We start from the raw sequence: 115,343 nt of genomic DNA on the forward strand, positions 1-115,343 counted from the left end.
ATGCTGGATGAAACGCGTCGCATCGACGTCATGCAGGTAGAAAAATAAGGGTGCCGCCAAGGCTGGCATCCCGTGTATCATGAGCCCGCCCGGCGCGACCGCTTTTGTCGCCGCCCTGAGGGTTCATTTTTTGTATTAATAAAGAGAATAAACGTGGCAAAAAATATTCAAGCCATTCGCGGCATGAACGATTATCTGCCTGGCGAGACCGCCATCTGGCAGCGCATTGAAAGCAGCCTGAAGAACGTGCTCGGCAGCTACGGTTACAGTGAAATCCGTTTGCCGATTGTAGAGCAGACCCCGTTATTCAAACGCGCGATCGGCGAAGTGACCGACGTGGTTGAAAAAGAGATGTATACCTTCGACGACCGCAACGGCGACAGCCTGACGCTGCGTCCGGAAGGTACCGCGGGCTGCGTACGCGCCGGCATCGAACATGGTCTTCTGTACAATCAGGAACAGCGCTTGTGGTATGTCGGGCCGATGTTCCGCTACGAGCGTCCGCAGAAAGGGCGCTACCGTCAGTTCCATCAGTTGGGTGTGGAAGTTTTTGGCCTGCAGGGGCCGGATATCGACGCCGAGCTGATTATGCTCACCGCGCGCTGGTGGCGCGAGCTGGGTATCGCTTCCCACGTTGCGCTTGAACTTAACTCCATCGGTTCGCTGGAGGCCCGCGCGACCTATCGCGACGCGCTGGTGGCGTTCCTGGAGCAGCATAAAGACAAGCTTGACGAAGATTGCCTGCGCCGCATGTACAGCAACCCGCTGCGCGTGCTGGACACCAAAAACCCGGATATTCAGGCGCTGCTGAACGATGCGCCGAAGCTGGGCGATTATCTTGACGATGAGTCACGCGAGCACTTTGCCGGTCTCTGCGCTTTCCTCAACGCGGCGGGCATCGCCTATACCGTTAACCAGCGCCTGGTGCGCGGTCTCGATTACTACAACCGCACCGTGTTTGAGTGGGTGACCAGCAGCCTCGGCGCGCAGGGCACCGTCTGCGCCGGCGGCCGTTACGATGGCCTGGTTGAGCAACTGGGCGGTCGCGCAACGCCAGCGGTTGGCTTCGCGATGGGTCTTGAGCGACTTGTTTTACTGGTTCAGGCAGTTAATCCGGAATTTAAAGCCGAATCCGTTGTCGATATTTACCTGGTGGCGTCTGGCGCTAACACGCAATCCGCAGCGATGCTGTTGGGTGAGCAGGTGCGCGATGCGCTGCCTGGCGTGCGGCTGATGATGAACCACGGCGGCGGCAACTTTAAGAAGCAGTTTGCCCGTGCAGATAAGTGGGGCGCTCGCGTCGCGCTGGTGCTCGGCGAGTCTGAAATTGCCGACGGAAATGTTGTGGTGAAGGATTTACGCTCTGGTGAGCAGAGTACGGTAACGCAGGATAGCGTTGCGGCGCATTTGCGCACACTACTGGGCTAATCTCCCCGGTGATTTATCGTTAAGGAGAAGGACTGCGTGGAAATTTACGAAAACGAAAACGACCAGGTAGACGCGATTAAGCGCTTCTTTGCCGACAATGGCAAAGCGCTGGCCGTTGGGGTAGTACTGGGTATCGGCGCGCTGGTGGGCTGGCGTTTCTGGAACAGCCATCAGGCGGACAATGCGCGCGAGACCTCGCAGGCGTATGAGAGCGCGGTAAGCGCGCTGCAGGCCGGCAAACAGGACTCCTATGCCGCGGCGGAAAAGTTCGCTGCTGATAACAAAAACAGCTACGGTGCGCTGGCTTCGCTTGAGCTGGCTCAGCGTTACGTTGAGAAGAACGATCTGCAAAAAGCCGCTGCACAGCTGCAACAGGGTCTGGCTGCGACCGACGATGAGAATCTGAAGTCGATGATCAATGTCCGTCTGGCGCGCATTCAGGTACAACTGAAGCAGCAGGGCGCGGCGCTGAAAACGCTGGATGCCGTGAAAGGTGAAAGCTGGTCGGCCATCGTTGCGGATCTGCGCGGCGAAGCGTTGCTGAGCAAAGGCGACAAAAAAGGTGCGCGCACCGCATGGGAAAACGGCATTAAAAACAATGCTTCTCCTGCGCTGAGTGAAATGATGCAGATGAAAATTAATAATTTGTCCATCTAAGAGGGACCCGATGCAATTGCGTAAATTACTACTGCCAGGGCTGCTTTCCGTCACGTTATTGAGCGGCTGTTCCCTCTTCAACGGCGAAGAAGATGTTGTCAAAATGTCGCCGCTGCCGGTGGTCGAAAACCAGTTCACGCCGTCTACGTCGTGGAGCACCTCCGTTGGTAACGGTATCGGCAAGTATTACTCCACTCTGCACCCGGCCTTTGCCGATGGCGTGGTCTACGCCGCCGATCGTCATGGCGTGGTGAAAGCGCTCAGCATTGATGATGGCCGTGAAATCTGGTCGGTAAATCTGGCTGAGAAAGATGGCTGGTTCTCCACCCGCGCCGCGCTGCTCTCCGGCGGCGTGACCGTTTCCGGCGGTAAAGTCTACATCGGTACCGAGCAGGCGCAGGTCTATGCGCTGAACGCCAGCGATGGTTCCGTGGCCTGGAAAACTGGCGTAGTGGGTGAAGCCCTCTCTCGTCCGGTGGTCAGCGACGGTCTGGTGCTGATTCACACCAGCAACGGTCAGTTGCAGGCGCTGAACGAAGCGGATGGCGCGGTGAAATGGACCGTTAACCTCGATATGCCGTCGCTCTCTCTGCGCGGTGAATCTGCGCCGACCACCGCGTTTGGCGCTGCCATTGTTGGCGGTGATAACGGACGCGTCAGCGCCGTGCTGATGCAGCAGGGCCAGTTGATCTGGCAGCAGCGCATCTCCCAGGCAAATGGCCCGACCGAAATCGACCGTCTGAGCGACGTCGATACCACGCCGGTAGTGGTAAATGGTGTGGTTTACGCGCTGGCGTATAACGGTAATATGACGGCGCTGGATCTGCGCAGCGGCCAGATCATGTGGAAACGCGATCTTGGCTCGGTAAGCGATTTTGTGATTGATGGCAACCGTATCTACATCATCGATCAGAACGATCGCGTGCTTGCCCTGAGCACCGACGGCGGCGTGACGCTGTGGACGCAGAGCGATCTGCTGCACCGCAACCTGACCTCTCCGGCGCTCTATAATGGTTATATTGTGACCGGCGATAGCGAAGGCTATCTCCACTGGATTAACGTCGAAGATGGTCGTTTTGTTGCCCAGCAGAAAGTCGATAGTTCCGGCTTCCTGACCGAGCCGGTTGTGGCTGGCGGCAAACTGCTTATCCAGGCGAAAGACGGCACGCTGTACGCCCTCACGCGCTAAGCGCGCTGAGAGTGTCGTATCTGAAAGACGGCTCCTGTTGCAGGAGCCGTTTTCCTGTTTTTAAAACGCCGCGTAAATCGTGACGTTTTGCTAATGAATTTTCTGCAATGAGGCTTTAAACATGGTACCTGTGGTCGCGCTTGTCGGGCGCCCTAACGTTGGGAAATCCACGCTATTTAACCGTCTTACTCGCACCCGTGATGCGCTTGTAGCGGATTTTCCGGGTCTGACTCGTGACCGTAAGTACGGTCGTGCTGAAGTAGAAGGCCGCGAATTTATCTGTATCGATACCGGCGGTATCGATGGCACCGAAGATGGCGTTGAAACGCGTATGGCGGAGCAGTCGCTGCTGGCGATTGAAGAAGCTGACGTCGTGCTGTTTATGGTCGATGCCCGCGCCGGGCTGATGCCGGCCGATATCGCTATCGCCAAGCATCTGCGCTCGCGCGAGAAGGCCACCTTCCTCGTCGCCAACAAAACTGATGGCCTCGACCCGGATCAGGCGGTTTCTGACTTCTACTCCCTCGGTCTTGGCGAAATACACGCCATTGCCGCTTCACACGGACGCGGCGTCACCAGCCTGCTTGAGCATGTGCTGATGCCGTGGATGGACGAGCTGAACCCGCCGGAAGAGGTGGATGAAGAGGCTGAGTACTGGGCGAAGTTTGAAGCTGCTGCGAACGGCGAAGCCGAAGAGCCGGAAGACGATTTCAACCCGCAGGATCTGCCGATTAAGCTGGCGATTGTCGGGCGTCCGAACGTCGGTAAGTCAACGCTCACTAACCGCATTCTCGGTGAAGACCGCGTCGTGGTGTATGACATGCCGGGCACCACCCGCGACAGCATCTACATTCCGATGCAGCGCGATGAGCGCGAATATGTCCTGATCGACACCGCGGGCGTGCGTAAGCGCGGCAAAATTACCGACGTGGTCGAGAAGTTCTCGGTTATCAAAACCCTGCAGGCGATTGAAGACGCCAACGTAGTGATGCTGGTGATTGATGCCCGCGAAGGTATCTCCGATCAGGATCTCTCCCTGCTGGGCTTTATCCTCAACAGCGGCCGCTCGCTGGTGATTGTCGTCAACAAGTGGGACGGCCTGAGCCAGGAAGTGAGAGAGCAGGTGAAAGAGACGCTCGATTACCGCCTCGGCTTTATCGACTTTGCGCGCGTGCACTTTATCTCTGCCCTGCACGGCAGCGGCGTCGGTAACCTGTTCGAATCCGTACGTGAAGCCTATGACAGCTCCACCCGCCGCGTCAGCACTGCGCTGCTGACCCGCATCATGAACATGGCGGCAGAAGATCACCAGCCGCCGCTGGTGCGTGGCCGTCGCGTGAAGCTGAAATACGCCCACGCCGGTGGTTATAACCCGCCGATTGTGGTGATCCACGGCAACCAGGTGAAAGACCTGCCGGACTCCTACAAGCGCTACCTGATGAACTACTTCCGCAAATCGCTGGAAGTGATGGGTACCCCGATTCGTATCCAGTTCAAAGAGGGCGAGAACCCGTTTGCTGACAAGCGCAACACGCTGACGCCGAACCAGTTACGTAAGCGTAAGCGCCTGATTAAGCACCTTAAGAAAGGTAAGTAACCGTTCACTTCACCCGCCGCTGGCGGGTGTTTTGTTTTTGAGGGTGTATCATTAGGTCAATCTGAAACGATTGTGGGGAGTGCCTTATGCAACTGAATTGCCCGACTTGCCACGGCGAGCTGGAACTCGCCGGAACCATGGCGCACTGCGCCACGTGCAATAAAGATATGGAGGTGAATGCCGCCTGCCCGGAGTGTCACCAGCCGCTTGAGGTGTTAAAAGCCTGTGGCGCGGTGGACTACTTCTGCCAGCACGGCCACGGGCTGATTTCCAAAAAGCGTGTTGAATTCACCCTGCGCTAAGGCTTGCAGATACAGCCTTCGCCTTCGCGCCACAGCTCAACGAACGACGGCGGCGCTTTGCTCTCCGGGATCAGCAGCAGCATATCCGTCTGCCGCGTGGTCCAGGTGATCTGCAAACGGTAAAAGCGCTGGTCGCCGCGCCCCGGTGAGTCAGCCTGACCGGGAGGCTGCGCCAGCGGTAACGCCTGGTGCAGGATCTCAATCAGCCGCTGACGCTGCTCGTCGGTCAACTGGGCGATAACAATCCGCCTTCGCCCGGCGAGCATCGGGATATAAGCCACGCCGCCTTCACGGGCCAGCTCGACAACCGCATCGTCGGTCAGTTCGGGTTCGTTCATTATAAGACTCCGACATCTTTCCACGCCTGTTCAATGGCCGCCGCCACCGCTTTACCGGAACGTTTTTCGCCGTGATGAATGGTCAGTTTTGCAAAGGCGGCAAAATCGGCGTTTTGCGCCAGCTGGCGATCGCAGACCGTATCGTACCAGGCGTAGCCCGCTTTTTCCCACGCATAACCGCCAATCTCCGTGGCCGCGAGATAAAATGCGCGGTTCGGGATACCGGAGTTAAGGTGCACGCCGCCGTTATCTTCGCGGGTTTTAATAAAGTCCTTCATGTGCGCGGGCTGCGGATCTTTGCCGAGCAGCGGATCGTTATAGGCGGTGCCCGGCTCGGACATTGAGCGCAGCCCTTTGCCGTTGATGCCTTCGGCTAACAGCCCTTCGCCGATAATCCAGTCCGCCTGGTCTGCGGTTTGCTTGAGGTGGTATTGCTTAACCAGCGAGCCGAATACATCCGACAGGGATTCGTTCAGCGCGCCCGATTGTTCAAAGTAGATCAGCGCCGCTTCCGACTCTGTCACGCCGTGGCTTAACTCGTGTGCCACCACATCAATGGCGATAGTGAAACGGTTAAAGATTTCACCGTCGCCATCGCCAAACACCATCTGCTGACCGTTCCAGAAGGCGTTCTGATACTCCTGGCCGTAATGCACCGTGCCGCTCAGCACCAGGCCCTTGTTATCCAGCGAGTTACGTTTCCACTCCTTCCAGAAAAAGTCGTGGGTGACGCCAAGATAGTCATAGGCTTCATCGACGGCGACATCGCCATTCGAAGGCTGGCCCTCATAACGCACCTGCTTACCCGGCAGGCTCTCTTTGTTATGCGCATCATAGATATCGCGCACCAGTTCGCCCGGCGAGTTCGCCTGCGGAGCGCTCGGTTTACCGTGGCTGTGGGCCATCAGCGTCTGGACATGCATCAGGGTTTGTTTCGCGCAGCGCTTCTGTACTTCAGAGCCCTGGTCAATGATGCGGCGGAGAATGTAGGGGGGAATAACGGTGTGCGGGAAGCGAGTGGTCATGTTGATCTCCTTGATAAAATCAAAAGAACAACAAAAGTATAGGTCGCCTCACCGCATTAAGAGTTTTAACTACGGGGTTTTTCGTTTTCTCGGTTGTTTCACCGGTGTGACAATGCGCACCTCGCTCTCGACCCAGCCATCATTCAGGCGGGTGGTGAGCGTATCGCCCGCTTTCACCTGCTTAGTCTGTTTCAGTACTTTCCCGTCGGTGGCGGTAGTGACGCTGTAGCCGCGCGCAAGCGTCGCCAGCGGGCTGACGGCTTCCAGATGGGTGAGGGCGGTGCCGAAGCGCTCGCGCGTGCTGCCGAGGCGATCGCGAATCGACTGGCTCAGGCGATACTCAAGCTGCTGCACCCGCGTTTGCGCCCGGTGGATGCGCGGCTGCGGATTGTGATGATTAAGCCGTTGCAGCACGCGCTGCTGACGCGTATTCGCGCGCTTAAGCTGCGTATCCAGCGCGTTATGCATACGCTGCTGCAAGCGGTCGAGCACCGTCTGCTGACGTGCGAGGCGCAGCTGCGGGTGCTGCTGTTGCAGACGGTGATGAAGCTGGGCAAAGCGGCGGTTGCGACCTGCCAGATAGTAATCCATCCCCATCTCCAGACGCTGCTGCATCGCCTGCACCTGGCGCAGCAGTTCAAGCTGGTTACGGCTGACAATCTCTGCCGCCGCCGAAGGGGTTGGCGCGCGCAGGTCGGCGACGAAATCGGCGATGGTGACATCCGTTTCATGGCCGACGGCGCTGACAATCGGAATACGGCTGGCAAAAATGGCGCGCGCGACGCGTTCGTCGTTGAAGCTCCAGAGATCTTCCAGCGAACCACCGCCGCGCCCCACAATCAGCACATCACACTCGTCACGGCTGTTGGCAAGGGCAATGGCGTGCACGATTTGCGCCGGTGCATCTTCGCCCTGTACGGCGGTCGGGTAGATCACCACGGGGAGAGACGGATCGCGGCGTTTCAGCACATGCAAAATATCGTGCAGCGCGGCGCCGGTTTTTGAGGTGATCACCCCAACGCAGTGCGCCGGTGAGGGCAGGGGATGTTTAAACTGCTGATCGAACAGCCCTTCCGCCGCCAGTTTCGCTTTCAGCTGCTCATACTTCTGCTGTAACAGCCCTTCACCCGCCGGTTGCATGCTCTCGACGATGATTTGGTATTCACCGCGCGGCTCATACATCGTGATGTTGGCGCGCACCAGCACCTGCTGCCCATGCTGCGGGCGGAAGGTGACGCGGCGGTTGCTGTTGCGAAACATCGCACAGCGCACCTGGGCGGTGTCATCTTTTAAGGTGAAGTACCAGTGACCGGAAGCGGGCTGGGTAAAGTTGGAGATTTCGCCGCTGATCCACACCTGGCCCAGCTCGCGTTCCAGTAGCGATCGCACCGTCTGGTTAAGGCGGCTGACGGTATAAATGGAGGGAGTTTGCAATGAGGACATGTGAGCCAGATCAAATTCTAAATCAGCAAGTTATTCGGTCGATAGTAGCCTGATGTCACCTGATTACAAGTATTTTTCCAAAAAAGTGTAGATGCAATCGGTTACGCTCTGTATAATGCCACGGCAATATTTAACCACCCAGGTCAGAGATATTGCCCATGCTACGTATCGCTAAAGAAGCTTTGACGTTTGACGACGTCCTCCTCGTTCCCGCCCACTCCACTGTTCTGCCGAATACCGCCGATTTAAGCACTCAGCTGACGAAGACCATTCGCCTGAACATTCCTATGCTCTCTGCGGCAATGGACACCGTAACGGAAGCGCGTCTGGCGATCGCCCTCGCACAGGAAGGCGGCATTGGCTTTATTCACAAAAACATGTCTATCGAGCGCCAGGCGGATGAAGTACGCCGCGTGAAGAAACATGAGTCTGGCGTGGTAAAAGAGCCGCAGACCGTGCTGCCGACTACTACTCTTCGCGAAGTGAAAGAGCTGACCGAGCGCAACGGCTTCGCTGGCTACCCGGTAGTGAACGAAGAGAACGAACTGGTTGGCATCATCACCGGTCGTGACGTGCGTTTTGTTACCGACCTCAACCAGCCGGTCAGCGTCTATATGACGCCGAAAGAGCGCCTGGTAACGGTACGTGAAGGTGAAGCGCGCGAAGTCGTGTTTGCCAAAATGCATGAAAAGCGCGTCGAAAAAGCGCTGGTAGTGGACGACAGCTTCCACCTGCTCGGCATGATCACTGTAAAAGATTTCCAGAAAGCAGAACGTAAACCGAACGCCTGTAAAGATGAGCAGGGTCGTCTGCGTGTTGGCGCAGCGGTCGGCGCGGGCGCGGGCAACGAAGAGCGTGTTGATGCGCTGGTTGCCGCCGGTGTTGACGTACTGCTGATTGACTCCTCCCATGGCCACTCTGAAGGCGTGTTGCAGCGTATTCGCGAAACGCGCGCCAAATACCCGGATCTGCAAATCATCGGCGGTAACGTTGCGACCGGCGCAGGCGCTCGCGCGCTGGCTGAAGCTGGCGTCAGCGCGGTGAAAGTGGGTATCGGTCCTGGCTCTATTTGTACGACCCGTATTGTTACCGGTGTGGGTGTTCCGCAGATCACTGCCGTTTCCGACGCGGTTGAAGCGCTGGAAGGGATGGATATCCCGGTTATCGCCGATGGCGGCATCCGCTTCTCTGGCGATATCGCTAAAGCGATCGCCGCTGGCGCAAGCGCGGTAATGGTCGGCTCCATGCTGGCAGGTACCGAAGAGTCCCCGGGCGAAATCGAACTCTACCAGGGCCGCTCTTACAAATCCTACCGCGGGATGGGCTCGCTGGGCGCGATGTCCAAAGGCTCCTCCGACCGCTACTTCCAGACCGATAACGCTGCCGACAAACTGGTGCCGGAAGGTATCGAAGGCCGCGTGGCCTACAAAGGCCGTCTGAAAGAGATCATTCACCAGCAGATGGGCGGCCTGCGTTCCTGTATGGGTCTGACCGGCTGTGGTACCATCGACGCCCTGCGCACCAAAGCGGAGTTCGTGCGCATCAGCGGCGCGGGCATCCAGGAGAGCCACGTTCACGACGTGACCATCACCAAGGAATCCCCGAACTACCGCATGGGTTCTTAATGCAATTCGCGCCCGGTTTTTGCCGGGCGTTGACTTTTCTATCTCGCTCTTTGCCTCGGAACTAACGTCAATGACGGACAATATTCATAAACATCGCATTCTTATCCTCGACTTCGGCTCGCAATACACTCAGTTAGTCGCACGCCGCGTGCGTGAACTCGGCGTCTACTGCGAACTGTGGGCGTGGGATGTCACTGAAGCGCAGATCCGCGACTTCAACCCAAGCGGCATCATCCTCTCCGGCGGCCCGGAAAGCACCACCGAAGAGAACAGCCCGCGCGCGCCGCAGTACGTTTTCGACGCCGGTGTGCCGGTGCTCGGCGTCTGCTACGGCATGCAGACCATGGCGATGCAGCTTGGCGGCCACGTTCAAGGCTCTAACGAGCGTGAATTTGGTTATGCGCAGGTTGAAGTGCAGACCGAAAGCGCGCTGATCCGTGGGATTGAAGATGCCCTGACCGCAGACGGCAAAGCGCTGCTGGATGTGTGGATGAGCCACGGCGATAAAGTGACGGCGATCCCGTCCGGCTTTGTTACCGTTGCCAGCACTGAAACCTGCCCGTTCGCCATTATGGCTAACGAAGAGAAGCGTTTCTATGGCGTGCAGTTCCACCCGGAAGTGACGCACACCCGCCAGGGGCTGCGTATGCTGGAGCGCTTTGTGCGCGATATCTGCGAGTGCGAAGCACTGTGGACACCGGCAAAAATCATCGATGACGCCGTTGAGCGCATCCGCCAGCAGGTTGGCAACGATAAAGTGATCCTCGGCCTCTCCGGCGGCGTGGACTCCTCCGTCACCGCGATGCTGCTGCACCGCGCAATTGGCAAAAACCTGACCTGCGTCTTCGTCGATAACGGCCTGCTGCGCCTGAACGAAGCAGAGCAGGTGCTGGATATGTTCGGCGACCACTTTGGTCTGAACATTGTTCACGTTCCGGCAGAAGAGCGCTTCCTCGGCGCGCTGGCTGGCGAGAACGATCCGGAAGCGAAACGTAAAATCATCGGCCGCGTGTTTGTAGAAGTGTTCGATGAAGAAGCGCTGAAGCTGGAAGATGTGAAGTGGCTGGCACAGGGCACCATCTACCCGGATGTGATTGAATCCGCAGCCTCTGCGACCGGTAAAGCGCACGTGATTAAGTCTCACCATAACGTTGGCGGTCTGCCGAAAGAGATGAAGATGGGTCTGGTTGAGCCGCTGAAAGAGCTGTTCAAAGATGAAGTACGCAAAATCGGCCTCGAACTCGGCCTGCCGTACGACATGCTGTACCGCCATCCGTTCCCGGGCCCGGGCCTTGGCGTTCGCGTACTCGGCGAAGTGAGGAAAGAGTACTGTGACTTGCTGCGCCGCGCGGACCATATCTTTATTGAAGAGCTACGCAAAGCCGATCTCTACAACAAAGTGAGCCAGGCGTTCACCGTCTTCCTGCCAGTGCGTTCCGTTGGCGTGATGGGCGATGGCCGTAAGTATGACTGGGTTGTCTCCCTGCGCGCGGTCGAAACCATCGACTTTATGACCGCCCACTGGGCGCACCTGCCGTATGACTTCCTGGGCCGCGTCTCCAACCGCATTATCAACGAAGTGAACGGTATTTCCCGTGTGGTGTATGACATCAGCGGGAAGCCGCCGGCTACGATTGAGTGGGAATAATCTCTAGTACTGCACGACTACATGAAAAACCGGCTTTGGCCGGTTTTTCATGTCCGCACTAGTGGCGCTTAATCTCGCTATTAAAAGTGCCGCATTGTTTTGGAAGAAGTTCTATGTTGGTAGCTGGAAATCGTCAAATACGGAAAACTAGTATGAAAGTTCTCACAGATGATGATATTAACGATGCATACGCTGACGTCAGGGCAGTAGACGAAGGGCATGTGGGACCAGATAGAGCAAATTATCTTGCATTAACAGACGCTGATTTTGAACTTCTCCTGTACAGCCTATATCGAGGGCGTGCATCTGAGTCGTCGTGGTATAGCAATGCTCGCTTGATGGTAATAGGAGCTGATCAAGGGCGTGATGTTTGGCTCACGAAGGATGAGCGGCCAGTAGGGCTTATTCAGTGCAAAAGAGTTAAGGCTGGTTTCACCCTTCCGGACACGCTCCGTGAGGTAATCAAGTTCCTTTTAAATGCCGTGCTTGAGCCGATGCTTATGCCAGACGCGGCCGATTTCCAATTTATTCTTGCCCTTGCTTCGGATCCTGCCAGCACTACAACCGATTTTTTCGATGCACCACAGACTTGGCTAATTGCCAATGAAACCGCGCTTTTAGGTCTGGTTACCGAACTCATTAAAAAGTATGAAGCATTCTCGACGCTGAAGATCGAGGCAGTCATGCCAGATATCAGGGCGGCCCTTACGAACCTAAAATATAAGCTTCTTAGGCCAGTCGACCTCGATGCGTTACTGGAACGCATGCCAGCCGTCCGTCAGCGTTTTTTTAAGGTTCAGCTTGTCGTAGCTTTGGATCAGGCAGAAGCCATGATCGAGGCTAAGTTTGCCGCAGTCGGCATGGTTCTAAAGAGCCCAACGACATTCACTAGAGTTGATATTGAGGAAGACATTGCACGTGGTTCGCGCGGTTTAGCTGATTGGCCTCAAATGATTTGGGGGAAGCATATAGATCGACCTGAATTCAACGATCTGATCCAGCGGATCAATAGGCATCCTGCAGGCTCCACGCTGGTCGTCGGAGGTGCAGGGACTGGGAAGTCAGCACTTCTCGCTGAGCTGTATTGTGCCCTCAAAGCCCGCGGCCAGATTGTGCTAGCGATAAAGGCCGACATGCTTAGCCCTAATATTGAGAATTTCGTCGACCTTGCTCGCGATCTTGGTATGTCAGGTGATGTCGAACAGGAGCTTCTCTCGCTAGCGGTTGAAACCCCGGTTGTGCTGATCATTGATCAGCTTGACGCTGTCAGTGAAGTGATGGACCAGAGTTCACAGCGCATGCAGATCTTGCTTCGTCTTGCGTCACGGCTACAGGAGGCAGAGAGCCGAGAGAGCAATAAACTTCCCATCCATGTCATAGTTTCTTCGCGACCATTCGAGGCGAAGTTCGACGCTCGATTTAAATTGCTTAATGCAAATGAGTTAGCGCTTTCACTCCCTTCTTTCGATCGAGTGTCTAAGTTACTCGGTGAGCTTGGTATCGACTCCACGCTAGTACCAGATAGTCTTAAAGAGACGCTGCGTACACCATTTGCTCTAAGCCTATATGTCGATCTGACTAAATCTGATTTTAATTCTGCAGACCTGACAGCAGCAAATTTGCTTGATCGATGGCTAGACAAAAAACTGCCAACTGGGGGAGGACGAGCTTCTTATATGGCGTTCTTACGTCAGCTTGCAGCTGACATGACGAAGTATGAGAGCCTATGGCGGCCAGCGGTTCACTACGACCCGGATTACAGCGAGATGTTACGTTGGGCCGAATCAGTAGGCATCGTTATTCGCGAAGATACCAACATCAGTTTCAGTCACCAGTCTTGGCTCGACGATTTTCAGGCCAAGACGCTTCAAACTGCAGAACAACTGGCTGAGTATGCATGGCACCGCCAAGAGGGGTTATTTGCGCGAGGAACAGTATTACGCGGCCTTGAGTATATGCGTAGGATTGATAGGGCTTCCTACGATATGGCTATTCGCTTATTGTTGCCAAACAATATGACACGCAGACATTTGCGCCATCTTGTGGCTGATTATTTAGCTAGTACTGATGAGCCAAGCCTAAGCGATTTTGCTTGGGTAGAATGGCTGGCACGAAACGATTATGTACTTGCAACTAGAGCATTCAGACAGTTAGCAATAAGATGGTCATATTGGAGAGCAGGGCTGCTTACGCTCCTGCCCCTTCTGATGCAGGAAGAAAAACATCGCTGGAATGCGGTCACACTGCTCGTTCAAGAGGTTAAGGAGGACCCTAACAATGTTATGGATTTGGTTGACCTTTATTGGTCGGATGCTTCGCATGACACAGATGTTTTTAGTTTCTGTGAACGCTCGGGTATTGCAACTGAACGTGCAATTATGCGTATCCACAAGATATTCTGCCGTACGTCGATAGCACATTGGGCAATATCACGATACGCAAGAACTTTGCATGAAAACGATAATGCTTGTATTGCTTTAGATATCATCTCATTTTGGGCTAAGACTCTGTCTAGAGAACATTGCGACGGGATCAGAGTTTATGGTGTTGAGACGATTGGCAAAGCTGTACCGCTATATTGTGCCAAAATCCTCCTACCTTGGTTTGTCGGAGTGGCATCGCGAGATGTTGGAGACGGATGGCCTGAGGACAGGTATCCGAAGTCGGGTTCTATCCCTTACGATTGGAAATATGACGCCGGCGAGGATCACTTGATGCAGCTTCTGCGGGATATGCTCGAAGAAGCTGCAATTTCTGACCCGGTTGGCGTAAGCAAATTACTTGATACTGTTGTAACAATAGAGATTGACGAGGTTCAGTCACTAATAGCCGATACATTGGCGATGAATCCGGCGCTTCTTAAGGATTATGCGCTTATTTTCCTTTTCGCAGATCATCGCCGGCTTCATCTAGGTAATGATATGTTCGACGATGAAAGCGGTATCGTACATATGATTTCTGGCTGGTCATCAAGCCATTTGATTGCACAAGTCATTCCACATCTCTCTCATGATGATATCGAGAGAATTCGCGACTATATAGAGTCCTGGGAGCCTTGGAAAGCTGAATTACAAGAAGAGCAGGAGGTCGCTCAGAGACGGAGTGTGTTGCGTTGGTCTGATGAGCGGCGCTTACGTTTACTTGCCGAGCTACCATTAAAAGTCCTAACCGCACGTCGTCGTAGGCAGGTTGAGGAGTGGAAGGCCGAACAAACTCCAACTCAGGTAAGGCAACGAGGCAGGATGCTGGCGCGGTTCGTTGAGTCTCCTATGAATCATGAACAGATGGCAAAAGCAAAAGATGACGCGATAATCAAAATGCTCAATACCGTTAACGACAAGTATCATTGCCACGAAAATGCAAAAGATTGGTTAAAAGGTGGTGTCATTGAGTTATCACGGGCTTTTGGCGCATTTGTAAAGTGTTCTCCAGTTCGGGCAATTCGTATTATTCCCTTACTTCAGTCTGGTCTGCACGAGCAGGCAGCGGGTGCGGCTATTCAAGAATTGTCAATAATCGAAGAGGTAAGCCCTAAGACTACTAAGGCATTGATTTGGGATCTTCATGTCCGCGGCTTCTCTTCCCGTGATTTCTGCCTAAACGCTGCCGATGCAATGCAGAAGATAGCAAAGCGTATGAAGGGACTTGAGGATCGAGACATTAACCTCCTTCGTAGTTGGTTACAAAGGGATCCCAATGTATTGGCAGTTGAAACTGAGCGTCACGCTGAGTTAAAAAAATCCAATCGTGAACTTAATGAGAAACCAGAAAGACGCCCTCAAGCAATGCTTTTTGGCCGAGACAATGGGATACTCTCAATCCCCCAGAGAAATTTTACGTTGCTATCGGCGATAGCCGCAGCATACCTCTATCGTGAATGCGTAGATTATGATGGTTGGCTCGCAGAGTTAGAACTGCATGTCACTTATCCGGAAGATCCCGAAATTTGGAGCGGGATTCTAATATTCAGATCACATGAGTTGATGTGGGCGGATTCGGTAAGAGTAGGCGAATTAATTGAGAAAATCTGGCGAAAATTTCCGGGAGCATTTGAAGATGCTGCTGTAGCTAGACCTTTGTGGCACTTACGTTCCCGGATAAGTATTAGCTTACAACAGGAAATAGTCACCTTCTGGCTCAGACATAGCGATAATTTCCTCAGACAAATTGGTGGTGAGTTTTGCGCTGCTAGTGTGATTGTGAATAACGCTACTTCTGGTGAAATGTTCGAGTTAGTCGAAGGAGTGATGGCTGGTAGTGATATTTTTGCCAGATGCGGCGTGTTATTTACGGCTGCTGCGGGATGGAACGAACCTAGTCAAGTTGTTAGGAATCGCTCTCACGATTACGTCATTGCGGCCGCCAGTATTGTTAGAGGATTCGAGGCTCATGCTTTATCTACAGTTGTAGATCGTGGCGAGAGAATGCCTCCTGATGAGATGACTCGATCCTTACTAACTTGTGTCGTAGGAAATGGCGAATTACTCAAAGGGTTTATGGGCCCATTATTTATACGTTCACTTCAGCATTTGCTGTTATATCCCGACTTTGAAAAGCTTGTGCTTGAAATTGCAGAGGCTACAACTGAGCTTACATGCATATCGCCAGAAGGAATGGCAGGAATCTACGACGGCGAATTTATAGGGCTTGTGATTGCACTCCAGCGCTCACCAATAGAGATCAAAACTCGTGCGATGACGATCTACGAGCACCTGCTTGACGCCGAGGTTCATGGCGCAGAGGACGCTGCAGCGCTTGCGCTGCGCCATTAAGGCACAAACCTTATCCACTTAACTCTCCACTTCCCGGCCTCTCGCAGCATGGGCGAGTCGATATCCCAATCGGTCGCCCGATTCGATTTGACCTGCTCTCAAGATTAGATACAACCTTCAGTTAGTAATATCGGTTGGTTTTTCTTCAAATTTTCCATTTCGCCAGTCCAATGCAAATTCAACTGGAGTCTGGTAATCCAGCGATGAATGTGGACGGCACTCTTTATAATCCTGCCGCCAGTCATTAATTATTTTTTTGACATGAACAATATCGCTGAACAAGTGCTCGTTCAGGCACTCTGACCTTCCTCCGGTATTAAACACAATAATCAGTTAGTAATGTCGATTGATTTATTTCCGTAATCTCCGTTTCGCCATCCCGCTGCAAACTCTGAAGGGGTCTGATAATTCAACGAAGAATGAGGCCGACATTAGTTGTAGTCCCGCCGCCATGTGCTAATAATTTCTTTTGCATGAACAAGATCGTGAAAATAGTGCTCATTCAGGCATTCATCGCGAAAGCGACCATTAAAACTCTCGATAATGCCATCCTGTGTCGGCTTGCCCGGCTGAATAAGCCGCAGCTCAACATTATGTTAAAAGGCCAACTGATCCAGCGCACGACAGGTAAACTCAGGCCTCTGATCTGTTCTTATCGTCGCCGGATAGCCACGAAACAGCGCAACGCTGTCCAGAATGCGCGATACCTGAATGCCTGTAATCCCGAAAGTAACGCTGATCGTCAGACACTCCTTCGTGAAATCATCAACACAGGTCAGGCATTTAATCCGGCGACCACTGGCCAGCGCATCCATGACAAAATCCATTGACCAGGCCAGGTTGGGATCGGCCGGACGCAACAGCGGAAGCCGCTCGGTTGCCAGCCCCTTACGGCGCCGTCTGCATTTTACGCCCAAGCCATTGAGGGTAGACCCGTTTATGGTTAACGCAAAGGCCTTCACGACGCAGACGCTGCCAGATACGGCAGTAACCGAAACGTCGGCGTTCCATTGCCAGTTCGGTGATACATGCAGACAGATACGCATCAGGAGCTGGGCGGTGCGCATCATAACGGCAGGTTGACAGGGACAAACCTGTCAGCCTGCAGGCACGCCGTTGCGACAGACCTGTCGCTTTGCACATCACTGTTACGGCTTCCTGCTTCTGGTCTGTCGTCAGTACTTTCGGCTCAAAGCCACCTGTAGTGCCTCTTTATTTAGCATGGCTTCAGCAAGCAGCTTGTTGATGTGGGCGTTTTCTTCCTCAAGTGTCTTAAGCCTTTTTATTTCAGGTACTTCCATGCCACCAAACTTCTTACGCCACGTATAAAACGTGGCGTCGGAGATGGCGTACTTATGGCAAAGTTCGCGGGCGGAAACACCTGCCTCGGCTTCGCGAAGAATATTGATGATCTGTTCGTTGGAAAAACGCTTCTTCATTGGGTTGTCCTCATATTGCTGATGAAGACATTGCTAACATCGTCGTGTGTTAATCAATGGGGAGCAGGTCAATCGAGTTAAGTGCATGCGACAATAAAAAAAGGAAAATAAAATTTATATATAAATGGTGTGGTTATCGAGAAATATTCCACACCATCATGTTCTATTATTTAACTTCAAAAACTAACTCTTGTATTGCAGGGTTTGCTTTCTTGAGAGAGAAGATTGTTTTATTTAGTTTCTCTTTGAGTTTATCAACCTGATGCTTTGCCCTGATAGTTCTTGCTTCAGCTTCAGCTTCAATGATGCATCTATGTGCATTTGAGAAAACTATTATCCTTAGATCACCGTGTCCAATAATATCTATCATGAACTCAAAAGATTGAGACCAGCTAATTGAAGTATCTCCTTCAAGTAATTTCCATATGAGGTTATGCATTTCATATGATTCAGAAACAAGAGTTTCTCTGTTCTTATTTTGGGGGTCTTTTATTGATTTCGAAATATAAAGACTCGCTTCAATCAAGTCATTGACTTTATCGACGCCTGACCTTAATGATGATCGACGCACTAAGCTTTTTGCCAACTCATATGACCATTTAAATTCTTTATTAGATTTTATTTTTAATGCTTTTCTGCAAACTTCAATTTCACCAGCTATAGATCCTAGTTTGCTTTCACAGTTAAACCAAAAGTCAAAAAGCATTTCTTTTTCTTGTCCGCTATCATAAGCTGATTGTAATATATTTCTTGCTGTATCATAGTCGGGTTTTTTAGATTGAATAAGACACCTAGCATGTGCCAAAAGCAGATCAGAATTCTTAGGTTGCCTCTGTAATTCTGTAGTAATTGTTGTGATGGCCTCATTTTCTCTCTCTTCACGCATTAGTGCTAAAGCTTGGCTTATCGCTAGCCCTATACGCTGTGTATTACCTTTTTTACCCGGAACTGATAAGCCTGATCTAGATTTGTCTATAGATAACTTAAGTTTTTTATAATCTGCAGCTAATGTTTCCTGCATACCATCAATAATTAACTTTGTTGTTGTTGAAATTGAAAATCTCGCTTCATTTTCAATGAATTGTGGAGTGTTTACTAAAAATAATGAATTAAGTTCAATAATGACATCATCTAATTTTACTTTGCCTAAACCACAGGATTGTTGCAATTCTGATTTTGAACAACTATCAAAGTAAAAAATACACAGAATCACTCTTTTTGCATCAAATGTTAAGCCTTGTATTTCTCTAAGTAGTGCAGCATGGCGTGCATCCTCACCTCTCTTCCCTTTCCAATCTGATATCGCTGTATCAAGATTTTCACCTAGTTTGCATAGGCGAAGTATTGATTGTGTTAAAAGAGGGGAACCATCAGTAGAAATATAAATGTTGTCGATCTGTTTCTTTTTGGGAGGGGATATTTTATATTTTTCAATGTTAAATTCTAAAAATCTCTCGTAATCTTTTCTTTCAAGACCGCTTATTTCAATGCAAGCGTCATCTGAAAAGGAAAATCTGTTTCGAGTCGTGATCAGAAAGCGACTTTTATCTTTCCCTAGTTGCTTGCATGTTTCAATTAATTGTATTTGTTCTTTATGTTCAAGAGAGTCAACGTTATCTACAATTATTAAGCTTGGGAAAAACTGTAGAGCATCACTAATTTTTCTTTTAATGTTTTGTATTGAGGTGGATTCAATTTCATCTGGGTTTACTGCACAGTTTTCGCCTAATGTCATCAGGAATGAATGGAAGTCGTGAAAATCAATTGGTCTTAGACCAAAAAATTTGTTCTCAATTCCCGAAAACTGTTTTTCTTTTGCGCTTATCCAAAGTATTCGTTCAAAACCATAAGGCGGAGATTCAAGGAATTCTTGACAGAAACGGTAAGCAATAGATGTTTTCCCTTTCCCACCGTCGCCTGCAAGAATTTTAGTATAATCGAACGGATCAGAGAGCCACTCCCATAGTAAGCTCAATACATTTTTCCTACCGAAAAAATCTGCACAAATTATTTTTTTGTCAGGTAGATTATGCTCAAGGCTGATGCTTATTTCGTTTGTTTTTTCAGTTTGTAATTTTCGCTCGGAAAAAAGGAATTGCCAGTGCTCAGGATCTTCTGCTTTTGTACATCTATCTAATTTTCTAAAGTAAACGTCTCCTTCTTTGAATTCGCAGTTATCTGATTGGTTTGTCTTTTTCGCCGCTTTGATAAATTTAGCGGGTGAAATTTTCTTCTTGTCTCTATGAGGAATGTGAATAACACCTATATCAAAATCTTTACCACGATGATTTATTTTTGATTGTGTAAATGTAATGTCTATTGTTTGGTCGACGTAATTGTCTAGTAAACTTGATATTTGTGCAGGCTTTATATTTTCTATATTAAATTGAATTGGTTGGAATTCTTTGTCTTTTATTGTTTCTTGAACACCATAAATTATATAGCCACCATAACTATTATAAAATGAACATATCAGCTTCACAACTTTTGATAGGGAATTATTATCATTATTAAGTTCATACTTAAAATCCCAAAGCATCGACTCTTTGCCAATAAAATTTCCATTCCTGTAAAGTAAATTTAAAACTTCAACTGCCGAAGAGCCCATTTTTATGCACTCATATATATGACTTTTAAGATCGCTAACATTATAATTTGTTTCCATGGGATGAGCCTAATTGAAGTAAGTAAGATATGTTGGAGGTCTTATTGCGTATGGCTTTAAGACTTATCTTATGCTCACTTTCTTTCATTCTGCAACACTTTTAATGTGAAATTTTTAGAGAAATCTCAAGCTTTGATAGTTTTGTAATGGATTTCATAAAATAAAAAAATATATCCTCCCTTCGCCGTGAGACTCAGGGCGTAAATTTTTTCAGCTTATGTAAAACCTTTACTCATGATAAACCTTGTCCTCTTTAACAAGTCTAAAGATCTCCTATCCTTTCAAATGTTAGGTTTAGCTTAGTCTTTACAGTCACTAACAAGGAGAGCAAAGCATGGAACATCTAGACTGGCACCCGGCCGACATCATTGCGGGCTTACGAAAAAAAGGAACCTCATTGGCAGCGGTATCTCGTGAATCGGGGTTGGCATCATCAACTCTCGCCAACGCTTTAACCCGGCGCTGGCCGAAGGGGGAGCGGTTAATCGCTGAGGCGCTCGGCACGCAGCCGGATGCGATATGGCCATCGCGCTATCGGCGGGATAAACGAGAACAGGATATTCAGGAAGAGCAGGGCGCGTAAATTCTCCCGCTAAACAAAAGCGGCCTCAATACGAGGCCGCTTCCATTAATACATCCACTTCTCTACCACCTCATCCCCGAGCCGTTCGCGCAGCAGTTCCTCATTCTCCTCCTCGCCGTGGGCTTCGAGCAGGCATTTGAACATCAGCGCGTCGAGATACTGCCCGGCATCGCGGAATATTTGCGTCAGCATCGGTGACGTGTCGTGGTCGAAATACCACACTTCGCCGGTTTCGCGGTGAAAGCACCACAAATTACCGTTACCGAGATAGTCGCCAAAAGCGATCAGGTTATTAACCAGCTCCCACTGCGGGTTGTCCTGCGGCACATCTTCAAGGATATCGCTAATGCCAGGGTAGGCTGCCAGCAGTGGTTCAATCGCAGCGTATTGCGCAGGCGTCACGCTGCACAGTGTTTCGGCGAGGTTCAGTTCGCCAATCTGCTGATGATAGGTGCGTAGCACCGGCGGCAGCGGGCAGCCGATGCGCTGCTCGAGATCAGCAATCTCTGCATCGCTGGCGGGCGTTGCGGGCGCAGGGTTATCCCACTGGTCGCGCCAGGCCTGCACACAGTCGCGCCACCAGGCAAGGCGGGCGTGCTCATCGGTAAACTCCGGCCAAACCAGCGGCGGAAGCGGGCAGTTATCGCTCTCATTACTCATTGTTGGGCGCTCTCAATTAATAGCTCTGGCTGTCGACGCTAAAAAGATAGTTGATATCAAGGTCGGCTGCGGGCTTTGCATCGTCGTTCTTCTCCAGCACGAACTCAAATGCAGGCTCATAGTCGTCATTGCGCAGCACTTCACCCGCAAGGATCTCCACCGAGTAGGTGCCGCTTGCAAGGGCGATATGCGGGCGATTGGGCGCTTCATAGCGCTGCAATAACGCGCTGATACTTTTATCGTTGAAGTCGTCGAGAATGCGCCAGGTAAAGAGCTGCACCTGCCCATGCTCGACGCGCAGCGTGTAACCTGGGCGGCGGTGCTGGAGATTGTTTTCCGCTTTCAGCAGTTCCGGCGTTTCGGGCGGCAGAGTGAAAATAATGGTGTAGGGGTAATTTTCAACGCCCGTCATCGGGATCAGCACGCCTTCCAGCACCGCCTTATCGCCGCTCTCATTGCGGGTAAACTCCGTTGCCAGGTCGTCAGCGAGATCGTTGTCATCTTTGAACTTTTTCAGCAGGCGGATATCGGCAAGCAGAAAGTAGTTCACCAGATCGTTCAGCACTTCATTGCATTCATAGCGCACGCGTTACCCTTAGATTTATCTCGTTGTAGAGGGATTGTTACTGCTCTGAAAGGTACGATCACCTACTTGATCAGGGGGGCAACTCTGTGCGGCAGAGGCATAATCAGCTATAAACAGGCGTAAGGTCGGCGTTTTGCGCATCCGGCGAACATCAGGAATTCAATACAAGGAATATGAGTATGCAGCGATGGTTAGCAAAACTCCTCGGTAAACAAGAGGCTGCAGAGCAGGGCGCACCTTTCCCGCTTCCCTGGCCGGGCGACAGGCAGAGCATCTACCACTTTATCTCCCCTTATGCAGACGGCAGCGCGCCGTTGCCGGAGCAGGCGCAGACCCTGCCGGATGAAGATACCCTTGAAGGCGAGCTGCGCTGGGTGGCGGGCGGCATGGACGGCGCGTTTGGTCATCACGGCGGCGGCGCAGACGCAGAAGAGGCGGCAGATGAGATTATCAGCGCATTAAGCGCCGTGCTGCGCAAACCCTCCCCGGCCAATATGAACACCTTCTATGCGCTGCTGAAAGCGCGCCCGCCGCTCGATTACATCGATATTTTGACCGACAAACTGCCGGAAGCGCCGTCACTCTCGCCGCAGCAGGTTCACGACCTGATGGTCTGGCTGGCGACCAATAGCCCGGATCGCAACCCGGTCAAATGCGCGATTGCGCTGCTGGCCTTTTTTCCTTCCGACGAAAACCGCGCACTGGTGACCACGCTTGGGCTGCATGAGGAGTTTACTCTCTTCACCGCCGTCGCCCTGCGCAACATGCTGCCGGAAGAGGCATTTGATGCAACGCTGACGGCGCTGGCGAAACGCGTAACTGGCTGGGGGCGTATTCAGCTTATCGAGCGCCTGCCGGATGAGGTCTCGCCCGCCACGCGAGAGTGGCTGCTGCGCGAGGGCTACTCCAATTCGGTGATGGATGAGTACACCGCCTGGGACTGCGCCACCAAAGGGCGCTTGCTGGCGGCGCTTTCGGTCGACGCGGTGGATGATGGCGTGCTGACCGGCGCGGGCGATATTCTCGCGGCGCTGATTGCCGGCGGCCCGGCGCGCGATATCCATGACTACCCGGAGGGCGCGCAGGCCTGCCATCGCTACCTCACACTGCTGCGCCGCAGTCAAAACGACGATCTGCGCAACTTACTCAATACCAACGCCATCGGCGCGTTTGCCGGTGATGAAGATAACAACTGGGAGACGCTGCAGGCGGAAGGCTGGAGCGATGAGATCCGCCAGCAGATTGCGGAGGATGTCGAGGCGATTGTCGCCCAGGAGAAGTGGCTGACGCGCGTGCAGCAGGATTTAACCGCCTGCGATAACGGCGATTTTTACCTCGCCCTGCGCGCAGCGAAGCTGTTAGGCATCGACACCTGGGAGCAGGTTTTTGCCCGCCAGCAGACGGTGCCCAATGAAGCGAACTGGTATGAACTGATGCAGACCGAAAGCCCGCAGCGCATGGAGCGCATTCTGCAACTCGCTGAGCAGCAGCTTGATCTTGCGGCGATTGCCAGCGGACCAGATACGCTGATGGGCCTTGGCGCGGAGTATCGCCAGCACGGCGCGCTCGATTTTATCCTCCAGGATCTCAACCGTTTTCCCGGTATGGGCTGGTCGCTGATCAAAACCGGCCTGCGCAGCCCGGTGGTGCGTAACCGCCTGATGGCGCTCAACGCGCTGGAGGGCTGGCCGGAAGAGCAGCTCCCGGCCGAGTTGCACGCCATGCTGGAAACCGCCTTCCACGCGGAGCCGGATGATAACGTGCGCGCGCGGTTAGAGAAGATGCTGGCGGAAGAGTAATCCATACGTGATGCACGAAAAAGCTCGCCGCCCGGCGGGCTTTTTTATTTTCCTTCTTTGGCAAGCTCTTACCGACAAATCCACCCGCGAATTCTGTGTAGGCTAAAGGCAATTAACCCAATGACAGGAGCGCGGAATGTTTACTCATATGCGAATTGCCAGGCCGGTGACCAACCTTGAGCAGGCTTATCAGCAGTACAGCAAAGGATTAGGGCTGAAGCGTATTGCGGACTTCAGCGATCATGAAGGTTTCAGCGGCGTGATGCTGGGGCGGGAAGGATTAGGCTGGCATATGGAATTAACCCTCTGCCACCATCATCCGGTGCAACCCTCGCAGACGGACGAAGATTTGCTGGTGCTCTACTACCCCGACAAAGCGGAGTGGGAAAAGGTCTGCGCAACGATGCTGGATGCCGGTTTTGTTGGGATGGCGTCGTTTAACCCCTACTGGGATCGTCACGGGCGCACCTTTGCCGATGCCGACGGCTACCGGGTGGTGATACAGAACCAGGCGTGGGTTAACGCCGGGTAAAAAGCGGCAGGTTAGCTCTGCCCGGGTCGATCGGTTGTCAGGTCACCACCTGTAACGACGGTGGGGATCTCATCCGACTCTTTGCTGACGGCGCGCGTTAATTCCACCTGCTCATGAAATTTCACCAGCAGCAGCTCGGCGTCGGATTGCAGCGCGGCGTCGGGCGTCTCCAGCACGGAGTTAATCGACTTATTAATGCTTGCCACCATTTCATCCAGCCCGCCGCCTTTGCCGACGGTCAGCGTCAGGGCGGCAACGACCAGCGACTGCGCCTCGATCTGGGCGGTCAGCTCTTTCATCTGCGCGTCCATCCTGGACATTTTTATTAGCATACTCAGTATGACGTTTTTCATGGACTACCCATTTGAAGACATTATTTCAGACGAATATTACTCCGGGATGCAATGAATTCAATCACACTATTTGTGAATACGCGATCTTGTATACATTAAATGTATATATGTATTACGAAGCGGCGGCGACATAATACTAACTGTTTGATAATTATATTTTCTTTGGCGTTCCGTCGCCTGGCGAAGATATGGGTGAGCAAACGGCAAATTGTTGCTATATCAGGTACGGATCTTCCACTCCAGCCAGCTGCTCATCTCCTGGGCCGGAAGCGGGCGGGCATAGAGATAACCCTGCGCCTGGTCGCAGCCATACTTTTGCAGGGTTGCACCGGTCTGCGCATTCTCCACCCCTTCCGCCAGCACGACATAATCCAGCTCTTTCAGCATGCCGATAATACTGCGGGCGATAATGCGCGAGGCGGTATCTTCCGACAGTTTGGAGATCAGGCTCTGATCCAGTTTGATGATGTCGATCGGCATACGGCGCAGGTAGCTGATGTTGCTGTAGCCGGTGCCGAAATCATCGAGCGAAATGGGGAAGCCGCGCAGTTTCAGCATCTCAAGGCCTTTCAACGCCGCCGCGCTCTCAATGATGCGTTCAGTTTCCAGACACTCAATGCCGAGCAGGCTGGTGGGGAGGCGGGCGCGGATCATGCGCGCTTCGAGGCTGTCGGCAAAGCCGGGCGCGGAGATATCCTGAATACTCACGTTAACGGAGACCGGCAGCGCAAGCCCGAGCGCATGCCAGGCTGCCAGTTGGGTAATCACATTGGCGATAACCCAGCCTGTCAGATCCTGTAGCAGACCGGCCTGCTCCGCAAAGGGAATAAACATCCCCGGCGACAGTTCGCCTTTTTGCGGATGCCGCCAGCGGATCAGCGCTTCAATGCCAACCGGCGCGTCAGTTTGCAGACACATTTTCGGCTGATAGACGAGATAGAGCCCCGGCAGTTTGCCGTCGATGGCCTGCGCCAGCTCCTCCATCAGCACCGGCATGGCCGCTGCATCCTCATCAATAATGGTTTCAGGCAGCTGGAAGGTGTTCTGGCGGATGCGCTCATGCAGGGCATGCACTGCTTTATTGAGCACCTCTCTGGCGGAGAGATCGCCGGGGATAAAGTTTTTGCCCGCGGTGTGGACGCGGAACTCGACGGTAATGCCAGGCTCCAGTTCGGCGCTGACGCCCTGCAAGCGGCTGGCGATGGCGCAGGCCGAAATATTGTCCGACGCCCGCGTCAGCAGGGCAAAGCGGCCCGTCGCTACCATATAGAGTTTGCCGCACTTCAGCGGGCGCAGGCGCAGAGGCAGCATAATCGCCATATCGCGCAGCAGATTTTCAACGGGCGCCATCCCGCGGGTGCGCGCCAGTTCGAAAGCACGCGGCATGTCGATACAGTCGATCAGGATCAGGTTGCGCTCGGCGATATCATTCGTCGCGTTCAGCAACTGGATATCGCGCAGCAGATGCAGCTTGTTCGGCAGCCCGGTAATGGCATCCGTCAGGCCAGCATAGTGCCAGGCTTCCAGAAACGACATCGCCAGCTCGCCCAGCAGCCGCAGCGTATCGATCTGCTCTTTGGTCACCGTATGGGGATTGGTATCCACCACGCAGAGCGTGCCGAGCGTAATGCCATCGCGGGTGGTCAGCGGCACGCCCGCATAGAAGCGGATAAAGGGGCTGGCAACTGTCAGCGGATGCGTGACAAAGCGGGCATCCTGCAAAGTGTCCGGCACGATAAATGGATTACCGCTGTCGACGGCATAGCGGCAAAAGGAGTTAACCCGCGACGAGGTCTCCAGCTGGAAGTTGATCGCTGCCCGCACATACTGATTCTCATCATCGAGTACGGAAATAAAGCTGCCGGGTATTTTTAACATTCTGGCGGCGAGCTGGGTAATTTTACGCAGCACATCATCGCGGCTGTCATCCGGGCTCAGCAGGGCCTGTAACGCCAGAAAATGGCGCTCTTTGTCGTCGCCGATATTGAGTAACATTGTTGCCTCCCAACCGGCTGTGGACGGTGGGTAAAAAAAGAGATAAAAGGTGCTGAACACGTTTTTTAGTTGTTACAGCGGGATGGAAGCATACCGGCAGGCAACGTCAGCCCAATGCAAATATGATTTGTATTGATATTAGCAGTAACGGAGCGCAACTGATGCCTGTAAAAGGTGCGGTCTCACATTTATTTCACAATTTAATTTACGCCATCAGCGCCCGCCAGCCGGGGAGGAAGAGCATAAAGTGGAAGGGGATGGTTAAATTTCATAACAACACCATTAATAAATAAGAAGAATATTTCAGTTGTCCAAAAAAATAGAAAAAAAACGGGCAGCCGCGACATCGGCACTGCCCGTTATAAATAAGACGAAGAGGATAAAAGACGTCTGCTTTTTTATTACTACGTCCGGCGACTTCTCCGGTGCGTAGCCTCGTCCCGTATAACACGTTACTTCAGGAAGCTCAGCTCACCGTGAGCGGCAGCGTAAAGTGCTGCACCACGCCGCGCAGAGTTTCCGTTCTGCCATTAAGGTTGCTGGCTGACGCCGTAATCTGGTGCACCAGCGCCGCGTTCTGCTGAGTGACGCGATCCAGCTCGGCAACCGCGTGAGTCACCTGCGAGATGCCTTTACTCTGCTCATCGGAGGCGAGTGCGATTTCGCCGATCAGCGCATTGACGCTGGCGACATTGCCTTTCACTTCGCTCATCGCCTCACCGGCATCTTCCGCCACATCTTTGCCCTCATGAACCGAGGTAATAGCGGATTTGATCAGCGACTCAATTTCACGCGCCGCCGCCGCACTGCGCTGGGCGAGGGAGCGTACTTCTGTTGCTACCACGGCAAAACCGCGGCCCTGCTCGCCGGCACGCGCCGCTTCAACAGCGGCATTCAATGCAAGGATATTGGTCTGGAAAGCAATGCTGTTGATGGTGGAGGTGAACTGGCGGATCTGCTCAGAACCATCGGCAATGCGGTTCATGGTGCTGGCCAGGGTCTCCACCAGGTTGCTTGCTTTCTCGGTGGTGTGCGCGGTCATCACCGACAGATCGCGAACCTGACGCGCATTATCAGCGTTGTGGCTGACCGTTGAGGTCAACTCCTCCATGCTGGATGCCGCCTGTTCAAGGGCTGCCGCCTGCTGGGTTGTACGGTTTGCCAGATCGCTGTTACCGGCGGCAATCTCACGTGCTTCACGGTGCAGCGCATCGCTGTTCTCGCTGATCGCGCTTACGGTGGTCAGCAGGCTGTTCTGCATCTCACGCACCAGCGGGATCATCTGACCGACGCAGTTACGGCCGATATCCTGCGGCTGGTAGGTTAAATCCCCCTGCGCAATCAGGCGAAAATGGGCACGGATATCGCCAACCGGCTTCACCAGATGGATAACCAGGTAGCAGTCGCAAAACAGTACCAGCCCGGCGGCGGCCAGCAGGGCAACAATCAGTATGATATCGAGGTGAGTGCGATCGGCGGCAATCTGCGCGCTATTGTCATGAGACTTACGGGTTAACGCCGCCAGATGCTCGCTGGCCTGCGTTTTCCAGGCACTGGCGGAGTCAGATAACGCTTCAGTGGCCCACTCTGCGCCCGGAGGGATTTCATTTATCAGGGCCGCTTTTTCAGCTGCGCTTCCCTGTTGCAACACCAGTGTCGCATGGGAGATGAAGATCGCCTGCTGAGTCAGGGCTGTGCTCTGATCCGCCTGCTTGTTCATGTCGCGTACGGCAAAGGCCGCATAACCGCCGGTGGCGGTAATCAGCGCCAGCGCCGTCAGGAGGATCCATAACACGACGCGGCGGATAGTGTAGTTTTTTAATGTTTTCATAGTCGCGCCCTGTTTGGTAGCGGTGGCAAAGTGTGTTGTCGTTACGTTATATAAATAGCGCATTAACTAATTACGCGCGATTTTATTGAGTGAATTGTGGCAGGATTTTTACGGAAAGATAGGGGGAGAGAAGTAAATAATTTCATAATGAAACTGTTGGCCTGAAACGAGGCGGCCAGATTTATAATTAAGTTATTGTTTAACAGGATTAAATTATTTCGATCGCAGGCTTCAATTGATTGTTCCTTGCGTATCAATAGGCGTGCACAGCGGTTAAAAAGGAGAAAAGAGGGGAGAGGGGAGCTAAGCGCAGCGCTCTGCGTGCTCGACCCTCTCCTGGCCTGGACGTGAAATTTAGGTTATGGCGTGGCGCATTTCTGTTTGTTGAAATCAGTCAGCTTTGACGGAAAGGGCGACATCTTTAACCGCGGCCTCAACGCCAGCCGCATTCTTCTGGATACTGGCGATCACCTCGCCCGCTTCACGCATCAGTGTCACCCCCTGGCGGGTGCTCATCAGGTTGTTTTCAATGCCGTTCAGCACCTCTTTGGCGAGCTGATTATTGCTGGCTACAACCCGCTCGATCTCTTCCGTCGCGCTGCTGACGCTCGCCGCAAGCGTACGCACTTCTGAGGCAACCACGGCAAAACTGCGTCCGGACGCGCCCGCCCTTGCAGCTTCAATCGCGGCATTCAGTGCAATCAGTCTTGTCTGCATGGCAAAGCTGCGAATGGTTTCAACCATCCCGTCAATGCTGTCAGACTGATCGTTGAGCCGCGAGACATCGCTGGAAACCGCACCCATTCCCTGCGCAATGGTATCAATCATGCGGATGCTGTTTTCGATAACGGTAGCACCGTTCTGCGCGCTGCCACGGGTTTGCACCGCCATATCCCATGCGTGGACCGCCGCCTCCTGCTCCCGCTGGTTGCGCAGCACATCTGCCGTGACATCCGTGGCGAATTTCACAATCTTATAAAGCTGCCCGTCACTGTTAAACACAGGGTTATAGGTTGCACTCAGCCATAAAGGCTCGCCCCGGCGGTTCAGGCGTGGAAACTGACCGGAGAAAAATTCACCCTGGTTCAGCCTCTCCCAGAACTGGCGGTATTCGTCACTTTTATACAGCGTTTCCGAGCAGAAGAGACGGTGATGTTTACCGATAACCTCTTCTCGTTTATAGCCAGTGGTGTTCAGGAAGTTGTCATTCGCTTCCAGCACGATCCCTTCCGGGCTGAAGGCAATAATCGCCATTGAGCGACCGATGGCATTCACGATCGCCTCCTTCTCAAGCGCAACATGGATGCGCTCAGAAATATCGGCCGCAATTTTTATCACTCGGGTCACCGCGCCGTGACGGTTGGTGACGGGAATATAACTGGCCTCAAGCCACACAGGGCGATTGCCCTTAGCGAGGCGCAGATATTTGCCGCTAAAGCTTTCGCCACGAGTAAGGCGCTGCCAGAACTGCGTATATTCCGCAGAATTGACCAGCGACGGCGGGCAGAAAATGCGGTGGTGCTGGCCGATGATCTCATCCGCGCGATAACCCATCGCGGAGAGAAACTGCGGGCTGGCGCTATGGATGATCCCTTCCGGACTGAATTCAATGACAGGTTTATTCTGGCAAAGCGCGTTGTAAGACGCGGATGAACGCAGGCGGCTCAGGGAAAAAAGGTGTTTAAGGAAAGGCATACGCATCAGATTTACCGGATCGAGTAGGAATTGATCTGGTTATCGGCAATCTCGTCAGCAGCATTATGTATTGGTGCGATAGCTGCAGGGTATTATTTAACCACTGGTTAACCGTGAGCGAAGCGGGATGGATGACCTGAAGGGCCGCGCCACGGCCTATGACAGCGGCGCGGCCCTTATCTGCAACACATCGAACCTGTGTCATTTTACTCGCAGGCTCGTGTACTTTTTTACGCTTTGTTACTTACTTGCAGACATCTGCTCGGCAGACTTCAGGTGCTGCTCAACCACCGGCGTATGCGCATCGGCCAGCGTTTTCACATCCGGATCTTTAATCTTTTTAGCGTCGCTTTGCAGTTTAGAGAGCACCATTTTATGGTCTTTGGTGCCGGCGTTTTCCATATAGAGCTTGTCAAACTTGTCGCCGCTCTCTTTTTCAAGCTTAGCAGCCATAGTCTTGTGCTTGGCGTCCGGCTCGGTCGGCAGTTCAACGCCTTTTTGCTTGGCGACGTCCTGAACTTTGGTCAACGCTGCGCCATGGTCATCGACCATCTTCTGCGCATAGGCTTTCACTTCGCTGCTTTTAGCTTTTTCCAGGGCGATTTTCGCGGCGGCGACCTCATTGATATTGGCCTGCGCCATATCTTTTAACGCTTTTTCGTCGCCGGAGCTGAGTTTGGTGCTTGATGCGGTAGCGCTACTCTGCGCGGCGCTCGCCGGAGTCTGGGCTTGCACGCCAACCGTGGTGAACATCGCGACAGCGGCTGATACGGCCAGCAGTCCTTTTAAAGTTTTACTCTTTTGCATGTTGTTCTCCTGATGGTTATGGGTACAGGTTTTATACGTTCTGAAATCGTCAGCAGCCTCGTAGGTAAATGACAACTGCAGTGGTCAGTATAGTGGATGCGTAATTTTTGCCAGCCGTTTACGTTAGAGTTCTTAATATATCGCTCTCACTTCAGGGCAAATCACCGCTGAAAATCGTTATCAGAATTGCCTGATATTGTTATCAACAGAGAAGGCTGTTTTCATATTTTTCATATAATAAGGCGCGGGAATCAGGCACTCTGCGGATTATCTGCAAGGGAAGGGTTACCGATCCGTTTAACCGTACTGACAACGCAGGGGTGTTGGCAGAATATAAGGGGAAAGCATGCCTTTTTTATTTGGTGAGTTATCTGGCGCTCCGGCATGGGTGCCTGCGGTATTGCTCGTCACGCTCTCGCTCGCGATCGGTTTTCTCGCGAGATTTACACTGCTGCAATTTATCCGTTACTGGCAGGGCCGGGACAGAAAACTCTTCAAATCACTTGAGAAACATCTGCGCGGCTCGATGTTTCTTTTCATCCCGCTGCTGTTAATCCGCGTCGGGGTAAATTATGTCCACATCCAGCCGGAATCGCTGGGGTTTATTACAACGACAATAAATATATTTATTATTTTGTCATTCTGCTCGGTCCTGATCCGCTTAATTAACGTGGCTCAGGATATGCTTTTTATCCGCTATGACATTAATATTTCTAACAATCTTCGTGCGCGCAAAATCCGCACGCAGATAATGTACGTGAAGAAAGTCGCTATCGTTATCCTCGTGACGCTCTGCCTCTCCCTGATTTTGCTCAGCTTCCCGGGGGTGCGAAAATTCGGTACTACGATTCTGGCCGGTGCCGGGGTTGCCGGTATTATTATCGGTTTTGCTTTGCAGAAGTCACTGGTCAATCTTTTTGCCGGTATTCAAATTGCCTTTACGCAACCCATTAAAATTGATGATGCCGTGGTGGTGGAAAAAGAGTGGGGCTGGATTGAGGAGATAAACCTGACCTATGTGGTGGTGCGTCTGTGGGATCTGCGTCGGCTGGTGCTGCCGATCACCTACTTTACCGAAAATCCGTTCCAGAACTGGACGCGTAATAATGCGCAAATTTTAGGCTCGGTTTTTCTTTATGTGGATTACTCGATGCCTTTAGAGCCGCTGCGCCAGCATTTTGAAAAAGTGCTCAGTGAAACCAAACTGTGGGATCAGGAAACTCAGGTACTTCAGGTTACCGATACCACGGAAAAAACCATGACCATCAGGATGTTGATGACGGCACAGAATTCCCCAACGGCCTTTGATTTACGCTGCTACGTGCGGGAAAAAATGATTGAGTTTATTCAGCAAAACTATCCGCACGGCCTGCCGCAGGTAAGAGCAACGCTGACCGCGCCTGCGGCTTCCGAAAACGAGTTATAGTCTTACCGGGCGCAACGTGCAGCGGCGATAATCTGGCTGTACGTCCGCGCTTCGCTTTATTACTACTCCGCCACTCTTGTGCCAGCCGCAAAGTTAACGAAAAATGGGTTAAGCTGTTTCTTAACCCGCACATTAATTTTTGAGGCTTGCTATGCCAGCAAATATCCTGATTGCGCTTGTCGCCGTTATTCACCTCTATATTCTTGTGCTCGAAATGTTTCTCTGGAATACAGAGACAGGTCGCAAGGCGTTTAACCTTACTGCTGATTTTGCCCGTGATAGCCGGGTGATGGCCGCCAACCAGGGGCTTTACAACGGCTTTTTGGCCGCCGGTTTGCTGTGGGGGCTGTGGCTTGGCGGCGACGGCTTTCAGGTTAAAGTTTTCTTCCTCGTCTGCGTGCTGATAGCCGGTATCTTCGGTGCGATAACGGCCAGTAAAAAAATCCTCTATGTGCAGGCGCTTCCGGCGCTGATTGCGCTAATCGTACTGTGGATGACGCAAAGCCCGCTGTTGTAACATTGTTAAAAAGTTGATCTTGTCTGCCGGGCGGTTATGCTCTTATCCCTCAGTTGACCGCCCGAGAAGGATCGCCTGCCATCATGCCCGTCAATTTCGATCTCAACGACCTCTATGCTTTCCGCGCCCTGGTGGAATATGGCAATTTTCGCCTTGCCGCCGAGTCAATCTGCCTGTCGCAGTCAGCATTGAGCCGCCGCATAGAGAAGCTTGAGAACGCGCTGGGCATTAAGCTGTTCGACAGAACCACGCGCCGGGTTGCGCTGACCCTCTACGGGCAGACCTTCGCCGAGCGTTCAGAACAGCTGTTGATGAATGTGGAAGCGGTGTTAGCCGATATCGATAAAGTGAGCCAGGATCGCGTCGGCGTGGTGACGGTCGCAGCCGTGCCCTCTGCGGCGTGCTACTTCATGCCTGATGTTATCCGCACCTTTAAAGCCCGCTTTCCCCGGGTGCGCGTGAAGTTGATTGATAGCAGCGCTGGCAACGTGATTGACACCGTTGCCAGCGGCCAGGCCGACTTCGGCATCTGTTTTGCCGGTAGCCTGCTGGCGGATATCGAGTTTCGCCCGCTGGTGGTGGATACCTATGTCGCGGCCTGCCGCCACGATCACCCAATTGCCAGCAAGAAGAGCCTTACCTGGCGCGAGTTTTATCAGTATGACTATATCGGGCTGGATAAAACCTCCGGCAATCGCAATTTGATTGACCAGATGCTGGGGCACATTACGCCTGAGCGCCCGAGCATCTGTGAAACCCGCCATGTCACCACCATGATAGGCATGGTGGAAGCGGGGGTCGGCATTGCGGCGATACCGGCGATGTCGATGCCCGCGTCAGCCCATTCGGTGCTGACGCATCTGCCGCTGACCGACCCGGTAGTCAAACGCACGCTGGGGCTGATCCGCCGCAGCGGACGGGTGCAGTCCTATATCGCCGCCGAACTGGAGAAACTCATCACTGAGCAGTATCACGCGGTGCCGCCGCAACGGAGTGCATCCCGGTAAGATGGATCGTTGACTGCGCCGCAGGTGAGGAGAGGAACGCCAGCAGCGCTTTGCCCTCCTGCGCATGTTGCGCTTTCGCGGTCACCGCCCCGGCAAAACGGGTAATGTACTGAAGATCGGCTGGCAGTTCGCCGACAAACGTCACGCCATGCTCTGGCAGCAGTTCGCTCACCTGCTGGAAGCCGACGGCGTAATGGCCTTTTGCCACCTCGCCAGCGACCGGGATACGCTCCACCTTGTGCGCTTTCTGCGCTACCGCCTCTTCGATACCGAGTTTCTTGAATAACTGGCTGCTGATGTAAACGCCGCTGGCGCTATCCGAATAGGCAATTGATTTAGCTTTCAGCAGCGTTGCGCGCAGCTCCTCGTTCGTTTTGATCGCGGGAACGGCGTCACCCTCTTTCACCACCATCCCAATCGGTGAGTCCGCCAGTTCGACGCGGGAGCCGGGCGCAATCCATCCCTCTTTTGAGAGTTTTGTCAGCGCGTCACCGACCATAATCACCACATCCGCCGCTTCGCCACGCGCCAGCCGCGCGGGGATCGCCTGCGGCGTTTTGCCCATCGACGGCCCGGCAACCACCACAATGGTATCGCCGGTTTTCGCTTCAAATTGCGGGATCAGCTTCTGCAACGCCGGTTTAAAGCCGCCGGAAATCATTACCGTGATCTCTTTCGCCGTGGCGCTCAGGCTAAGCGTGCAGAGCAGCAGCGTGGCGAACAGGGAACGGAACATTGTCTTCATTATCGTCACTCCTTAACGTGCGGTTTGCAGGGTTAAACTGCTGCGGCGGTACATATAGAGTGTGGCGAGCAGGGCGCAGATCGCTGCAAAACTCATCCAGTAGCCGGGGGAGGCTTTATCGCCAGAGTACTCAATCAGTGCGGTTGAGATCACCGGCGTAAAGCCGCCGAATACCGCCGTTGCCAGGCTGTAAGCCAGCGAGAAACCGGCGACACGCACTTCGGTGGGCATAATCTCCGTTAATGCCGGGATCATCGCGCCGTTATAGAGGCCATAGATAAACGACAGCCACAGCAGCACCGTCAGCATCATGGTAAAGGTCGGGTTTTGCGCCAGCAGGCTGAGAGCCGGGTAGGCGGTGAAGAGCGCCAGCAGTGTCATGGTCACCAGCACTGCTTTGCGGCCAAAGCGATCGGATAACGCCCCGCCAATCGGCAGCCAGATAAAGTTGGAGATCGCGACCAGCAGCGTCACCAGCAGGCTGTCTGAAGCGCTGAGCATCAGCACTTTTTTGCCGAAGGTCGGCGCGTAAACGGTGATCAGGTAAAAGGCGGTGGTGGTCATCGCCACCATTAACATCCCGGCGATCACTACCGGCCAGTTCGCCAGCAGGGTTGTAAACACTTCGCGCATCGCCAGCTTTTTATGACGGGCGTTAAACTCCTGGGTCTCTTCCAGTTTGCGGCGCAGGATAAAGATGAACGGCACAATCAGGCAGCCAAACAGGAAGGGCAACCGCCAGCCCCATTCACGGATCGCCGACTCTTCCAGCACGGCGTTAAGGGCGAAGCCCATCGCGGCGGCGACCATAATGGCGACCTGCTGGCTACCGGACTGCCAGCTGGTGTAAAACCCTTTGCGGCCCGGCGTGGCGATCTCAGCCAGGTAAACGGAGACCCCGCCCAGCTCGGCCCCGGCTGAGAAACCTTGCAGTAAGCGCCCGCTTAATACCAGTAGCGGCGCCCAGATACCGATGGTCTGGTAAGAGGGGATCAGCACGATCAGAAAGGTGCCTGCCGCCATGATCGACAGCGTGACGATAAGCCCTTTGCGGCGGCCCACTTTATCGATGTAGGCCCCAAGCACAATGGCACCGATAGGGCGCATTAAAAAGCCCGCGCCAAAGACCGCAAAGGTCATCATCAGCGAGGCGAACTCGCTGCTGGCCGGGAAAAAATTATGCGCAATATAGGTGGCATAAAAGCCAAAGAGGAAGAAGTCAAACTGCTCGAGAAAGTTGCCTGAGGTAACGCGCAGTATCGCGCTGGTTCGTGCCATAGGGGTCAATGTTTGCATGTCATCTCCAGTTATACAGTGACGCTTGTAACGCGCCTCTCTGAAGAGTGGATCAGGAAAAGTAGCTGAATAAGCGCATTAAACTCATCGGCTGATGCGTGACGCGCATTAATCGCCGTTAACATTTACCCTGAATCAATTGCAACATGCTATTAACATGAGTCCAGGGTTCAGCTGCTCTGTTTGCCAGGGCAAAAATTGACCTCTCTATTCTGTGACGAGGCGCATAAACGCACTACTGCGGAAAAACCTATCAACCCTGGTAGGGCGGTGCGGTTGCCATCTCCTCACGCGCTGCTATCTTAATGCCCATCGACATTGGACGTAATGTAAGGCGCTCAATGGCTTACTTTTCAGGAACAGGAGTTCAGGATGTTTAAGCGTTTAAGCGCGATTGTTTTCGTCTCGTTGATGGGTGCCTCTGTGGTTCAGGCGGAAGAGCTGCGTGCCGTCGAAGTGACAAAGTTTGACGTTGCCGGGGTGAAAACCGGCATGGATTACGATGAGGTGGTCAAGGCCATTACCACTCACTTCAATGTGCCCGCCTCTGCGCTACAGGTGGATAAATACCCGCAAGATAACCCGGTCACCGGCAATAAACAGCCGAAATTTGTCGGGTATGAAAAAGAGGGTGTGAAATTGCAGGTCTATTTCGAAGGCCGCGTTCCGGTGGATGCGAAACATCCGCTGGCAGCGTCAATGATCACTTACGAGCTGCCGTGGTCGACTGCCAATAAAGAGGCGATGGAAAAAGCGGCGGTCGAGAAGTATGGCCCGGCATCAAATGCTCCTTATTCGACGCCGATGGTATGGTGCAAAGAGCCCGGCAAACAGGCTGGGATGGCGTGCTCTTCCACTACGCAACAAGCCGTGCTGAAACTCTCCAACACCGCTCTTGAACTGGACGATCCTGTCTGGAGAGAGGCGCGTATCAAATTTATGGACAGCAAACAGACCCGCACGCCGGGGTTCTGATGTGAAGCGAGGTGGCAGGCCCACCTCGCGTTTCAGGCTGAGGGATGGGAGGCGTTTTGCTGCCACTCATCCCTGCTCAGGGCGTAAAGCAGGCTTGGCGGCGCATTCTCAATATCCGCAATTTCTCGCACAAACTTCAGTCCAGCTTTTTCCAGCACCTTTCGCGACGCCAGATGGTTAGCGCGCACTACGCCGCAAATCTCCCCCATGTTCAGCGTCTCAAAACCATATCTCACCGCATAGAGCGATAACTCACTCGCCAGCCCCTTGCCCCAGGCGTCGGTGGCAAAGCGATAACCTAAGTTATTCATCGGGATATCGGCAAAGCTGCGCAGGCTCAGGCCACCAAAACCGATGATTTTCTCGGGCGCGTCGCGCAGCGCAATCGCCCAACTGCCAAACCCGTGCTCTGCCCAGTGCGCCAGCCAGCGATCCAGCACCGTTTTTGTGTACGCAATATCGGGATAGGGGCCTGCCGGATTAAAGGTGTTGGTCGCCGGATCGCCATAAATCGCAAACAGATCGCTGAGATCGTCCTTGGCAACGGGGCGCAGGAGTAAGCGTGAGGTATAAAGGGTCAAGGCGGCCTCCTGGTGATTGGCTAACGATTTAGAGAGAACAATTAAGCCCTGATGCTCTTTAAAGCCATTACGTGTGTAGAAATCATCCGAGGCATACCCTTTTTGCGTATTGAGGATTATCGCATTCAGCCCTTCATCACGGCAGCGCGCCTCAATAAATGCCATCAGCTGCGTACCAATTCCCTTTCTTTGATAATCCGGGTCGATAAAGAACTCATCAATGTAATACTCCACACCGCCCGGCCACGGTTTTTTAAAACCGATGCTTACCGCGATGACTTCATCGCCGTATTTGGCGATATAACCGCGGAAATAGTTATTGCCCAAATGCGCCTGAATAAACTCGACAATCGGCTGCGGCGACGGCCAGCTCTCATTCCACGGCGCTTGCTGGTAGGTGCGACAGTAAAGTTGCGCGCAGGGCGCGATATGCGACTCATCCAGTTCCTGCAACGCAATATCCATTTTGGCCTCAGCGCGGATCATTCAGGTTTAACTTGATCAGGTAGTGGCGCTGCATCCCCTCTTCGGGATAGTCCGGCAGGCTGAATTTCAGTTCGTAACCCTGTTTAAGGTAAAAGGGCAGCGCCTGAAAACTGACGGTATCCACCTGCGCGTGTCGGCAGCCCATACGCTGTGCTTGCTCTTCCGCCGTGCGGATAAGTTTGCTGCCAAGCCTGGCACCTCGCGCTTCTTCACTGACCCATAAAAAATCGATGCACAGCCATAACCCTTTTTGCGTACCGATTAACCCACCGATCATCGCGCCCGCCTCGTTACGGCTGTAGATGCCAACCTGGCCCCAGCCAGAGCCATCAATAAACTGCTGGTTATAGCGCCGTAAGCCGCTCAGCAGCTCCTCTTTGTCCTGCTCCGTTACCTGGGTGGCGATCTCAATAGGCATGGTTTTCCCTTATCATTTTTTAGTTATCTGGAGATGATTTTTATCATCAATGGGATGGATATGTGTCTGCTCTTCGAGAGTAAAGAACTTTCCCTCTCCCTTCAAACACCCCGCGCCGCCAATTCTGGTAGCCCGCTTTGTGCATTTAGCGATAGAGAATTTATTACCGAAAAAAAGAGAAGGGCTGAATTATTTAAAACGGCAAGACAGGTCGTTTATTGACCTCCATTTTCTCTCCATAATTCGCGCAATATCGCGCAATAAAAGCCGTTCAAAATCTTCATTGTTCTCAGGAGGGGGCAATGAACAAACTCGACTATTTCCGTAAATACATCTCTTATTTAGCGAAAAAAATGACGGCCTGCGCCGTGGCGGACAGCCATTTTCATGCCAGCAGGCTAAAAAGAATTTCCGGACGCGAACACGATTTGCGCCACCCGGTGACGCTCAGCGAAAAGATCTGCCACCGCATGCTGTATGACCGAAACCCGCTCTACACCCTGCTGGCGGATAAGCTGGCGGTGCGTGACTACGTTCATGCCCGCACCGATCAATTACGTATCGTGCCGCTGCTCGGGGTTTATCACAAAGTCAGCGATATCGATTTCAACGCCCTGCCGCAGCGCTTTGTGCTGAAGTGTAATCACGACAGCGGCAGTGCGGTGGTCTGTCTTGATAAGGATGAACTTAACGTTGGCGCAGCCATTAATAAGCTGTCGCTGGCGCTGAAAAAGAATATGTATTACGCCACCCGCGAGTGGCAGTACAAAGATATTGCGCCCGTTATTCTGTGCGAGAAATATATCGACGTCTTTACCCACGGCAATAAAAACCAGACGCCAGAAATGCTGCGGCTGCACTGCTTCCACGGTGTTGCCGAGGTGATTGAGGCGGATTTTACCGATGAAGAGGGGAATGGTTATATCAATGTCTATAACCGCGCATGGCAGTTACAGCCCTACCAGATGGAGTATCCCAACACGCCTGGTGCGATCCCCGAACCCGACTTATTGCAGCGCGCGATCGGCGCTTCGGAACGGTTAGCCAAAGGGATCGATTACTGCCGCATCGATCTGATGCCCGCGGAGGAGGTGATCTATTTTAGTGAAATCACCCTCAGCCCGCGCCGGGGAAAACTGAAGATCGTCCCGGCCGAGTGGGATACCCGGCTGGGTGAGATGTGGCACCTCAACTTAACTTAGCGCGTTGGGCATAACGGCCAGCTCAGCCTGAACAGCGAATGGCGGTTGGCCGTCAGGGTGTAGGTCACATCGCCACCGTGGGCAAGCATGATCGCTTTCACCACGGATAAACCCAGCCCGCAACCTTCCGGGTGCGCCTCACGCGCGTCGGCTCCGCGCTGAAAAGGCTGAAACAGGAATTTATGCAGCCCTTCAGGAATGCCGGGGCCGTGATCCTGCACCAGCACGTAGACCTCTTTATCGGTGACGCCATTTTTTATCACCACGGTTTTCGAGGTGGCATATTTGATGGCGTTATCGAACAACACCGTCAGGCACTGAATAATGCGTAGCGGATCGCATACGCATGCCTGCGGGCGCAGCTCTGCGATCACGTTGACGTGATGCCGCGCGAACTCCAGCGAGAAGGCATCAATCGCGCTTTGCAACGTCGACTGTAAATCGACCTCCTCAAGGGTTAATGAAAATTGCGCCGCGCCCGAAGAACTGACCACCCGCATATCCTCAATCAGGTTGGTTAACCCTTCTGTCTGTTTAAGCAGGTTGGCAAAAAGCGCCGGATCGGCGTCGAATACGCCATCGACCAGCCCTTGCAGCCTGCCGCGCAGGATTGTCACCGGCGTGCGCAGTTCGTGGGCAATCGCCGCATTCCACGATTTCCGCTGCGCCTCAAGGGTTTGCAGTTTTTCCGCCATAGTATTGAAGTCATTAACGAGGTTATTGACCTCGCCAAGGTGCGAACTGGAGCAGGCGGCGCGTGCGCCGAGATCGCCCTCAGCAATGCGCCGCAGGCTGGTGGCGACAGAGGTTAAAGGGCGCAGGATTTTTGATGACAGCCTGACGGCGAAAAAGAGCGAGATGGCGAGCGACACTAGGGTGACCATCAGGATCCACGCCCAGTCGACAATCGTCATCTGCTCCTCATTGCCAATCTCCGCGCCGCCGGGAATGTAGTCGATCAGAAAGGCATAAAAGAGATAAGAGCCGATGATGGCGATGGCAATCACGATCAGCGTCAGCGAGATCATAAACCACAGGATCTGCCGATCTAAGGTCTGCTGGCGGCTCATTTCATCTGCCCCAGACGGTAGCCCATGCCGCGAATGCTCTCCGGCATCCCCTTCAGGCCGCACTGCTCCAGCTTTTTGCGCAGCTTACTCATATGGCTGTCGACCGTGCGATCCAGCGTATCGCCCTCCGGCAGGCAGGCATTGAGCAGCTCTTCGCGGGAGCAGACTTTGCGCGGGTTTTTCGCCAGGTGCGCCAGCAGCTTAAATTCGGTGGTGGTCAGCAGCGGGGTGACCGTTTCACCTTCAACATGCACCTCGACATAAAACTCCTCGGGATAGACCGTGACATGCCGGGTGCGAATCGGTTTATCGCATGGCGGCACGCCGCCCGCTTTGGTGCGGCGCAGCACCGCTTCGATTCGCGCCACCACTTCCGACGGGTTGAAAGGCTTCACCACGTAATCATCCGCGCCGAGCCGCAGCCCCATCAATTTATCAATGTCCTGATCCAGCGCGGTGACCATGATGACCGGCACCGTGCTCTCTTTGCGCACCGCGCTCAGGACGCTCCAGCCATCATGGATGGGCAGCTGAATATCGAGCAAAACCAGATCGGGTTTATGCAGATAACAAAGGCTAATCGCCTGCTCGCCGTCGGCCGCGCGCAGCGTGCGCATCCCGGCGCGATGGATGTAGCTTTGCAGAATATCGGCGATTTCATCATCATCTTCAGCAACCAGAATAAGGTGCTTATTGTCCATGTTCTCTCCCGCTACCGTTGACGATGTCAGTGCGTATTAATTTAGTTCTTTCTGAATGAAACACGGTGGTGTCCTGCCAGCAATTTGCCACAGTCAGACCAGACCCGACGGCAAAAGTTGCATGCCGTAATGCGCTCTTTCTCAACGTCCCATTCCGGCTTCCACACAGACTCCACATTCACGTTAAAAAATGTACACGCAGCGGAATAACAATAGTCGCTCACTGTTTTGCCATCGGTGCAAACAGCCGGTGTGTGCTGCCTCGCGTGCAGAGTAAATATCACGGCTGCCGGGCCGCGTTTATTCATCAGGAATGAAGCAATGATGAAACTGGATATAAAACCCAGGGCTGAGAATTTTCCCTCGCTGGTTGTTTTTCTGCTGGTCTGCTGGGGCCTGCTCTATATATGGCTGCTGTTAATACACCATCTTGGAGAGAGAGTGGCGCTAACGCTGCTCGCCTCGCCGTTGCTCTATATCAACCTCTGCGCCTGCACGTTTTTGTTAGTGGTGCAGCAGAAAAACGGCGTATTACAGGAATTAACCCTTATCTTTCTTATTATTGCCTCACTCTTTATTAGCCTGATCGTTATCTTTAATGCCTTACGCTATCGCGTGCCGACGATTTACGATCTCACTTTCTATTATGAGTGCTTTCTCACCGCCTTTTTTGGTGTGACGCCGCTCTTTCTGTTCGTCCGGCGATTCTGATCTTATCCCGCTCTCTCCACACAGGCTCCATCAACCATGCATTAAGGCTAAACAGATAAACCTTACGATTATTGATTAACCAGGCGCAGAAAATGGCGAGTCATAATCATGCCCGCGCCTGATCCTCTGGACAACATGACAAAATAAAACCATGCCGCACTTTTTTATTGCACGCCCCGTTTTTGCCTGGGTCATCGCGCTATTTATTATCCTCGGCGGGCTGCTCGCCATTCCAAAGCTGCCCGTATCACAATATCCGGCGGTGGCTCCGCCAGGGGTGATTATTTCCGTCACCTTTCCAGGTGCGACGCCGGAGATGATGAACACTTCGGTTATTTCGCTGATTGAGCGCGAGATCTCCGGCGTAGATAACATTCTCTATTTTGAGGCCACCAGCGATACCAGCGGCACGGCATCGATTACCGTGACTTTTAAACCGGGCACCGATGTCAAGCTTGCGCAGATCGACCTGCAAAATCAGATCAAAATTGTTGAGCCACGGCTGCCGCAGGTGGTGCGGCAAAACGGCATTAGCGTCGATGCAGCAGAGACCGGCTTTTTGATGATGGTCGGGCTGAAATCGACGAACGGTAAGTACCAGGAGGCGGATCTCAGCGACTACTTTGCCCGCAATGTGACCGATGAGCTGCGCCGTCTTCCCGGCGTCGGCAAGGTGCAGCTCTTTGGCGGCGAGAAGGCGATGCGTATCTGGCTCGATCCGCTCAAGATGCACAGCTATCAGCTCTCCGTCAGCGATGTCACCACGGCGATTGCGCAGCAAAACGTGCTGGTCTCGCCGGGACGCGTGGGAGATGAGCCTGCGCTGGCGGGGCAGCGCGTCACCTATCCGCTGACGGTTAAAGGCCAGCTCTCCTCCATTGAGGAGTTTCGCAATATCACGCTGAAGTCGAACACCACCGGCGCGCGTTTGCGGCTGGCGGATATCGCACGCGTTGAGAGCGGTTTACAGAGCTACGCCTTTGGTATTCGCGAGAATGGCGTGCCGGCAACGGCTGCGGCGATCCAGCTCTCCACCGGGGCGAATGCGATTAACACCGCAGCGGCAGTGCATCAGCGGCTGGCGGAGCTGAAAAGCGTGCTGCCGGAAGGAGTGGTCTTTACGGTGCCTTTTGATACCGCGCCCTTCGTTAAACTCTCCATCTACAAAGTGGTGCAGACCTTTATCGAAGCGATGGTGCTGGTGTTCCTGGTGATGCTGCTCTTCCTGCATAAAGTGCGCTGTACGCTGATCCCGGCTATTGTCGCGCCTATCGCGCTACTCGGCACTTTTACCGTGATGCTGCTGAGCGGGTACTCCATCAATATCCTCACCATGTTTGGCATGGTGCTGGCAATTGGCATCATCGTCGACGACGCTATTGTGGTGGTTGAAAACGTTGAGCGGCTGATGGAGGAGCAGGGGATGACGCCCGCCGACGCCACCCGGCAGGCGATGCATGAAATCACTCCGGCGATTATCGGTATCACGCTGGTGCTGACAGCGGTGTTTATCCCGATGGGCTTCGCCAGCGGCTCCGTTGGCCTGATCTACCGGCAATTCGCCATTGCGATGGCGGTATCGATCCTCTTTTCCGCCTTCCTGGCGCTCACTTTAACGCCCGCGCTCTGCGCAACGGTGCTAAAGCCGCACACGGGCGCTGCACGGGGATTCTCCGCCCGCTTTAATCGCGCCTTTAACGGGCTGTCAGCGCGTTATGAATCCGGGCTTTTATGGGTATTGATGCGCAGCGGCCGCATGCTGCTGATCTACGCCGCGCTCTGCATCGCGCTGTTTGCCGGTCTGGTGGCGCTGCCATCCTCCTTTTTGCCCGAGGAGGATCAGGGCTACTTTATGTCCTCCATTCAGCTTCCCTCGGACGCCACCATGCAGCGCACCACGGAGGTAGTGGAGCAGTTTGAGCAGGCGCTGGTCGATCGCCCGGCCATCGACAGCAACCTGATGATCCTCGGTTTCGGTTTTTCAGGCTCCGGGCAGAACTCGGCGATGGCCTTTACCACCTTAAAAGGGTGGCAGGAGCGCCACGGTGCGACGGCACAGAGTGAAGCCGATCTTATCCAGCAAAAGATGGAGTCCGTGCCGGGCGCGACGACCATGAGCCTGCTGCCGCCTGCCATCTCCGATATGGGGACCTCATCCGGGTTTACCTTTTATATTCAGGATCGGGCAGGAAAGGGATATAACGCGCTGAAACAGGCGGCGGATACGCTGGTGGAGAAGGCAAATGAAAGCGGCGCGCTCTCCGATGTCTATATCGACGGTTTGCCGCAGGGCACCTCGATCTCGCTGACCATCGACCGTGAGAAAGCCGAGGCGATGGGCGTCTCGTTTGAGGAGATTAACCAGGCGATCTCCGTCGCCTCCGGCTCGAATTACGTTAATGACTACACGCAGAACGGTCGCTTACAGCAGGTGATTGTGCAGGCCGATGCCGCATACCGGATGCAGCCGGAGACGCTGCTTAACATCCCGCTGAAAAACAGAAGCGGTGAGATGGTTTTACTCTCAAGCGTGGTCAGCGCGACGTGGACCCAGTCGCCGCAGCAGCTCAACCGCTATCAGGGCTACCCGGCAATACGCATTACCGGCAGCGCCGCGCCGGGGCACTCGAGCGGCACCGGGATGGCGACGATGGAGCAGCTGGCGCGCGAACTGCCAGAGGGGTTTGGCGGTGAGTGGGCGGGCAGTTCGCTACAGGAGAAAGCCTCTGCCGCACAGTTGCCGGGGCTGATTGCGCTGTCGGTGCTGGTGGTGTTTCTGGTGCTTGCCGCGCTGTATGAGAGCTGGTCGATCCCCTTTGCGGTGATGCTGGTGGTGCCGCTGGGGCTGATCGGCGCGCTTATCGCGGTGATCGTCGCCGGTATGAGCAATGATGTCTTTTTCAAAGTCGGGCTTATCACGCTGATTGGCCTGTCGGCGAAAAACGCCATTCTGATTATTGAGTTTGCCCGCCAGCTGCGTTTGCAGGGCAAAAGCACCCTCGAGGCGACGCTACTGGCCTCGCGGCAGCGGCTGCGCCCCATTTTGATGACTTCGCTTGCCTTTACGCTCGGCGTGGTGCCGTTGATGATTGCCAGCGGCGCCAGCGCCAGTACCCAGCATGCGATTGGCACCGGGGTGTTTGGCGGCATGATCAGCGCCACCGTGTTGTCACTATTTTTTGTGCCGGTCTTTTTCGTTGTCATCATGCGGATTTGCGAGTGGGCGACGCGGCGGGCAAAAGAGGCGTAAGAAGAAATCGGCTGTCTTTCGTTCCGCAACGGGCTTATGGTGTTAAGCGGGCGAAAAACGCTTATGCGTCAATCACGCCTGATGGGCACTGATAACCGATGATCACAGCAGGAGAACGTTTGATGTCTGAAAATCTTACGATTGCGCTGATTGGCCCGGGCGCGATTGGCACTACAATTGCTGCCGCGCTGCATGAAGTTGACCGCGCGCCGCTGCTCTGCGGGCGCACCGCCCATTCGCAGTTAACGCTGCGCCACGATGAGGGCGAGATCGTCGTCCCCGGCCCGGTTCTCACCGAGCCAACGGCGATCCAGCAGCCGGTCGATTTACTGTTTGTGGCGGTGAAAACCACTCAGGTTGCCGAGAGCGCGGCCTGGCTCGCCGCGCTGTGCGATGAAAAGACGGTGGTGTGTGCGCTGCAAAATGGCGTGGAGCAGAAAGCGCAGCTCGCGCCGCTGGTCAATGGCGCGACGGTGCTCCCTTCCGTGGTCTGGTTTCCGGCGCAGCGCGAGCCGGATGCCTCCGTCTGGCTGCGGGCGAAACCGCGCCTGACTCTGCCGGATGTGCCGCAGGCGCAGCGGGTGGTCGAAGCGTTAAACGGTACGCGCTGCGCGGTCGACCTCTCTGCGGATTTTCTCTCTATCGCCTGGCGCAAGCTGTTGCAGAATGCGGCGGCCGGGCTGATGGTGCTGGCCAATCGCCGTGCCGGTATGTTTTCCCGCGACGATATTACCCAGCTGGCGCTGGCCTATTTACGGGAGTGCCTTGCCGTTGCGCGCGCCGAAGGGGCGGTGCTGAAAGATGATGTGCCGCAGGAGATTGTCGGCAACTTCCAGCGCGCGCCTGCCGATCTGGGCACCTCTATTCTGGCCGACCGCCAGGCGAACCGCCCGCTGGAGTGGGATATCCGTAACGGCGTGATCCAGCGGCTCGGCCACGCGCACGGCATGGCGGTGCCCATCAGCGATGTGCTGGTGCCGCTGCTGGCGGCGGCCAGCGAAGGGCCGGGCTGAGTCCGTTAGCGCAGACAGGCTATGTACTTCTCGCCGGAACGCCGCACGATCTCTGCGGCGTTGTGCGTAATCTCCCTGCCTTCAAACGCGCCGTAGAGCCGGGTGAAGTTTATTGCGCTCAGGCGGCGCAGCATGTCGCTCAACGTGTCGGCCGACAGCGGCAGCATATTCGGGTAGCTCCACATAAACGAGACTGCGTCATTGCCCGGCGCGACCTGCACAATATCTCCCGACAGCACAATGCCCTCATCCCGCGCCCAGTAGAGCACCGCGCCGCCGGGAAAGTGGCCGCCGAGGCGCATCACGCTAACGTCGCGGGTCAACTGAAGCGTATCGCCCTCCCATAAATTCAGATAAGGCGTGTCGCGCATGATCCACTCGCGATCGTTGGCGTGAAGATAGATCGGCGCATCAAACTCGGCGGCCCACTCCTGCATAGTGGTGTAGTAGTGCGGGTGAGAGATGGCAATCGCTTTCAGCCCGCCCAGCGCGGCAATCAGCGTTTTTGTCGCCGCGTCGAGGGTGGCGATGCAGTCCCATAAAATATTCCCCTCCGGCGTTCTCACCAAAAAGGCGCGCTGGCCGATGGCAAAATTCGGCACCGTTTGCAGGCTGAAGAGATCCGCCTCGTGCTGCCTCCACTTATTGGTATGGGAAGCCAGCAGCTCTTTAGGATCGACCCACTGTTGCCCGCCGGGTGGCACAAACTGCCGCTCATCAACACAGATTTTGCACTGCTGCGGGTGTTCGCCTGCGGTCTCATACGAGGTGCCGCAGGCGCGGCATAAGGTCATCATCATCACTTCTCCGTTGTGCAGTAAGGACAGGATCAGCCTGGCACATCACGCAGCAGCGGTGTGGTGGTTCGTGCGTCGCGCGTTACGCCTGCGCGTCGGGAATGCGGGCAATCACTTTGATTTCAAAGTCGAAACCCGCCAGCCAGTTGACGCCCACAGCGGTCCAGTTGGGGTAGGGCGGTTGCGGGAAAATCGCTTCTTTTACCTGCATGATGGTCGGAAATTGCGCTTCCGGGTCGGTATGGAAGGTGGTGACATCAATAAGATCGTCAAAGGTGCAGCCAGCGGCGGCAAGGGTTGCGCTGAGGTTCGCAAAGGCAAGCTCAACCTGGCGGGCAAAATCGGGCTCCGGCGTGCCATCCTCCCGGCTGCCGACCTGGCCGGAGACAAAGAGCAGATCGCCGGAGCGAATAGCGGCGGAGTAGCCGTGCGCTTCATAAAGCGCATGACGGTTAGCAGGGAAAACGGCTTCGCGACGGATCATACTATTTCCTTTTGGCAATGTAGTTGGGACGAGTGCGCGGCGCAGGGAAATGATTTAATATACGCCGCGTATATGAAATTAATATCACATACGTGGCGTATGTCAAATGAGATACACTCCGTATGTCAAAAGGAGAGGATGATGGCCGGTAAACGCCGCAGTGAAACGATGGAAGAGAACCGCGCGAAATTGCTGGCGGCAGCGCGACGTGCCTTTGCTGAAAAAGGGTTTGCCGCCGCTTCGATGGATGAGCTAACCGCCAGCGTCGGCCTGACGCGCGGCGCGCTGTACCACAATTTTGGTGATAAAAAAGGGCTGCTGGCAGCCGTCGTCACCGAGATCGATGGCGAGATGGCACAGCGGGCGAAGGCCGAGGCCGCGAAAGCCGCCGATGCGTGGCAGCAGCTGCTAGCCGAAGGTATTACCTACATTAAAATGGCGCTGGATGAAGAAGTGCGGCGCATCGTCCTGCTTGATGGCCCTGCGTTTCTCGGCGATCCGGCTCAGTGGCCAAGCCAGAATAGCTGCCTCGAAGCCACGCGCCAGACGGTTATCACCATGATTGAAAATGGCGAGCTTAAACCGGTTGATGCCGACGCCGCCGCGCGCTTGCTAAACGGTGCGGCGCTGAATGCCGCCCTCTGGGTTGCCGCCAGCGACGAGCCAGAGCAGGCGTTACCAAAGATGATCGACGCTTTCACCACGCTGGCGAGTGGTTTGCGCACTGCGTCTGATGATGCAAGCTGAGGGCGTGAACGGGTAAGAAAATAAGCCCCGCAATGGGGCTTTGCTCAATAGCGGCCGCCTCTGAAGGCTTCCCCCACGTGGCCTCGGAAAAACAGCCCGGTCAGCGGATCGTATCCTGCCCAGCCGCGCTCCCACCAGTAGGCGTCAACCAGGCCAGTTGCATGGGCAAACCAGGCGAGCAGCACCGGAACAACGGTCAGAAGCACCACACCCAGCAGCACCTTTTTCATCATCTTCCGTTTCTGCGCCCATTTTCGGGCGATAAACGCATTCAGCACCGCCATCCACAGAAACATCAGAATAAAGGTGATAACCCCCGCTACGACTTTATTAGTCATAAGCGGCGTTAGCAGGCAGGGCAGTAGCATAATGGTGGAGATAACCCACCAGGCGCTGTAACACACCAGGCCAATCAGGCGTAGCGGCTGGGAGGAGAGCGCCAGCATGGCAGACGCGCCCATCGCCGGGTATACACAGAAACCATAAAAACAGAGGCTGGGTAAAAGCAGCAGGGTGCAGCCGACGGGGTCGGTATTGCTCATATCTGGCTCGGGTGCTGCTGAAGAAGGGGTTTGTTGTCGGGCTCTTTGGCGTTTTGCTTCTGCCGCATCCTCGGCAGTGTCATACACTTCCGGATCGTTATAATTCCTGAATTTATCGCCTTGTTGATAATCGTGCATAGTTTCCCTTGTTAAATGGCGTGCTGTGGCGTGACGGCGGGAATTGTAATCATTCTGTGGAAAATAAACCGCTATAAGAGCAGGTAGTTTTTCCACTGGGTTGAGCGGAGGAGGTAACGCTGCGCTCATCACTTAATTTCCCCGAGGCCTACTAAATCTGGTGGGCGACTTCTGGTATCTCATTGCAGAAAAGTTATAGTGCCCTTCACGCCATAATTTGTCGTTAACAGGGAAGTAAGCATGTCCGGTAGCCTTAAATTTTTCTTAATCCTGCTGATGCTGGCTTTATTTTTTGTGGTCGGCTCGGGCTACTTCTTTTCGTGGGTAAATGCGGCTTTTGTCGCCGGGTTTATCATCGTCATGCTGGTGATTGCCCGCCCGCTGCTGATGCCCGCTGGTTATGGCATCAATAAAATACGCACCCTTGTGCTGGTGCTGGGCATGGGAGCGATCAGCAGCACCTCAACCGCTATCAACTCTCTGCTGAGTGGGATCTGGACGTTACCCGGTCTGCAACATGCCCCGGCCTGGTTGAAAAATAGTCTGCTGGTCAGCCAGCCCTCGTGGTGGGTTAGCGCGATCCTCGGCATCATCATCATTGCCGTTTTCTATTTCACCCGCTCAGACTCCGTCAGCGGCGTCCATCCTGTACCACTAAAAAAAGATTTTCCTGATGAGAGCTTTCCCAGACAGTTGAAAAGTTTTTGCCACGTGCTGCGCAAAGATTTAGAGGCCATCGATGAAGAGACGGACTGGAGCCCAAATCACTACACCGAACTTGAGGCCGAGGTAGAGATCCGTAAAACCCGACACTCGCGCGGACGTAAGAAGGTTATGGGCTTGCAGGAGGCGATTCGCCGCGATCAGAAAACAGGCGCATTTTTAGTCTTAGGCGTGCCAGGTTCGGGCAAGAGTGTGGCGCTACGTAAACTGGCGCAGGATATGCTGGCGGAGGTGAAGAGAACCAACCGCGTACCGATTTACGTCAATCTGCGCGAATGGATGCCTAAAATAACGAAGGTGAATGGGCGCACTGAGTTTTCCGTTGAGGATCTTGAAGGGTTTATCATCAAAAACCTTAGTCGTCGCGGCGATGTCTTCACCACCAAGTTTGTCGCTAACTACTTCCGTAAGCTCTGGTCCAGCGGTCGCTTGTTCTTTATTTTCGATTCGTTTGATGAGATCTCGCCGCTGCTGGACGCCAGAGAGGATTCGGATGTTATCCATGCACTCTCATCGGTGCTCGGCAAGTTTATCGCCTCTCATCCCGCCTCACGGGGGCTGCTGGCTTCGCGCATTTATCGTCGGCCCACTTCCGCTTTTCAGGCGGAAAAGGTGCTGGAGATCCGTCCCCTATCTGAAACGAATATCACTTATGCGTTGAGCCACTATCCGCGTTTTACACCAGCGTTGAGAAATACGCTCTTTAGCCAGCGCCAGGATTTGATGCCGCTGGCGCGTAACCCCTTCATTATGGCGCTGCTCGGCGAGTGGATTGCGGGTAACGATTGCCTGCCGGTTAACCAAGCGGAGATCTATAAAAATTACATTGATGAGCGATTGAAGCTTTGCGAAGAGTACCTCAGAGAGTCACAGATAACGGCGCAGGAAGTCATTGATGTCACAACCGATATCGCCTGGTTTGTTTTTCATGAACCGACCCTCGGCCTTGAGGCCCCGGTAAAAGTGATTAACGCCCGGATAAAATCTGACAAGGTCGGGACGGTACTGGAGATCCTGCGTCACGCCAAGATCGCCCGCGTGACGACGGGCCCGGAAAGGTCGTTTGCCTTTGTTCACCGCCGCTTTCTTGAGTACTTCGTTACTACGCGCTTTCTACAACGTCCGCAAGCGGTACCGGATAACCATATTCCCACCGACGCGCGCGGGCGCGATGCGCTGGTGTTGTATGCCCAGCTCTGTCAAGACGCCGAGGCGCAGCGGCTGGCAAATCTCTGCTGGCATGAGATCACGCAACATTTTGCCGATCCGCATCATCGCCTACGTGCCATCCATTCGCTGCGCTTTCTGATTGATGCGTTTGGCTCCCGGCGTGACGTGCTCCAGCCTTTCGCCGAGGAACTGAGTGCTTTTGTCACCGGGCATGTGAAAGAGGGGCAGAATATCCTGTTGGCGAAGGTCTGCCTGGAAACCACCGGTCTGCTGCGTGAAGCAGACGCTGAACCTGTGCTGGCCAACGCGATTGCGATTGGCGATGCCTGGCTGCAGGAGACGGCGTTTCGCGCCTGTCGTCATCTGGCGAGGGTGAAGCCTGCGCTGGAAGAAGAGTTAAAACGCTATGTGCTGGCGATCCCAGAGATCGGCTTCTGGCATCGGCGCAAAGCTATTTTGCTGAGCCTGTCCTTATCGGATGCTCTGAGCCGTGTGTATCGTATTGCGCAGCTGCGGGTGTGGAATATGCGGCTGGCGATGGTTGCTGCGCTGGCGCTGGTCGTGACGCTGCCTTTTATCACGCTTTTTAGCGCCAGTTATGCACTGGCGATCACCCTTGCGATGATGCTGATGATGAAAGCGGGGGAGCATGTGCAGCGCAAGAAGCCGGAAAAAGCGGCGGCGAAGGCCAGCCCCGCCAGACGTAGCACCTCTTTTCTGGATAAAGACTTCCTGTCAGCGGCGATTATGCTGTTTCGCGGCATTGCGAGTGTGGTTTTACTGGTGCTCAGCGTGCTCGGGCTTTACTCCCCGACGCTGGCAAACGTGGTAACACCGTTTTATCTCATCACCGGGCATGGACATTACACCAGCTCGCTGGCTGCTCTCAACGTAGTCTTAAGCATGATGTTGCTTGATTGGGTAGCTATCTCACGCTTTGTATGCAGTAAAATGGCCGATCTGCTCAACTGGCGAAAATGGCTTACCGCGCTCTCCATCCTTCTTTTTGCCGCGTTGCTGGTGGTCGGTGTCTTTGTTGGTATTACCTATCTTTCGCAATTTCCGCTGGCGGAGCCGATCTTCAACGGGGCATTTCGGGGTCTGGTGCTGGCATTTGTCGGCTATCTCGTTTACCTGCAGGGGCGTCGCCTGTGGGCGGGCGTGTGCGACATCAAGCTGCAAAAAAGAAAACACTTTGGTACGACCATCACTCGGAGCGAGATCGCGGAGGTCTTTACGCAATGTAAGTCAGATTATGGCCGCCGCCTTTTTGTCAGCTGGCTGGACAACGAGGGAATCAGCCCAACCGGAGACTGGCCAGAAGGCTTTACGCTGACGGTTGGACGTAGCGCACCCTATACGGCACTGAGCCGTCTTGAGGAGCGCTGGCTTGGTCTCGACAGATAAGATGCAGGCGTGCGTAACTCCACGCGAAAGCGTGCAGAAAAAAAAACGGAAATCGTTAACGTTGTGCGGTGGGGTCGATAGTCTGGCTAACAGGTTGTAACTGGCTTTTTTCCTGATGGTGATACCAGGCGCCAACAGAGGAATAGACAAAACGGCCGAAGAAGAAGAGGAAGCTGATAAGAAGTACGATACGGGTCATGCGACTGTCAAATCGATGTCGTTTTCGCATACTGGTTGCCTGACTCACAATGGTTCCTTAGGAATACCCGAACAACGGGCGACGAGGACATTAAGTCACACTCTCTTATTAAGATCAATCACGCTTGCCGCAAAAACAGTGTGAATAAAATATCACCACACTTTATATAAGATAAATTAATTATTTACACCTTAAATAAAAAAACGCGAGATCGGTAATAATCAGCCGAATATAACCGCGTCGCGGCGCATTACTTGATCTAAAACAATTGTCGCTCCGCATTGACCTCTTAAATTTCTTATCATTTGCGCACTGCCACGCTGTTTGGGCTTCGTGTAGTCAGGCTGGAAACCTGTCTTAACCACCTCTCTCGCGTTATGCGGGTTTGCTGAGTGATTATGTCATTGATAAGAAGTTACAACAGATACAAAGACAGATGGTGGGCGCTGCCGCTCATCATTACCCCCGTTTTCTATCCGCTCGTTAATCTGGCAAATACGTTCACCATTATTTCAGGTCAGGAGGTGATGCTCTATTACCTGCCGATGGCCCTCTTCACCACCATGATGACATTCTTTGGCTGGGCCGCGCTGCCAGGCGTGATCATCGCCTTAACCTGGCATTATGCCTCTGACGGCCCGCTCGTGGTGGTGGAGCGATGCGTGCATATGCTGATTCCGCTGCTGCTGAGCTGGTTCGGCTACCGGCTTTTTGTCGCCCGCCGTCATCAAATTGCTTATGGCTCTACGCGGCAGATGACGCAGCGGGTCTTCTGGCAGGTACTCAGCCCCGCCACGCTCTATCTGATCCTGCTTGAGCTGGGGGTCTGGCTAAATCTTCACGTTGCGGTTAATGAGGGCGGGGCGCTGGCGCTTAATGTGCCTACGTTGATTAACTACCAGGCGCTGCTGGTGGGCGCCATCACCGGCGTACCCTTTAGCTATTTATTGATCCGTATTTTGCGCCATCCGCGCTATGCCATTGCCTGGTTTTCACAGCTGCGCGCCGAGTTTGACCGTAAAGTGACGCGAATAGAACTGTTGATCTGGTTAGGCATCATCACCGCCATTTTGCTGCTGCTGCTACGGCCGTTGAATAATAACAGCTCGATATTCAGCACAAACTACACGCTGTCGCTGCTGCTACCGGTGATGCTGTGGGGCTCAATGCGCTACGGCTTTCGATTTATGCTCTTTATCTGGACGCCGCTGCTGGTGCTCTCGGTTCACTTTTATTATCACTATCTGCCTAATTCGCCCACCTGGGATGTGCAGCTGGCGATTGCCTCCTCCAGCTATCTGGTCTTCTCTTTTATGATCCTCGCGATGGCGATTATGGCGACCCGTCAGCGGCAGGTGCACGATCGCGCCCGGCGGCTGGCCTATATCGACCCCGTTACGCATATGCCGAATCTGCGCGCCCTGAGCAGAGCCCTTGCGGATACCCCCTGGTCAGTGCTCTGTTTTTTACGCGTGCCGGAGCTGGAGCTGCTCGGGCGCAACTATGGCGTCTGGCTGCGTATTCAGTACAAACAGCACATGGCGGACTGGCTTAAGCCGCTGCTGACGGCGGAGGAGTGTGTCCATCAGCTCTCCGGCCACGATCTGGTGATTCGCCTGAATACCCAATCACACCAGACGCGCATCGAAGCGCTGGATGCACGGGTCAAACAGTTTCGTTTCGTCTGGGATGAGATGCCGCTTCAGCCGCAGGTCGGTTTTAGCTACTGTTATGTGCGCTCGCCGGTCAAACATCTCTATATGTTGCTGGGCGAGCTGAGCACGATTGCCGATCTTTCGCTGGCGACCAATCACCCGGAAAGCCTGCAAAACCGCGGGGCGGCGAACGTGCAGCGCGGGGTGAAAAGCAAAGTGGAGATGATGAACCGCCTGCAACTGGCGCTGGAGCAGGACCATTTTGTGCTGATGGCGCAGCGTATCCAGGGCGTACGCGGCGATGACTATCACGAGATTCTTTTGCGGATGCGCGAGGAGAGCGGTGAGATCATCAAGCCCGATCTCTTTTTGCCGGTGGCCCATGAGTTTGGCCTCTCATCGCGCATCGACCTGTGGGTGACAGAGCATGTTCTGCGCTTTATGGCCCAGCACCACGAGGCGCTTCCCGGCCAGCGTTTCGCCATTAACCTCTCACCCTCGTCGCTCTGCCGCACGCACTTCGCCCACGAGGTACTGCATCTGCTTGAGAGGTACGGCGTTGAGCCGTGGCAGCTTATTTTTGAGATCACCGAAAGTAATGCTTTACCGAGCCTGGCGCAGGCGATCAATACCTTATCGCAGCTGCAACAGATGGGCTGTCGGGTGGCCATTGATGATTTTGGTACCGGCTATGCCAGCTATGCACGGCTGAAAACCGTGTCGGCGGATATTCTGAAGATTGATGGCAGTTTTATCCGCAATATCGTTGCCAGCAGTCTCGATTACCAGATTGTGGAGTCGATCTGCCATCTGGCGCGGATGAAAAAGATGCAGGTGGTGGCGGAGTATGTGGAGAGCGAAGAGATACGCAGCGCGGCGGTCGCGCTGGGTATCGATTATCTTCAGGGGTATCTGATCGGCAAACCTGCGCCGTTGGAGACGCTGGTCGAAGAGTAGCGGATGTGGCGGTTTACGCCGCCACGGTCGGGGACTGCTCCTCTTCGATCTTCAGCCGCCAGCCGGTTACCGCTTCCCAGTACTCCTGCTCTTTTTCCAGATCCAGCAGCACCAGCGCATTCTGGCTAAACCAGTCATGGGGGAAGCTCAGCGTCCAGTGGTTATCATCGGTTTTCAGGCGCAGCGTCGGCGGCGTGGTCGTCGCCTGGCGCTGGTTATTCAACAGCACGCCGAGACGCAAGATCTGCACCAGCGGTAAAAACTGTTTCTTTTTAAACAGCGTAAAGCGTGGGATCTCATCAAGCTTGATCGCCTTGCGGTGGTAGCGCACCATCGTCGCCATCATCAGCTGCTGCTCCTGGTTAAAGCCGGGCAGATCGCTGTTTTGCAGAATATAGGCCGAGTGGCGGTGCATGCCGCTGTGGTTAATATTGAGCCCCACTTCGTGCAGCATCGCTGCCCATTTCAGCAGCGCCGCCAGCTGCGGGCTGCCGAGCTTCGGGTTCTGCGCCTGCCACTGATCGTAAATCAGCGTAGTGGTATCCAGCACGCGACGCGCCTGATCGCGGTCGATGTTGTACTGGCTCGCCAGGCTCTGCGCGGTGCGGCTGCGAATATCCTGATGGCGGAAACGCCCCTCCATCTCATACAGCACCCCTTCACGCAGCGCGCCGTCGGAGAGCCGCAGTTCGCGGATCGCCAGCGCGTCAAAGACGCCGCAAAGGATCGCCAGACCCGGCACGAACACCACTTTGCGCTCATCGGAGAGGCCCGGCAGGGTAAGATCGCTGAAGCTCTTAAATTTCAGCACTTCCGCGACCACTCTCTCCAGCCGCTCCGGGGTGATAATGCCATCCTTCTCGCCAAGTGCGATCAGCACCTCATGCACCGCTTTAATCGTACCGGAGGCACCAAGCGCCACGTTCCAGCCCTGAATGCGGTACTGCCAGGCCAGCGACTCCAGCTTCTGCGTCGCTGCCATGCGCGCGCGGCGGAAGTTTTCACCGTTAATTGTGCTGCCCGCAAAGTAGAGCTGGGCAAAGCTGACGCAGCCCATCCGGCGGCTCTCAACCAGCTGCGGCTGGAAATCTTCACCGATCACCAGCTCCGTCGAGCCACCGCCGATATCGACTACCAGCTTGCGGCCTTTTTCCGGCTGCGTGTGCTCAACGCCCATAAAAATCAGGCGCGCCTCTTCGTTGCCGGGGATGATCTCAATCGGGTAGGGGATCACTTTTTCAGCGCGTTTGAGAAACTCTGTCGCGTTCAGCGCCTGGCGCAGCGTATGCGTGCCGACGATGCAGACGCTGGCCGGATCAAAGCCCTGCAAACGTTCGGCAAACAGCGACAGGCAGGCAAGCCCGCGCTCCATCGCCTCTTCGCTCAGCATATTATTGCTGTCCAGCCCGTCAGCCAGATGCACGCGCTGCTTAAGGCGACCGATGATCTGCATCGCGCCATCGACCACACGGGCAATCACCATGTGGAAACTGTTGGAACCCAAATCGACCGCGGCGAACTCCTCCGGTCGTGGCATCTTCTCTTGTATCGGCATAGATTATTCGGACTGTTCGATGGATTTGATGTAGTCGTAAATCGCTAGTTGGGCGCGTACTTTACGACGATTCCCGCGCGGCACATAGCGATTACTCAGTTCTTTGTCGATATAACGAGCTTTCACCGTATCACTAAACTGTAGCTCCATAATATCCAGCACCCGCTGTTTCAGGCGCGGATCGAGAAGCGGCGCGGCCACTTCGATACGGTAATCAATATTACGCGTCATCCAGTCAGCGGAGGAGAGCCAGACGCGCTTTTCGCCACCATGTTCGAAAATATAGATGCGATCGTGCTCAAGATAGCGGTCAACGATACTGATCACCCGAATATTGTCGCTGATGCCTTCAAGATTTGGGATCAGCGAACACATACCGCGCACCAGCAAGTTCACCGGCACGCCGGAGCTGGACGCCGCATAGAGCCTGTCCACCAGCCCTTTATCGACCAGGTTATTCAGCTTCAGCGTAATGCCGGACGGGTTGCCGTTCTGTGCGTTGGCGATTTCCGCGTCGATCATGTCATAAAGCAGACGGCGCGAGTTTTGCGGCGATACCAGCAGATAGTCGAACTGCACCGGTCGATAGGGGTTTTCAATAAAGTTAAAGACCCGGCGCACTTCGTTAGTAATGCGCGCATCGGCGGTCAGCAGCGAATAGTCGGTGTAGATGCGCGCGGTTTTCTCGTTAAAGTTACCGGTGCCGATATGGGCATAGCGCACGATCTCTTCACCTTCCATACGCGAGATAAGGAACAGCTTGGCGTGAATTTTTAAGCCCGGCGCGGAGAAGATCACCTGTACGCCCGCTTCCGTTAGCCGTTTGGCCCAGTGAATATTGGCCTCTTCATCAAAACGCGCCTGCAACTCCACCACCACGGTCACTTTTTTTCCGTTGTGCGCGGCGTGGATCATCGAGTCGATGATGCGCGAATCTTTTGCCACGCGGTAGATGTTGATTTTGATCGCCAGCACGTTCGGATCGAACGACGCCTGGCGCAGCATCTCCAGCACGTGCTCAAAGGTGTGGTAGGGATAGTAGAGCAGCACATCGCGCTCGCGGATGGCGTCGAAACCGTTGCGGAATTTATCAAACCAGACGTGGCGTAGGCGCGGCAGCGGTTTGTTGACCAGATTCGCTTTGCCGACATTCGGGAAGCCAATAAAGTCTTTAAAGTTGTGGTAACGCCCGCCGGGAATAATCGAATCGTAGCGGGAGATGGTCAGCTTCTCGCGCAGCATCTCAACCATCGCATCGGGCATATCGCGCTGGTAAACAAAACGCACCGGCTCGGCGGTCAGGCGCTGTTTCAGGCTTGAGGACATCAGCTCCATCAGGCTCGACTCCATCTCGTGCACCAGGTCATATTCGGCGTCACGGGTCATTTTCATCGAGTAGGCGTTGAGCGAGTCGTAATCGAAGAAGCCTTTAAAGATATCATCCAGGCAGTAGCGCAGAATGTTATCCAGCAGAATCATTGGCTTGCGGCGGCGCGGCGTCTCCGGTGGCAGGTTGACGAAGCGCGGCACTTTGTCTGAGGGAATTTCCAGCAGCGCGTAGCGGATATCTTCCCCGCGAATGATCTCCACCGCCAGATAGGTGTAATCATCCTTCAGGAAGCGCACCAGATTGGTTTCGCGGGTGATAAGCGTCGGCGTAATGTGCTGGCGCAGATACTGTTTAAAGTAGCTGCGCAGCCAGCTTTGCTGGTTTTGCGAGAGCTGGCGTTCGTTAATCAGGAAGATCTGATTACGCGCCATCTCCAGCAGCAGGTCGTTATAGAGCCCGTCGAACTCCTGGTCGGCTTTTAATACGCGAGACTGAATTTTGCCCAGCAGATGACGTGAATTGGTCGCCACGCCCTGTTCTTCGCTGATGATCAGCCGCCGCTTAAGCTCGGCGAAACGGACTTTATAGAACTCATCAAGGTTATTGGAATAGATCCCCAGAAAACGCATGCGTTCGATAAGGGGGTTACTTTTGTCCGCGGCTTCCTGAAGCACGCGTTCGTTAAAGCACAACCAGCTTAGTTCTTTTTCGAGATATAACTTTTCCTGACCCATTCCTGTTTACACTCCGGTTCTTTCTCGAAGCACGGCCACTCCCTCTCGCACATGCGGTGCTTCGACTTGCAGGTGAACGTTGCTGGCGTTCCTTCGTATAAGACAACTTATTATGGCGAGCTTTGTTAGCAGATGTCCAACTGTGGCAAAAAAGTATGACAGTAATCAGTTTTATTGCTTAAGGTGATGAAAAATAGTGCGGAGTGGTGAGGGAAGGGGACGTTGCCGGAGAAGATTTTGCCTCTCCGGCAAAGAATAGAGCCAGGCTGCGGAAGCCGCAGCCGGTGAAATGCGCAATTATTCGTCCGCTGCATACCCTTCGGGCGGCAAACGCAGGCCATCAAGCCAGGCACCGCCCTCTTGCATGGTCAGGCGGCCTTCCACAAACCAGCTCACCACCAGCGGATAGATGGCATGCTCCTGCGCCTGCACACGGGCAGTAATATCCTCTTCGCTATCACCCGCGAACACCGGCACTTTCGCCTGCAAAATCACCGGGCCGCCATCCAGTTCGTCAGTGACAAAATGCACGCTGGTACCGTGCTCCTCATCGCCGTTTTCCAGCACCTGGCGGTGGGTATGCAAACCGGGGTATTTCGGTAACAGGGAGGGGTGGATGTTGAGCAGGCGACCGGCGTAGTGGGCAACAAACGCCGGGCTGAGGATGCGCATATAACCCGCCAGCACCACAACATCCGGTGCGTAGGCGTCAATCTCCTGCATCAGTTCACGATCGAACGCGTCGCGGTTGGCAAACTGATCTGCGCTCAGCGCATGGGCGGGAATATTCGCTTCCCGCGCACGCTGAAGGCCGAACGCGTCGGCCTTATTACTGAAAACTGCCCGCAGGGTGCCGTTGATTCTTTTCTGTTTGCAGGCGTCGATAATCGCCTGCAAATTACTGCCGTTGCCGGAAATCAGCACCACAATGTTTTTCATTCAATGACCACACGCTCGCTGGAATCGGAAGCTTTGATCATACCGATTTTCCATGCCTTTTCACCTTTGGCATTCATCAGCTCAATCGCTTTATCCACTTCATGCGCAGGCAGGGCGATCACCATGCCAACGCCGCAGTTAAAGGTGCGGTACATCTCGTGACGGCTGACGTTACCGGCGCTCTGCAACCAGCCAAACACCGCCGGCCACTGCCAGGAGGATTCGTCGATAACGGCCTGGGTGTTATCCGGCAGTACGCGCGGAATGTTCTCCCAGAAACCGCCGCCGGTCAGGTGCGCAACCGCATGAACCTCAACCTTTTCGATCAGCTCCAGCACGGATTTGACGTAAATGCGGGTCGGCTCCAGCAGATGATCGGCAAGTGACTTGCCTTCCAGCTGCGTGGTCAGCGGATCGGTGCCGCTCACTTCGAGGACTTTGCGCACCAGCGAGTAGCCGTTAGAATGCGGGCCGCTGGAGCCAAGGGCAACCAGCACATCGCCATCGGCGACTTTGCTACCGTCGATAATCTCTGATTTTTCTACTACGCCGACGCAGAAACCAGCCACATCATAATCGTCGCCGTGATACATGCCCGGCATCTCTGCCGTTTCGCCGCCGACCAGCGCGCAGCCGGACTGCAAACACCCTTCGGCGATACCGTTAATCACGCTGGCGGCGGTATCGACATCCAGTTTGCCGGTGGCGTAGTAGTCGAGGAAGAAGAGGGGCTCTGCGCCCTGTACCACCAGATCGTTAACGCACATCGCGACAAGGTCGATGCCGATAGTGTCGTGACGTTTCAGATCCATCGCCAGACGCAGCTTGGTGCCTACGCCATCAGTGCCGGAAACCAGAACTGGCTCACGATATTTTTGCGGCAACGCGCACAGCGCACCGAAGCCGCCCAGCCCGCCCATCACTTCCGGGCGACGGGTCTTCTTCACCACGCCTTTGATTCGGTCTACCAGAGCATTGCCCGCGTCGATATCAACACCGGCATCTTTATAGCTGAGAGAGGTTTTATCGGTCACTGCTTCTGTCCCCACGCGTTTTCTAGCGGTAGCAATAAAAATTCGGCGCAATTCTAACAGCCAAGGCAAACGTTTGCGAGTCCATTGTTGCAGGGCGCGGTCGATTATTGTTTTATACTCTTCTCCAGCTGAATTGATCGCGATCAAGCGGCTGCCTGTAGCGAAACGGGAAAAAAGCGGTATAATCCGGCGATTTTTTTTGTGGTTGCCACCTGTCAGCGGAAGGAGAAGAGTATGAAGGTCGTGGAAGTAAAACACCCACTCGTCAAACACAAGCTGGGCCTGATGCGAGAGAACGACATCAGCACCAAACGCTTTCGTGAACTCGCCTCAGAAGTAGGCAGCCTGCTGACTTATGAAGCTACTGCGGATCTGGAAACGGAGAAGGTTACTATCGAAGGCTGGAACGGCCCGGTAGAGATCGACCAGATCAAGGGTAAGAAAATTACCGTAGTGCCGATCCTGCGCGCCGGTCTGGGGATGATGGAAGGCGTGCTGGAGCACGTGCCAAGCGCGCGCATCAGCGTTGTCGGTATCTACCGCAACGAAGAGACGCTGGAGCCGGTACCTTACTTCCAGAAACTGGTATCGAACATCGACGAGCGTATGGCGCTGGTGGTTGACCCGATGCTGGCGACCGGTGGTTCAATGATCGCCACCATCGATCTGCTGAAAAACGCTGGCTGCACCACTATTAAGGTGCTGGTGCTGGTGGCCGCGCCGGAAGGCGTCGCGGCGCTGGAGAAAGCGCACCCGGACGTAGAGCTCTACACCGCATCTATCGACCAGGGTCTTAACGAGCAGGGATACATTATCCCGGGGCTCGGCGATGCCGGCGATAAGATCTTTGGGACGAAGTAACTGACAACACAATGAAAGCCGACTTTGATAGTCGGCTTTTTTTTGGGAAACAAACACTGCCCGCCGCACCGGACGGGGAGATTAACAACAACACTCAGAGGAAAACACTATGACGCGCCGTGCTATCGGGGTGAGTGAAAGACCGCCGCTTTTGCAGACGATCCCGCTTAGTTTGCAGCACTTGTTCGCCATGTTTGGCGCAACCGTGCTGGTGCCAATCCTGTTTCATATCAACCCGGCCACCGTGCTGCTGTTTAACGGTGTCGGCACGCTGCTCTATATCTTTATCTGTAAAGGGAAAATCCCCGCTTACCTCGGCTCCAGCTTTGCTTTTATCTCGCCGGTGCTGCTGCTGTTGCCGCTGGGTTATGAAGTGGCGCTGGGCGGCTTCATTATGTGCGGCGTGCTCTTCTGCCTGGTGGCGCTGATTGTGAAAAAAGCGGGCACCGGCTGGCTGGACGTGATGTTCCCGCCTGCGGCAATGGGTGCCATTGTGGCGGTGATCGGCCTCGAGTTAGCGGGCGTGGCGGCGAATATGGCCGGCTTACTGCCCGCAGACGGGCAGAGCGCTGACAGTAAAACCATCACTATTTCGCTGGTGACGCTGGCGGTGACGGTCTTTGGTTCGGTGCTGTTCCGCGGTTTTCTGGCGATTATCCCGATTCTGATCGGCGTGCTGGCGGGCTATGCGCTCTCTTTCGCCATGGGTGTGGTCGATACCACACCTATCGCCCAGGCGCACTGGTTCGCGCTGCCAACCTTCTACACTCCGCGCTTTGAGTGGTTCGCTATCTTCACCATTCTGCCAGCGGCGCTAGTAGTGATTGCCGAGCACGTCGGGCATCTGGTGGTGACGGCGAATATCGTCAAACGCGATCTGATTCGCGATCCGGGCCTGCACCGCTCGATGTTCGCCAACGGCCTGTCGACAATGATCTCTGGTTTCTTCGGTTCGACGCCGAACACCACTTACGGTGAGAATATCGGCGTGATGGCGATTACCCGCGTCTACAGCACCTGGGTAATTGGCGGTGCGGCGATTATCGCCATTTTGCTCTCCTGCGTCGGCAAGCTGGCGGCGGCGATCCAGATCATTCCGGTGCCGGTGATGGGCGGCGTGTCGCTGCTGCTCTATGGGGTGATCGGTGCTTCGGGGATCCGCGTGCTGATTGAGTCGAAAGTGGACTACAGCAAAGCGCAAAACCTGATCCTCACCTCGGTGATCCTGATTATCGGCGTCAGCGGCGCGAAGGTGCATATCGGCGCGGCAGAGCTGAAAGGGATGGCGCTGGCGACCATTGTCGGCGTTGGCCTGAGCCTGATCTTCAAGCTGATTAGCGTGCTGCGCCCGGAAGAGGTGGTGCTGGATGCGTCAGAAAATGAGAAGGCGAAACCGTAAGTAGCGCACAGAATTGAACCGGGCCTCGCGCCCGGTTCAAACGGCGTCGATTTTTATGATAGACTCACTGCGTTTTTTGTAAGCCCTGTTGAGGTACCTCTGAACACGCCGGCACAGCTCTCCCTGCCATTATTTTTACCCGATGACGAAACCTTTGCGAGTTTCTGGCCGGGTGATAACCCCTCCTTACTGGCGGCGTTACAAAACGTTTTGCGCGAGGCGCACAGCGGTTATATCTATTTCTGGTCACGCGAAGGTGCCGGGCGCAGCCATCTGCTGCATGCTGCCTGCGCCGAACTCTCCCAGCGCGGCGATGCCGTGGGCTATGTGCCGCTCGATAAACGCACCTGGTTTGTACCCGAAGTGCTGGAAGGGATGGAGCATCTGTCGCTGGTCTGCATCGATAATATCGAATGCATCGCGGGCGATGAGCCGTGGGAGATGGCGATCTTTAACCTCTACAACCGCATTCTGGAGCAGGGCAAAACCCGTCTGCTGATCACCGGTGACAGGCCGCCGCGCCAGCTCAATCTCGGCTTGCCGGATCTGGCCTCGCGTCTTGACTGGGGGCAGATCTATAAGCTGCAGCCGCTCTCCGATGAGGACAAACTGCAGGCGTTGCAGCTGCGCGCGCGCATTCGCGGTTTCGAATTGCCGGAAGATGTCGGACGTTTTCTGCTGAAGAGATTAGATCGCGAGATGCGCACGCTGTTCGACACCCTCGATCAACTGGATCGCGCCTCGATTACCGCCCAGCGCAAGCTCACCATCCCGTTTGTAAAAGATATTCTGCAGCTGTAGGTGCTTCTCTCTGCCGGATGGCGGCTTACCGCCTTATCCGGCCTACAAGGGCCTGGGGTCTGTTGCGTAGGCCGGATAAGCGTGAGCGCCATCCGGCAATGCACTGAGGCTTCCTCTGCCGGATGGCGGCTTACCGCCTTATCCGGCCTACAAGGGTTTGAGGTCTGTTGCGTAGGCCGGATAAGCGTGAGCGCCATCCGGCACTGCACTGAGGCTTCTTCTGCCGGATGGCGGCGTCCCGCCTTATCCGGCCTACAGGGGCCTGGAGTCTTTTGCGTAGGCCGGATAAGCGTGAGCGCCATCCGGCACTACACTGAGGCTTCTTCTGCCGGATGGCGGCGTCCCGCCTTATCCGGCCTACAAGGGTTTGAGGTCTGATGCGTAGGCCGGATAAGCGTGAGCGCCATCCGGCACTACACTGAGGCTTCTTCTGCCGGATGGCGGCGTCCCGCCTTATCCGGCCTACAAGGGTTTGAGGTCTGATGCGTAGGCCGGATAAGCGTGAGCGCCATCCGGCACTGCACTGCGGCTTCTTCTGCCGGATGGCGGCGTACCGCCTTATCCGGCCTACAAAGGCTCGTGGCCTACCGCACTGCAATCACCCTTACCCTATGATCTCCATTACGCTTTCCGGCGGGCGGCCGATGCGCGCTTGACCGTTGGCGACGACGATGGGCCGCTCGATCAATTTCGGGTTCTCCATCATCGCCTGCACCAGCGCCGCTTCGGATAACGCGCTGTCGCCGAGATTGAGCGATTTATAGAGATCCTCTTTCGTGCGCATCAACTCCCGCGCGCTCGACATACCAAGCCACTGCAACAGCTGTTTGATCGTTGCCGCATCCGGCGGCGTCTCCAGATAGAGCACCACCTCCGGTTCAACACCGTTGGCTTGCAGCAGGTTCAGGGTTTCGCGGCTCTTCGAGCAGCGGGGGTTATGGTAGATTTTTACCGCGTCTGACATCTTCTCTCCTGATTACATCTTTTCGTACGGGCGGAAGCGCTGCTGCATCTGGCGCAACTGGTCGATCCGCGCGTCATAACGTGCCTGTTGCAGGCTGCCAAGCTTCACCTGGGCGCTGGCACTGCTCAACAGCGTGATCGCCTGGTCGAGCCTGCCGATCAGCGCCTGGCTTTCGGCGCGTGCCGCCAGCTCCTGATCGCGGTTGCCGAGCGCCGCTTCCGTTTGCGCCAGCAGATCCCAGCCGTTGATATCATCTTTGTTGGTGAAGGTGTAGCGATTAAGGATCTGCGCGGCCTGCGCCGGCTGCCCACCCTGTAAGTAAGCGTTCGCCAGGTTGAGTTGCAGCACCGGGTTATTCTTAAGCCCGCTGGCACTATTCAGGCGTTTAATCGCCTCACTGCTTTTATTCAGGCCAAGATCGATATCCGTTGCCAGATCGAGATACCAGGCATTGTTGGCATCCGCGCTCAGCAGCGGCTGCAACAGCTTCTGCGCCCCGGCAAAATCTTTCGCCTCCATCGCTTTCAGCGCCCGGCCATACTGCGCGGCGCGCTGCTCGCGCACGTTGCCTTTCGCCCAGCTGTCGAGCAGATCGTCGGTCAGCTGGTTACGGCCAGAGTTATACATGCCCAGGGTGCGGGCCTTTGCCATATAGAACGATTCAGAGGATTGCACCACCACCGGGCGCATCTGGTTGGCGCGGTTGCGGGCGTCTGACAGTCGGCTCTCTGGCAGGGGGTGCGTCAGCAAAATTTCCGGCGGACGGCTGGAGTAGCGTGACTGATCGAGCAATTTTTCGAGGAAGGTCGGCATCGCCTGCGGATCAAAACCGGCGCGTTGCAGCACCTGAATGCCGATGCGGTCCGCCTCCTGCTCATTCTGCTGCGTAAAGCTGATCATCCCCTGCCGCGTGCCGGCCAGCGTGCCGGTCAGCGCCGCCATCCCCGCCTGCGGGCTGGCCATCGCCAGCAGAATCGACCCCAGCGCGCCTGCCCAGGTGAGCGGCGCGCTGCTTTTCTGATCTTCCATCGCGCGCGCAAGGTGGCGCTGGGTAACGTGCGAAATTTCGTGCGCCATTACCGACGCGAGCTGGCTCTCATTATCCGTGTAACGGAAGAGGGCAGAGTGCAGCACCACGTTGCCGCCGAAGAAGGCGAAGGCGTTAATTTCGTCGTTATTCACCAGGTAGAAGTGGAAAGGGGTTTTCACTGAGTAGGCATGGGCGACCAGCCGCATACCGAGGGAATTGATGTACTGCACCAGCAGCGGATCGTTAATCAACGGCGCGCTGCCGCGCAGCTGGCGCACATAGAAGTCGCCCATCTGCATCTCCTGGCCGATGGAGAGCGTGCTGCCAGCCGAGGTGCCCATATCCGGCAGGCTATCTGCCGAGTCTGCAAAAACCGGTGCAGCCTGGCCTGCGGTAAGGGCGGCGATAAGGGTTGCGACCAGCGTTCGTTTCAACTGCCTGAACATAACCTCTTTCCTGTGTTGGAGGTGACACAACAATAACCGGGTTCCATTCGGCTAACCCGCCCTGCGAGTGTAGCCGCGTTAATGGCCGTTGAAAATCTTATTCACGGCAATGATATGTTTCCCGCAAAGAGAACGAAAAGCGAAGTCTTTTTTATGACATTTCGATAAACTTCCCGTTCTGAACGTCCGCCACTGAGGCGAAATAAGGAACGTTATGCTCGAAATGTTGACGCAGTGGTATCGCCGTCGCTTCAGCGATCCCGAAGCGATTGCCCTGCTGGTTATCCTGCTTGCCGGTTTTACCATTCTTTTCTTCTTTAGCGGCCTACTCGCGCCGCTGCTTGTTGCACTGGTGATTGCCTATCTGCTGGAGTGGCCAACGGCCCGCCTGCAGCGCATCGGCTGCTCGCGCAGTTGGGCGGCAAGCATCGTGCTGGTGCTGTTTGTCGGCATTCTGCTGGTAATGGCCTTTGTGGTGATGCCGATCGCCTGGCAGCAGGGGATCAACCTGATCCGCGATATGCCCGGCATGTTAAACAAGCTTTCCGGCTTTGCTGCCACCCTGCCGCGCCGTTATCCCGCGCTGATGGATGCGGGCATCATTGATGCGATGGCCGAGAATATGCGTTCGCGCATGCTGTCGATGGGTGACTCGGTGGTGAAATACTCCCTCGCCTCGCTGGTCGGGCTGCTTACCCTTGCGGTCTATCTGGTGCTGGTGCCGCTGATGGTCTTCTTCCTGGTGAAAGATAAAGAGCAGATGCTGAGCGCCGTGCGCCGCGTGCTGCCGCGCAACCGCGGGCTGGCAGGCCAGGTGTGGAAAGAGATGAATCAGCAGATCACCAACTATATTCGCGGCAAAGTGCTGGAGATGGTGGTGGTCGGCGTCGCCACCTGGATTGGCTTTATTCTCTTTGGCCTCAACTACTCATTGCTGCTGGCGGTGCTGGTGGGTTTCTCGGTGTTGATTCCCTATATCGGCGCGTTTGTAGTGACCATTCCGGTGGTTGGCGTGGCGCTGTTTCAGTTCGGGCTGGGCACCGAGTTCTGGAGCTGCTTTGCGGTCTATCTGATTATCCAGGGGCTGGATGGCAACCTGCTGGTGCCGGTACTCTTCTCGGAAGCGGTCAACCTGCACCCGCTGGTGATTATCCTGTCGGTGGTGATTTTCGGCGGCCTGTGGGGTTTCTGGGGCGTATTCTTCGCCATACCGCTGGCAACGTTGATTAAAGCGGTGATCCACGCCTGGCCAGATTCGCTGGACAGCGAAGATGAAGTGATAAGTGGATAACGCGACAAAAAGAGCAGGAGAGGAGGGCGACCCTGACGGGTTGCCCGCAGCAGAAGAGGGGACGTTCAGGCGTTCTCTTTTAACCAGTTCACGACGATATCGTGGTGATTGCTGGTTTTGAAATCATCAAACACATGTTCGATGGTGCCGGCGGCATCAATCAGAAAACTGATGCGGTGAATGCCGTCGTAGGTTTTCCCCATAAAGGTCTTCTCACCCCAGACGCCAAACTGCTGGCACACTTCATGGCTTTCATCGGACAGCAGGGTAAAGTTGAGCAGCTCTTTCTCGGCGAAGCGGGAGAGTTTTTCCGGTTTATCAGTGCTGATACCGAGAACTTCTACGCCTGCTTTTTTTAGCTCATCCATATTATCGCGCAGGCCGCAGGCCTGGACGGTACAACCCGGTGTCATGGCTTTCGGGTAGAAATAGACCAGAACACGCTGTCCCTGGAAGTCGGCTAAATTTACTTGTTCACCGTCCTGATCGGGCAAGCTAAATTTCGGTGCGGTATCACCGGCTTTCAGTGGATTCATTGCTTCACTCCATCCTGTTCATCATGCTGAGAATAGTTGACGACGTTTATACTGCCTTGCGCTTTCAATTCTGTACAGAGCGCCCGAAACGCCTGCTCAATATTTGATGCATCCCGCGAGGCGGGGCTGTGGGCGGTAATCTGAATAAAGAGTTGCGGAACACCATCGACGCTGGCGGGCTGGGTGCGGGAGACCAGCTCGGCAATATTCATCTCGTGAGCGTCGAATAACGCCGTAAAGCGTTCAATTAAATGGGGAGAATCCGGTACGTCAACCTGCACCCACACGGTGGCGGGCATATCAGGACGCGGGCGAGCCTCGGTGCGCTTCATCACAATCAACAGATCCAGTTCGGCGCCTTTCAGCGGCAGGGTCGATTCGATAAGGGTGATGGCGTTCCACGACCCTGAAAGCAGCATGATAAAAGTGAACTCTTCTCCCAGCATCGCCAGCCGGCTGTCTTCGATATTACAGCCGCAGCTGCTGACGTGGCGTGTGATCGTATTCACAATGCCAGGCCGGTCGGCCCCCAGCGCAGTGATAACCAAAAAGTGTTGTGATGAGGTTGTCAAACCTGAGCTTCCTGTCAAACATGAGGTAATCATAAGGAAAGCATAAAAAAAACCGGCATACAACCGCCACAGACCGTCAGGTCTCTTGCTTTTCTTACGGCACCGCACGTACCATTGAGGCTCTTGTTTGCACAGAGGATGGCCCATGTTCACGGGAAGTATTGTTGCGCTTATTACGCCGATGGATTCGCAAGGTAAAGTCTGCCGGTCAAGCCTGAAGAAACTGATTGATTATCATGTCGCCAGTGGAACCTCGGCGATTGTTTCGGTAGGAACTACCGGCGAATCCGCAACCCTTAGCCACGACGAGCATGCCGATGTGGTTGAACTGACGGTTGAGCTGGCTGACGGGCGCATTCCTGTTATTGCCGGTACGGGCGCAAACGCCACCGCCGAAGCCATCAGCCTGACGCAGCGTTTCAATAACAGCGGCATCGTTGGCTGCCTCACCGTTACCCCTTATTACAACCGCCCGACGCAGGAAGGTCTGTTCCAGCACTTCAAAGCCATCGCCGAACATACTGACCTGCCGCAGATTCTGTATAATGTGCCGTCGCGCACCGGCTGCGATATGCTGCCGGAAACCGTGGGCCGTCTGGCGGAAGTCAAAAATATTATCGGTATTAAAGAAGCGACCGGGAACTTAAGTCGCGTTCACCAGATCAAAGAGCTGGTTTCAGATGACTTTATCCTGCTGAGCGGCGATGACGCCACTGCGATGGACTTCATGCAGCTCGGCGGTCACGGTGTAATTTCCGTCACCACTAACGTGGCGGCGCGCGAAATGGCCGAGATGTGCAAACTGGCCGCTGAAGGGCAGTTTGCCGATGCCCGCGCGATTAACCAGCGTCTGATGCCGTTACACAACAAACTATTTGTCGAACCCAATCCGATCCCGGTCAAATGGGCATGTAAGGAGTTGGGACTTGTGGCAACCGATACGCTGCGTTTGCCGATGACACCGATTACCGACCACGGTCGTGAGGTGGTTCGTGCGGCGCTTAAGCATGCCGGTCTGCTGTAAAGTTTAGGGAGATTTGATGGCTTACTCAGTACAGAAGTCGCGCCTGGCGAAGGTAGCGAGTGTTTCACTTGTGATGTTGCTCGCCGCCTGCAATTCCGATTCACGTTACAAGCGTCAGGTCAGCGGCGACGAATCCTATCTGGATGCTACGCCGCTTGCTGAGCTTCATGCGCCCGCCGGGCTGATCCTGCCGGTGCAGACTGGGGACTACAATGTCCCTTCCGCCAACGGCAGCGGTGCCGTCGGTAAAGCGCTGGACATTCGCCCGCCGGCACAGCCGCTGGCGCTGGTGACCGGTGCGCGTACCCAGTTCAATGGCGATACCGCCACGCTGATGGTAGAAAACGGTCGCGGCAACACACTTTGGCCGCAGGTTGTCAGCCTGATTCAGGCGAAAAACTTCACCATCGCCAAACGTGACGATGCCGCGCAGACCCTGACTACCGACTGGGTTGAGTGGAACCGCCAGGACGAAGATCAGCAGTATCGCGGTCGCTATCAAATCGCGGTGAAACCGCAGGGTTATCAGCAGGCGGTGGTCGTCAAGCTGGTGAACCTGGAGCAGGCGGGTAAACCGGTGGGTGATACCGCATCGTTGCAGCGCTACAGCACCGAAATGCTGAACGTTATCTCCGCAGGCCTCGATAAAACCGCCACCGATGCGCAGAACGCCGCTGAGAAGCGCAGCGTGACCACGCTCGACGTGCAGAGCGGCGCGGATGATACCGGTCTGCCGATGCTGGTGGTGCGCGGTCCGTTCAATATCGTCTGGCAGCGTCTGCCGAACGTGCTGGAAAAAGTGGGCATGAAAGTGACCGACAGCACCCGTTCTACTGGCAGCATGGCCGTGACCTACAAGCCGCTCTCCGACAGCGGCTGGCAGGCACTGGGCGCGCGCGATCCGGGTCTCAGCTCCGGCGACTATAAACTGCAGGTCGGCGACCTTGATAACCGCAGCAGCCTCCAGTTTATCGATCCGAAGGGCCACACCCTGACGCAATCTCAGAACGACGCGTTAGTCGCCGCCTTCCAGGCCGCGTTTAACCAGTAAGATCCAGGGCCGGAATACCTCCGGCCTTTTTTTATCAGCGTGACGCAAACGTGTGCGTCGGCGTAAGATAGTGCAATTAGCCTTGTAATCACACCTGGAGTAATAAAATGCAAAAGCAAGCTGAGTTGTATCGCGGCAAAGCGAAAACCGTCTACAGTACCGAAAACCCGGACCTGTTGGTGCTCGAATTCCGTAACGATACGTCAGCAGGGGATGGCGCGCGCATTGAACAGTTTGATCGTAAAGGCATGGTGAACAACAAGTTTAACCATTTCATTATGACCAAACTTGCCGAAGCCGGCATCCCGACCCAGATGGAAGCGCTGCTCTCGGATACCGAATGTCTGGTGAAAAAGCTGGATATGGTGCCGGTCGAGTGCGTGATCCGCAACCGCGCCGCGGGCTCGCTGGTGAAACGTCTGGGCATTGAAGAAGGCATTGAGCTTAATCCGCCGCTGTTTGACCTGTTTTTGAAAAACGACGCCATGCACGATCCGATGGTCAACGAATCCTACTGCGAAACCTTCAACTGGGTGAACAAAGAGAACCTGGCGCGCATGAAGGAGCTCTCCTACAAAGCCAACGACGTGCTGAAAAAGCTGTTCGATGACGCAGGCCTGATCCTCGTCGACTTCAAACTGGAGTTTGGCCTGTTCAAGGGCGAAGTGGTGCTGGGCGATGAGTTCTCCCCGGACGGCAGCCGCCTGTGGGACAAAGAGACGCTGGATAAAATGGACAAAGACCGCTTCCGCCAGAGCCTCGGCGGGCTGATCGAAGCCTATGAAGCCGTCGCGCACCGCCTGGGCGTGAAACTGGACTGATCCCTTAAATTAACGTCTCAGCCAGAGGGTGCCCGCATCCTCTGGTTTTTTTACGTCTTTTTCCCAGTGGTAATCCTTCCCTAACCGCCTACGATCATATATACACAGAGTCCATTATTGGCATAGGGAGGCAGTATGCGCTGGCAAGGGCGACGAGAGAGTGACAACGTAGAAGACCGACGGAGCCAGTCGGGCGGCCCCTCAATGGGCGGCGGGGGTTTCCGCCTGCCGCGGGGCAAAGGCGGGTTAGTTCTGCTGGTGATTGTGGTGGTGGCAAGTTACTACGGCGTGGATTTAACCGGCATGTTGACCGGGCAACCCGTCAGCGCACCGTCGTCACAGCAGGCGGCGGTTAATCCGAAAGAGGATGAGGCCGCGCATTTCTCCAGCGTGATTTTCGCCTCCACCGAAGATACCTGGGCGCAGCTGTTCCAGAAAATGGGGCGTCAATACCAGCAGCCAAAGCTGGTGCTCTACCGTAATCAGTTCAATACCGGCTGCGGCATGGGCCAGTCAATCATGGGGCCGTTCTACTGCCCGGCAGACAGCAAGGTCTATATCGATCTCTCCTTCTACGATGAGATGAAAAACAAACTCGGCGCGGGCGGCGATTTCGCTCAGGGCTATGTGATTGCCCATGAAGTGGGTCACCACGTGCAAAAACTGCTCGGCACCGAGGCGAAAGTGCGTCAGTTGCAGCAGAACGCCAGCGAGAAAGAGGTCAATGCACTCTCAGTTCGCATGGAGTTGCAGGCCGACTGTTATGCCGGTGTCTGGGGCCACAGCATGCAACAACAGGGCGTGCTGGAAGAGGGCGATCTCGAAGAGGCGCTGAACGCGGCACAGGCAATTGGCGATGACCGTTTACAGCAGCGCAGCCAGGGTCGCGTGATCCCGGACAGCTTTACGCACGGCACCTCGGCGCAGCGCTACAGCTGGTTTAAACGCGGCATGGATAGCGGCGATCCGGCGCAGTGCGACACCTTTAGCGGGCGTCTGTAAGCCCTCACTATGCAATCGCTGGTTACACTGAGCGCGCAGATGGCGCGGGAAGGGATCCGTCGCCTGCTGGTGCTCTCCGGCAGCGCGGCGTGGTGCGCCAGTCAGGCAGGGAGGCTTCGCGATGCGCTCCCCGGCGACTGGCTGTGGGTCAGCGACGAGCCGCAGCACTGCTCGCCGCGCGCGCTCACCACCTTGCTCGGGCGCGAGTTCAGCCATGCGGTGTTTGATGCGCGCGACGGCTTCGATGTTGCCGCTTTTGCCGCCCTCAGCGGCACGCTAAAAGCGGGAAGCTGGCTGCTGCTGCTGGTTCCGCCGCTCGAGCGCTGGGCGCAGCAGCCGGACGCCGACAGCCGCCGCTGGAGCGACACCGCCGATCCCATCCCCACCCCGGTTTTTGTTGACCACTTTCGCCGCACCCTTTTTCACGACGGGCAGACGCTGCTCTGGCGTGAAGGGGGCGAGCAATCCATTCCTGATTTTCCCCTGCGCGCTGGCTGGCATCCCGCCAGCGGTGCGCCGCAGCGCGAGCAGGCGGCGATCCTGGCCGAATTGGCTGAGATGCCGCCCGGCGTGATGGTGGTAACCGCGCCGCGCGGACGCGGTAAATCCGCTCTCGCCGGAATGCATATCGCCACGCTTTCCGCGCCCGCGGTGGTGACTGCGCCAACGCGCGCCGCCACCGATGTGCTTGCGCACTACGCGGGCGAAAGGTTCGATTTTATCGCCCCCGATGCACTGGCCGAGCGGATAAATCAGCAGGGGAGCCAGCCTGGCTGGTTGATTGTCGATGAAGCGGCGGCGATCCCTGGCCCGCTGCTGCATACCCTGACCGCCGCCTTTAACCATGTGCTGCTAACCACTACCGTGCAGGGTTACGAAGGCACCGGGCAGGGCTTTTTACTCAAGTTTTGTGCCGGTTTTCCCCAATTGCGCCACCGGGCGCTGTCCACGCCTCTGCGCTGGGCGGCGGGTTGCCCGCTTGAGCGCGCGGTGGCCGACCTGCTGCTGCTTGATGACGATGTTACGACGGATAAACCCACCGGTCCGCTCACTGTGGCACCGCTGCCCGCCAGCACCTGGCAGAGTCATCCTGCGCAGCCTGCCGCACTCTATCGCCTGCTGGCGAGCGCCCACTATCGCACCTCGCCGCTCGATCTGCGGCGCATGATGGATGCGCCAGGCCAGCACTTCTGGCTGGCGAAAAAAGCGCAGAACATCGTCGGCGCGCTCTGGCTGGTGGAGGAGGGCGGTTTATCGCCTGAATTAAGCCAGGCGATATGGGCCGGTTTTCGCCGCCCGCGCGGCAACCTGGTGGCGCAATCACTCGCTGCGCACGGCGGCAGCCCGCTGGCCGCGACGCTGCGCGGGCGGCGCATCAGCCGCATTGCCGTGCATCCTCACTGCCAGCGGGAAGGCATTGGCCGCGCGCTGGTGGCGCAGGCGCGTGACAGCAACTGCGACTATCTGTCGGTCAGCTTTGGCTTTACCCAGGCGTTGTGGCACTTCTGGCAGCGCTGCGGCTTTATGCTGGTGCGCCTTGGCAGCCAGCGAGAGGCGAGCAGCGGCTGCTTTACCGCTATGGCGCTATTGCCGTTAAGCGAGGCCGGGCATGCGCTGGCGAACCATGAACAGCAGCGTCTGGCGCGCGATCTCCCGTGGCTCTCTCACTGGCAGGGGGAAAAGTTAGCTCTGCCTTCGGCTCTGGAGTCTACCCTTAATGATGAGGACTGGCTGGAGCTGGCCGGGTTTGCTTTTGCCCATCGCCCGCTCTCGGCCGCCACTGGCGCACTTTCGCGCCTGCTTGCGCAGAGCGATTTACCGCTCCCGGCGCTGCGTGGACAGCTTGTCCACTCTGAGCGCGAGGCACAGCTCTGCGCGCGTTTAGGCTTACCGGGGCGCAAAGCGCTACTGGCGCAGCAGCGCACCGAAGCCGGTCTGGCGCTGCGGGCAAGTGATGAAGTGCGTACAGACACCCTGAAAAAGCAGGTGCAGGCCAGACAGTTTTTTTAACGATCTCCATCAGTTAAATGGCATTGTCACTCTTTTTGTCCGGCGTAGACTGCACCTGACACGTTAAGGAGATCCTGATGAAAGATGCCCATTTTGTTGTGCAACGCCCGACAAGCCCCGCGAAGCAACTGCTGTTGCTGTTCCACGGCGTCGGCGATAACCCGGTTTCAATGGGCGAGATTGGCCGCTGGTTCGCGCCGGTCTTCCCCGACGCGCTGATCGTCAGCATCGGCGGCGTTGAGGCGAGCGGTGCCGCACCGGGTCGCCAGTGGTTCTCCGTCGGCAATATCAGCGAAGAGAACCGCCAGCAGCGGGTCGATGCGGTGATGCCGCAGTTTATTGAGGTGGTGCGCTACTGGCAGCAGAAGAGCGGCATCAGCCCGCTTGCCACGGCGCTGATTGGCTTTTCGCAGGGGGCGATTATGGCGCTGGAGGGGATTAAGGCGCAGCCAGATCTCGCCTCGCGCGTTATTGCCTTTAACGGCCGTTACGCCAGCCTGCCGCAGCGGGTTGCCACCACCAATACCATTCACCTGATCCACGGCGGCGACGATCCGGTAATCGATCTGGCCTGGGCAGTGAAGGCGGAAGAGGCGGTTGCGGCGTTAGGCGGCGATATCACACTCGATATCGTTGAGGATCTGGGACACGCGATTGACGATCGCAGCATGGCACTGGCGCTGCACCATCTGCAATACACCGTGCCGAAGCACTACTTTGATGAGGCGTTAAGCGGCGGCAAGCCGAACGATGACGACATCATTGAGCTGCTATAAAAGATTCACCCCCAGACGGGGGTGAAAGATTACTTCTTCGGCTGGTCCTTATTCGGCCAGTCATCCTCGTCATCCCACTTATCGTTGAAATCACGATGCGGCGGCAGATCCGGCTTGTTGGCGAGAAACTTTTTATGATCGACGCGGCTAAGATCTTTGATCACGTTGATCAACACGCCGACTAAAAAAACCAGTACCAGAATCCACCAATATTTTGATAGCCAATCCATGCGAACCTCCAGCCCGTCAGGCGATGAGTTGTTCCATAATGCGCTGGTACATCCGCGCCAGCAGTTGTAGATCTGCGGCGTTTACGCATTCGTTAATTTTATGAATCGTTGCGTTCACCGGCCCAAGCTCGACAACCTGTGCGCCCATCCGCGCGATAAAACGGCCATCGGAAGTGCCGCCGGTGGTCAACAACTGCGGTTTAATCTCATTATAGTGCTCAATGGCGTTAACCACCGCATCCACCAGCTTGCCGCGTCCCGTCAGGAACGGCTGGCCTGAAACCCACCACTCCACGCTATAGCGCAGCTGATATTTCTCCAGCAGCGCCTGCACCTTCGCTTTGATCATCTCGTCCGTCAGTTCGGTACTGAAGCGGAAGTTGAACTGCACAAACAGCTCGCCGGGAATGACGTTATTGCTGCCGGTGCCGGCCTGGACATTGGCGATCTGCATACTGGTCGGCGGGAAGTAGTCATTGCCGCGATCCCATTCGATGCCCACCAGCTCGGTTAACATTGGTACCGCGCGATGAACCGGGTTATCCGCCAGATGCGGGTAGGCCACGTGTCCCTGCACGCCATGAATGGTCAGGTTACAGGTCATGGAGCCGCGACGGCCATTTTTCACCACGTCGCCCACCACTTCGGTGCTCGACGGTTCGCCTACCAGGCAGTAATCGAGACGTTCGTTGCGCGCCATCAGCGCTTCGACCACTTTTACCGTGCCGTTGGTGGCGCTGGCCTCTTCATCAGAGGTAATAAGAAAGGCGAGGCGGCCTCTGTGCTGCGGGTGCTGTGCCACGAAACGCTCGGCCGCAACCACCATCGCCGCCAGCGAGCCTTTCATATCCGCCGCGCCGCGACCAAACAGCAGGCCGTCGCGAATGGTGGGTTCGAAAGGTGGGTTGATCCAGCGGTCGACGTCGCCCGCCGGGACAACGTCCGTATGACCGGCAAACGCCAGCGTCTCTCCCTGGCCGCGCCATGCCCAGAAGTTCTGCGTGTCGCCAAAATCCATCGGCTCAACGGTGAAACCGATAGCGCGCAGGCGTTCAATCATCAGCGCCTGGCATCCCGCATCATCGGGACTCAGAGAAGGGCGACGAATAAGCTGCTGCGTCAGCTCAATAACCGGGCATGACATAAACTACACCTCGTGAATAAACTTCCCATAACTGGATTCATTGAAACCCAGCAGCATAGGCTTACCGGGCGCGCAGAGCAATGGTCGTTTGATCATTGCAGGCATTTCAACCATTAAGGCAATGGCGCTCTCGGCGTCAACGATAGCCGCGCGCTGCGCTTCATCCAGCTTGCGCCAGGTGGTTCCGCGCGTATTGAGTAGCGCTTCCCAGCCAAGCTCTGCGACGGCGGGGCGCAGCAGATCTGCATCAATCCCGTCGACGCGGTAATCATAAAAGCGGTACTCGACCTGCTCAGCCTCCAGCCAGCGGCGGGCTTTCTTGATGGTGTCGCAATTTTTGATGCCGTACATGGTGATCATGTTGAATCCTTTTGTCTCTTTTTTGCCTTATTCGAACAGAAAATTAGAATAACGGAATCTAATTCGAATATCATTCGCGTGGTAATAATAATTCACTTAATGGTGAGTTGGGTGATTTTAGTTAAATAACTTTTGGTCACCGCTAGTTCATCGCGTAATAACAAAACTAAAGATTTATCTGACAATGTGATCGCCATTTCATTTAGCCCTCAAGTTTTTGGGAAATATTGCCGTTAATCACAGTATGAGGCCGCAGAGCGGCGCATAGTAAGCCCAAGCCAAAGAGAAATGCCCGGTAAAGAGCGATTAATTCGATTGGTTTAAATAGCTTCACAACGCATCCGGGCATTGAGTAGAATGGCCGTAATAATAAGAGAGGTAGTTATGATTGAACACGAAATGGGGAACTGGAAAGATTTTATCGAAGGCATGCTTCGTAAATAATTTTCAGACGAATGATTGAGCAGTGACGGCTTAATAATAATATCCACGTAAAAAAGGCGACCTGAATCCAGTCGCCTTTTTTGTTGCCCGCGATTAGCGCGGTTTTGCCCTGAGCGGGAAGCGGCGGCGCACCAGCACAAAGAAGAGTGGGACAAAGAAGATCGCCAGCACCGTGGCGGAAATCATCCCGCCCATCACCCCGGTGCCCACCGCATGCTGGCTGCTTGAGCCTGCACCGGTGCTGGTCGCCATCGGCAGCACGCCAAAAACAAACGCCAGCGAGGTCATCAGGATGGGCCGCAGACGCTGGCGGCAGGCGTGCAGCGTCGAGGCGAGCAGATCTTCGCCGCGGGCATTCATCTCGTTGGCAAATTCAACGATCAAAATCGCGTTCTTCGCCGACAGGCCAATCACCGTCAGTAGCCCCACCTGGAAGTAGACGTCATTCTCCAGCCCGCGCATCCAGGTCGCCACCAGCGCGCCAATCACGCCCAGCGGCACCACCAGCATCACCGAGAAGGGCACCGACCAGCTCTCATACAGCGCGGCCAGGCAGAGGAAGACCACCAGCAGCGAGACGGCGTAGAGCGCAGGTGCCTGCGCGCCGGAGAGCCGCTCCTGATAGGACATCGCCGTCCACTCAAGACCAAAGCCGGTCGGCAACTGGCGCACTAATTTCTCCATCACATCCATCGCCGTACCGGTACTGACGCCCGGCGCGGCTTCGCCGACAATCTCTACCGCCGCATAGCCGTTGTAGCGCTCAAGACGCGGCGAGCCGGTTTGCCAGTGCGAGGTGGCAAAGGCGGAGAAGGGGACCATCCCGCCGCTGCTATTGCGGACATACCAGCGGTTAATGTCATCCGGCAGCATGCGGAATTTCGCCGCCGACTGCACATAGACCTTCTTCACGCGGCCGCGATCCATAAAGTCGTTAACGTAGCTGGAGCCCCAGGCGGTCTTCAGCGTGTCGTTAATATCATCAATCGAGACGCCCAGCGCCTGCGCTTTGCGCTGATCGATATCAATCTGCAACTGCGCGCTGTCATCCAGGCCGTTGTGGCGTACGCGGGTGAGGGCCGGATCCTGCGAAGCGAGCTGGATCAGCTGGTCGCGCGCCGCCATCAATGCATCGTGACCAGCACCGGCGTGATCCTGCAACTCCATATCAAACCCGGCGGAGCTGCCCATGCCGCTGATCGCCGGCGGGCTGCCGGCGAAGACGCGCGCCTCTTTAATGCGGCTAAAGGCTTTGGTGGCGCGCTCGATAATGGCAAAGGCGCTGCCGTCCGTGGGATCACGCGACTCCCAGTCCTTCAGGCGAATAAACAGCCGGGCGACGTTTTGCCCGTTGCCGCCCGGGCCGGAGCCGACGGTGGCGAACACCGACTGCACATTCTCTTTTTCATGGGTGAAGAAGTAGTGCTCGACCTTTTGCACCACCTTCAGCGTCTGCTGCTGCGTTGAACCGCTCGGTAACTGGATGGAGGTGGTAAACATGCCACGATCCTCCAGCGGCAGAAACGAGGTGGGCAGGCGCATAAACAGCAGCACCATCACGCCAATCAGCAGCAGATAGAGCAGGATCCAGCGCAGAGCATGGTGCAGGATTTTACCCACCGCATTTTGATAGCGGTCGGCATTACGGTTAAACACCCGGTTAAAGGCACCGAAGAAACCTTTCTGCCCGTGCTGCTCGCCTTTATGCAGCGGTTTAAGCAGCGTGGCGCAGAGGGCAGGTGTCAGGATCATCGCCACCAGCACCGAGAGCACCATCGCCGAAACAATGGTGATAGAGAACTGGCGATAGATGGCTCCGGTGGTGCCGCCGAAGAAGGCCATCGGCACAAACACGGCGGAGAGCACCATCGCAATGCCGACCAGCGCGCCCTGAATCTGCCCCATTGATTTGCGCGTCGCCTCGCGCGGCGAAAGGCCCTCTTCGCTCATGATGCGCTCGACGTTCTCCACCACCACAATCGCATCATCCACCAGCAGGCCGATGGCGAGCACCATCGCAAACATCGTCAGGGTGTTGATGCTGTAGCCAAAGGAGTAGAGCACGCCGAAGGTGCCGAGCAGCACCACCGGCACGGCGATAGTCGGGATGAGTGTTGCGCGGAAGTTCTGCAAAAAGAGGTACATCACCACAAACACCAGCACAATCGCTTCGAGCAGCGTCTTCACCACATCAATGATTGAGGCTTTAACAAACGAGGCGGTTTCATAAGCGACTTTGTATTCAAGGCCGTGAGGGAAGTAGTGCGACAGCTCATCGAGCCGCTGGAGTGCCAGCTCTGCCGTCTCCATCTCATTCGCCCCGGAAGCCAGTTTCACCCCCAGCCCGGAGGCGGCTTTGCCGTTATAACGGCTGAGATAGTCATACTTCTCAGCGCCCAGTTCAACGGTTGCCACGTCGCCGAGACGCACTTCTGACCCGTCAGGATTGACGCGCAAGGTGATAGCGCGGAACTGCTCCGGCGTCTGTAACAGCGACTGCGCATTGATGGTGGCATTCAGCGCCTGGCGGTCAACGGAGGGTGTGCCGCCCAGTTGCCCGACGGCAATCTGCGCATTCTGCGAGGCGATAGCGCGGGTCACATCGCCGGTGGTGAGCTGATAGCTGGTGAGTTTCGACGGGTCGAGCCAGATGCGCATGGCGTACTGCGAGCCGTAGGCGTCGATATCGCCGACGCCGTTGACGCGGCTTAACGGATCCTGAATGTTACTCGCCACATAGTCGGCAATATCCTGCTTATCCATCGACCCATCGGTGGAGACAAACGCGATGGTGAGGATGTTGGTATCGCCGGTTTTGCGCACCGTCACCCCCTGGTTCTGCACGGTTTGCGGCAGCTTGCGCATCGCGGACTGCAACTGGTTTTGCACCTGCTGCACCGCTTCATCGGGATCGGTGCCGGCGCGGAAGTTAAGGGTGATCGACGCCTGGCCCGTGGCGCTGCTTTGCGAGGACATATACATCAGGTTATCGAGCCCGGTCATATTCTGCTCAATCACCTGCGTGACGGTGTTTTCCAGCGTCTGCGCAGACGCACCGGGGTAGTTGGCGGTGATGCGCACATTTGGTGGGGCTAAATCGGGGTATTGCTCAACGGGCAATGAGCTAATGGCGAGCGCCCCGGTCAGACAGATCAGGATCGCCAGCACCCACGCGAAAATGGGGCGATCGATAAAAAAGTTCGCCATCAGAAACTGGACCTCATATTGCTGCGCATGATTAGGGTGAGAATAACCGCCTCAATGTAGCGGTAATAGCGACACCAATCGTGGAGAAATAAAGGAGAAAGTGTAAATTATCATGCCCGATTGAGGCATCACGAGGCAGATCGGCATTTAAGCCAAATTTTCTTCTGCGCGGACCCGCTCTCAGCGTCAATTCTTTACCTTCACTCAGCTTTCGCCGCCAACCCGTCTGCGGAGAAACGGTTACAGGGACTGTAGACCATCCGGCGCAAATGCGCAGGGCTACTATTTTTCTGAAAAGCTGACATAAATTGATCTGCTACATGTTCGTGACAAATAGATAACCTTTCTGGGCAAATGGACATTGCCTGGCCGCAGGCACCCCGGTAAATAGAGTAGTCATATAAAAGATAAGGTTTATCCAGCCAATCAAGAAGGGTGCCATGAACCGTTTTATTATGGCGAATAGCCAACACTGTATTGGATGTCATGCCTGTGAAGTGGCCTGCGTTATGGCGCACAACGACGAGCAACATCCCCTTACCCCTGATGCGTTCTACCCACGTATTACTGTAATCAAACATCCCCAGCAGAACAGCGCGGTGACCTGCCACCACTGTGAAGCGGCTCCCTGCGCGCGCAGCTGCCCGAACGGTGCTATCACCCGCGTCGATGATGCGGTGCAGGTTAATCAGCAGAAATGCATCGGCTGCAAATCCTGCGTTGTCGCCTGCCCGTTCGGCACGATGCAGGTGCTGGTCACGGCCGTAAAAGGGCAGGTGAAAGCCACCGCTCATAAATGCGATCTCTGCGCGCAGCGCGCAGCAGGCCCGGCCTGCGTGGAAAATTGCCCGGCAGATGCGCTCACCTTAGTTAACGCTGAAGCGCTGGCAAATATGGCGAAAGCACAGCGATTGCGCACCGCCAGCCAGCAGGCGCTGCCGTGGCACACTGTTCCGGCGCAGAACGACAGCAAAATGCGCCAGCTGCGCAGTACCGCCGCGCGCGGCGAGCCGGATAAGCTGGCGATCGCGGCGCGGAAAAGCGGCTTTGATGAGATCTACCTGCTGTTTCGACCCGCGCAGGCGCAGCAGGAGGCGCGGCGCTGCTTAACCTGCGGCGAGCACAGCATCTGCGAATGGCGCTGCCCGCTGCATAACCATATTCCCCAGTGGATTGAGCGCGTAAAAGCGGGTGATATCGCCGCGGCGGTGGAGCTGTCGCACCAGACCAACTGCCTGCCGGAGATCACCGGCCGCGTCTGCCCGCAGGATCGCCTCTGCGAAGGGTCGTGTACCCTGCGCGATGCCTCCGGCGCGGTCACCATCGGTAATATTGAGCGCTACATCTCCGATCAGGCGCTGGCGCAGGGCTGGCGGCCCGACCTGCGGCAAGTGAAGCCCGTTGATAAACGCGTGGCAATTATTGGCGCAGGGCCTGCGGGGCTGGCGTGCGCCGACGTGCTGGCCCGCCACGGCGTCAGCGCCACCGTCTTCGATCGCCACCCGGAAATCGGCGGCCTGCTCACTTTCGGCATTCCGGCCTTTAAGCTCGACAAATCCCTGCTGGTGCGGCGGCGCGAAATCTTCAGCGCGATGGGCATCCGTTTCGAGCTTAATTGTGAAATCGGCAAAGATCGCCCCATGGAGCAGCTACTGGAAGAGTTTGACGCGGTGTTCGTCGGCGTCGGCACTTACCGCTCGATGAAAGCCAACCTGCCCCATGAAGAGGCGCCGGGCGTCTACGATGCGTTACCGTTCCTGATTGCCAATACCAAACAGCTGATGGGGCTTGAGACCACGGCGGATGAGCCGTTTGTCGACACCGCCGGGCTTAACGTAGTGGTGCTGGGCGGTGGCGATACGGCGATGGACTGCGTGCGCACCGCGCTGCGTCACGGCGCGGCAAAGGTCACCTGTGCTTACCGCCGGGATGAAGCCAATATGCCCGGCTCGAAAAAAGAGGTGAAAAATGCCCGCGATGAGGGGGCGAACTTTGAGTTCAATGTCCAGCCGCTCAACATTGAAGTGAATGAAAAGGGCAAAGTGAGCGGCATACGCTTGCAGCGCACGCAGCTTGGCGAGCCGGACGCGAAAGGCCGCCGTCGTCCGGTGGCGATCGCGGGCAGCGAGTTCAGTATGCCCGCCGATGCGGTAATTATGGCCTTTGGTTTCAACCCTCATTCGATGCCGTGGTTGTCACGCCTTGGGGTGCAGGTGGATGAGTGGGGGCGCATCGCCGCAAGCGTCAACACCCCTTACCGCTATCAGACCACTCACCCACAGATTTTTGCCGGCGGTGATGCGGTGCGCGGTGCCGATCTGGTGGTTACGGCAATGGCGGAGGGGCGTCATGCGGCGCAGGGGATGATGGCGTGGCTCGGGATTAACCCGCCGGAGAAACAGTAACCCACGGCGACAAAGCAGGCCCGGACGCGTACTATAGCGCCATTCTGTTTCTCTTCTGGAGCCTGCTATGTCGCTAAAAATCGCTGTGATTAAAGATAAAATCCTCTCCGAAAACTACTTTGTCCTGCGCAATATCACTTACGATTTGACGCGCCAGAACGGCGAGGTCATCCGCCATAAACGCGAAGTGTATGACCGCGGCAACGGCGCGACCATCCTGCTCTATAACCGTGAAAAAAAGAGCGTGGTGCTTATCCGCCAGTTCCGCATCGCCAGCTGGGTGAATGGCAACGAGAGCGGCATGCTGATTGAAGCCTGCGCCGGTCTGCTGGACGACGACGAGCCGGAAGTGTGCATTCGCAAAGAGGCGGTTGAAGAGACCGGTTATGAGGTGGGTGAGGTGCGTAAAGTGTTCGAACTCTATATGTCGCCAGGCGGCGTAACCGAAATCGTGCACTTTTTTGTCGCCGAATATAGCGATGCGCAGCGCGCCAACAACGGTGGCGGCGTGGAAGATGAAGATATCGAAGTGCTGGAACTGCCTTTTGAACAGGCGCTGGCGATGGTGGCAAGCGGTGAGATCCGCGACGGTAAAGCGGTCATTTTATTGCAGTATCTGCAAACTTCCGGTCTGATGGCGTGACGCGTTTTTTCTACCCCCTACCAACTTTCGCATGAAGCTATCCGATAAATCCGATTGAGCCGGTCAACCGCGGGAGTAAAGATACGCCAGTTTTGCGTCTATTCTTCCGGGGTTGCACCATTCATGCGTTATCGCAGCGTACTCACTCTCCTTTTCGGTCTTTGCACCGCACCCGCTCTATGGGCCGCGCCCGCACAGAAAACCTTCTCCGACTGGCAAGTAACCTGTAATAACCAGAATTTTTGCGTAGCGCGCAATACCGGCGAACACGCCGGGCTGGTGATGAGCCTTGAGCGCAGCGCTGGCGCACGCGCCGATGCTGCACTGCGCATCGATCTCGGCGGCATCGGTATTCCGGCGGGCAAAGCGCCGCCGATTGCCGGGCGTCTGCTGCTTGATGGGCAACCGCTGAAAATGATCAATACGGAGTGGAAGATTGCGCCGTGGCATCTGATGACCAGCAACCCGCAAACCGTTGCCACACTGCTGGAGACTATCCAGGAGGGGCAGACCATCACCTTGCAAAGCGGCCAGGGCCGAATTTCGCTCGCCGGGTTGAAAGCCGCGCTGCTGTTTATTGACGCCCAGCAAAAACGCGTCGGCAGTAAAACCGCGTGGATCAAAAAAGGGGGCAGCCCGCCGCTGAGCGTGCCGCCCGCGCCCGCCTTAAAAGAGGTTGTCCACCCCAATGTGGCACCCGCGCCCTTAACCCACCAGCAACTCAACGATCTGCTTGATTACGGCAACTGGCGAATGAGCAACACCCAGTGCTCCCTCGACCCGGCGCGCCGCCAGGTGCGAGTCTACGCCCTGACCAACGACAAAGCGCTGCTGATGATTGATTGCGAAGCGGGCGCTTACAACGTGGTCGATCTCGCCTGGCTTGTCTCACGACAAAAACCCTTTATCTCCCGTCTGGTGCGCCTGCGCCTGCCGTTCTCCCCCGATAACGGCAATAGCGAGATGGAGCTGATGAATGCCTCGTTTGATGAGAAGAGCCGCGAGCTGACGACGCTGGCGAAAGGGCGAGGCCTCGCAGACTGCGGCGTTGCCAGCCGCTGGCGTTTCGACGGGCAGAATTTCCGTCTGGTGCGTTACGCCCAGGAGCCAACCTGCGATAGCTGGCACGGCCCTGATTCATGGCCAACTTTGTGGGTCACGCGATAAGCGAGTGACGAAACGGCCCCGCGCTCATTATAATCCGCCCGCACAATGCAACCGGGAAGGGAATAATGAAACCTCTGTTTACGCCGTGGCTTGCCTTAAGCCTGGCTTTTATCGCCGCTCTGCCTGCCAGAGCTGAACTTACCGCCGCCGATAATAAGGCCATTGCCGCACAGGTCGAGCGCTGGAACAGCCATCTTAACGGCAAGGCCGATGCAAGCGATCTCTATGCCGACCAGGTGCACTGGTTTGGTGAAAACCTCTCCCGCGACGCGGTGCTGCACAAGCAGCAGGAGTTTGCTGCCCGCGCGCCGCACTTCAGCCAGCGCCTTATCTCGACGCTTGATATTAACGAAACCAGCGCGGGCGATGTCGAGGTCGATTTTGTCAAACAGGCCGGGCTGGAAGCAGACAAAGTTAAAAATTACCCGGCGCAGTTAACCTTCCTCCATCAGCCAGCAGGCTGGCGCATCAGCGGTGAAACGGATCTGCTCACGCGGCTGAATCAGAAAGAGTCGGCGGTGCAGGGCGCGCTGACCAGGGGCAAATTTGACGGCATGACTAAAGATACCGTGTGGGTCAGCGCCCGCGATCCGCACTCCGGCGGTAGCTGTACAGAAGAGGGCGACTGCGACTGCTCGCTGTGGAGCAGCAATCCGGCTGTAAAACCCGCCACGCTGCCGCAGTGTATTGGCGCGACCGTGGAGACGCTCTCCGGCCTTGACGACAGCGGTCGCGATCGGGTGGTGATCTTCCCGCAATGGTGGACCAGCGCGTGGAGCGTGGTCTACGTCTACGATATCCAGCAGGGACAATGGGTTAAATCCGTGCCCTCCTTCCCCTATAACAGCAATGTGCAGGAAGATGACAACGCTGCTGCGCTGGTGAAGCGCGATCCGCAGCATCCGGGCTTTGTGCTGGTGAAAAAAGCGCTGTGGGATGAGAAGCAGGAAGAGATTGTCACGCCGCAAGAGAGCGAAGCATTGCAGGTAGTGAAATAAGAGAAAGCGCGCCTGCCGAAGCGGGCGCGCCTGAAGATTACTTCTTAAGCACCGCTTTGGCTTTCGCCACGATGTTCTCAACGGTAAAGCCGAAGTAAGGGAAGAGTTTCTCCGCCGGCGCGGACTCGCCATAGCCGGTCATGCCGACAATCGCGCCCTTCAGACCAACATACTTGTACCAGTAATCGGCAATCCCGGCTTCTACCGCGACGCGCGCGCTGACATCCGATGGCAGTACCGATTCGCGCCACGCTTCATCCTGGGCATCAAAGATATCCGTGGAAGGGAGCGAAACCACACGCACCTTCACGCCTTCGCTGCTCAGTTGCTCAGCGGCCTTCATGGTGATCTCCATTTCAGAGCCGGTAGCAATCAGGATCAGATCCGGCTTGCCGTCGCTATCTTTCAGGATATAACCGCCTTTGCTGATCGCCTTCACCTGCTCCGGGGTTCGCTCCATCTGCGCCAGGTTCTGACGGGAGAGGATCAGCGCCGTCGGGCCGTTGTGACGCTCAATCGCCAGTTTCCAGCCAACTGCCGCTTCCACCTGGTCACAGGGGCGCCAGGTGCTGAAGTTTGGCGTCAGACGCAGGCTGGCAATCTGCTCAACCGCCTGGTGCGTCGGGCCATCTTCGCCAAGGCCGATAGAGTCATGGGTGTAGACCATGATCTGCCGCGCTTTCATCAGCGCCGCCATACGCGCCGCGTTACGGGCATACTCAACGAACATCAGGAAGGTAGCGGTGTAGGGCACAAAACCGCCGTGGTGGGCGATGCCGTTAGCAATTGCCGTCATGCCGAACTCACGCACACCGTAGTGAATGTAGTTCCCGGCCGCATCCTCTTTAATCGAGGTGGAGCCTGACCAGATGGTAAGGTTACTCGGGGCCAGATCCGCCGAGCCGCCAAGCAGTTCCGGCAGCACCGGGCCATAGCTGTTAAGGGTGTTTTGCGACGCCTTACGGCTGGCGATTTTCGCCGGGTTAGCCTGCAGATTGTTGATGTACTCGGAGGTGAGCTGCTCCCAGTTCTCCGGCAGTCCACCGCTCATGCGGCGCTTGAATTCGGCTGCCAGATCCGGGAACTCTTTCTCCCATGCTGCCAGTTTCTCATTCCACGACTGCTGGGCTTTCGCACCGCGATCGTGGGCGTCCCACGCCTGATAAATCTCTTTTGGGATCTCGAACGGGCCGTAGTTCCAGCCCAGCTGTTTGCGGGTCAGCGCTACTTCTTCATCGCCGAGCGCCGCGCCGTGGGATTCCTCTTTGCCCGCTTTGTTCGGCGAACCAAAACCAATCACCGTGCGGCAGATAATCAGCGTCGGCTTATCTTTCACCTGCTGCGCTTCTTCAATGGCCTTTTTTACCGCTTCCGCAGAGTGACCATCCACTTCGCTGATCACATGCCAGTTGTAGGCTTCAAAGCGTTTGGCGGTGTCATCTGTAAACCAGCCTTCGGTTTCGCCATCAATGGAGATGCCGTTGTGATCGTAGAAGCCAATCAGTTTACCCAGCCCCAGCGTGCCCGCCAGCGAGCAGACTTCGTGGGAGATCCCCTCCATCAGACAGCCATCACCCATAAAGACATAGGTATAGTGATCGACAATGTCATGACCCGGACGGTTAAACTGTGCCGCCAGCGTGCGCTCGGCAATCGCCAGGCCGACGGCGTTCGCCAGCCCCTGGCCCAGCGGGCCGGTGGTGGTTTCTACGCCCGGCGTGTAGCCAATTTCCGGGTGGCCCGGCGTTTTAGAGTGCAGCTGACGGAAGTTTTTCAGCTCTTCGATCGGCAGGTCATAGCCGCTGAGGTGCAGCAGGCTGTAGAGCAGCATCGAAGCGTGACCGTTGGAGAGAATAAAGCGGTCGCGGTTATACCAGGTCGGGTCGGCCGGGTTGTGTTGCAGAAAGTCGTTCCACAGCACTTCCGCGATATCCGCCATCCCCATTGGCGCACCGGGGTGGCCGGAATTGGCTTTTTGCACCGCGTCCATACTCAGGGCGCGAATGGCGTTAGCAAGCTCTTTACGGGACATAGTTCACTCCGTGGCAAAAGGTTAAAGTTTGGCAGCAAGCAGATCTTCGAGTTTGCGCTGGTCGACGGCGAACTGGCGGATGCCGTCAGAGAGTTTCTCAACCGCCATCGGGTCAAGGTTATGTTCCCAGCGGAACTCCGCTTCGGTCATTTTCGCCTGGCGCGAGAAGGTCTGGGACGACGGCACCAGTTTGCGCTCGACGGTGCCTTCATGCTCCTGCAACTCTTGCAGCAGCGCGGGCGAGATGGTGAGACGGTCACAGCCGGCGAGGGCGAGGATCTGCTCAACGCGGCGGAAGCTGGCGCCCATCACGATGGTCTCGTAGCGGTGCTGTTTGTAGTAGTCATAGATATTGCGCACCGATTTGACGCCCGGATCTTCATCCACCACGTACGGGTCCATCGGTTTACGGTCGTTGTACCAGTCGTAGATGCGCCCGACGAACGGCGAAATCAGATAGACGCCCGCTTCGGCACAGGCACGCGCCTGGGCAAAGGAGAAGAGCAGCGTCAGGTTACAATCGATACCCTCTTTTTGCAGCTCTTCCGCCGCGCGGATACCTTCCCACGTGGAGGCGAGTTTGATCAGAATGCGTGACTTATCGATCCCCTGCTCCTGGTAAAGCTCAACGATACGGCGCGCTTTGGCAATGCTCTTCTCTTTGTCGTAGGAGAGACGTGCATCGACTTCGGTGGAGACGCGGCCCGGAATGCTTTTCAGAATTTCCGCACCGATATTGACCGCCAGTTTGTCGCTCGCTTCCGCGACCTGCTGCTCCTGGGTTTTGCCGCGCGCTTTGCCATACTCCAGCGCGTCGTCGACCAGATGGGAAAAGTGCCCAAGCCCTGCGGCCTTCAGCAGCAGGGAGGGGTTGGTGGTGGCATCTTCCGGCTGGTAATGGCGAATGGATTCGATGTCGCCGCTGTCCGCCACGACGGTGGTGAACTGTTTCAGGCCGTCTAAATAATTCATGAAGATAACTCCTTAAAAAGCAATGTGTTATTTACGCGCGTCGCATCGCGCTGTTGTCAGGATGAGAGCTGCATAACAAAAAAGCATAGCAGACGCAGCCCTTTACGGGGTTTTGCAGTAGGTAACAAAGATGGGAGATATACGTAACGGTTTTGTTGATGCGATGGTCAGAGTATGGCGACCTTCAAAGTTTATGCCGCCGACAAAGGCCATACTGGTCGGTGCATTGGAGTGTCATCACGCGTTAACACTCTTGACGCTGAAAGCAACGTGAAAGGAACATCTAATGGACGACCAATTAAAACAGAGTGCCCTCGATTTTCACGAGTTTCCCCGCCCGGGTAAGATTCAGGTTTCCCCCATCAAACCGCTGGCGACCCAGCGCGACCTGGCGCTGGCGTACTCGCCCGGAGTTGCCGCTCCCTGTCTGGAAATTGAGAAAGACCCGCTGGCAGCCTACAAATACACCGCGCGCGGCAATCTGGTGGCCGTTATCTCCAACGGCACCGCCGTGCTCGGCCTTGGCAATATCGGCGCGCTCGCCGGTAAGCCGGTAATGGAGGGCAAAGGCGTTCTGTTTAAGAAATTCGCCGGTATTGATGTGTTCGATATCGAAGTTGACGAGCAGGATCCCGACAAACTGATCGATGTGGTCGCTGCGCTGGAGCCGACCTTCGGCGGGATTAACCTGGAAGATATTAAAGCGCCGGAGTGCTTCTACATTGAGGCGAAACTGCGCGAGCGCATGAACATCCCGGTGTTCCACGACGATCAGCACGGCACGGCGATCATCAGCACCGCCGCTATTCTCAACGGCCTGCGGGTAGTGGAAAAGAACCTCTCTGACGTGCGCATGGTGGTTTCCGGCGCGGGCGCGGCGGCCATCGCCTGTATGAACCTGCTGGTGGCGCTGGGGATGCAGAAACACAATATTGTGGTCTGCGACTCGAAAGGGGTGATCTACAAAGACCGCGAGCCAAACATGGCAGAGACCAAAGCCGCCTATGCGGTGGAGGACAACGGCAAACGTACGCTGGCAGAAGTGGTAGCGGGCGCGGATATCTTCCTCGGCTGCTCGGGGCCAAAAGTGCTGACCCCGGAGATGGTGAAAGAGATGGCGCGCCAGCCGCTGATCCTCGCGCTGGCCAACCCGGAGCCGGAGATCCTGCCGGATCTGGCAAAATCGGTGCGCCCGGATGCGATCATCTGTACCGGCCGCTCCGATTACCCCAACCAGGTTAACAACGTGCTCTGCTTCCCCTTTATCTTCCGTGGCGCGCTCGACGTAGGCGCAACGGCGATCAACGAAGAGATGAAGCTGGCGGCGGTTCATGCCATCGCCGAGCTGGCGCACGCCGAGCAGAGCGAAGTGGTGGCCTCGGCCTATGGCGATCAGGATCTCAGCTTTGGGCCTGATTACCTGATCCCGAAACCCTTCGACCCGCGTCTGATTGTCAAAATCGCCCCGGCGGTGGCAAAAGCGGCGATGGAGTCCGGCGTGGCGACGCGGCCGATTAGCGATTTCGACGCCTATGTCGATAAGCTCGCCGAGTTTGTCTACAAAACGAACCTGTTTATGAAGCCGATCTTCTCCCAGGCCCGCAGTGCGCCGAAGCGCGTGGTGCTGACGGAAGGGGAGGAGCCGCGCGTGCTGCATGCCACCCAGGAGCTTGTGACGCTGGGGCTGGCGAAGCCGATCCTGATTGGTCGCCCGAGCGTGATTGAGATGCGCATTCAGAAGCTGGGGCTGCAAATCCGCGCCGGTGCGGATTTTGAGATTGTGAATAACGAGTCCGACCCGCGCTTTAAAGAGTACTGGACGGAGTACTTCAACATTATGAAGCGCCGCGGCGTAACCCAGGAGCAGGCGCAGCGCGCGGTGATTGCTAATACCACGGTGATTGGTGCCATCATGGTGCATCGCGGTGAAGCGGATGCGATGATCTGCGGCACCATTGGCGAATACCATGAACACTTCAGCGTGGTGCGTGACATCTTTGGTTATCGCGACAGCGTGCATGCCGCAGGCGCGATGAATGCGCTGCTGCTGCCAAGCGGCAATACCTTTATCGCCGATACCTATGTGAATGAGGATCCGAGCGCCGATCAGTTAGCAGAGATCACCCTGCTGGCGGCGGAAACGGTGCGCCGTTTCGGTATTGAGCCGCGCGTGGCGCTGCTTTCGCACTCCCAGTACGGCTCCTCCAATGCGCCAGCGGCGGTGAAGATGCGTGAGACCTTAGCGCTGGTGCGCGAGCGGGCACCGGAGTTGATGATTGATGGCGAGATGCACGGCGATGCGGCGCTGGATGAGTCGATTCGTCAGGACCGAATGCCCGACAGCCCGCTGAAGGGGACGGCGAATATCCTGATTATGCCGAACGTCGAAGCCGCGCGAATCAGTTACAATTTGCTGCGGGTTTCCAGCGCCGAAGGGGTAACCGTCGGGCCGGTGTTGATGGGGGTGGCGAAGCCGGTGCATGTGTTGACGCCGATCGCCTCCGTGCGACGGATCGTCAATATGGTGGCGTTAGCGGTGGTCGAGGCGCAGACCGCACCGTTGTAAGCTTTAGCAGGATGAGGTTCGTAGGCCGGATAAGCGCTAGCGCCATCCGGCAATGGGGCCTGGCATGTGGCATTGGTGGAAGGGTTCCGTTCACCATGCGTGCGGCGGAATATTTTTCTCACCGGTGCGGTGAACGGGACAAGGGGAGCTGCCGCGCTCCCCTTGTCAATCCCCGCGGCCCCGCGAGGAAATCGGTGCTGCGCACTGCGCTCACCTCCCGCGTGCCTGACGGCGGCCGGCTCGACTCGACTTACTCGTTCCATTCTGGAACTCGTCCATGTCTCGGTTCGCCTCTGTCCGCCATCCATGGCGTCCAGACCTTGTCATTCCCGCTTCGGCTCGCCGATTTCAGCGGGGACACAACCCCTCGCTGTAAGCTGTGCATCAAATGAAAAACAGTTGCTGCTGGAACCGCGTAGGCCGGATAAGGCGCAGCCGCCATCCGGCAATCGGTACCGCGATACAATGCCGGATGGCGCGTAAACCGCTTATCCGGCCTACACGGTTCCAGCGGTTTCGTTACCGTAGGCCGGATAAGGCGTAGCCGCCATCCGGCAATCGGTGCCACGATACAATGCCGGATGGTGCGTAAACGCTTATCCGGCCTACGAGGTTAGATCCACTCTTTCACTTTGATGAACTCGCTGAGCGCCGCTTCGGGGCTGCCTTCGGCGGGCTGGTAATTGTATTCCCAGCGCACCAGCGGCGGCATCGACATCAAAATCGACTCGGTGCGCCCGCCGGTTTGCAGACCGAACAGCGTCCCGCGATCCCACACCAGGTTAAACTCCACGTAGCGCCCACGGCGGTAGAGCTGAAAATCGCGCTCACGCTCGCCCCATGGCGTGTTTTTACGCCGCTCGACAATCGGCAGATAGGCGTCGGTGTACCCTTCGCCCACCGCGCGCATAAAGTCGAAACAGTGGTCAAAATCCGGCGTGTTGAGATCGTCGAAAAAGAGCCCGCCGACGCCGCGCTGCTCGTCGCGATGCTTCAGATAGAAGTAGTCATCGCACCACTTTTTATAGCGCGGGTAGACCTCTTCGCCGAAGGGCTGGCAGAGATCGCGCGCGGTGCGGTGCCAGTGCACGGCATCCTCTTCGAAGCCGTAATAGGGCGTCATATCGAAACCGCCGCCGAACCACCACACCGGATCGGCATCCGGCTTCTGGGCGATAAAAAAGCGCACGTTGGCATGGCTGGTCGGCACATAGGGGTTGCGCGGGTGCACCACTAATGAGACACCCATCGCTTCGAAACTGCGGCCCGCCAGCTCCGGGCGGTGCGCGGTGGCGGAGGCAGGCATCGCGTCGCCGTGAACATGGGAGAAGTTAACCCCCGCCTGTTCAAATACGCTGCCGTCGCGTAGCACACGGCTACGTCCGCCGCCGCCCGCGTCGCGCTGCCAGGCATCTTCAATAAAACTACCGCCGTCGATTGCCGCCAGCTTCGCGCAGATAGAGTCCTGCAGGGCGAGCAGGGCGTTTTTTACCGGGTCTACATCAGGAGTGCTCATCAGCGCCTCTTCGTATGGGCTTTGTGATTATCGAACCAGCTAAAGTAGCTCATGACACCATCGGTGATGGCGGTGGCGATCTTCTGGCGAAACGCGGCGGTGCCGAGCAGTTTCTCCTCCGCCGGGTTGGTAATAAACGAGGTCTCGACCAGCACCGATGGAATGGAAGGAGATTTTAGCACCACAAACGCCGCCTGCTCGGTGTTGCGGCTGTGCAGCCGGTGCACCGGCTTGATCTGTTTGATGATATGCGAGCCGAGCGTCAGGCTATTTTTGATGGTGTCCGTCTGCACCAAATCAAACAGCACCTGCTGGAGCAGTTGATCTTTATCACGCGCTTTTTTGCCCGCCAGTTCATCCACGGCGTTCTCTTTATCGGAGAGGTATTTCGCCATTGCGCTACTCGCCCCGCGATTGGAGAGAGCAAACACCGACGCGCCCGCGGCGTTCGGGTTGGTAAAGCCGTCGGCGTGAATCGACATAAAGAGATCCGCACCGTGCTGATGGGCAATCTCGACGCGGTCGTAAAGGGGAATAAATTTATCGCTGGTGCGCGTTAAACGCGCATCAATGCCGCGCGCGCGCAGCTGGGCGCGGACGTTTTTGGCAATCGCCAGCACCACATGCTTCTCTTTCGAGCCGTTGTGGCCAATCGCCCCGGTATCAATCCCACCGTGACCGGGATCAAGCATGACGATGCGCTTTGCACCCGCTTTTTTCGCTTTCGGTTTGCTGTGGCTGTTGCTGTTGCTGGTTTTAAGAGGTGTCTCATCCTTAGCGATAGCACGAGACATACCTGACAAGGTTAGTGCGGCCAGGCCTGCTTTCAGGATCTGGCGACGCGAGGTGAGTGTTTTTAATGGTTTAAAGGTGCTCATAGCCTGAAATGGGTTATCCGTGGTGGCAGGTGTTATAGCGTATCGTGTTTGCTGTGACGACAGTCCGTAAGAACTATTGTTTTACTTTTCATTTCAATACGTGACAGAGTGACATTATGCCATTTTTCAGCGGCGATGATGCTGGATATTGGCTAACCGCGCGCCACAGGCCATAATCACCGTTTACACAGCTGAAAAATATGGGGGACATCATGGAGATACGTGTTTTCCGGCAGGAAGATTTTGAAGAAGTGATCACGCTTTGGGAGCGCTGTGAGCTGCTGCGCCCGTGGAACGATCCGGAGATGGACATTGAGCGTAAGGTCAATCATGACGTAAGCCTTTTCCTGGTTGCAGAGGTGGGTGGCGAAGTCGTGGGTACGGTAATGGGCGGTTATGATGGCCATCGCGGTTCGGCCTATTACCTGGGCGTCCACCCGGAGTTTCGCGGTCGCGGCATCGCCAATGCGCTGCTCAGCCGGCTGGAGAAGAAGTTGATTGCCCGTGGTTGCCCGAAGATTAACCTGATGGTGCGCGACGATAACGAGATGGTGATCGGCATGTATGAGCGCCTGGGGTATGAACACACCGACAGCGTTAATCTTGGCAAGCGCCTGATTGAAGATGAAGAGTACTGAAACTGGCCTTTCGCTGTGACGAGGGCACTTTTTTCACTTTCGGCACTCCAACAGGCGTTTGGTCAATATAAGGAATTGTGCATGAAACCCCTGCGTATGTTTTTTATCGCGCTGCCGCTGGCGTTAACAGGCTGCTCGACGTTCGCCTCCGTCAACTGGTCCGCCGCGTATCCCTGGAACTGGTTTGGTTCCTCCCTCGAAGTCAACGAGCAGGGCGTTGGCGGCCTGACAGCCAGCACGCCGCTCAATGAACAGGCGATTGGCGACGCGTTAGGCGGCGATTACCACCTGCGCAGCGGCATGAAAACCGATAAAGGCACCATTGTTCGCTATTTCGAAGCGCTGAAAGAGAAACAACTGGCGCTGGTGGTCAATGGTGAAAACGGTGCCGTCAGCCGGATTGATGTTACCGATCCCGATATTGCCACCGACAAAGGGGTAAAAATCGGCGCGCCGTTCAATACCCTCTATGACAAAGCATTCGGCAACTGCGTGAAAGCCTCTGACGCCGACATCTCCGGCATCGAGTGTAAAGCGCCCGACAGCCAGCACATCAGCTATCTCTTCAGCGGCAGCTGGAGCGGCCCGGATGGCTTAATGCCATCGGATGACACCCTGAAAAGCTGGAAAGTGAGCAAGATCATTTGGCGTCGCTAATCTGATCGGAATAGTCTGATGCTGGCCCAAAAACAGGTACAATGCCGCATCGTTTTTGTGGTCAGTTTTCAGGAGATGTAATGTCCCAGGTTCAGAGCGGCATTTTGCCGGAACATTGCCGTGCGGCAATTTGGATTGAGGCCAGCGTAAAAGGGGAGGCCGATGCCCTGCGCGCTGGCAGCCGTGCGTTTGCCGATAAGCTCGCAAACTTCCAGTTGCAGTTCCCCGATGCGGCGCTCGGCGCGGTGGTTGCGTTTGGTTCCCGCGTCTGGCGTGAATTAAGTAACGGACAGGGCGCTGAAGAGCTGAAAGATTTTCCCGCCTATGGCAAGGGCCTTGCGCCCGCTACCCAGCACGATGTGCTGATCCACATTCTCTCCCTGCGTCACGATGTGAACTTCTCTGTTGCCCAGGCGGCGCTGGCTGCCTTTGGTGATGCGCTGGAGGTGAAAGAGGAGACGCACGGTTTCCGCTGGGTGGAAGATCGCGATCTCAGCGGCTTTGTCGACGGCACCGAGAACCCGGCTGGCGAAGAGAAACGCCGTGAAGTGGCGATTATTCAGGACGGTATTGACGCGGGCGGCAGCTACGTGATGGTGCAGCGCTGGGAGCACAACCTGAAGCAGCTTAACCGCATGAGCGTCAGCGATCAGGAGATGATGATCGGGCGTACCAAAGCGGATAACGAAGAGATCGACGCCGATGTGCGCCCGGTAACTTCCCATCTTTCGCGCGTCGATTTGAAAGAGGCGGGTAAGGGGCTGAAAATTGTGCGCCAGAGCCTGCCCTATGGCACTGCCAGCGGCACTCACGGCCTCTATTTCTGCACCTACAGCGCGCGGCTCTATAACATTGAGCAGCAGTTGCTGAGCATGTTCGGCGACAGTGACGGCAAGCGCGACGCCATGCTGCGTTTTACCCGCCCGGTTACCGGCGGTTACTACTTTGCACCCGCGCTCGACAGGCTCTTTGCCCTGTAACAAACCCGCGTCACATCAGGCCGGGGCAACCCGGCTTATACCCCTTTCTGCTTATACTCTTTTCTGATTCCAAATCACCAATTGGTATATAAAACCGTTACTGCTTTCACTCCCGTTATAAATAAACTGAACATCGTCGAGTGATCAGCTTATAAGGGTGCGCAATGGCCGTTAACATACTGAAAAAAGGATATCTGACGCTGGCAGCGCTGACGCTGCTGAGCGCGCAGGCACAGGCAACGGAACTGCTCAACAGCTCGTATGATGTCTCGCGCGAGCTGTTTGCGGCGCTGAACCCGCCTTTTGAGCAGCAGTGGGCGCAGGAGAATGGCGGTGACAAGCTGACCATCAAGCAATCCCATGCCGGTTCGTCAAAACAGGCGCTGGCGATTTTGCAGGGGCTGAAAGCCGACGTGGTCACCTATAACCAGGTGACGGATGTGCAGATCCTGCACGATAAGGGCAAGCTGATCTCCGCCGACTGGCAGAGCCGCTTACCGAATAACAGCTCGCCGTTCTACTCGACGATGGCGTTCCTTGTCCGCAAGGGCAACCCGAAGAATATCCACGACTGGAACGACCTCGTGCGTTCTGACGTGAAGCTGATCTTCCCGAATCCAAAAACCTCCGGCAACGCCCGCTATACCTATCTGGCGGCCTGGGGCGCAGCCGACCAGGCTGACGGCGGTGATAAAGCCAAAACCACCCAGTTTATGACCCAGTTTCTGAAAAACGTTGAGGTGTTCGATACCGGCGGCCGCGGCGCGACCACCACCTTCGTTGAGCGCGGCCTTGGCGATGTGCTGATCACCTTTGAGTCGGAAGTGAACAACATCCGCAAACAGTATGAAGCGCAGGGCTTTGAAGTGGTGGTACCGAAGGTCAATATCCTCGCCGAGTTCCCGGTGGCGTGGGTGGATAAAAACGTGAAAGCCAACGGCACGGAGAAGGCGGCGAAAGCCTACCTCAACTGGCTCTACTCGCCGCAGGCGCAGACCATCATTACCGATTACTACTACCGCGTGAACAACCCGGAAGTGATGAAAAAGCTGGGTGATAAGTTCCCGCAGACCGCGCTGTTCCGCGTGGAAGATAAGTTCGGCTCCTGGCCGGAAGTGATGAAAACCCATTTTGCCAGCGGCGGCGAGCTGGATAAGTTGCTGGCGGCGGGGCATAAGTGATGTTGTCTGGATCGAAACGCGTGCTGCCGGGCTTTGGTTTAAGCCTTGGCAGCAGCCTCTTTTTTGTCTGTCTGATTCTGTTATTACCCCTGAGCGCGCTGGTGATGCAGCTGTCGCAAATGAGCTGGGAACAGTACTGGGAAGTGGTCACCAACCCGCAGGTGGTGGCGGCCTATAAAGTGACGCTGCTGGCGGCGTTTGTCGCCTCAATCTTTAACGGCGTCTTCGGTATGCTGATGGCGTGGATCCTCACCCGCTACCGCTTTCCGGGACGTACGCTGCTCGACGCGCTGATGGATCTGCCGTTTGCGCTGCCGACGGCGGTGGCGGGCCTGACACTGGCGTCGCTCTTCTCCGTCAACGGCTTCTACGGCGAGTGGCTGGCGGCGCTGGATATTAAAGTGACCTATACCTGGCTCGGCATTGCAGTGGCGATGGCCTTTACCAGCATTCCGTTCGTGGTGCGCACGGTGCAGCCGGTGCTGGAAGAGCTTGGCCCGGAGTATGAAGAGGCGGCGGAAACCCTCGGTGCCACGCGCTGGCAGAGTTTCCGTAAAGTGGTGCTGCCGGAGCTGTCACCGGCGCTGATGGCGGGCGTTGCGCTCTCCTTTACCCGCAGCCTCGGCGAGTTCGGCGCGGTGATTTTTATCGCCGGGAATATCGCCTGGAAGACGGAAGTGACCTCGCTGATGATCTTCGTACGCTTGCAGGAGTTTGACTACCCGGCGGCAAGCGCGATTGCTTCAGTCATCCTCGCCGCTTCGCTGCTGCTGCTCTTCTCCATCAACACCTTGCAAAGTCGCTTTGGTCAGCGTGTGGTAGGTCACTAATGGCGGAAATAAGTGCATTGAAACGCTATGACAAGCCCCGGGTGAACTGGGGAAAATGGTTTTTAATCGGCACCGGGATTTTGCTTTCAGCTTTTATCCTGCTGGTGCCGATGATCTATATCTTTGTGCAGGCCTTCAGCAAAGGGCTGGCCCCGGTGCTGCAAAACCTTGCCGATGCAGACATGCTGCACGCCATCTGGCTGACGGTGCTGATTGCGCTGATCTCGGTGCCGGTCAACCTGGTGTTCGGCACGCTGCTCGCCTGGCTGGTGACGCGCTTTAACTTTCCTGGCCGCCAGCTGCTGCTGACGCTGCTCGATATTCCGTTTGCGGTGTCGCCTGTGGTCGCCGGTCTTATCTATCTGCTCTTTTACGGCACCAACGGCCCGCTTGGCGGCTGGCTGGATGAACATAATCTGCAAATCATGTTCTCCTGGCCCGGCATGGTGCTGGTTACCGTCTTTGTCACCTGTCCGTTTGTGGTGCGCGAACTGGTGCCGGTGATGCTCAGCCAGGGGAGCCAGGAGGATGAAGCCGCGATCCTGCTCGGGGCCTCCGGCTGGCAGATGTTCCGCCGCGTTACGCTGCCTAATATTCGCTGGGCGCTGCTCTACGGCGTGGTGTTAACCAACGCGCGGGCGATTGGCGAGTTCGGCGCGGTGTCGGTGGTCTCGGGTTCTATTCGTGGCGAAACCCTGTCGCTGCCGCTACAGATTGAGTTACTGGAGCAGGATTACAACACCGTCGGTGCTTTTACCGCCGCGGCCCTGCTGACCTTAATGGCGATTTTGACACTGTTTTTAAAGAGTGCGGTGCAGTGGCGTTTGAACAATCAGCAAAAACGCCTGCACGAGGAGGGAAATCATGAGCATTGAGATTGCGAATATTAAGAAGTCGTTTGGTCGCACCCAGGTGCTGAATGATATCTCTCTGGATATCCCGTCCGGCCAGATGGTGGCGCTGCTGGGTCCCTCTGGCTCCGGTAAAACGACATTGCTGCGCATTATCGCCGGGCTGGAGCACCAGAGCAGTGGGCGTATCCGTTTTCACGGCACCGATGTCAGCCGCCTGCATGCGCGCGAGCGCCGCGTCGGCTTCGTGTTCCAGCACTATGCGCTGTTCCGCCATATGTCGGTCTTCGACAATATCGCCTTTGGTTTAACGGTGCTGCCGCGCCGCGAGCGGCCAAATGCCGCCGCCATCAAAGCGAAAGTGACCAAACTGCTGGAGATGGTGCAACTGGCGCATCTGGCGGATCGCTACCCGGCGCAGCTCTCCGGCGGGCAGAAGCAGCGTGTGGCGCTGGCGCGCGCGCTGGCGGTTGAACCGCAAATCCTGCTGCTTGATGAACCTTTCGGCGCGCTGGATGCGCAGGTGCGTAAAGAGCTTCGCCGCTGGTTGCGTCAGCTGCATGAAGAGCTGAAATTCACCAGCGTCTTTGTGACTCACGATCAGGAAGAGGCGACAGAAGTGGCCGATCGCGTGGTGGTGATGAGCCAGGGGAATATTGAGCAGGCGGACGCACCGGATCAGGTGTGGCGCGAACCGGCAACCCGCTTTGTACTGGAGTTTATGGGCGAGGTGAATCGCCTGAAAGGGGTGATCCGCGGCGGGCAGTTCCACGTTGGCGCTCATCACTGGCCGCTTGGACATACGCCGGTTTACCAGGGCGATGTCGATCTCTTCCTGCGTCCGTGGGAAGTGGACGTCAGCCGCCGTACCAGCCTTGATTCGCCGCTGCCGGTGCAGGTGCTGGAAGCCAGCCCGAAAGGGCACTACACGCAGCTGGTGGTGCAGCCGCTCGGCTGGAACCCCGATCCGTTAACGGTGGTGATGCGCGATGAGCATCCACCGCAGCGCGGCGAGCGGCTGTTCGTTGGCTTGCAGAACGCGCGGCTCTATAACGGCGATGAGCGTATTGAGCCGGGCGCGGAGCTTGCTCTGGCTCAGTCAGCCTGATAGCTTAATGAAACGTGGTTTTTGCCGGGTAGCGCGTTGCTCACCCGGCCGACAAGCCCGGTATGCGTGATGCGGACCGGGTTTTTTATTGGACAGCGATCGTGAACACATTAGAAGAGACTATCGGCAATACGCCGCTGGTCAAATTACAGCGTCTGACCCCGGATAACGGCAGTGAAATCTGGGTCAAGCTCGAAGGTAATAATCCGGCCGGTTCGGTAAAAGACCGCGCTGCGCTGTCGATGATTGTGCAGGCGGAACGGCGCGGCGAAATCAAACCTGGCGATGTGCTGATTGAGGCGACCAGCGGCAATACCGGCATTGCGCTGGCGATGATTGCGGCGCTAAAGGGCTATCGCATGAAGCTGCTGATGCCGGACAACATGAGCCAGGAGCGCCGCGCGGCGATGCGCGCTTATGGTGCCGAGCTGATTCTGGTCAGCAAAGAGCAGGGCATGGAGGGGGCGCGCGATCTCGCCCTTGAGATGGCGGCGCGCGGCGACGGCAAGCTGCTCGATCAGTTTAACAATCCCGATAACCCCTACGCCCATTACACCACCACCGGCCCGGAAATCTGGCAGCAGACGCAGGGGCGCATCAGCCACTTTGTCTCCAGCATGGGCACTACCGGCACCATCACCGGCGTTTCACGTTTCCTGCGCGAACAGGCGAAAAAGGTGACGATTGTTGGCCTTCAGCCGGAAGAGGGGAGCAGCATTCCCGGTATCCGCCGCTGGCCTGCCGACTATATGCCGGGCATTTTTAACGCCGATTTGGTGGATGAGGTGCTGGATATCCAGCAGCGCGAGGCGGAAAATACCATGCGCGCGCTGGCGGTCAAAGAGGGCATCTTCTGCGGCGTCAGTTCTGGCGGCGCGGTCGCCGGCGCGATTCGGGTAGCGAAAGCAAACCCGGGCGCGGTGATTGTCGCCATCATTTGCGATCGCGGCGATCGCTATCTGTCGACCTGCGTGTTTGGTGAAGAGAGTTATTCGCAGGGCGCGGGGATTTAACCCGTCAAGGAGACAAAATGGAGATGATCCTGTTCAGGGATAAAACCCGGGCGCAGCAGGCCGATATCGTCGCGGTTCAGTCGCAGGTGGTTTACGGCAGCGTCGGCAACAGCATTGCAGTACCCAATATTCGTCAGCACCAGCTTAACGTGCTGGCCGTTCCCACGGTGCTGTTCAGCAATACCCCGCATTACGACACCTTTTATGGCGGCGTCATTCCCGATGCGTGGTTCAGCGGCTATTTGCAGGCGCTGGAAGAGCGCGACGTGCTGCGCAGCGTGAAGGCGGTAACCACCGGCTATATGGGCAGCGCCAGCCAGATCAAGCTGCTGGCGAAGTGGCTGACGGCGCTGCGGGAGAAACACCCTGAGCTATTGATTCTGGTCGATCCGGTGATTGGCGATATCGACAGCGGCATCTATGTGAAACCGGAAATTCCCGAGGCCTACCGCGAAGTTATGCTGCCGCTGGCCCAGGGCATTACGCCGAATGTGTTTGAGCTTGAAGTGCTGAGTGGCAAACCGTGCCGCGATCTGCAAAGTGCGATTGCCGCGGCGCAGGGGTTGCTCTCCTCATCTTTACGCTGGGTGGCGATCACCAGCGCGCCGGTGGACCGCAACGATGGGCAGATCCATGTGGTAGTGGTCTCAGCCGAGGGCGTCAATATCAGCAGCTATCCGCGCGTGGCGACGGATCTGAAAGGGACAGGCGATCTCTTCTGCTCCGAACTGGTGAGCGGCATTATTCAGGGCAAAGCGCTGGATATGGCGGTGCAGGCTGCGGGCGAGCGGGTGGTGGAAGTGATGGGTTATACCCTTGAGAAGGGGTATGACGAGCTAATTTTACCGCCGCGCTAAAACAAAAATGGCACCTTACGGTGCCATTTTTTTAGACTGTAGAGCGCTTACTTCTTGATGCGGATCACCGGGGTTTCACCCACGGTTACGCTACCAGAGAGTTTGATCAGCTCTTTGATCTCATCCATGTTAGAGATAACAACCGGCGTCAGCGTGGATTTTGCTTTCTCTTCCAGCAGCGGCAGGTCGAACTCGATAACCGGATCGCCAACTTTAACGCGCTGGCCTTCTTCCGCGATGCGTTTGAAACCTTCACCTTTCAATTCAACGGTATCAATACCGAAGTGAACGAAGAGTTCGATGCCGCTATCGGATTCGATAGAGAAGGCATGGTTGGTTTCAAAGATTTTGCCGATAGTCCCGTCAACCGGAGCGACCATTTTGTTGCCGGTCGGTTTGATAGCAATGCCATCGCCGACGATTTTTTCAGCGAACACCACATCCGGTACATCTTCAATGTTAACGATTTCGCCAGACAGCGGGGCAATGATCTCAATGGCGCCGGTCTCTTTCTTATCATCAGAAACCAGAGATTTCAGTTTATCGAACAAACCCATGATCTTCTCCTAAGCAGTAATTTGGGCCGCATCTCGTGGATTAGCAGATTGTTTTTTCTTCAATGAACTTGTTAACCAGCGTCATTAACTCGTCCGTTGTCGGTTGAGCAAGAGCCTGCTCTGCTAACACCTTCGCATCTTCGAAGTTCGTGTTACGAATAATCTTCTTAATGCGCGGGATAGAAATGGCACTCATACTGAATTCATCCAGACCCATCCCCAGCAACAGAAGTGTAGCACGTTCGTCGCCAGCAAGCTCACCACACATGCCGGTCCATTTACCTTCAGCATGAGAAGCATCAATAACTTGCTTGATCAGGTTGAGTACGGACGGCGACATCGGCTGGTAAAGATGTGAAATCATATCATTACCGCGGTCAACTGCCAGGGTGTACTGCGTTAAATCATTGGTGCCGATACTAAAGAAGTCCACTTCTTTCGCCAGATGGCGCGCAATCGTCGCGGCGGCAGGGGTTTCTACCATCACGCCGATTTCGATGGATTCGTCGAAAGCTTTGCCTTCGTCACGCAGTTCCTGTTTGTAGATCTCAATCTCTTTCTTCAGTGCGCGCACTTCTTCAACAGAGATGATCATCGGGAACATAATGCGCAGTTTGCCGAAAGCAGAGGCACGCAGGATAGCGCGAACCTGATCGCGCAGGATCTCTTTGCGATCCATGGCGATACGAATGGCGCGCCAGCCGAGGAACGGGTTCTCTTCTTTCGGGAAGTTCATGTACGGCAGCTCTTTGTCGCCGCCAATGTCCATGGTACGTACAATCACGGCCTGGGAGCCACACGCTTCCGCAACCGCTTTGTAGGCGTCGAACTGCTCTTCTTCGGTCGGCAGCGCGTCGCGATCCATAAACAGGAATTCGGTACGGTAGAGGCCAACGCCTTCAGCGCCGTTGCGCTCCGCGCCCGCGACATCGCGAACGGTGCCGATGTTGGCGCACACTTCAACCTGGTGACCATCAAGGGTGATGGCCGGCAGATCTTTCAGCTTCGCCAGTTCAGCTTTCTCTTCCGCGACCTGCGCCTGCGCTGCGCGCAGTGCGTCAATCTCGTCGTCGCTCGGGTTAACGTAAACTTTGTTGTTTACCGCATCGAGGATCAGATAGTCGCCGTTTTTCACCTGAGTGGTGACGCTACCGGTGCCCACAATCGCCGGCAGCTCAAGGGAGCGCGCCATGATCGACGTGTGGGAGGTACGGCCGCCAATGTCGGTGATAAAGCCGAGCACTTTTTTCAGGTTCAGCTGTGCGGTTTCGGACGGTGTCAGATCGGCTGCAACCAGGATCACTTCATCCTGAATGGCGCTCAGATCGATAATCGGCATACCCAGAATGTTGCGCAGCAGGCGTTTACCAATGTCGCGCACGTCAGCGGCGCGCTCTTTCAGGTATTCGTCGTCCAGCTCTTCCAGGGCGGTTGCCTGACCTTCGATAACTTCATGGGCTGCCGCGTCGGCAGTCATGCTCTTATCTTTAATCAGGGCTATGATTTCCTGCTCCAGCTCCTCATCTTCCAGCAACATGATGTGGCCTTCGAAGATGGCTTCTTTTTCTTCGCCGAAAGTTTCACCTGCTTTCGTTTTGATCACTTCCAGTTGCGCCGATGCCTTGGCACGACCGCTCAGGAAACGTTCAACTTCCTGATCAACCTTGTCGGCAGAAACTTTCTTCCGGTCGATGACGATCTCATCTTCTTTCAGCAGAAGTGCTTTGCCGAAAGCGATACCCGGGGATGCTAAAATGCCTGAAATCATAACCCTACCTTTACTTGTGACTGATCTTTAAAGAAACCCGCGAAAAACTTACTCGAGTTCCGCCATCAGTTTAACCAGATGTTCAACCGCTTTCTGCTCATCTTCGCCTTCAGCGGTCAGAGTCACAACGGTACCCTGAGTCAGGCCCAGAGTTTGCAGTTTGAACAGGCTTTTTGCGCTGGCGCTTTTGCCGTTGGAGGTCACAGTGATTTCAGAAGAGAAGCCTTTTGCTTCTTTAACAAACTGAGCAGCAGGGCGAGTGTGCAGACCGTTCGGAGCTGTAATGGTAACTTCTTGCTGGAACATTGTATTTCCCCAACTTATAGGTTTAGTGTTGTGGAACTAAAGTCTAGCCTGGCGGCAGGACTTTAGCCTGTATAGTTAGCGCTGGCGTAACGAGCCAAGGTACAGATGCCAGAAAGGCGCGGTCTCGTGCAGACGCTGATGGTCGCTGACGTTTCGCACGTCATTAAACATTATGCCGTGAAAGCCAGAATTGAACCAAATCATAAAAACGATTCAGCAGTGTGAAATCTGACTTCGATTAATTTCGCGCTTCAAAATAAATGTGATGGTTAAATACCAGACCAGGCCGTTTTCGGCAATGCCAGGTGGGACAAAAGTTTGATGTATGCCACAAAAAAGCACCCCGATGGGTGCTTTTTTGCGCTGATTTAACAATCTGGCATCACTGTTGCAATTCTTTCTCAGTAAAGAGATCGGCAAACAGTGCAGTGCTGAGGTAACGCTCACCGGAAGAGGGGAGGATAACCACAATATTTTTATTGGTAAAGGCCTCATCTTCCTGAAGTTTGAGCGCGGCCGCAACGGCAGCTCCGGAAGAGATACCGGCCAGAATGCCTTCCTCTTCCATCAGGCGACGCGCAGTGCTGATCGCCTCTTCATTAGTAATCTTCACGACCTGATCAATCAGCTTCAGGTCAAGGTTGCCCGGAATAAAACCGGCACCGATGCCCTGAATTTTGTGCGGACCTGGCTTCAGCTCTTCGCCCGCCAGCGCCTGCGAGATCACCGGTGAGTCGGTTGGCTCAACGGCCACGGTAATCAGGTCACTTTTGCCCTTGGTGTTTTTGATAAAGCGGGTCACGCCTGTCAGCGTGCCGCCGGTGCCCACGCCAGAGATAAAGACATCTACCTGGCCGTCGGTATCTTCCCAAATTTCAGGGCCGGTGGTTTTTTCGTGGATCTCCGGGTTCGCCGGGTTGCTGAACTGCTGAAGCAGCAGGAATTTCGCCGGATCGCTGGCGACAATCTCTTCCGCTTTCTGAATCGCGCCTTTCATCCCTTTCGCGCCTTCGGTCAGCACCAGGTTTGCGCCAAGCGCTTTCAGCAGCTTGCGACGCTCAATGCTCATGGTTTCTGGCATGGTCAGCGTCAGCTTGTAACCGCGCGCTGCGGCAACATAGGCCAGCGCGATACCGGTGTTGCCGCTGGTCGGTTCGACCAGTTCGACGCCCGGTTTCAGCACACCACGTTTTTCGGCATCCCAAATCATATTGGCACCGATACGGCATTTTATGCTGAAGCTCGGGTTGCGCGACTCGACCTTCGCCAGAATGCGTCCGTTACCGATGCGGTTCAGTCGAACCAGCGGCGTATGACCAATGGTCAGCGAGTTGTCTTCATAAATCTTACTCATAGCCCGTCCTTAACTGTATGAAATTTGGGAACCGACCCAGCATACGCACTTACTGATGATGCGGAAGTAAGGATTTCGCATATCTATATGCTGCGACGAAATAATGCTTATCAGTATGGAATAAGAAAAGGAATAGTTCCTTAGCGCCAGCTGGCAAGCTTATTGCGATAACAGTCGACCCACATCGCCGTTGCGCCGCAGACCGCAACCGGCATCACCACCAGATTGAGCACCGGTATCAGCGTGAAAAGGCTGGTCAGCGCGCCGAACTGCATATTGGTCACTTTCCGTTCGCGTAACGCCGAGCGCATGGTTTTAAACGGCACTTTGTGGTTGTCGAACGGGTAGTCACAATACTGGATCGCCAGCATCCAGGCGCTAAACAGGAACCAGAGCACCGGTGCGACGGTCTGTCCGATACCGGGGATAAAATAGAGGATAAGCAGAATGGCGGCGCGCGGCAGATACCAGGCAAGCTTCTGCCACTCGCGCTTCATAATGCGCGGAAAATCTTTCATCAGCCCGAACACGCCAACGTCCGGCGGCGTCGCACCCGTTAATCGCGCTTCCAGTTGCTCAGCCAGCAGGCCATTAAAGGGCGCGGCAATCCAGTTAGCGAGGGTTGAAAAGAAGTAGCCAAACACCAGCAGGATGGAGATAACGATAATCGGCCATAATAGATAGCTAAGCCACTGCAGCCAGGCCGGTACGTGGCTCATAAGCATTGGGATCCAGCTGTCGAGGCGGGTAAACAGCCACCAGAATGCGCCGCCCATCAGCAGGATATTGACCAGCAGGGGCAGGATCACGAAGCGGCGAATGCCCGGTAACGTGACCAGTTTCCAGCCTTGAGAAAAGTAGTAAAGACCGCTGCGCGCAGCGCCGGGCGAGGATGAAACCATGATTTGGCTGGACTCCTTTTAAACTCATGCGAAAAAACCGAAGCTTATAATATTCACCGGACGGGGGAAACCTGTTCGGAAATGTTCGAAAAAACAGCAAAAAGTACGATTTAATTCATCTTTATGCGGTGAATGCTTCCCATCCACTTGCACTTGGCCTAATGCGCAAATACTCTTAGTGAGTAAATGTTTGCCGTGGTGGCAAGGTGTTAGAACAACAGAGAATATAATGATGCAGGATTTGCGTCTGATATTAATCATTGTTGGCGCGATCGCCATAATTGCTTTACTGGTTCACGGTTTCTGGACCAGTCGCAAAGAACGCTCTTCTATGTTCCGCGATCGCCCACTAAAACGTATGAAATCGCGACGTGACGACGACGAGTTTGACGACGAGGACGTCGAAGAGGACGAAGGCGTTGGTGAAGTTCGGGTGCATAAAACCCACAGCGCACCGAAGGCCAGCGTAGAGCAGGAAAATCCGCGTCATGCCGCGCAGCACCAATACCAGCCGCCTTACGCGTCGGCCCAGCCACGCCCGTCGGCTCCGCCGGTTCAGCAGAGCGAGCCTGCGCACCACGCGCCGCAACCCTATTCGCAGCCGCAACAGCCGGAGCGCCCCGTTGTCGAGCCGCGCGTAGTGGAGCCGCAGCCAGTCGCCCAGCCGACCGCGCCTGCCCAGCCGCAGATGACCCCGCAGCACTTTCCGCAACAGCCGTCGCATCATCAGCCGTCGGCACATCAAGGTGCCCAACAGCCGCAGATGCAGCCTCAGGTTCACGAGCCAGCACCGCAGCCAGAGCCGGAGCCGGTTGTGGAAGCGCCGGTAGAAAAACCGCAGCGCAAAGAGACGGTAATTATTATGAACGTTGCGGCCCATCACGGCGCGGCGCTCAATGGCGAAGTGCTGCTTAACAGCATCCTGCAGGCCGGCTTCAAATTTGGCGATATGAATATTTTCCATCGTCATCTCAGCCCGGACGGCAGCGGCCCGGCGCTCTTCAGCCTGGCTAACATGGTCAACCCTGGCACATTTGATGTGGAAACCATGGGCGAGATGGCAACCCCTGGCGTCACGATCTTTATGCAGGTGCCGTCCTATGGCGACGAGTTGCAGAACTTTAAGCTGATGCTGCAATCTGCTCAACACATTGCCGATGAAGTGGGCGGTGTGGTGCTCGATGACCAGCGTCGGATGATGACGCCGCAGAAGCTGCGTGAATACCAGGCGCGTATTCGCGAAGTGAAAGACGCTAACGCGTAACGGCGCGTCACGACACATTCCCTTCCAGAACCCCCGCCCGTCGGGGGTTTTTTACATTGATGGTGCGATATGGAATCAATTGAACAACAACTGACAGAACTGCGAACTACCCTTCGCCATCATGAACATCTCTATCACGTTATGGACGCGCCGGAGATCCCGGATGCCGAGTACGATCGCCTGATGCGCGAGCTGCGCGAGCTGGAAGCGCAGCATCCTGAGCTGATTACGCCGGATTCACCGACCCAGCGCGTCGGTGCCGCGCCGCTCACCGCCTTTACGCAGATACGTCATGAAGTGCCGATGCTATCGCTCGATAACGTCTTCGATGAAGAGAGCTTTCTGGCATTCAATAAACGCGTACAGGATCGCTTAAAGAGCAGCGATGCGCTGATCTACTGCTGTGAGCTGAAGCTCGACGGACTCGCGGTCAGCCTGCTGTATGAAAACGGCGTGCTGATGCGCGCCGCCACGCGCGGCGATGGCACTACCGGGGAAGATATCACCTCTAACGTGCGCACCATCCGCGCCATTCCGCTGAAGCTGCGCGGGGAGAACATTCCGGCGCGGCTGGAAGTGCGCGGTGAAGTTTTCCTGCCGCAATCCGGCTTTGAAAAGATCAATGAAGAGGCGCGCCGCACCGGCGGGAAAGTGTTTGCTAACCCGCGTAACGCCGCCGCCGGTTCGCTACGCCAGCTCGACCCGCGTATCACCGCGAAGCGTCCGCTCACCTTCTTCTGCTACGGCATTGGCATCCTCGAAGGCGGCGAACTGCCCAACAGCCATCTGGCGCGTTTGCAGCAGTTTAAAGCGTGGGGCTTGCCGGTGAGCGATCGCATCCGCCTGTGCGGCACGCCGGAAGAGGTGCTGGCGTTCTACCATAAAGTTGAGGAAGACCGCCCGACGCTCGGCTTTGATATCGATGGCGTGGTAATCAAAGTCGACTCCCTCGATCTGCAAGCGCAGCTCGGCTTTGTGGCGCGTGCGCCGCGCTGGGCGGTGGCGTTTAAATTCCCGGCGCAGGAGCAACTGACGTTTGTGCGCGATGTCGAATTCCAGGTAGGGCGCACCGGGGCGATAACCCCTGTCGCACGCCTTGAGCCGGTACACGTTGCCGGGGTGCTGGTCAGCAACGCCACCCTGCATAATGCCGATGAGATTGACCGACTTGGGCTGCGTATCGGTGACAAAGTGGTGATTCGCCGCGCCGGGGATGTGATCCCGCAGGTGGTGAATGTGGTGCTCTCCGAACGCCCGGAAGAGACGCGGGAAGTGACCTTCCCGGCGCACTGCCCGGTGTGCGGCTCCGATGTCGAGCGTGTGGAAGGTGAAGCGGTTGCCCGCTGTACCGGTGGCCTGATCTGCGGTGCGCAGCGCAAAGAGTCGCTTAAGCATTTCGTCTCGCGCCGCGCGATGGATGTGGATGGCATGGGCGATAAGATTATCGACCAGCTGGTTGAGAAGGAGTATGTCCATACCCCCGCGGATCTCTTCCGCCTGACTGCCGGGAAACTGACCGGTCTCGATCGGATGGGGCCGAAGTCGGCTCAAAACGTGGTCAACGCGCTGGAAAAAGCGAAAGAGACCACCTTTGCCCGTTTCCTCTATGCGCTCGGTATTCGCGAAGTGGGCGAAGCGACGGCGGCAGGGCTGGCGGCCTACTTCGGCACGCTGGAGGCATTGATAGCAGCCTCCGTTGACGAGCTGCAAAAAGTGCCGGACGTCGGCGTGGTGGTGGCAAAACACGTGCATAACTTCTTCAGTGAAGAGAGCAACCGCGACGTGATTCGCCAGCTGACGGAAGAAGTGGGCATTCACTGGCCCGCGCCGCTGGTGGTTAACGCCGAGGAGATCGACAGCCCGTTTGCCGGTAAAACCGTGGTACTCACCGGTAGCCTGAGCCAGCTTTCGCGCGATGAGGCCAAAGAGCGCTTAACGGCGCTGGGGGCGAAAGTAGCCGGCAGCGTATCGAAGAAGACCGATCTGGTGATTGCCGGTGAAGCCGCGGGCTCGAAGCTGGCGAAAGCGCAGGAGCTGGGCATTGCGGTCATTGATGAAGATGAAATGATTCGTCTGCTGGGAGCCTGAATGGAGAAGGAGCAGCTGATTGAGATCGCCAACATGGTGATGCCGTTTGGCAAATACCAGGGGCGTCGGCTGATTGATCTGCCGGAGGAGTACCTGCTCTGGTTCGCCCGTAAGGATCAGTTTCCCGCCGGGCGGCTTGGCGAGTTAATGCAAATCACCTTAGTGATTAAAACCGAGGGGCTGAGCCATCTGGTTCAGCCCCTCAAGCGGCCTTAAGCTTTCGCCGCTTCCTGCGCGGCGTGCTGCTCCGCCTTACGTTTGTAACGGCGGGCCAGCACGGCGCACACCATCAGCTGGATCTGGTGGAAAATCATCAGCGGTAGCACCATCATGCCGATCACCGACGTCGGGAAGAGAATATTGGCCATCGGTATGCCGTTGGCGAGGCTCTTTTTCGATCCGCAGAAGACAATCGTAATCTCATCCGCTTTATTGAAGCCGCATTTGCGCGCCACCAGAATATTTATCGCAATCACAATCGCCAGCAGAACAATGCTCGCCGCCACGATAAACATCAGCGAGCCGAGGCCCACTTTGTGCCAGATGCCATTCACCACCGCCTCACTGAAGGCAGAGTAAACCACCAGCAGAATCGAGGTCTGGTCGGTTTTGGAGATCCACTTTTTATGTTTGGTGACGAATCCAGCGGTCCACGGGCGTGACAGGTGACCGAGCACAAATGGCAGCAGCAATTGCAGCATGATTTTGCCGACCTGCTCAAGGCTACCCTGCGCGCCATGGAGGTTCATCAGCAGGCCGACTAACAGCGGTGACAGGAAGATCCCCAGCAGGCTCGATGCCGATGCCGAGCAGACCGCCGCCGCGACGTTACCGCCTGCCAGAGAGGTAAAGGCGATGGCCGACTGCACCGTGGCGGGCAGAATGCAGAGGTAGAGGAAACCGGTGTAAAGCTCCTGGCTGATATTGACCGGCGACCACCAGACAAACAGCACGCCGAGCGCCGGGAAGAGCACGAAGGTGCTGCACATCACCCACAGGTGTAAACGCCAGTGGCTGCCGCCAGCGATAATCGCTTCACGGGAAAGCTTTGCGCCGTGCATAAAAAAGAGCAGCGCAATCGCGGCGGTGGTCAGCCCTTCGAAAAAGGGGACAAAACCACCGCGCGCCGGGAAGAAAGAGGCCAGCAGAACGACGCACACCAGCGTCAGGGTAAAGGGATCAAGGATACGAAAAAGTTTCATGTGCACTCCTGAAAGTCGATGGCGCTATTGTGCTTTGTCTGCTTTGAGAAATAAAATTGATTTATTGCATCCATTCATGAATTTATCAGATGAATTATTCACTCCGTCAATTACGTGTCTTTGTCACCGTCGCCCAGGCGAAGAGTTTTAGCCGTGCCGGGGAGATGATCGGTCTCAGCCAGTCGGCGGTCAGCCACAGCGTAAAAGAGCTGGAGCGGCAGACCGGCGTCAAGCTGCTGGATCGCACAACCCGCGAAGTGGTGCTGACCGAAGCGGGTCAACAGCTGGCCGGGCGGCTGGAGCGGCTATTAGATGAGCTTAGCAGCACGCTGCGCGAAGCGGGGAGGGTAGGGCAGCAGTTAACCGGAACGGTGCGCGTCGCCGCCAGCCAGACTATCTCCGCGCATCTCATTCCGCACTGTATCGCCAGCAGTAATCAACGCTATCCGGAGATCGATTTTGTGCTGCATGACCGCCCGCAGCAGTGGGTGTTGGAGAGCATTCGGCAGGGCGAAGTCGATTTTGGCATTGTGATCGATCCCGGCCCGGCCAGCGATCTGGAGATCGAGGAGATCCTCGCCGAGCCCTTCTTCCTGCTGTGTCGCAACGATCACTCCTGGGCGCCGCTTGACGCCGTGCCGTGGTCGGCGCTGGATGGTGCCCGGCTGGTGGTGCAGGATTACGCCTCCGGCAGCCGTCCGCTGATTGATGCGGCGTTACACCACTTTGCGGTGCGGGCGAAAATCGTGCAGGAGATTGGTCATCCGGCGACGCTTTTTCCAATGGTGGAGGCGGGGATTGGTATCAGCATTCTGCCCGCGCTGGCATTGCCACTTCCGCAGGGTAGCCAGCTGATGGTGAAATGGCTGGTGCCGGATATGCAGCGCAAAATTATGCTGGTGCGACGTAAAAACCGATCGCTTTCCGGCGCGGCGCAGGCGTTATGGGATGTGGTGCGGGAACAAGCCCGGTGTTTAAACCGGGCCCGGGAGAACGATCCGCTCTTTACTCAGATGTAGATATCAACCTGATGATCGACTGAAGGGTTATTCACGCCTTCAATTTTGCCCTGCGTCGGGGTGTTCGGGTGGTTTTGCGTCTGCTTTTGCTCCGCCTCTTCAGCTTGCTTGCGCATTAACTGTTGAAGCTGTGCCTGCAGCAGCTGGATCTGTTGCTGAATCTGCTCTTGCTGTTTCTTTTTCTGTTCAGTTGTCCCTTCGCCGTTAGGGATATCTTTCAACTGCTGGGTAAGCTTGGCGATCTGCTGCGTCACACGGCTGATTTGTGATGCGGTGTCGCTACCGGCGGAAGATGAACCGCTGGTGCTGCCACCCTGAACAGAGGGGGTTGCTGCCGAAATAGTCGTCATTGAAAACTCCTTTTTTGCCATAAAAGAGAGTTATCGGCCTGGTCGTGCCGGACTTGAATAAGAAGCGTGTGAGGATATTTCAGGCGAAAGCTTTTGCCCGACGCATTGCCTGCTGGCGCTGCGCTTAGCAGGCCTACAAAACCAGGTACGGAGAGCTGTTGTAGGCCGGATAAGGCATAGCCGCCATCCGGCAAACTGCCTGCTGGCGCTGCGCTTAGCAGGCCTACAAAACCCGGTACGGAAAGATGTTGTAGGCCGGATAAGGCGCAGCCGCCATCCGGCAAGAAGAGCGCACAGATTTTTCAAATCGCAGATAGCAAAAAAGCGCCTTTAGGGCGCTTTTTTACATTGGTGGGTCGTGCAGGATTCGAACCTGCGACCAATTGATTAAAAGTCAACTGCTCTACCAACTGAGCTAACGACCCGAAGTGGTGGGTGATGACGGGATCGAACCGCCGACCCCCTCCTTGTAAGGGAGGTGCTCTCCCAGCTGAGCTAATCACCCACTTCGGTACTTCTACTGATAAGAATTCGCTGGCGAGAAAGTGGTGGGTGATGACGGGATCGAACCGCCGACCCCCTCCTTGTAAGGGAGGTGCTCTCCCAGCTGAGCTAATCACCCACTTCTCATTCTTATCTACACTGCGGGAACCACAAAATTTGTGGTGGGTGATGACGGGATCGAACCGCCGACCCCCTCCTTGTAAGGGAGGTGCTCTCCCAGCTGAGCTAATCACCCCCGCTGTGTGGAGTCGCATTATAGGGAGAGTTGAAAATGAGTCAACGCATTTTCAAAAGAAATTGTTCGTTCGTCGTAAAATTAGACAACCCGCTGACAAATCGATCGCGAGCGCATGATTTATAAACAAAATAGCCCGTTTGCTGCGCCATTTCGGTAACAACATTGAGGAATCAGCCCACAGTGATAGAATATCGCCCACTTTTCTATTAGGTATTGCCGACGGTCGGCATCGCTATCAACGTAAGGCCAATTCATGAAAATCAAAACTCGCTTCGCGCCAAGCCCCACCGGCTATTTGCACGTTGGCGGCGCGCGCACTGCTCTCTACTCCTGGCTGTTTGCCCGCAATCAAGGCGGTGAGTTTGTGCTGCGCATCGAAGACACCGATCTCGAGCGTTCCACTCCGGAAGCAATCGAAGCCATTATGGATGGCATGAACTGGCTGAGCCTCGAATGGGATGAGGGCCCGTACTTCCAGACCAAACGCTTTGACCGCTATAACGCGGTGATTGATGAAATGCTGGAAGCGGGCACCGCCTATAAATGCTACTGCTCCAAAGAGCGCCTTGAGCAGCTGCGCGAAACCCAGATGGCAAACAATGAGAAACCGCGTTACGACGGCCGTTGCCGCCATGACCATACTCACCATGCTGCTGATGAGCCGTGCGTGGTGCGTTTTGCCAACCCGCAGGATGGATCGGTAATTTTTGACGATCAGATCCGCGGTCCAATCGAGTTCAGCAACATGGAGCTGGACGATCTGATCATTCGCCGTACCGATGGTTCCCCGACCTACAACTTCTGCGTAGTCGTGGATGACTGGGATATGGAGATCACCCACGTGATCCGCGGTGAAGATCACATTAACAACACCCCGCGCCAGATCAACATCCTGAAAGCGCTGAACGCGCCGGTGCCGGTTTACGCGCACGTTTCAATGATCAACGGCGACGACGGTAAAAAACTCTCCAAGCGCCATGGCGCAGTGAGCGTGATGCAGTATCGCGATGATGGTTACCTGCCGGAAGCGCTGCTTAATTACCTGGTGCGTCTGGGCTGGTCCAGCGGCGATCAGGAGATCTTCAGCCGCGAAGAGATGATCAAACTCTTCTCGCTGGGCGCGGTAAGCAAATCCGCCAGTGCGTTTAACACCGATAAACTGCTGTGGCTGAACCATCACTACATCAATACCCTTGCACCGGAGTATGTTGCTACCCATCTGCAGTGGCATATTGAGCAGGAAAATATTGATACCCGTACCGGTCCGCAGCTGGCGGAGCTGGTGACGCTGCTCGGCGAGCGTTGCAAAACGCTGAAAGAGATGGCGGCAAGCTGCCGTTACTTCTATGAAGAGTTTGCTGAATTCGACGCTGATGCGGCGAAAAAGCACCTGCGTCCGGTTGCGCGTCAGCCGCTGGAAGTGGTGCGCGACAAACTCGCCGCCATTACCGACTGGAGCGCTGAAAACGTGCATCACGCCATTCAGGCCACCGCCGATGAGCTGGAAGTGGGCATGGGTAAAGTCGGTATGCCGCTGCGCGTCGCGGTGACCGGTGCCGGTCAGTCGCCGGGTCTGGACGTTACCGTTCACGCGATTGGTAAAACCCGTAGCATTGAGCGCATCAATAAAGCGCTGGGTTTTATCGCTGAGCGTGAAAGCCAGCAGTAAGCCAAAAAAAAGCCGCCTGAAAAGGCGGCTTTTTTAATTGTTCGAACACACGTCGGTGCGTAGCTTAACGCGCAACCACAAAG

99 protein-coding genes, 4 tRNA genes and 3 pseudogenes (2 of these 106 cut by a window edge) are annotated in these 115,343 nt (G+C 55.7%); 54 read left to right on the forward strand and 52 right to left on the reverse strand.

Annotated elements, in window-relative coordinates; all coding sequences use genetic code 11:
- The 6 genes from ispG to ACWPW2_RS20350 all read left to right on the forward strand — a co-directional run.
- Positions 1–48 carry the final stretch of a flavodoxin-dependent (E)-4-hydroxy-3-methylbut-2-enyl-diphosphate synthase gene (gene ispG, locus ACWPW2_RS20325; RefSeq protein ID WP_023481201.1) on the forward strand. Its footprint begins 1,071 nt before the window's first position, so the window shows 48 of its 1,119 coding nt (coding positions 1,072–1,119); its start codon lies off the left edge, out of view; the stop codon is at positions 46–48.
- A gap of 105 nt (positions 49–153) precedes the next feature.
- The gene (gene hisS, locus ACWPW2_RS20330) at positions 154–1,428 is read left to right on the forward strand and encodes a histidine--tRNA ligase (RefSeq protein WP_454124995.1); all 1,275 of its coding nucleotides are present in this window, start codon (positions 154–156) and stop codon (positions 1,426–1,428) included.
- A 36-nt stretch (positions 1,429–1,464) separates the two neighbouring features.
- Positions 1,465–2,085, forward strand: a complete 621-nt coding sequence (locus ACWPW2_RS20335; protein WP_454124997.1) for a YfgM family protein — start codon at positions 1,465–1,467, stop codon at positions 2,083–2,085.
- Positions 2,086–2,095: 10 nt separating this feature from the next.
- On the forward strand, positions 2,096–3,274 hold the full coding sequence (gene bamB, locus ACWPW2_RS20340) for an outer membrane protein assembly factor BamB (protein ID WP_326900203.1): 1,179 nt from the start codon (positions 2,096–2,098) through the stop codon (positions 3,272–3,274).
- Positions 3,275–3,395: 121 nt separating this feature from the next.
- Positions 3,396–4,871, forward strand: coding sequence for a ribosome biogenesis GTPase Der (gene der, locus ACWPW2_RS20345; RefSeq protein ID WP_023481267.1), 1,476 nt, complete (start codon positions 3,396–3,398; stop codon positions 4,869–4,871).
- Positions 4,872–4,957: 86 nt separating this feature from the next.
- Positions 4,958–5,173, forward strand: a complete 216-nt coding sequence (locus ACWPW2_RS20350; protein ID WP_124967593.1) for a zinc ribbon domain-containing protein — start codon at positions 4,958–4,960, stop codon at positions 5,171–5,173.
- Here ACWPW2_RS20350 and ACWPW2_RS20355 read toward each other — a convergent pair.
- The 3 genes from ACWPW2_RS20355 to xseA all read right to left on the reverse strand — a co-directional run bounded on the left by ACWPW2_RS20355 (position 5,170) and on the right by xseA (position 7,979).
- On the reverse strand, positions 5,170–5,511 hold the full coding sequence (locus ACWPW2_RS20355) for a protealysin inhibitor emfourin (protein ID WP_042713916.1): 342 nt from the start codon (positions 5,509–5,511) through the stop codon (positions 5,170–5,172). The two genes, ACWPW2_RS20350 and ACWPW2_RS20355, sit on opposite strands and share 4 nt — an antisense overlap.
- Positions 5,511–6,536: a M4 family metallopeptidase gene (locus tag ACWPW2_RS20360; protein WP_124967594.1), complete on the reverse strand. Its 1,026-nt coding sequence runs from the start codon at positions 6,534–6,536 to the stop codon at positions 5,511–5,513. The genes ACWPW2_RS20355 and ACWPW2_RS20360 overlap by 1 nt, the downstream gene beginning before the upstream one ends.
- Positions 6,537–6,605: 69 nt before the next feature.
- Positions 6,606–7,979 carry an exodeoxyribonuclease VII large subunit gene (gene xseA, locus ACWPW2_RS20365; protein WP_454125001.1) on the reverse strand — a complete coding sequence of 458 codons (1,374 nt, stop codon included), beginning with the start codon at positions 7,977–7,979 and terminating at the stop codon, positions 6,606–6,608.
- 158 nt (positions 7,980–8,137) lie between these two features.
- On the opposite strand from xseA, the gene guaB reads away from it, so the two are divergent.
- The 3 genes from guaB (at position 8,138) to ACWPW2_RS20380 (ending at position 16,024) form a co-directional block, all read left to right on the forward strand.
- Positions 8,138–9,604, forward strand: a complete 1,467-nt coding sequence (guaB, locus tag ACWPW2_RS20370) for an IMP dehydrogenase (protein ID WP_023481215.1) — start codon at positions 8,138–8,140, stop codon at positions 9,602–9,604.
- Between the two features lie 70 nt (positions 9,605–9,674).
- The gene (gene guaA, locus ACWPW2_RS20375) at positions 9,675–11,252 is read left to right on the forward strand and encodes a glutamine-hydrolyzing GMP synthase (RefSeq protein ID WP_454125003.1); all 1,578 of its coding nucleotides are present in this window, start codon (positions 9,675–9,677) and stop codon (positions 11,250–11,252) included.
- A 152-nt stretch (positions 11,253–11,404) separates the two neighbouring features.
- Entirely contained in the window at positions 11,405–16,024 is a 4,620-nt protein-coding gene (locus ACWPW2_RS20380; protein ID WP_454125005.1) for a hypothetical protein, read from the forward strand.
- A gap of 117 nt (positions 16,025–16,141) precedes the next feature.
- Here the strand turns inward: ACWPW2_RS20380 and ACWPW2_RS20385 are convergent.
- From ACWPW2_RS20385 to ACWPW2_RS20395, 3 genes and pseudogenes are all read right to left on the reverse strand, one after another.
- Positions 16,142–16,345 (reverse strand): annotated as a pseudogene (locus ACWPW2_RS20385) (integrase core domain-containing protein); the annotation flags it as partial.
- An 8-nt stretch (positions 16,346–16,353) separates the two neighbouring features.
- Positions 16,354–17,463: pseudogene (locus ACWPW2_RS20390) on the reverse strand (IS3 family transposase).
- Between the two features lie 166 nt (positions 17,464–17,629).
- On the reverse strand, positions 17,630–20,128 hold the full coding sequence (locus tag ACWPW2_RS20395) for an RNA-binding domain-containing protein (RefSeq protein WP_420778404.1): 2,499 nt from the start codon (positions 20,126–20,128) through the stop codon (positions 17,630–17,632).
- 334 nt (positions 20,129–20,462) lie between these two features.
- Here ACWPW2_RS20395 and ACWPW2_RS20400 point away from each other — a divergent pair, with 334 nt between their 5' ends.
- Positions 20,463–20,711, forward strand: a complete 249-nt coding sequence (locus ACWPW2_RS20400; protein WP_454125007.1) for a helix-turn-helix domain-containing protein — start codon at positions 20,463–20,465, stop codon at positions 20,709–20,711.
- A 45-nt stretch (positions 20,712–20,756) separates the two neighbouring features.
- Here ACWPW2_RS20400 and ACWPW2_RS20405 read toward each other — a convergent pair whose 3' ends face one another.
- Both ACWPW2_RS20405 and ACWPW2_RS20410 read right to left on the reverse strand, forming a co-directional pair.
- On the reverse strand, positions 20,757–21,371 hold the full coding sequence (locus ACWPW2_RS20405) for an SMI1/KNR4 family protein (protein WP_454125009.1): 615 nt from the start codon (positions 21,369–21,371) through the stop codon (positions 20,757–20,759).
- A gap of 16 nt (positions 21,372–21,387) precedes the next feature.
- Positions 21,388–21,957 (reverse strand): hypothetical protein, encoded by a 570-nt coding sequence (locus ACWPW2_RS20410; RefSeq protein ID WP_454125011.1) that lies wholly within the window; start codon positions 21,955–21,957, stop codon positions 21,388–21,390.
- A 179-nt stretch (positions 21,958–22,136) separates the two neighbouring features.
- Between ACWPW2_RS20410 and ACWPW2_RS20415 the strand changes: the two genes are divergently transcribed.
- Positions 22,137–23,756 carry a hypothetical protein gene (locus ACWPW2_RS20415; RefSeq protein WP_454125013.1) on the forward strand — a complete coding sequence of 540 codons (1,620 nt, stop codon included), beginning with the start codon at positions 22,137–22,139 and terminating at the stop codon, positions 23,754–23,756.
- 136 nt (positions 23,757–23,892) lie between these two features.
- Positions 23,893–24,288, forward strand: a complete 396-nt coding sequence (locus ACWPW2_RS20420) for a VOC family protein (RefSeq protein WP_454125015.1) — start codon at positions 23,893–23,895, stop codon at positions 24,286–24,288.
- An 11-nt stretch (positions 24,289–24,299) separates the two neighbouring features.
- Here the strand turns inward: ACWPW2_RS20420 and iraP are convergent, their stop codons facing one another.
- From iraP to ACWPW2_RS20445, 5 genes are all read right to left on the reverse strand, one after another.
- A complete protein-coding gene (iraP, locus tag ACWPW2_RS20425; RefSeq protein ID WP_279792805.1) occupies positions 24,300–24,641 on the reverse strand; it encodes an anti-adapter protein IraP in 342 nt (113 codons plus the stop codon).
- Between the two features lie 219 nt (positions 24,642–24,860).
- Positions 24,861–26,636 (reverse strand): EAL domain-containing protein, encoded by a 1,776-nt coding sequence (locus tag ACWPW2_RS20430; protein WP_454125017.1) that lies wholly within the window; start codon positions 26,634–26,636, stop codon positions 24,861–24,863.
- A gap of 466 nt (positions 26,637–27,102) precedes the next feature.
- Positions 27,103–28,467, reverse strand: a complete 1,365-nt coding sequence (locus ACWPW2_RS20435) for a methyl-accepting chemotaxis protein (RefSeq protein ID WP_454125019.1) — start codon at positions 28,465–28,467, stop codon at positions 27,103–27,105.
- A gap of 390 nt (positions 28,468–28,857) precedes the next feature.
- A complete protein-coding gene (locus tag ACWPW2_RS20440; protein ID WP_454125295.1) occupies positions 28,858–30,162 on the reverse strand; it encodes a methyl-accepting chemotaxis protein in 1,305 nt (434 codons plus the stop codon).
- A 240-nt stretch (positions 30,163–30,402) separates the two neighbouring features.
- Positions 30,403–30,969: a DUF4142 domain-containing protein gene (locus ACWPW2_RS20445; RefSeq protein WP_454125021.1), complete on the reverse strand. Its 567-nt coding sequence runs from the start codon at positions 30,967–30,969 to the stop codon at positions 30,403–30,405.
- Between the two features lie 346 nt (positions 30,970–31,315).
- Between ACWPW2_RS20445 and ACWPW2_RS20450 the strand changes: the two genes are divergently transcribed.
- The 3 genes from ACWPW2_RS20450 (at position 31,316) to ACWPW2_RS20460 (ending at position 33,919) form a co-directional block, all read left to right on the forward strand.
- Positions 31,316–32,395 (forward strand): mechanosensitive ion channel family protein, encoded by a 1,080-nt coding sequence (locus ACWPW2_RS20450; protein ID WP_270222271.1) that lies wholly within the window; start codon positions 31,316–31,318, stop codon positions 32,393–32,395.
- Between the two features lie 151 nt (positions 32,396–32,546).
- Positions 32,547–32,912 (forward strand): DUF1304 domain-containing protein, encoded by a 366-nt coding sequence (locus tag ACWPW2_RS20455; protein ID WP_454125024.1) that lies wholly within the window; start codon positions 32,547–32,549, stop codon positions 32,910–32,912.
- An 83-nt stretch (positions 32,913–32,995) separates the two neighbouring features.
- Positions 32,996–33,919 (forward strand): LysR family transcriptional regulator, encoded by a 924-nt coding sequence (locus tag ACWPW2_RS20460; protein ID WP_023481259.1) that lies wholly within the window; start codon positions 32,996–32,998, stop codon positions 33,917–33,919.
- Here the strand turns inward: ACWPW2_RS20460 and ACWPW2_RS20465 are convergent.
- Positions 33,870–34,664 carry a substrate-binding domain-containing protein gene (locus ACWPW2_RS20465; protein ID WP_454125026.1) on the reverse strand — a complete coding sequence of 265 codons (795 nt, stop codon included), beginning with the start codon at positions 34,662–34,664 and terminating at the stop codon, positions 33,870–33,872. The two genes, ACWPW2_RS20460 and ACWPW2_RS20465, sit on opposite strands and share 50 nt — an antisense overlap.
- A gap of 12 nt (positions 34,665–34,676) precedes the next feature.
- Positions 34,677–35,960 (reverse strand): tricarballylate/proton symporter TcuC, encoded by a 1,284-nt coding sequence (tcuC, locus tag ACWPW2_RS20470; RefSeq protein ID WP_454125028.1) that lies wholly within the window; start codon positions 35,958–35,960, stop codon positions 34,677–34,679.
- 372 nt (positions 35,961–36,332) lie between these two features.
- Here tcuC and ACWPW2_RS20475 point away from each other — a divergent pair, with 372 nt between their 5' ends.
- Positions 36,333–36,935, forward strand: a complete 603-nt coding sequence (locus ACWPW2_RS20475; RefSeq protein ID WP_454125030.1) for a hypothetical protein — start codon at positions 36,333–36,335, stop codon at positions 36,933–36,935.
- Positions 36,936–36,967: 32 nt separating this feature from the next.
- On the opposite strand, the gene ACWPW2_RS20480 is transcribed toward ACWPW2_RS20475, so the two are convergent.
- The 3 genes and pseudogenes from ACWPW2_RS20480 to ACWPW2_RS20490 all read right to left on the reverse strand — a co-directional run bounded on the left by ACWPW2_RS20480 (position 36,968) and on the right by ACWPW2_RS20490 (position 38,420).
- The gene (locus tag ACWPW2_RS20480; RefSeq protein ID WP_454125297.1) at positions 36,968–37,516 is read right to left on the reverse strand and encodes a GNAT family N-acetyltransferase; all 549 of its coding nucleotides are present in this window, start codon (positions 37,514–37,516) and stop codon (positions 36,968–36,970) included.
- Between the two features lie 63 nt (positions 37,517–37,579).
- Positions 37,580–38,002: pseudogene (locus ACWPW2_RS20485) on the reverse strand (GNAT family N-acetyltransferase); the annotation flags it as partial.
- The gene (locus ACWPW2_RS20490; RefSeq protein WP_454125032.1) at positions 37,989–38,420 is read right to left on the reverse strand and encodes a GNAT family N-acetyltransferase; all 432 of its coding nucleotides are present in this window, start codon (positions 38,418–38,420) and stop codon (positions 37,989–37,991) included. The gene ACWPW2_RS20490 and the pseudogene ACWPW2_RS20485, both read right to left, overlap by 14 nt.
- Positions 38,421–38,453: 33 nt before the next feature.
- Here ACWPW2_RS20490 and ACWPW2_RS20495 point away from each other — a divergent pair, with 33 nt between their 5' ends.
- Both ACWPW2_RS20495 and ACWPW2_RS20500 read left to right on the forward strand, forming a co-directional pair.
- On the forward strand, positions 38,454–38,642 hold the full coding sequence (locus ACWPW2_RS20495) for a hypothetical protein (protein WP_270222266.1): 189 nt from the start codon (positions 38,454–38,456) through the stop codon (positions 38,640–38,642).
- Positions 38,643–38,722: 80 nt separating this feature from the next.
- A complete protein-coding gene (locus ACWPW2_RS20500) occupies positions 38,723–39,622 on the forward strand; it encodes an ATP-grasp fold amidoligase family protein (protein ID WP_454125034.1) in 900 nt (299 codons plus the stop codon).
- On the opposite strand, the gene ACWPW2_RS20505 is transcribed toward ACWPW2_RS20500, so the two are convergent.
- Both ACWPW2_RS20505 and ACWPW2_RS20510 read right to left on the reverse strand, forming a co-directional pair.
- Positions 39,619–40,692 (reverse strand): ATP-binding protein, encoded by a 1,074-nt coding sequence (locus tag ACWPW2_RS20505; protein ID WP_454125036.1) that lies wholly within the window; start codon positions 40,690–40,692, stop codon positions 39,619–39,621. The genes ACWPW2_RS20500 and ACWPW2_RS20505 overlap by 4 nt on opposite strands.
- Entirely contained in the window at positions 40,689–41,393 is a 705-nt protein-coding gene (locus tag ACWPW2_RS20510) for a response regulator (protein WP_454125038.1), read from the reverse strand. The genes ACWPW2_RS20505 and ACWPW2_RS20510 overlap by 4 nt, the downstream gene beginning before the upstream one ends.
- 321 nt (positions 41,394–41,714) lie before the next feature.
- Here ACWPW2_RS20510 and ACWPW2_RS20515 point away from each other — a divergent pair, with 321 nt between their 5' ends.
- The 3 genes from ACWPW2_RS20515 to ACWPW2_RS20525 all read left to right on the forward strand — a co-directional run bounded on the left by ACWPW2_RS20515 (position 41,715) and on the right by ACWPW2_RS20525 (position 46,367).
- On the forward strand, positions 41,715–42,104 hold the full coding sequence (locus ACWPW2_RS20515; RefSeq protein ID WP_454125040.1) for a transporter: 390 nt from the start codon (positions 41,715–41,717) through the stop codon (positions 42,102–42,104).
- 151 nt (positions 42,105–42,255) lie between these two features.
- Entirely contained in the window at positions 42,256–45,354 is a 3,099-nt protein-coding gene (locus tag ACWPW2_RS20520; RefSeq protein ID WP_454125042.1) for a multidrug efflux RND transporter permease subunit, read from the forward strand.
- Positions 45,355–45,476: 122 nt separating this feature from the next.
- Positions 45,477–46,367: an oxidoreductase gene (locus ACWPW2_RS20525; protein ID WP_454125044.1), complete on the forward strand. Its 891-nt coding sequence runs from the start codon at positions 45,477–45,479 to the stop codon at positions 46,365–46,367.
- Positions 46,368–46,372: 5 nt separating this feature from the next.
- Here ACWPW2_RS20525 and ACWPW2_RS20530 read toward each other — a convergent pair whose 3' ends face one another.
- Both ACWPW2_RS20530 and ACWPW2_RS20535 read right to left on the reverse strand, forming a co-directional pair.
- Entirely contained in the window at positions 46,373–47,164 is a 792-nt protein-coding gene (locus ACWPW2_RS20530) for an MBL fold metallo-hydrolase (protein WP_454125299.1), read from the reverse strand.
- Between the two features lie 82 nt (positions 47,165–47,246).
- Complete coding sequence (locus tag ACWPW2_RS20535; protein WP_023481186.1) at positions 47,247–47,648, reverse strand: RidA family protein; 402 nt, start codon at positions 47,646–47,648, stop codon at positions 47,247–47,249.
- Positions 47,649–47,789: 141 nt separating this feature from the next.
- Here ACWPW2_RS20535 and ACWPW2_RS20540 point away from each other — a divergent pair, with 141 nt between their 5' ends.
- Positions 47,790–48,395: a TetR/AcrR family transcriptional regulator gene (locus ACWPW2_RS20540; RefSeq protein ID WP_454125301.1), complete on the forward strand. Its 606-nt coding sequence runs from the start codon at positions 47,790–47,792 to the stop codon at positions 48,393–48,395.
- 44 nt (positions 48,396–48,439) lie between these two features.
- Here ACWPW2_RS20540 and ACWPW2_RS20545 read toward each other — a convergent pair whose 3' ends face one another.
- Positions 48,440–48,937 (reverse strand): hypothetical protein, encoded by a 498-nt coding sequence (locus tag ACWPW2_RS20545; RefSeq protein WP_023481245.1) that lies wholly within the window; start codon positions 48,935–48,937, stop codon positions 48,440–48,442.
- Between the two features lie 378 nt (positions 48,938–49,315).
- Between ACWPW2_RS20545 and ACWPW2_RS20550 the strand changes: the two genes are divergently transcribed.
- Positions 49,316–52,375 (forward strand): NACHT domain-containing protein, encoded by a 3,060-nt coding sequence (locus ACWPW2_RS20550; RefSeq protein WP_454125046.1) that lies wholly within the window; start codon positions 49,316–49,318, stop codon positions 52,373–52,375.
- Positions 52,376–52,430: 55 nt separating this feature from the next.
- On the opposite strand, the gene ACWPW2_RS20555 is transcribed toward ACWPW2_RS20550, so the two are convergent.
- Entirely contained in the window at positions 52,431–52,622 is a 192-nt protein-coding gene (locus ACWPW2_RS20555) for a YfgG family protein (RefSeq protein WP_071789562.1), read from the reverse strand.
- Between the two features lie 350 nt (positions 52,623–52,972).
- Between ACWPW2_RS20555 and ACWPW2_RS20560 the strand changes: the two genes are divergently transcribed.
- Positions 52,973–55,186, forward strand: coding sequence for an EAL domain-containing protein (locus ACWPW2_RS20560; RefSeq protein WP_454125049.1), 2,214 nt, complete (start codon positions 52,973–52,975; stop codon positions 55,184–55,186).
- A gap of 13 nt (positions 55,187–55,199) precedes the next feature.
- Here the strand turns inward: ACWPW2_RS20560 and ppx are convergent, their stop codons facing one another.
- The 4 genes from ppx to purM all read right to left on the reverse strand — a co-directional run bounded on the left by ppx (position 55,200) and on the right by purM (position 60,778).
- Entirely contained in the window at positions 55,200–56,741 is a 1,542-nt protein-coding gene (gene ppx, locus ACWPW2_RS20565; RefSeq protein WP_023481169.1) for an exopolyphosphatase, read from the reverse strand.
- Positions 56,742–56,744: 3 nt separating this feature from the next.
- A complete protein-coding gene (gene ppk1 / locus ACWPW2_RS20570; protein ID WP_279792831.1) occupies positions 56,745–58,805 on the reverse strand; it encodes a polyphosphate kinase 1 in 2,061 nt (686 codons plus the stop codon).
- A 297-nt stretch (positions 58,806–59,102) separates the two neighbouring features.
- Positions 59,103–59,744, reverse strand: a complete 642-nt coding sequence (purN, locus tag ACWPW2_RS20575; protein ID WP_042713692.1) for a phosphoribosylglycinamide formyltransferase — start codon at positions 59,742–59,744, stop codon at positions 59,103–59,105.
- Positions 59,741–60,778 (reverse strand): phosphoribosylformylglycinamidine cyclo-ligase, encoded by a 1,038-nt coding sequence (purM, locus tag ACWPW2_RS20580; protein ID WP_454125052.1) that lies wholly within the window; start codon positions 60,776–60,778, stop codon positions 59,741–59,743. The genes purN and purM overlap by 4 nt, the downstream gene beginning before the upstream one ends.
- A 234-nt stretch (positions 60,779–61,012) precedes the next feature.
- On the opposite strand from purM, the gene upp reads away from it, so the two are divergent.
- From upp to ACWPW2_RS20595, 3 genes are all read left to right on the forward strand, one after another.
- Entirely contained in the window at positions 61,013–61,639 is a 627-nt protein-coding gene (upp, locus tag ACWPW2_RS20585) for a uracil phosphoribosyltransferase (protein WP_023481179.1), read from the forward strand.
- 109 nt (positions 61,640–61,748) lie between these two features.
- Complete coding sequence (gene uraA, locus ACWPW2_RS20590; RefSeq protein WP_454125054.1) at positions 61,749–63,038, forward strand: uracil permease; 1,290 nt, start codon at positions 61,749–61,751, stop codon at positions 63,036–63,038.
- Between the two features lie 99 nt (positions 63,039–63,137).
- Positions 63,138–63,839 carry a DnaA inactivator Hda gene (locus tag ACWPW2_RS20595; RefSeq protein WP_034813832.1) on the forward strand — a complete coding sequence of 234 codons (702 nt, stop codon included), beginning with the start codon at positions 63,138–63,140 and terminating at the stop codon, positions 63,837–63,839.
- A 604-nt stretch (positions 63,840–64,443) separates the two neighbouring features.
- On the opposite strand, the gene arsC is transcribed toward ACWPW2_RS20595, so the two are convergent.
- Both arsC and bepA read right to left on the reverse strand, forming a co-directional pair.
- Complete coding sequence (gene arsC, locus ACWPW2_RS20600) at positions 64,444–64,803, reverse strand: arsenate reductase (glutaredoxin) (RefSeq protein ID WP_454125056.1); 360 nt, start codon at positions 64,801–64,803, stop codon at positions 64,444–64,446.
- Positions 64,804–64,815: 12 nt separating this feature from the next.
- Complete coding sequence (bepA, locus tag ACWPW2_RS20605; protein WP_454125058.1) at positions 64,816–66,279, reverse strand: beta-barrel assembly-enhancing protease; 1,464 nt, start codon at positions 66,277–66,279, stop codon at positions 64,816–64,818.
- Between the two features lie 214 nt (positions 66,280–66,493).
- Between bepA and ACWPW2_RS20610 the strand changes: the two genes are divergently transcribed.
- A complete protein-coding gene (locus ACWPW2_RS20610; protein WP_454125060.1) occupies positions 66,494–67,570 on the forward strand; it encodes an AI-2E family transporter in 1,077 nt (358 codons plus the stop codon).
- Positions 67,571–67,635: 65 nt separating this feature from the next.
- On the opposite strand, the gene bcp is transcribed toward ACWPW2_RS20610, so the two are convergent.
- Together bcp and ACWPW2_RS20620 are read right to left on the reverse strand one after the other, a co-directional pair.
- Positions 67,636–68,106 carry a thioredoxin-dependent thiol peroxidase gene (gene bcp / locus ACWPW2_RS20615; protein WP_124967627.1) on the reverse strand — a complete coding sequence of 157 codons (471 nt, stop codon included), beginning with the start codon at positions 68,104–68,106 and terminating at the stop codon, positions 67,636–67,638.
- Positions 68,103–68,678 (reverse strand): glycine cleavage system transcriptional repressor, encoded by a 576-nt coding sequence (locus tag ACWPW2_RS20620; protein WP_206430693.1) that lies wholly within the window; start codon positions 68,676–68,678, stop codon positions 68,103–68,105. The genes bcp and ACWPW2_RS20620 overlap by 4 nt, the downstream gene beginning before the upstream one ends.
- A 145-nt stretch (positions 68,679–68,823) precedes the next feature.
- On the opposite strand from ACWPW2_RS20620, the gene dapA reads away from it, so the two are divergent.
- From dapA to ypfH, 6 genes are all read left to right on the forward strand, one after another.
- Complete coding sequence (gene dapA / locus ACWPW2_RS20625) at positions 68,824–69,702, forward strand: 4-hydroxy-tetrahydrodipicolinate synthase (protein ID WP_023481177.1); 879 nt, start codon at positions 68,824–68,826, stop codon at positions 69,700–69,702.
- Between the two features lie 16 nt (positions 69,703–69,718).
- Positions 69,719–70,753, forward strand: coding sequence for an outer membrane protein assembly factor BamC (gene bamC, locus ACWPW2_RS20630; RefSeq protein ID WP_454125063.1), 1,035 nt, complete (start codon positions 69,719–69,721; stop codon positions 70,751–70,753).
- 107 nt (positions 70,754–70,860) lie between these two features.
- Positions 70,861–71,574: a phosphoribosylaminoimidazolesuccinocarboxamide synthase gene (gene purC, locus ACWPW2_RS20635; RefSeq protein WP_023481241.1), complete on the forward strand. Its 714-nt coding sequence runs from the start codon at positions 70,861–70,863 to the stop codon at positions 71,572–71,574.
- Positions 71,575–71,709: 135 nt separating this feature from the next.
- Complete coding sequence (gene ypfJ, locus ACWPW2_RS20640) at positions 71,710–72,576, forward strand: KPN_02809 family neutral zinc metallopeptidase (RefSeq protein WP_312120589.1); 867 nt, start codon at positions 71,710–71,712, stop codon at positions 72,574–72,576.
- Positions 72,577–72,585: 9 nt separating this feature from the next.
- Positions 72,586–74,586: a tRNA(Met) cytidine acetyltransferase TmcA gene (locus ACWPW2_RS20645; RefSeq protein ID WP_454125066.1), complete on the forward strand. Its 2,001-nt coding sequence runs from the start codon at positions 72,586–72,588 to the stop codon at positions 74,584–74,586.
- A 77-nt stretch (positions 74,587–74,663) separates the two neighbouring features.
- A complete protein-coding gene (ypfH, locus tag ACWPW2_RS20650) occupies positions 74,664–75,362 on the forward strand; it encodes an esterase (RefSeq protein WP_023481147.1) in 699 nt (232 codons plus the stop codon).
- A 29-nt stretch (positions 75,363–75,391) separates the two neighbouring features.
- On the opposite strand, the gene ACWPW2_RS20655 is transcribed toward ypfH, so the two are convergent.
- From ACWPW2_RS20655 to ACWPW2_RS20665, 3 genes are read right to left on the reverse strand one after another with little or no spacing between them, the layout of a single operon-like run.
- Positions 75,392–75,592 carry a YpfN family protein gene (locus ACWPW2_RS20655; RefSeq protein WP_023481257.1) on the reverse strand — a complete coding sequence of 67 codons (201 nt, stop codon included), beginning with the start codon at positions 75,590–75,592 and terminating at the stop codon, positions 75,392–75,394.
- Positions 75,593–75,608: 16 nt separating this feature from the next.
- On the reverse strand, positions 75,609–76,736 hold the full coding sequence (dapE, locus tag ACWPW2_RS20660; protein WP_076770255.1) for a succinyl-diaminopimelate desuccinylase: 1,128 nt from the start codon (positions 76,734–76,736) through the stop codon (positions 75,609–75,611).
- 3 nt (positions 76,737–76,739) lie between these two features.
- The gene (locus ACWPW2_RS20665) at positions 76,740–77,096 is read right to left on the reverse strand and encodes an ArsC family reductase (protein WP_454125069.1); all 357 of its coding nucleotides are present in this window, start codon (positions 77,094–77,096) and stop codon (positions 76,740–76,742) included.
- 384 nt (positions 77,097–77,480) lie between these two features.
- Here ACWPW2_RS20665 and ypfM point away from each other — a divergent pair, with 384 nt between their 5' ends.
- Positions 77,481–77,540: a protein YpfM gene (gene ypfM, locus ACWPW2_RS20670; RefSeq protein WP_124971302.1), complete on the forward strand. Its 60-nt coding sequence runs from the start codon at positions 77,481–77,483 to the stop codon at positions 77,538–77,540.
- Between the two features lie 93 nt (positions 77,541–77,633).
- On the opposite strand, the gene acrD is transcribed toward ypfM, so the two are convergent.
- Positions 77,634–80,747, reverse strand: a complete 3,114-nt coding sequence (gene acrD, locus ACWPW2_RS20675) for a multidrug efflux RND transporter permease AcrD (RefSeq protein WP_124967635.1) — start codon at positions 80,745–80,747, stop codon at positions 77,634–77,636.
- A 440-nt stretch (positions 80,748–81,187) separates the two neighbouring features.
- Between acrD and aegA the strand changes: the two genes are divergently transcribed.
- From aegA to ACWPW2_RS20695, 4 genes are all read left to right on the forward strand, one after another.
- On the forward strand, positions 81,188–83,152 hold the full coding sequence (gene aegA, locus ACWPW2_RS20680) for a formate-dependent uric acid utilization protein AegA (protein WP_454125071.1): 1,965 nt from the start codon (positions 81,188–81,190) through the stop codon (positions 83,150–83,152).
- A 67-nt stretch (positions 83,153–83,219) separates the two neighbouring features.
- Positions 83,220–83,795 carry a GDP-mannose pyrophosphatase NudK gene (nudK, locus tag ACWPW2_RS20685; RefSeq protein ID WP_454125073.1) on the forward strand — a complete coding sequence of 192 codons (576 nt, stop codon included), beginning with the start codon at positions 83,220–83,222 and terminating at the stop codon, positions 83,793–83,795.
- Positions 83,796–83,918: 123 nt separating this feature from the next.
- Complete coding sequence (locus ACWPW2_RS20690) at positions 83,919–84,962, forward strand: DUF1176 domain-containing protein (protein WP_454125075.1); 1,044 nt, start codon at positions 83,919–83,921, stop codon at positions 84,960–84,962.
- A gap of 65 nt (positions 84,963–85,027) precedes the next feature.
- The gene (locus tag ACWPW2_RS20695) at positions 85,028–85,960 is read left to right on the forward strand and encodes a hypothetical protein (RefSeq protein ID WP_454125077.1); all 933 of its coding nucleotides are present in this window, start codon (positions 85,028–85,030) and stop codon (positions 85,958–85,960) included.
- A 37-nt stretch (positions 85,961–85,997) separates the two neighbouring features.
- On the opposite strand, the gene tkt is transcribed toward ACWPW2_RS20695, so the two are convergent.
- Positions 85,998–87,992: a transketolase gene (gene tkt, locus ACWPW2_RS20700; protein WP_076770250.1), complete on the reverse strand. Its 1,995-nt coding sequence runs from the start codon at positions 87,990–87,992 to the stop codon at positions 85,998–86,000.
- Positions 87,993–88,013: 21 nt separating this feature from the next.
- Positions 88,014–88,964: a transaldolase gene (tal, locus tag ACWPW2_RS20705; protein WP_023481168.1), complete on the reverse strand. Its 951-nt coding sequence runs from the start codon at positions 88,962–88,964 to the stop codon at positions 88,014–88,016.
- Positions 88,965–89,250: 286 nt separating this feature from the next.
- Between tal and maeB the strand changes: the two genes are divergently transcribed.
- The gene (gene maeB, locus ACWPW2_RS20710) at positions 89,251–91,530 is read left to right on the forward strand and encodes an NADP-dependent oxaloacetate-decarboxylating malate dehydrogenase (protein ID WP_200134663.1); all 2,280 of its coding nucleotides are present in this window, start codon (positions 89,251–89,253) and stop codon (positions 91,528–91,530) included.
- A gap of 613 nt (positions 91,531–92,143) precedes the next feature.
- Here maeB and hemF read toward each other — a convergent pair.
- Entirely contained in the window at positions 92,144–93,046 is a 903-nt protein-coding gene (hemF, locus tag ACWPW2_RS20715) for an oxygen-dependent coproporphyrinogen oxidase (protein ID WP_270222245.1), read from the reverse strand.
- Positions 93,046–93,924 (reverse strand): N-acetylmuramoyl-L-alanine amidase AmiA, encoded by an 879-nt coding sequence (gene amiA, locus ACWPW2_RS20720; RefSeq protein ID WP_454125081.1) that lies wholly within the window; start codon positions 93,922–93,924, stop codon positions 93,046–93,048. The genes hemF and amiA overlap by 1 nt, the downstream gene beginning before the upstream one ends.
- A gap of 212 nt (positions 93,925–94,136) precedes the next feature.
- Here amiA and ACWPW2_RS20725 point away from each other — a divergent pair, with 212 nt between their 5' ends.
- The 9 genes from ACWPW2_RS20725 (at position 94,137) to pdxK (ending at position 102,039) form a co-directional block, all read left to right on the forward strand.
- Positions 94,137–94,562 (forward strand): GNAT family acetyltransferase, encoded by a 426-nt coding sequence (locus tag ACWPW2_RS20725; RefSeq protein ID WP_042718790.1) that lies wholly within the window; start codon positions 94,137–94,139, stop codon positions 94,560–94,562.
- An 81-nt stretch (positions 94,563–94,643) separates the two neighbouring features.
- Positions 94,644–95,219: an RpoE-regulated lipoprotein gene (locus ACWPW2_RS20730; RefSeq protein WP_454125083.1), complete on the forward strand. Its 576-nt coding sequence runs from the start codon at positions 94,644–94,646 to the stop codon at positions 95,217–95,219.
- Positions 95,220–95,299: 80 nt separating this feature from the next.
- Positions 95,300–96,199 (forward strand): Dyp-type peroxidase, encoded by a 900-nt coding sequence (locus ACWPW2_RS20735; protein ID WP_042718792.1) that lies wholly within the window; start codon positions 95,300–95,302, stop codon positions 96,197–96,199.
- Positions 96,200–96,363: 164 nt separating this feature from the next.
- Positions 96,364–97,380, forward strand: a complete 1,017-nt coding sequence (locus ACWPW2_RS20740) for a sulfate ABC transporter substrate-binding protein (RefSeq protein ID WP_454125085.1) — start codon at positions 96,364–96,366, stop codon at positions 97,378–97,380.
- Positions 97,380–98,210, forward strand: a complete 831-nt coding sequence (cysT, locus tag ACWPW2_RS20745; protein ID WP_023478964.1) for a sulfate/thiosulfate ABC transporter permease CysT — start codon at positions 97,380–97,382, stop codon at positions 98,208–98,210. The genes ACWPW2_RS20740 and cysT overlap by 1 nt, the downstream gene beginning before the upstream one ends.
- Positions 98,210–99,085 (forward strand): sulfate/thiosulfate ABC transporter permease CysW, encoded by an 876-nt coding sequence (gene cysW / locus ACWPW2_RS20750; RefSeq protein ID WP_277169544.1) that lies wholly within the window; start codon positions 98,210–98,212, stop codon positions 99,083–99,085. The genes cysT and cysW overlap by 1 nt, the downstream gene beginning before the upstream one ends.
- Complete coding sequence (cysA, locus tag ACWPW2_RS20755; RefSeq protein ID WP_023478971.1) at positions 99,075–100,169, forward strand: sulfate/thiosulfate ABC transporter ATP-binding protein CysA; 1,095 nt, start codon at positions 99,075–99,077, stop codon at positions 100,167–100,169. The genes cysW and cysA overlap by 11 nt, the downstream gene beginning before the upstream one ends.
- Before the next feature lie 101 nt (positions 100,170–100,270).
- Positions 100,271–101,182, forward strand: a complete 912-nt coding sequence (cysM, locus tag ACWPW2_RS20760) for a cysteine synthase CysM (RefSeq protein WP_454125088.1) — start codon at positions 100,271–100,273, stop codon at positions 101,180–101,182.
- A gap of 17 nt (positions 101,183–101,199) precedes the next feature.
- Positions 101,200–102,039, forward strand: a complete 840-nt coding sequence (gene pdxK, locus ACWPW2_RS20765; protein WP_454125090.1) for a pyridoxine/pyridoxal/pyridoxamine kinase — start codon at positions 101,200–101,202, stop codon at positions 102,037–102,039.
- A gap of 47 nt (positions 102,040–102,086) precedes the next feature.
- Here the strand turns inward: pdxK and crr are convergent, their stop codons facing one another.
- From crr to cysZ, 5 genes are all read right to left on the reverse strand, one after another.
- On the reverse strand, positions 102,087–102,596 hold the full coding sequence (crr, locus tag ACWPW2_RS20770) for a PTS glucose transporter subunit IIA (RefSeq protein WP_023478954.1): 510 nt from the start codon (positions 102,594–102,596) through the stop codon (positions 102,087–102,089).
- Positions 102,597–102,636: 40 nt separating this feature from the next.
- Positions 102,637–104,364, reverse strand: a complete 1,728-nt coding sequence (gene ptsI / locus ACWPW2_RS20775) for a phosphoenolpyruvate-protein phosphotransferase PtsI (protein ID WP_454125092.1) — start codon at positions 104,362–104,364, stop codon at positions 102,637–102,639.
- Between the two features lie 48 nt (positions 104,365–104,412).
- Entirely contained in the window at positions 104,413–104,670 is a 258-nt protein-coding gene (gene ptsH / locus ACWPW2_RS20780; protein ID WP_007370907.1) for a phosphocarrier protein Hpr, read from the reverse strand.
- 382 nt (positions 104,671–105,052) lie between these two features.
- A complete protein-coding gene (gene cysK, locus ACWPW2_RS20785) occupies positions 105,053–106,024 on the reverse strand; it encodes a cysteine synthase A (protein WP_454125095.1) in 972 nt (323 codons plus the stop codon).
- Between the two features lie 140 nt (positions 106,025–106,164).
- On the reverse strand, positions 106,165–106,926 hold the full coding sequence (gene cysZ, locus ACWPW2_RS20790; RefSeq protein ID WP_023478974.1) for a sulfate transporter CysZ: 762 nt from the start codon (positions 106,924–106,926) through the stop codon (positions 106,165–106,167).
- A 229-nt stretch (positions 106,927–107,155) separates the two neighbouring features.
- Here cysZ and zipA point away from each other — a divergent pair, with 229 nt between their 5' ends.
- The 3 genes from zipA to ACWPW2_RS20805 all read left to right on the forward strand — a co-directional run bounded on the left by zipA (position 107,156) and on the right by ACWPW2_RS20805 (position 110,494).
- Complete coding sequence (gene zipA / locus ACWPW2_RS20795) at positions 107,156–108,190, forward strand: cell division protein ZipA (protein WP_454125097.1); 1,035 nt, start codon at positions 107,156–107,158, stop codon at positions 108,188–108,190.
- Positions 108,191–108,259: 69 nt separating this feature from the next.
- Complete coding sequence (gene ligA / locus ACWPW2_RS20800) at positions 108,260–110,278, forward strand: NAD-dependent DNA ligase LigA (RefSeq protein ID WP_034812360.1); 2,019 nt, start codon at positions 108,260–108,262, stop codon at positions 110,276–110,278.
- Complete coding sequence (locus tag ACWPW2_RS20805) at positions 110,279–110,494, forward strand: DUF3820 family protein (RefSeq protein ID WP_023478979.1); 216 nt, start codon at positions 110,279–110,281, stop codon at positions 110,492–110,494.
- On the opposite strand, the gene ACWPW2_RS20810 is transcribed toward ACWPW2_RS20805, so the two are convergent.
- Positions 110,491–111,480, reverse strand: a complete 990-nt coding sequence (locus ACWPW2_RS20810; protein ID WP_023478970.1) for a bile acid:sodium symporter family protein — start codon at positions 111,478–111,480, stop codon at positions 110,491–110,493. The two genes, ACWPW2_RS20805 and ACWPW2_RS20810, sit on opposite strands and share 4 nt — an antisense overlap.
- A gap of 89 nt (positions 111,481–111,569) precedes the next feature.
- On the opposite strand from ACWPW2_RS20810, the gene ACWPW2_RS20815 reads away from it, so the two are divergent.
- The gene (locus ACWPW2_RS20815) at positions 111,570–112,499 is read left to right on the forward strand and encodes a LysR family transcriptional regulator (protein ID WP_454125100.1); all 930 of its coding nucleotides are present in this window, start codon (positions 111,570–111,572) and stop codon (positions 112,497–112,499) included.
- On the opposite strand, the gene ACWPW2_RS20820 is transcribed toward ACWPW2_RS20815, so the two are convergent.
- The 5 genes from ACWPW2_RS20820 to ACWPW2_RS20840 form a co-directional block, all read right to left on the reverse strand.
- Positions 112,490–112,849 carry a FlxA-like family protein gene (locus tag ACWPW2_RS20820; RefSeq protein WP_279792885.1) on the reverse strand — a complete coding sequence of 120 codons (360 nt, stop codon included), beginning with the start codon at positions 112,847–112,849 and terminating at the stop codon, positions 112,490–112,492. The two genes, ACWPW2_RS20815 and ACWPW2_RS20820, sit on opposite strands and share 10 nt — an antisense overlap.
- A gap of 349 nt (positions 112,850–113,198) precedes the next feature.
- Positions 113,199–113,274, reverse strand: a tRNA-Lys gene (locus tag ACWPW2_RS20825).
- 4 nt (positions 113,275–113,278) lie between these two features.
- Positions 113,279–113,354 (reverse strand) — tRNA-Val (locus ACWPW2_RS20830).
- Between the two features lie 41 nt (positions 113,355–113,395).
- Positions 113,396–113,471: transfer RNA gene (locus ACWPW2_RS20835), tRNA-Val, on the reverse strand.
- A 41-nt stretch (positions 113,472–113,512) separates the two neighbouring features.
- Positions 113,513–113,588, reverse strand: a tRNA-Val gene (locus tag ACWPW2_RS20840).
- 256 nt (positions 113,589–113,844) lie between these two features.
- Here ACWPW2_RS20840 and gltX point away from each other — a divergent pair.
- Entirely contained in the window at positions 113,845–115,260 is a 1,416-nt protein-coding gene (gene gltX, locus ACWPW2_RS20845; protein WP_023479709.1) for a glutamate--tRNA ligase, read from the forward strand.
- Positions 115,261–115,324: 64 nt separating this feature from the next.
- On the opposite strand, the gene ACWPW2_RS20850 is transcribed toward gltX, so the two are convergent.
- Positions 115,325–115,343 carry the 3' portion of a nitroreductase family protein gene (locus ACWPW2_RS20850; protein WP_023479847.1) on the reverse strand. It continues 581 nt past the right edge of the window, so only the last 19 of its 600 coding nucleotides appear in the window; the start codon falls outside the window, past its right edge — the gene reads right to left on this strand; the stop codon is at positions 115,325–115,327.

It is taken from the genome of Kosakonia sp. Marseille-Q7440, from assembly GCF_965119485.1.

Bases quoted from the DNA above. Each gene is read 5' to 3' on its own strand.
- bamB (WP_326900203.1), top strand. From the start codon at position 2,096: ATGCAATTGCGTAAATTACTACTGCCAGGGCTGCTTTCCGTCACGTTA.
- der (WP_023481267.1), top strand. From the start codon at position 3,396: ATGGTACCTGTGGTCGCGCTTGTCGGGCGCCCTAACGTTGGGAAATCC.
- ACWPW2_RS20350 (WP_124967593.1), top strand. From the start codon at position 4,958: ATGCAACTGAATTGCCCGACTTGCCACGGCGAGCTGGAACTCGCCGGA.
- ACWPW2_RS20355 (WP_042713916.1), bottom strand. From the start codon at position 5,511: ATGAACGAACCCGAACTGACCGACGATGCGGTTGTCGAGCTGGCCCGT.
- ACWPW2_RS20360 (WP_124967594.1), bottom strand. From the start codon at position 6,536: ATGACCACTCGCTTCCCGCACACCGTTATTCCCCCCTACATTCTCCGC.
- xseA (WP_454125001.1), bottom strand. From the start codon at position 7,979: ATGTCCTCATTGCAAACTCCCTCCATTTATACCGTCAGCCGCCTTAAC.
- guaB (WP_023481215.1), top strand. From the start codon at position 8,138: ATGCTACGTATCGCTAAAGAAGCTTTGACGTTTGACGACGTCCTCCTC.
- guaA (WP_454125003.1), top strand. From the start codon at position 9,675: ATGACGGACAATATTCATAAACATCGCATTCTTATCCTCGACTTCGGC.
- ACWPW2_RS20380 (WP_454125005.1), top strand. From the start codon at position 11,405: ATGAAAGTTCTCACAGATGATGATATTAACGATGCATACGCTGACGTC.
- ACWPW2_RS20395 (WP_420778404.1), bottom strand. From the start codon at position 20,128: ATGGAAACAAATTATAATGTTAGCGATCTTAAAAGTCATATATATGAG.
- ACWPW2_RS20400 (WP_454125007.1), top strand. From the start codon at position 20,463: ATGGAACATCTAGACTGGCACCCGGCCGACATCATTGCGGGCTTACGA.
- ACWPW2_RS20405 (WP_454125009.1), bottom strand. From the start codon at position 21,371: ATGAGTAATGAGAGCGATAACTGCCCGCTTCCGCCGCTGGTTTGGCCG.
- ACWPW2_RS20415 (WP_454125013.1), top strand. From the start codon at position 22,137: ATGCAGCGATGGTTAGCAAAACTCCTCGGTAAACAAGAGGCTGCAGAG.
- ACWPW2_RS20420 (WP_454125015.1), top strand. From the start codon at position 23,893: ATGTTTACTCATATGCGAATTGCCAGGCCGGTGACCAACCTTGAGCAG.
- iraP (WP_279792805.1), bottom strand. From the start codon at position 24,641: ATGAAAAACGTCATACTGAGTATGCTAATAAAAATGTCCAGGATGGAC.
- ACWPW2_RS20430 (WP_454125017.1), bottom strand. From the start codon at position 26,636: ATGTTACTCAATATCGGCGACGACAAAGAGCGCCATTTTCTGGCGTTA.
- ACWPW2_RS20435 (WP_454125019.1), bottom strand. From the start codon at position 28,467: ATGAAAACATTAAAAAACTACACTATCCGCCGCGTCGTGTTATGGATC.
- ACWPW2_RS20440 (WP_454125295.1), bottom strand. From the start codon at position 30,162: ATGCCTTTCCTTAAACACCTTTTTTCCCTGAGCCGCCTGCGTTCATCC.
- ACWPW2_RS20445 (WP_454125021.1), bottom strand. From the start codon at position 30,969: ATGCAAAAGAGTAAAACTTTAAAAGGACTGCTGGCCGTATCAGCCGCT.
- ACWPW2_RS20450 (WP_270222271.1), top strand. From the start codon at position 31,316: ATGCCTTTTTTATTTGGTGAGTTATCTGGCGCTCCGGCATGGGTGCCT.
- ACWPW2_RS20455 (WP_454125024.1), top strand. From the start codon at position 32,547: ATGCCAGCAAATATCCTGATTGCGCTTGTCGCCGTTATTCACCTCTAT.
- ACWPW2_RS20460 (WP_023481259.1), top strand. From the start codon at position 32,996: ATGCCCGTCAATTTCGATCTCAACGACCTCTATGCTTTCCGCGCCCTG.
- ACWPW2_RS20465 (WP_454125026.1), bottom strand. From the start codon at position 34,664: ATGAAGACAATGTTCCGTTCCCTGTTCGCCACGCTGCTGCTCTGCACG.
- tcuC (WP_454125028.1), bottom strand. From the start codon at position 35,960: ATGCAAACATTGACCCCTATGGCACGAACCAGCGCGATACTGCGCGTT.
- ACWPW2_RS20475 (WP_454125030.1), top strand. From the start codon at position 36,333: ATGTTTAAGCGTTTAAGCGCGATTGTTTTCGTCTCGTTGATGGGTGCC.
- ACWPW2_RS20490 (WP_454125032.1), bottom strand. From the start codon at position 38,420: ATGCCTATTGAGATCGCCACCCAGGTAACGGAGCAGGACAAAGAGGAG.
- ACWPW2_RS20495 (WP_270222266.1), top strand. From the start codon at position 38,454: ATGATTTTTATCATCAATGGGATGGATATGTGTCTGCTCTTCGAGAGT.
- ACWPW2_RS20500 (WP_454125034.1), top strand. From the start codon at position 38,723: ATGAACAAACTCGACTATTTCCGTAAATACATCTCTTATTTAGCGAAA.
- ACWPW2_RS20505 (WP_454125036.1), bottom strand. From the start codon at position 40,692: ATGAGCCGCCAGCAGACCTTAGATCGGCAGATCCTGTGGTTTATGATC.
- ACWPW2_RS20510 (WP_454125038.1), bottom strand. From the start codon at position 41,393: ATGGACAATAAGCACCTTATTCTGGTTGCTGAAGATGATGATGAAATC.
- ACWPW2_RS20515 (WP_454125040.1), top strand. From the start codon at position 41,715: ATGATGAAACTGGATATAAAACCCAGGGCTGAGAATTTTCCCTCGCTG.
- ACWPW2_RS20520 (WP_454125042.1), top strand. From the start codon at position 42,256: ATGCCGCACTTTTTTATTGCACGCCCCGTTTTTGCCTGGGTCATCGCG.
- ACWPW2_RS20525 (WP_454125044.1), top strand. From the start codon at position 45,477: ATGTCTGAAAATCTTACGATTGCGCTGATTGGCCCGGGCGCGATTGGC.
- ACWPW2_RS20530 (WP_454125299.1), bottom strand. From the start codon at position 47,164: ATGATGACCTTATGCCGCGCCTGCGGCACCTCGTATGAGACCGCAGGC.
- ACWPW2_RS20535 (WP_023481186.1), bottom strand. From the start codon at position 47,648: ATGATCCGTCGCGAAGCCGTTTTCCCTGCTAACCGTCATGCGCTTTAT.
- ACWPW2_RS20540 (WP_454125301.1), top strand. From the start codon at position 47,790: ATGGCCGGTAAACGCCGCAGTGAAACGATGGAAGAGAACCGCGCGAAA.
- ACWPW2_RS20545 (WP_023481245.1), bottom strand. From the start codon at position 48,937: ATGAGCAATACCGACCCCGTCGGCTGCACCCTGCTGCTTTTACCCAGC.
- ACWPW2_RS20550 (WP_454125046.1), top strand. From the start codon at position 49,316: ATGTCCGGTAGCCTTAAATTTTTCTTAATCCTGCTGATGCTGGCTTTA.
- ACWPW2_RS20560 (WP_454125049.1), top strand. From the start codon at position 52,973: ATGTCATTGATAAGAAGTTACAACAGATACAAAGACAGATGGTGGGCG.
- ppx (WP_023481169.1), bottom strand. From the start codon at position 56,741: ATGCCGATACAAGAGAAGATGCCACGACCGGAGGAGTTCGCCGCGGTC.
- ppk1 (WP_279792831.1), bottom strand. From the start codon at position 58,805: ATGGGTCAGGAAAAGTTATATCTCGAAAAAGAACTAAGCTGGTTGTGC.
- purN (WP_042713692.1), bottom strand. From the start codon at position 59,744: ATGAAAAACATTGTGGTGCTGATTTCCGGCAACGGCAGTAATTTGCAG.
- upp (WP_023481179.1), top strand. From the start codon at position 61,013: ATGAAGGTCGTGGAAGTAAAACACCCACTCGTCAAACACAAGCTGGGC.
- uraA (WP_454125054.1), top strand. From the start codon at position 61,749: ATGACGCGCCGTGCTATCGGGGTGAGTGAAAGACCGCCGCTTTTGCAG.
- arsC (WP_454125056.1), bottom strand. From the start codon at position 64,803: ATGTCAGACGCGGTAAAAATCTACCATAACCCCCGCTGCTCGAAGAGC.
- bepA (WP_454125058.1), bottom strand. From the start codon at position 66,279: ATGTTCAGGCAGTTGAAACGAACGCTGGTCGCAACCCTTATCGCCGCC.
- ACWPW2_RS20610 (WP_454125060.1), top strand. From the start codon at position 66,494: ATGCTCGAAATGTTGACGCAGTGGTATCGCCGTCGCTTCAGCGATCCC.
- bcp (WP_124967627.1), bottom strand. From the start codon at position 68,106: ATGAATCCACTGAAAGCCGGTGATACCGCACCGAAATTTAGCTTGCCC.
- dapA (WP_023481177.1), top strand. From the start codon at position 68,824: ATGTTCACGGGAAGTATTGTTGCGCTTATTACGCCGATGGATTCGCAA.
- bamC (WP_454125063.1), top strand. From the start codon at position 69,719: ATGGCTTACTCAGTACAGAAGTCGCGCCTGGCGAAGGTAGCGAGTGTT.
- purC (WP_023481241.1), top strand. From the start codon at position 70,861: ATGCAAAAGCAAGCTGAGTTGTATCGCGGCAAAGCGAAAACCGTCTAC.
- ypfJ (WP_312120589.1), top strand. From the start codon at position 71,710: ATGCGCTGGCAAGGGCGACGAGAGAGTGACAACGTAGAAGACCGACGG.
- ACWPW2_RS20645 (WP_454125066.1), top strand. From the start codon at position 72,586: ATGCAATCGCTGGTTACACTGAGCGCGCAGATGGCGCGGGAAGGGATC.
- ypfH (WP_023481147.1), top strand. From the start codon at position 74,664: ATGAAAGATGCCCATTTTGTTGTGCAACGCCCGACAAGCCCCGCGAAG.
- ACWPW2_RS20655 (WP_023481257.1), bottom strand. From the start codon at position 75,592: ATGGATTGGCTATCAAAATATTGGTGGATTCTGGTACTGGTTTTTTTA.
- dapE (WP_076770255.1), bottom strand. From the start codon at position 76,736: ATGTCATGCCCGGTTATTGAGCTGACGCAGCAGCTTATTCGTCGCCCT.
- ACWPW2_RS20665 (WP_454125069.1), bottom strand. From the start codon at position 77,096: ATGATCACCATGTACGGCATCAAAAATTGCGACACCATCAAGAAAGCC.
- acrD (WP_124967635.1), bottom strand. From the start codon at position 80,747: ATGGCGAACTTTTTTATCGATCGCCCCATTTTCGCGTGGGTGCTGGCG.
- aegA (WP_454125071.1), top strand. From the start codon at position 81,188: ATGAACCGTTTTATTATGGCGAATAGCCAACACTGTATTGGATGTCAT.
- nudK (WP_454125073.1), top strand. From the start codon at position 83,220: ATGTCGCTAAAAATCGCTGTGATTAAAGATAAAATCCTCTCCGAAAAC.
- ACWPW2_RS20690 (WP_454125075.1), top strand. From the start codon at position 83,919: ATGCGTTATCGCAGCGTACTCACTCTCCTTTTCGGTCTTTGCACCGCA.
- ACWPW2_RS20695 (WP_454125077.1), top strand. From the start codon at position 85,028: ATGAAACCTCTGTTTACGCCGTGGCTTGCCTTAAGCCTGGCTTTTATC.
- tkt (WP_076770250.1), bottom strand. From the start codon at position 87,992: ATGTCCCGTAAAGAGCTTGCTAACGCCATTCGCGCCCTGAGTATGGAC.
- tal (WP_023481168.1), bottom strand. From the start codon at position 88,964: ATGAATTATTTAGACGGCCTGAAACAGTTCACCACCGTCGTGGCGGAC.
- maeB (WP_200134663.1), top strand. From the start codon at position 89,251: ATGGACGACCAATTAAAACAGAGTGCCCTCGATTTTCACGAGTTTCCC.
- hemF (WP_270222245.1), bottom strand. From the start codon at position 93,046: ATGAGCACTCCTGATGTAGACCCGGTAAAAAACGCCCTGCTCGCCCTG.
- amiA (WP_454125081.1), bottom strand. From the start codon at position 93,924: ATGAGCACCTTTAAACCATTAAAAACACTCACCTCGCGTCGCCAGATC.
- ACWPW2_RS20725 (WP_042718790.1), top strand. From the start codon at position 94,137: ATGGAGATACGTGTTTTCCGGCAGGAAGATTTTGAAGAAGTGATCACG.
- ACWPW2_RS20730 (WP_454125083.1), top strand. From the start codon at position 94,644: ATGAAACCCCTGCGTATGTTTTTTATCGCGCTGCCGCTGGCGTTAACA.
- ACWPW2_RS20735 (WP_042718792.1), top strand. From the start codon at position 95,300: ATGTCCCAGGTTCAGAGCGGCATTTTGCCGGAACATTGCCGTGCGGCA.
- ACWPW2_RS20740 (WP_454125085.1), top strand. From the start codon at position 96,364: ATGGCCGTTAACATACTGAAAAAAGGATATCTGACGCTGGCAGCGCTG.
- cysT (WP_023478964.1), top strand. From the start codon at position 97,380: ATGTTGTCTGGATCGAAACGCGTGCTGCCGGGCTTTGGTTTAAGCCTT.
- cysW (WP_277169544.1), top strand. From the start codon at position 98,210: ATGGCGGAAATAAGTGCATTGAAACGCTATGACAAGCCCCGGGTGAAC.
- cysA (WP_023478971.1), top strand. From the start codon at position 99,075: ATGAGCATTGAGATTGCGAATATTAAGAAGTCGTTTGGTCGCACCCAG.
- pdxK (WP_454125090.1), top strand. From the start codon at position 101,200: ATGGAGATGATCCTGTTCAGGGATAAAACCCGGGCGCAGCAGGCCGAT.
- crr (WP_023478954.1), bottom strand. From the start codon at position 102,596: ATGGGTTTGTTCGATAAACTGAAATCTCTGGTTTCTGATGATAAGAAA.
- ptsI (WP_454125092.1), bottom strand. From the start codon at position 104,364: ATGATTTCAGGCATTTTAGCATCCCCGGGTATCGCTTTCGGCAAAGCA.
- ptsH (WP_007370907.1), bottom strand. From the start codon at position 104,670: ATGTTCCAGCAAGAAGTTACCATTACAGCTCCGAACGGTCTGCACACT.
- cysK (WP_454125095.1), bottom strand. From the start codon at position 106,024: ATGAGTAAGATTTATGAAGACAACTCGCTGACCATTGGTCATACGCCG.
- cysZ (WP_023478974.1), bottom strand. From the start codon at position 106,926: ATGGTTTCATCCTCGCCCGGCGCTGCGCGCAGCGGTCTTTACTACTTT.
- zipA (WP_454125097.1), top strand. From the start codon at position 107,156: ATGATGCAGGATTTGCGTCTGATATTAATCATTGTTGGCGCGATCGCC.
- ligA (WP_034812360.1), top strand. From the start codon at position 108,260: ATGGAATCAATTGAACAACAACTGACAGAACTGCGAACTACCCTTCGC.
- ACWPW2_RS20805 (WP_023478979.1), top strand. From the start codon at position 110,279: ATGGAGAAGGAGCAGCTGATTGAGATCGCCAACATGGTGATGCCGTTT.
- ACWPW2_RS20810 (WP_023478970.1), bottom strand. From the start codon at position 111,480: ATGAAACTTTTTCGTATCCTTGATCCCTTTACCCTGACGCTGGTGTGC.
- ACWPW2_RS20815 (WP_454125100.1), top strand. From the start codon at position 111,570: ATGAATTATTCACTCCGTCAATTACGTGTCTTTGTCACCGTCGCCCAG.
- ACWPW2_RS20820 (WP_279792885.1), bottom strand. From the start codon at position 112,849: ATGACGACTATTTCGGCAGCAACCCCCTCTGTTCAGGGTGGCAGCACC.
- gltX (WP_023479709.1), top strand. From the start codon at position 113,845: ATGAAAATCAAAACTCGCTTCGCGCCAAGCCCCACCGGCTATTTGCAC.